The sequence below is a fragment of the Mesorhizobium sp. WSM4842 genome (assembly GCF_055901575.1).
The window spans coordinates 1359498-1469243 of record NZ_CM148372.1 but is presented as its reverse complement, the minus strand read 5'-3'; the positions used below and the strand labels follow the sequence as shown (position 1 = coordinate 1469243).

Annotated in this window: 119 protein-coding genes, 1 tRNA gene, 1 other RNA gene and 2 pseudogenes (2 of these 123 running past the window's edge); 41 read left to right on the top strand and 82 right to left on the bottom strand. The window is 62.3% G+C overall.

Going from position 1 to position 109746, the window contains the following annotated elements; translation table 11 throughout:
* The 4 genes from AC0NIE_RS06980 to ybgC form a co-directional block, all read right to left on the bottom strand.
* Positions 1–843 carry the 5' portion of a cell envelope integrity TolA family protein gene (locus tag AC0NIE_RS06980; RefSeq protein WP_473486347.1) on the bottom strand. The gene continues 324 nt to the left of window position 1, outside the view, so 843 of the gene's 1167 nt are visible here — the first part of the coding sequence; its start codon is at positions 841–843; its stop codon lies beyond the left edge, outside the window.
* 7 nt (positions 844–850) lie between these two features.
* Entirely contained in the window at positions 851–1309 is a 459-nt protein-coding gene (tolR, locus tag AC0NIE_RS06975) for a protein TolR (protein ID WP_023719608.1), read from the bottom strand.
* A 9-nt stretch (positions 1310–1318) separates the two neighbouring features.
* Entirely contained in the window at positions 1319–2029 is a 711-nt protein-coding gene (tolQ, locus tag AC0NIE_RS06970; protein ID WP_473486346.1) for a protein TolQ, read from the bottom strand.
* A gap of 279 nt (positions 2030–2308) precedes the next feature.
* Positions 2309–2782, bottom strand: a complete 474-nt coding sequence (gene ybgC / locus AC0NIE_RS06965; RefSeq protein ID WP_473486345.1) for a tol-pal system-associated acyl-CoA thioesterase — start codon at positions 2780–2782, stop codon at positions 2309–2311.
* Between the two features lie 134 nt (positions 2783–2916).
* Between ybgC and AC0NIE_RS06960 the strand changes: the two genes are divergently transcribed.
* Both AC0NIE_RS06960 and AC0NIE_RS06955 read left to right on the top strand, forming a co-directional pair.
* The gene (locus AC0NIE_RS06960) at positions 2917–3159 is read left to right on the top strand and encodes a hypothetical protein (RefSeq protein WP_473486344.1); all 243 of its coding nucleotides are present in this window, start codon (positions 2917–2919) and stop codon (positions 3157–3159) included.
* Positions 3160–3177: 18 nt separating this feature from the next.
* Positions 3178–3348 (top strand): hypothetical protein, encoded by a 171-nt coding sequence (locus AC0NIE_RS06955; RefSeq protein ID WP_473486343.1) that lies wholly within the window; start codon positions 3178–3180, stop codon positions 3346–3348.
* 3 nt (positions 3349–3351) lie between these two features.
* Here AC0NIE_RS06955 and AC0NIE_RS06950 read toward each other — a convergent pair whose 3' ends face one another.
* The 7 genes from AC0NIE_RS06950 to AC0NIE_RS06920 form a co-directional block, all read right to left on the bottom strand.
* A complete protein-coding gene (locus AC0NIE_RS06950; protein ID WP_473486342.1) occupies positions 3352–4260 on the bottom strand; it encodes a metallophosphoesterase in 909 nt (302 codons plus the stop codon).
* Between the two features lie 307 nt (positions 4261–4567).
* On the bottom strand, positions 4568–5572 hold the full coding sequence (locus AC0NIE_RS06945; protein WP_473486341.1) for a heme-binding protein: 1005 nt from the start codon (positions 5570–5572) through the stop codon (positions 4568–4570).
* Positions 5573–5881: 309 nt separating this feature from the next.
* Complete coding sequence (ruvB, locus tag AC0NIE_RS06940) at positions 5882–6919, bottom strand: Holliday junction branch migration DNA helicase RuvB (RefSeq protein WP_027152903.1); 1038 nt, start codon at positions 6917–6919, stop codon at positions 5882–5884.
* Positions 6920–6962: 43 nt separating this feature from the next.
* Positions 6963–7583, bottom strand: a complete 621-nt coding sequence (gene ruvA / locus AC0NIE_RS06935) for a Holliday junction branch migration protein RuvA (RefSeq protein WP_473486340.1) — start codon at positions 7581–7583, stop codon at positions 6963–6965.
* A gap of 10 nt (positions 7584–7593) precedes the next feature.
* Positions 7594–8103, bottom strand: a complete 510-nt coding sequence (gene ruvC, locus AC0NIE_RS06930) for a crossover junction endodeoxyribonuclease RuvC (protein WP_473486339.1) — start codon at positions 8101–8103, stop codon at positions 7594–7596.
* Between the two features lie 335 nt (positions 8104–8438).
* Positions 8439–8969: a protease adaptor protein RcdA gene (gene rcdA, locus AC0NIE_RS06925; RefSeq protein ID WP_473486338.1), complete on the bottom strand. Its 531-nt coding sequence runs from the start codon at positions 8967–8969 to the stop codon at positions 8439–8441.
* Positions 8970–9331: 362 nt separating this feature from the next.
* Positions 9332–9736 (bottom strand): hypothetical protein, encoded by a 405-nt coding sequence (locus AC0NIE_RS06920; protein WP_473486385.1) that lies wholly within the window; start codon positions 9734–9736, stop codon positions 9332–9334.
* A gap of 347 nt (positions 9737–10083) precedes the next feature.
* On the opposite strand from AC0NIE_RS06920, the gene AC0NIE_RS06915 reads away from it, so the two are divergent.
* Positions 10084–10635, top strand: a complete 552-nt coding sequence (locus tag AC0NIE_RS06915; RefSeq protein WP_473486337.1) for a DUF2269 family protein — start codon at positions 10084–10086, stop codon at positions 10633–10635.
* Positions 10636–10795: 160 nt separating this feature from the next.
* Here AC0NIE_RS06915 and AC0NIE_RS06910 read toward each other — a convergent pair whose 3' ends face one another.
* Together AC0NIE_RS06910 and AC0NIE_RS06905 are read right to left on the bottom strand one after the other, a co-directional pair.
* Positions 10796–11566, bottom strand: a complete 771-nt coding sequence (locus AC0NIE_RS06910) for a sulfite exporter TauE/SafE family protein (protein ID WP_473486336.1) — start codon at positions 11564–11566, stop codon at positions 10796–10798.
* Between the two features lie 112 nt (positions 11567–11678).
* Positions 11679–12137: an Lrp/AsnC family transcriptional regulator gene (locus AC0NIE_RS06905; protein WP_473486335.1), complete on the bottom strand. Its 459-nt coding sequence runs from the start codon at positions 12135–12137 to the stop codon at positions 11679–11681.
* Positions 12138–12271: 134 nt separating this feature from the next.
* Between AC0NIE_RS06905 and AC0NIE_RS06900 the strand changes: the two genes are divergently transcribed.
* The 11 genes from AC0NIE_RS06900 to AC0NIE_RS06850 all read left to right on the top strand — a co-directional run bounded on the left by AC0NIE_RS06900 (position 12272) and on the right by AC0NIE_RS06850 (position 23724).
* Positions 12272–13195, top strand: a complete 924-nt coding sequence (locus AC0NIE_RS06900) for a DMT family transporter (protein ID WP_473486334.1) — start codon at positions 12272–12274, stop codon at positions 13193–13195.
* Between the two features lie 131 nt (positions 13196–13326).
* The gene (locus AC0NIE_RS06895) at positions 13327–13974 is read left to right on the top strand and encodes a thiamine phosphate synthase (protein ID WP_473486333.1); all 648 of its coding nucleotides are present in this window, start codon (positions 13327–13329) and stop codon (positions 13972–13974) included.
* Positions 13975–14020: 46 nt separating this feature from the next.
* Positions 14021–15007, top strand: a complete 987-nt coding sequence (locus AC0NIE_RS06890; RefSeq protein ID WP_473486384.1) for a tetratricopeptide repeat protein — start codon at positions 14021–14023, stop codon at positions 15005–15007.
* A gap of 160 nt (positions 15008–15167) precedes the next feature.
* Positions 15168–15734 carry an elongation factor P gene (efp, locus tag AC0NIE_RS06885; protein WP_023800001.1) on the top strand — a complete coding sequence of 189 codons (567 nt, stop codon included), beginning with the start codon at positions 15168–15170 and terminating at the stop codon, positions 15732–15734.
* Positions 15735–15775: 41 nt separating this feature from the next.
* A complete protein-coding gene (locus AC0NIE_RS06880) occupies positions 15776–16576 on the top strand; it encodes an inositol monophosphatase family protein (protein WP_473486332.1) in 801 nt (266 codons plus the stop codon).
* Between the two features lie 103 nt (positions 16577–16679).
* A complete protein-coding gene (gene trhA / locus AC0NIE_RS06875; protein WP_473486331.1) occupies positions 16680–17372 on the top strand; it encodes a PAQR family membrane homeostasis protein TrhA in 693 nt (230 codons plus the stop codon).
* 119 nt (positions 17373–17491) lie between these two features.
* Positions 17492–18517, top strand: a complete 1026-nt coding sequence (locus tag AC0NIE_RS06870; protein ID WP_473486330.1) for a MotA/TolQ/ExbB proton channel family protein — start codon at positions 17492–17494, stop codon at positions 18515–18517.
* A 1-nt stretch (position 18518) separates the two neighbouring features.
* Positions 18519–19550, top strand: coding sequence for a peptidoglycan -binding protein (locus AC0NIE_RS06865; RefSeq protein ID WP_473486329.1), 1032 nt, complete (start codon positions 18519–18521; stop codon positions 19548–19550).
* A 511-nt stretch (positions 19551–20061) separates the two neighbouring features.
* The gene (locus AC0NIE_RS06860) at positions 20062–21546 is read left to right on the top strand and encodes a carboxypeptidase M32 (RefSeq protein WP_473486328.1); all 1485 of its coding nucleotides are present in this window, start codon (positions 20062–20064) and stop codon (positions 21544–21546) included.
* 274 nt (positions 21547–21820) lie between these two features.
* Positions 21821–23083, top strand: coding sequence for a DUF3857 domain-containing protein (locus AC0NIE_RS06855; RefSeq protein WP_473486327.1), 1263 nt, complete (start codon positions 21821–21823; stop codon positions 23081–23083).
* Positions 23035–23724, top strand: coding sequence for a hypothetical protein (locus AC0NIE_RS06850; RefSeq protein ID WP_473486326.1), 690 nt, complete (start codon positions 23035–23037; stop codon positions 23722–23724). Before AC0NIE_RS06855 ends, AC0NIE_RS06850 begins: the two co-directional genes overlap by 49 nt.
* Before the next feature lie 15 nt (positions 23725–23739).
* Here the strand turns inward: AC0NIE_RS06850 and AC0NIE_RS06845 are convergent, their stop codons facing one another.
* Positions 23740–25542, bottom strand: a complete 1803-nt coding sequence (locus AC0NIE_RS06845) for an ABC transporter transmembrane domain-containing protein (RefSeq protein WP_473486325.1) — start codon at positions 25540–25542, stop codon at positions 23740–23742.
* Positions 25543–25746: 204 nt separating this feature from the next.
* Here AC0NIE_RS06845 and rpmE point away from each other — a divergent pair, with 204 nt between their 5' ends.
* Positions 25747–25968 (top strand): 50S ribosomal protein L31, encoded by a 222-nt coding sequence (gene rpmE, locus AC0NIE_RS06840; protein WP_006327661.1) that lies wholly within the window; start codon positions 25747–25749, stop codon positions 25966–25968.
* A 68-nt stretch (positions 25969–26036) separates the two neighbouring features.
* Here rpmE and AC0NIE_RS06835 read toward each other — a convergent pair whose 3' ends face one another.
* Positions 26037–26678 (bottom strand): TetR/AcrR family transcriptional regulator, encoded by a 642-nt coding sequence (locus AC0NIE_RS06835; RefSeq protein ID WP_473486324.1) that lies wholly within the window; start codon positions 26676–26678, stop codon positions 26037–26039.
* Between the two features lie 109 nt (positions 26679–26787).
* Here AC0NIE_RS06835 and AC0NIE_RS06830 point away from each other — a divergent pair, with 109 nt between their 5' ends.
* Together AC0NIE_RS06830 and AC0NIE_RS06825 are read left to right on the top strand one after the other, a co-directional pair.
* On the top strand, positions 26788–27621 hold the full coding sequence (locus tag AC0NIE_RS06830; protein ID WP_473486323.1) for an NAD(P)H-binding protein: 834 nt from the start codon (positions 26788–26790) through the stop codon (positions 27619–27621).
* 1 nt (position 27622) lies between these two features.
* Complete coding sequence (locus AC0NIE_RS06825) at positions 27623–28102, top strand: anthrone oxygenase family protein (protein WP_473486322.1); 480 nt, start codon at positions 27623–27625, stop codon at positions 28100–28102.
* A 29-nt stretch (positions 28103–28131) separates the two neighbouring features.
* Here AC0NIE_RS06825 and AC0NIE_RS06820 read toward each other — a convergent pair whose 3' ends face one another.
* The 3 genes from AC0NIE_RS06820 to AC0NIE_RS06810 form a co-directional block, all read right to left on the bottom strand.
* On the bottom strand, positions 28132–28443 hold the full coding sequence (locus AC0NIE_RS06820; RefSeq protein ID WP_473486321.1) for an Rdx family protein: 312 nt from the start codon (positions 28441–28443) through the stop codon (positions 28132–28134).
* A 38-nt stretch (positions 28444–28481) separates the two neighbouring features.
* On the bottom strand, positions 28482–29231 hold the full coding sequence (locus AC0NIE_RS06815) for a YebC/PmpR family DNA-binding transcriptional regulator (protein ID WP_023800014.1): 750 nt from the start codon (positions 29229–29231) through the stop codon (positions 28482–28484).
* 224 nt (positions 29232–29455) lie between these two features.
* Complete coding sequence (locus AC0NIE_RS06810; RefSeq protein ID WP_192360008.1) at positions 29456–29779, bottom strand: ArsR/SmtB family transcription factor; 324 nt, start codon at positions 29777–29779, stop codon at positions 29456–29458.
* A gap of 51 nt (positions 29780–29830) precedes the next feature.
* Between AC0NIE_RS06810 and AC0NIE_RS06805 the strand changes: the two genes are divergently transcribed.
* From AC0NIE_RS06805 to AC0NIE_RS06795, 3 genes are read left to right on the top strand one after another with little or no spacing between them, the layout of a single operon-like run.
* Positions 29831–30313 (top strand): SRPBCC domain-containing protein, encoded by a 483-nt coding sequence (locus AC0NIE_RS06805; RefSeq protein WP_473486320.1) that lies wholly within the window; start codon positions 29831–29833, stop codon positions 30311–30313.
* Between the two features lie 16 nt (positions 30314–30329).
* Positions 30330–30692, top strand: a complete 363-nt coding sequence (locus AC0NIE_RS06800) for a VOC family protein (RefSeq protein WP_473486319.1) — start codon at positions 30330–30332, stop codon at positions 30690–30692.
* A 27-nt stretch (positions 30693–30719) separates the two neighbouring features.
* Entirely contained in the window at positions 30720–31187 is a 468-nt protein-coding gene (locus AC0NIE_RS06795) for an SRPBCC family protein (RefSeq protein WP_473486318.1), read from the top strand.
* A gap of 294 nt (positions 31188–31481) precedes the next feature.
* On the opposite strand, the gene AC0NIE_RS06790 is transcribed toward AC0NIE_RS06795, so the two are convergent.
* The 4 genes from AC0NIE_RS06790 to ssrS form a co-directional block, all read right to left on the bottom strand.
* Positions 31482–32249, bottom strand: coding sequence for a TerC family protein (locus tag AC0NIE_RS06790; RefSeq protein WP_473486317.1), 768 nt, complete (start codon positions 32247–32249; stop codon positions 31482–31484).
* A gap of 72 nt (positions 32250–32321) precedes the next feature.
* On the bottom strand, positions 32322–33146 hold the full coding sequence (locus AC0NIE_RS06785; RefSeq protein ID WP_292160016.1) for a TIGR00282 family metallophosphoesterase: 825 nt from the start codon (positions 33144–33146) through the stop codon (positions 32322–32324).
* Between the two features lie 82 nt (positions 33147–33228).
* Positions 33229–33816, bottom strand: coding sequence for a 5-formyltetrahydrofolate cyclo-ligase (locus AC0NIE_RS06780; RefSeq protein WP_473486316.1), 588 nt, complete (start codon positions 33814–33816; stop codon positions 33229–33231).
* A 140-nt stretch (positions 33817–33956) separates the two neighbouring features.
* Positions 33957–34112: non-coding RNA, 6S RNA (gene ssrS / locus AC0NIE_RS06775), on the bottom strand.
* Between the two features lie 182 nt (positions 34113–34294).
* On the opposite strand from ssrS, the gene AC0NIE_RS06770 reads away from it, so the two are divergent.
* From AC0NIE_RS06770 to msrB, 6 genes are all read left to right on the top strand, one after another.
* The gene (locus AC0NIE_RS06770) at positions 34295–35134 is read left to right on the top strand and encodes an AAA family ATPase (protein ID WP_473486315.1); all 840 of its coding nucleotides are present in this window, start codon (positions 34295–34297) and stop codon (positions 35132–35134) included.
* A gap of 177 nt (positions 35135–35311) precedes the next feature.
* Positions 35312–35758, top strand: a complete 447-nt coding sequence (locus AC0NIE_RS06765) for a GNAT family N-acetyltransferase (RefSeq protein ID WP_473486314.1) — start codon at positions 35312–35314, stop codon at positions 35756–35758.
* Positions 35759–35804: 46 nt separating this feature from the next.
* A complete protein-coding gene (locus AC0NIE_RS06760) occupies positions 35805–36209 on the top strand; it encodes a type II toxin-antitoxin system HicB family antitoxin (protein WP_473486313.1) in 405 nt (134 codons plus the stop codon).
* Between the two features lie 10 nt (positions 36210–36219).
* On the top strand, positions 36220–37410 hold the full coding sequence (locus AC0NIE_RS06755) for a vWA domain-containing protein (protein WP_473486312.1): 1191 nt from the start codon (positions 36220–36222) through the stop codon (positions 37408–37410).
* Positions 37411–38232, top strand: a complete 822-nt coding sequence (locus AC0NIE_RS06750) for an MBL fold metallo-hydrolase (RefSeq protein WP_473486311.1) — start codon at positions 37411–37413, stop codon at positions 38230–38232.
* Positions 38233–38343: 111 nt separating this feature from the next.
* Complete coding sequence (gene msrB, locus AC0NIE_RS06745; protein WP_473486310.1) at positions 38344–38748, top strand: peptide-methionine (R)-S-oxide reductase MsrB; 405 nt, start codon at positions 38344–38346, stop codon at positions 38746–38748.
* A gap of 40 nt (positions 38749–38788) precedes the next feature.
* On the opposite strand, the gene AC0NIE_RS06740 is transcribed toward msrB, so the two are convergent.
* Positions 38789–39133, bottom strand: coding sequence for a hypothetical protein (locus AC0NIE_RS06740; protein WP_473486309.1), 345 nt, complete (start codon positions 39131–39133; stop codon positions 38789–38791).
* A gap of 215 nt (positions 39134–39348) precedes the next feature.
* On the opposite strand from AC0NIE_RS06740, the gene AC0NIE_RS06735 reads away from it, so the two are divergent.
* Complete coding sequence (locus tag AC0NIE_RS06735; RefSeq protein WP_473486308.1) at positions 39349–39858, top strand: arsenate reductase ArsC; 510 nt, start codon at positions 39349–39351, stop codon at positions 39856–39858.
* A 130-nt stretch (positions 39859–39988) separates the two neighbouring features.
* Here AC0NIE_RS06735 and AC0NIE_RS06730 read toward each other — a convergent pair whose 3' ends face one another.
* The 13 genes and pseudogenes from AC0NIE_RS06730 to AC0NIE_RS06670 all read right to left on the bottom strand — a co-directional run bounded on the left by AC0NIE_RS06730 (position 39989) and on the right by AC0NIE_RS06670 (position 54589).
* On the bottom strand, positions 39989–40444 hold the full coding sequence (locus AC0NIE_RS06730) for a hypothetical protein (protein ID WP_473486307.1): 456 nt from the start codon (positions 40442–40444) through the stop codon (positions 39989–39991).
* 51 nt (positions 40445–40495) lie between these two features.
* A complete protein-coding gene (locus tag AC0NIE_RS06725; protein WP_023800031.1) occupies positions 40496–40756 on the bottom strand; it encodes a DUF2312 domain-containing protein in 261 nt (86 codons plus the stop codon).
* 371 nt (positions 40757–41127) lie between these two features.
* Positions 41128–44586 carry a pyruvate carboxylase gene (gene pyc, locus AC0NIE_RS06720; protein ID WP_473486306.1) on the bottom strand — a complete coding sequence of 1153 codons (3459 nt, stop codon included), beginning with the start codon at positions 44584–44586 and terminating at the stop codon, positions 41128–41130.
* A 263-nt stretch (positions 44587–44849) separates the two neighbouring features.
* Complete coding sequence (locus AC0NIE_RS06715; RefSeq protein WP_473486305.1) at positions 44850–45968, bottom strand: branched-chain amino acid ABC transporter substrate-binding protein; 1119 nt, start codon at positions 45966–45968, stop codon at positions 44850–44852.
* A gap of 139 nt (positions 45969–46107) precedes the next feature.
* Positions 46108–46455, bottom strand: a complete 348-nt coding sequence (locus tag AC0NIE_RS06710; RefSeq protein ID WP_473486304.1) for a DUF6867 family protein — start codon at positions 46453–46455, stop codon at positions 46108–46110.
* A gap of 17 nt (positions 46456–46472) precedes the next feature.
* Positions 46473–47201 (bottom strand): ABC transporter ATP-binding protein, encoded by a 729-nt coding sequence (locus tag AC0NIE_RS06705; RefSeq protein WP_473486303.1) that lies wholly within the window; start codon positions 47199–47201, stop codon positions 46473–46475.
* A gap of 11 nt (positions 47202–47212) precedes the next feature.
* Positions 47213–48364: pseudogene (locus AC0NIE_RS06700) on the bottom strand (ABC transporter ATP-binding protein); the annotation flags it as partial.
* Positions 48364–49608 carry a high-affinity branched-chain amino acid ABC transporter permease LivM gene (livM, locus tag AC0NIE_RS06695; protein ID WP_473486383.1) on the bottom strand — a complete coding sequence of 415 codons (1245 nt, stop codon included), beginning with the start codon at positions 49606–49608 and terminating at the stop codon, positions 48364–48366. The pseudogene AC0NIE_RS06700 and the gene livM, both read right to left, overlap by 1 nt.
* Before the next feature lie 81 nt (positions 49609–49689).
* Positions 49690–49947 (bottom strand): annotated as a pseudogene (locus tag AC0NIE_RS06690) (DUF3382 domain-containing protein); the annotation flags it as partial.
* 49 nt (positions 49948–49996) lie between these two features.
* A complete protein-coding gene (locus AC0NIE_RS06685) occupies positions 49997–50899 on the bottom strand; it encodes a branched-chain amino acid ABC transporter permease (RefSeq protein ID WP_473486302.1) in 903 nt (300 codons plus the stop codon).
* A gap of 335 nt (positions 50900–51234) precedes the next feature.
* Entirely contained in the window at positions 51235–52236 is a 1002-nt protein-coding gene (locus AC0NIE_RS06680) for a 4-hydroxyproline epimerase (RefSeq protein ID WP_473486301.1), read from the bottom strand.
* Positions 52237–52248: 12 nt separating this feature from the next.
* Positions 52249–53499, bottom strand: a complete 1251-nt coding sequence (locus AC0NIE_RS06675) for an NAD(P)/FAD-dependent oxidoreductase (RefSeq protein ID WP_473486300.1) — start codon at positions 53497–53499, stop codon at positions 52249–52251.
* A 196-nt stretch (positions 53500–53695) separates the two neighbouring features.
* The gene (locus AC0NIE_RS06670) at positions 53696–54589 is read right to left on the bottom strand and encodes a dihydrodipicolinate synthase family protein (protein WP_473486299.1); all 894 of its coding nucleotides are present in this window, start codon (positions 54587–54589) and stop codon (positions 53696–53698) included.
* 69 nt (positions 54590–54658) lie between these two features.
* On the opposite strand from AC0NIE_RS06670, the gene AC0NIE_RS06665 reads away from it, so the two are divergent.
* Entirely contained in the window at positions 54659–55351 is a 693-nt protein-coding gene (locus tag AC0NIE_RS06665; RefSeq protein WP_473486298.1) for a GntR family transcriptional regulator, read from the top strand.
* 81 nt (positions 55352–55432) lie between these two features.
* On the opposite strand, the gene AC0NIE_RS06660 is transcribed toward AC0NIE_RS06665, so the two are convergent.
* From AC0NIE_RS06660 to AC0NIE_RS06650, 3 genes are all read right to left on the bottom strand, one after another.
* Positions 55433–55747: a hypothetical protein gene (locus AC0NIE_RS06660; protein WP_473486297.1), complete on the bottom strand. Its 315-nt coding sequence runs from the start codon at positions 55745–55747 to the stop codon at positions 55433–55435.
* Between the two features lie 270 nt (positions 55748–56017).
* Entirely contained in the window at positions 56018–56317 is a 300-nt protein-coding gene (locus AC0NIE_RS06655; protein ID WP_473486296.1) for a hypothetical protein, read from the bottom strand.
* Positions 56318–56545: 228 nt separating this feature from the next.
* On the bottom strand, positions 56546–58042 hold the full coding sequence (locus AC0NIE_RS06650; protein ID WP_473486295.1) for a CoA-acylating methylmalonate-semialdehyde dehydrogenase: 1497 nt from the start codon (positions 58040–58042) through the stop codon (positions 56546–56548).
* A gap of 380 nt (positions 58043–58422) precedes the next feature.
* Here AC0NIE_RS06650 and AC0NIE_RS06645 point away from each other — a divergent pair, with 380 nt between their 5' ends.
* A complete protein-coding gene (locus AC0NIE_RS06645; RefSeq protein WP_473486294.1) occupies positions 58423–59304 on the top strand; it encodes a LysR family transcriptional regulator in 882 nt (293 codons plus the stop codon).
* Between the two features lie 96 nt (positions 59305–59400).
* Here the strand turns inward: AC0NIE_RS06645 and AC0NIE_RS06640 are convergent, their stop codons facing one another.
* The 8 genes from AC0NIE_RS06640 to rsfS all read right to left on the bottom strand — a co-directional run bounded on the left by AC0NIE_RS06640 (position 59401) and on the right by rsfS (position 67665).
* Positions 59401–60657, bottom strand: coding sequence for a D-amino acid dehydrogenase (locus AC0NIE_RS06640; RefSeq protein ID WP_473486293.1), 1257 nt, complete (start codon positions 60655–60657; stop codon positions 59401–59403).
* 162 nt (positions 60658–60819) lie between these two features.
* Complete coding sequence (gene alr, locus AC0NIE_RS06635) at positions 60820–61968, bottom strand: alanine racemase (RefSeq protein WP_473486292.1); 1149 nt, start codon at positions 61966–61968, stop codon at positions 60820–60822.
* 89 nt (positions 61969–62057) lie between these two features.
* Positions 62058–62579 carry an RNA pyrophosphohydrolase gene (locus AC0NIE_RS06630; protein ID WP_258121552.1) on the bottom strand — a complete coding sequence of 174 codons (522 nt, stop codon included), beginning with the start codon at positions 62577–62579 and terminating at the stop codon, positions 62058–62060.
* Positions 62580–62581: 2 nt separating this feature from the next.
* Positions 62582–63751, bottom strand: a complete 1170-nt coding sequence (locus tag AC0NIE_RS06625; RefSeq protein WP_473486291.1) for a divergent polysaccharide deacetylase family protein — start codon at positions 63749–63751, stop codon at positions 62582–62584.
* Positions 63752–63883: 132 nt separating this feature from the next.
* Positions 63884–65209, bottom strand: coding sequence for a S41 family peptidase (locus AC0NIE_RS06620; protein WP_095495435.1), 1326 nt, complete (start codon positions 65207–65209; stop codon positions 63884–63886).
* A gap of 1 nt (position 65210) precedes the next feature.
* Positions 65211–66587, bottom strand: coding sequence for a murein hydrolase activator EnvC family protein (locus tag AC0NIE_RS06615; RefSeq protein ID WP_473486290.1), 1377 nt, complete (start codon positions 66585–66587; stop codon positions 65211–65213).
* A 136-nt stretch (positions 66588–66723) separates the two neighbouring features.
* On the bottom strand, positions 66724–67206 hold the full coding sequence (gene rlmH, locus AC0NIE_RS06610; protein WP_473486289.1) for a 23S rRNA (pseudouridine(1915)-N(3))-methyltransferase RlmH: 483 nt from the start codon (positions 67204–67206) through the stop codon (positions 66724–66726).
* Between the two features lie 81 nt (positions 67207–67287).
* Entirely contained in the window at positions 67288–67665 is a 378-nt protein-coding gene (gene rsfS / locus AC0NIE_RS06605) for a ribosome silencing factor (RefSeq protein ID WP_023800052.1), read from the bottom strand.
* 239 nt (positions 67666–67904) lie between these two features.
* Here rsfS and AC0NIE_RS06600 point away from each other — a divergent pair, with 239 nt between their 5' ends.
* Positions 67905–68759, top strand: coding sequence for a mechanosensitive ion channel family protein (locus tag AC0NIE_RS06600; RefSeq protein ID WP_473486288.1), 855 nt, complete (start codon positions 67905–67907; stop codon positions 68757–68759).
* A gap of 23 nt (positions 68760–68782) precedes the next feature.
* Here the strand turns inward: AC0NIE_RS06600 and AC0NIE_RS06595 are convergent, their stop codons facing one another.
* The 5 genes from AC0NIE_RS06595 to obgE form a co-directional block, all read right to left on the bottom strand.
* Entirely contained in the window at positions 68783–70078 is a 1296-nt protein-coding gene (locus tag AC0NIE_RS06595) for an MFS transporter (RefSeq protein ID WP_473486287.1), read from the bottom strand.
* Between the two features lie 95 nt (positions 70079–70173).
* Complete coding sequence (locus AC0NIE_RS06590; RefSeq protein ID WP_473486382.1) at positions 70174–70761, bottom strand: nicotinate-nucleotide adenylyltransferase; 588 nt, start codon at positions 70759–70761, stop codon at positions 70174–70176.
* Positions 70762–71027: 266 nt separating this feature from the next.
* A complete protein-coding gene (locus AC0NIE_RS06585) occupies positions 71028–72314 on the bottom strand; it encodes a glutamate-5-semialdehyde dehydrogenase (protein ID WP_473486286.1) in 1287 nt (428 codons plus the stop codon).
* 3 nt (positions 72315–72317) lie between these two features.
* A complete protein-coding gene (proB, locus tag AC0NIE_RS06580; RefSeq protein WP_473486285.1) occupies positions 72318–73499 on the bottom strand; it encodes a glutamate 5-kinase in 1182 nt (393 codons plus the stop codon).
* 2 nt (positions 73500–73501) lie between these two features.
* Positions 73502–74530 carry a GTPase ObgE gene (obgE, locus tag AC0NIE_RS06575; protein ID WP_473486284.1) on the bottom strand — a complete coding sequence of 343 codons (1029 nt, stop codon included), beginning with the start codon at positions 74528–74530 and terminating at the stop codon, positions 73502–73504.
* Between the two features lie 114 nt (positions 74531–74644).
* On the opposite strand from obgE, the gene AC0NIE_RS06570 reads away from it, so the two are divergent.
* Positions 74645–75514 carry an endonuclease/exonuclease/phosphatase family protein gene (locus AC0NIE_RS06570; RefSeq protein ID WP_473486283.1) on the top strand — a complete coding sequence of 290 codons (870 nt, stop codon included), beginning with the start codon at positions 74645–74647 and terminating at the stop codon, positions 75512–75514.
* A gap of 10 nt (positions 75515–75524) precedes the next feature.
* Here AC0NIE_RS06570 and AC0NIE_RS06565 read toward each other — a convergent pair whose 3' ends face one another.
* The 3 genes from AC0NIE_RS06565 to AC0NIE_RS06555 all read right to left on the bottom strand — a co-directional run bounded on the left by AC0NIE_RS06565 (position 75525) and on the right by AC0NIE_RS06555 (position 77254).
* Positions 75525–76112 carry a GNAT family N-acetyltransferase gene (locus AC0NIE_RS06565; RefSeq protein ID WP_473486282.1) on the bottom strand — a complete coding sequence of 196 codons (588 nt, stop codon included), beginning with the start codon at positions 76110–76112 and terminating at the stop codon, positions 75525–75527.
* Between the two features lie 118 nt (positions 76113–76230).
* Complete coding sequence (gene rpmA / locus AC0NIE_RS06560; RefSeq protein WP_023678077.1) at positions 76231–76500, bottom strand: 50S ribosomal protein L27; 270 nt, start codon at positions 76498–76500, stop codon at positions 76231–76233.
* A 100-nt stretch (positions 76501–76600) separates the two neighbouring features.
* Positions 76601–77254 carry a 50S ribosomal protein L21 gene (locus AC0NIE_RS06555; protein WP_473486281.1) on the bottom strand — a complete coding sequence of 218 codons (654 nt, stop codon included), beginning with the start codon at positions 77252–77254 and terminating at the stop codon, positions 76601–76603.
* Positions 77255–77613: 359 nt separating this feature from the next.
* Here AC0NIE_RS06555 and AC0NIE_RS06550 point away from each other — a divergent pair.
* A tRNA-Ser gene (locus tag AC0NIE_RS06550) sits at positions 77614–77703 on the top strand.
* 238 nt (positions 77704–77941) lie between these two features.
* On the opposite strand, the gene AC0NIE_RS06545 is transcribed toward AC0NIE_RS06550, so the two are convergent.
* The 3 genes from AC0NIE_RS06545 to AC0NIE_RS06535 all read right to left on the bottom strand — a co-directional run bounded on the left by AC0NIE_RS06545 (position 77942) and on the right by AC0NIE_RS06535 (position 79612).
* Positions 77942–78349 carry a M48 family metallopeptidase gene (locus tag AC0NIE_RS06545; RefSeq protein ID WP_473486280.1) on the bottom strand — a complete coding sequence of 136 codons (408 nt, stop codon included), beginning with the start codon at positions 78347–78349 and terminating at the stop codon, positions 77942–77944.
* Positions 78350–78566: 217 nt separating this feature from the next.
* Positions 78567–79214 carry a hypothetical protein gene (locus AC0NIE_RS06540; protein WP_077377762.1) on the bottom strand — a complete coding sequence of 216 codons (648 nt, stop codon included), beginning with the start codon at positions 79212–79214 and terminating at the stop codon, positions 78567–78569.
* Entirely contained in the window at positions 79211–79612 is a 402-nt protein-coding gene (locus AC0NIE_RS06535) for a hypothetical protein (protein WP_473486279.1), read from the bottom strand. The genes AC0NIE_RS06540 and AC0NIE_RS06535 overlap by 4 nt, the downstream gene beginning before the upstream one ends.
* Positions 79613–79849: 237 nt before the next feature.
* Between AC0NIE_RS06535 and AC0NIE_RS06530 the strand changes: the two genes are divergently transcribed.
* Positions 79850–80575 carry a recombinase family protein gene (locus tag AC0NIE_RS06530; RefSeq protein ID WP_473486278.1) on the top strand — a complete coding sequence of 242 codons (726 nt, stop codon included), beginning with the start codon at positions 79850–79852 and terminating at the stop codon, positions 80573–80575.
* A gap of 155 nt (positions 80576–80730) precedes the next feature.
* Here the strand turns inward: AC0NIE_RS06530 and AC0NIE_RS06525 are convergent, their stop codons facing one another.
* A complete protein-coding gene (locus tag AC0NIE_RS06525) occupies positions 80731–81054 on the bottom strand; it encodes a hypothetical protein (RefSeq protein WP_077377771.1) in 324 nt (107 codons plus the stop codon).
* A gap of 352 nt (positions 81055–81406) precedes the next feature.
* Between AC0NIE_RS06525 and AC0NIE_RS06520 the strand changes: the two genes are divergently transcribed.
* Both AC0NIE_RS06520 and AC0NIE_RS06515 read left to right on the top strand, forming a co-directional pair.
* Positions 81407–81625, top strand: a complete 219-nt coding sequence (locus tag AC0NIE_RS06520) for a hypothetical protein (protein WP_143744534.1) — start codon at positions 81407–81409, stop codon at positions 81623–81625.
* Between the two features lie 23 nt (positions 81626–81648).
* Positions 81649–82080, top strand: a complete 432-nt coding sequence (locus AC0NIE_RS06515; RefSeq protein ID WP_473486277.1) for a hypothetical protein — start codon at positions 81649–81651, stop codon at positions 82078–82080.
* Here AC0NIE_RS06515 and AC0NIE_RS06510 read toward each other — a convergent pair.
* Complete coding sequence (locus AC0NIE_RS06510) at positions 82029–82466, bottom strand: terminase small subunit (protein WP_473486276.1); 438 nt, start codon at positions 82464–82466, stop codon at positions 82029–82031. The two genes, AC0NIE_RS06515 and AC0NIE_RS06510, sit on opposite strands and share 52 nt — an antisense overlap.
* Before the next feature lie 163 nt (positions 82467–82629).
* On the opposite strand from AC0NIE_RS06510, the gene AC0NIE_RS06505 reads away from it, so the two are divergent.
* Entirely contained in the window at positions 82630–83112 is a 483-nt protein-coding gene (locus AC0NIE_RS06505; RefSeq protein ID WP_473486275.1) for a DUF992 domain-containing protein, read from the top strand.
* A 61-nt stretch (positions 83113–83173) separates the two neighbouring features.
* Here AC0NIE_RS06505 and AC0NIE_RS06500 read toward each other — a convergent pair whose 3' ends face one another.
* From AC0NIE_RS06500 to AC0NIE_RS06480, 5 genes are all read right to left on the bottom strand, one after another.
* Positions 83174–84127 (bottom strand): class I SAM-dependent methyltransferase, encoded by a 954-nt coding sequence (locus AC0NIE_RS06500; protein WP_473486274.1) that lies wholly within the window; start codon positions 84125–84127, stop codon positions 83174–83176.
* Positions 84128–84241: 114 nt separating this feature from the next.
* Positions 84242–85075 (bottom strand): helix-turn-helix domain-containing protein, encoded by an 834-nt coding sequence (locus tag AC0NIE_RS06495; protein ID WP_473486273.1) that lies wholly within the window; start codon positions 85073–85075, stop codon positions 84242–84244.
* Positions 85076–85209: 134 nt separating this feature from the next.
* Positions 85210–85401, bottom strand: coding sequence for a helix-turn-helix domain-containing protein (locus tag AC0NIE_RS06490; protein ID WP_473486272.1), 192 nt, complete (start codon positions 85399–85401; stop codon positions 85210–85212).
* A gap of 187 nt (positions 85402–85588) precedes the next feature.
* The gene (locus tag AC0NIE_RS06485; protein WP_473486271.1) at positions 85589–86833 is read right to left on the bottom strand and encodes a tyrosine-type recombinase/integrase; all 1245 of its coding nucleotides are present in this window, start codon (positions 86831–86833) and stop codon (positions 85589–85591) included.
* 263 nt (positions 86834–87096) lie between these two features.
* On the bottom strand, positions 87097–88875 hold the full coding sequence (locus AC0NIE_RS06480; RefSeq protein ID WP_473486270.1) for an AIPR family protein: 1779 nt from the start codon (positions 88873–88875) through the stop codon (positions 87097–87099).
* A gap of 377 nt (positions 88876–89252) precedes the next feature.
* On the opposite strand from AC0NIE_RS06480, the gene AC0NIE_RS06475 reads away from it, so the two are divergent.
* A complete protein-coding gene (locus AC0NIE_RS06475; protein ID WP_473486269.1) occupies positions 89253–89894 on the top strand; it encodes a class I SAM-dependent methyltransferase in 642 nt (213 codons plus the stop codon).
* A gap of 20 nt (positions 89895–89914) precedes the next feature.
* On the opposite strand, the gene AC0NIE_RS06470 is transcribed toward AC0NIE_RS06475, so the two are convergent.
* The gene (locus tag AC0NIE_RS06470; protein ID WP_473486381.1) at positions 89915–90898 is read right to left on the bottom strand and encodes a Tim44 domain-containing protein; all 984 of its coding nucleotides are present in this window, start codon (positions 90896–90898) and stop codon (positions 89915–89917) included.
* Between the two features lie 192 nt (positions 90899–91090).
* Here AC0NIE_RS06470 and AC0NIE_RS06465 point away from each other — a divergent pair, with 192 nt between their 5' ends.
* Together AC0NIE_RS06465 and AC0NIE_RS06460 are read left to right on the top strand one after the other, a co-directional pair.
* Complete coding sequence (locus tag AC0NIE_RS06465) at positions 91091–91999, top strand: alpha/beta fold hydrolase (protein WP_473486380.1); 909 nt, start codon at positions 91091–91093, stop codon at positions 91997–91999.
* A gap of 169 nt (positions 92000–92168) precedes the next feature.
* Positions 92169–92387, top strand: a complete 219-nt coding sequence (locus tag AC0NIE_RS06460; RefSeq protein ID WP_473486268.1) for a hypothetical protein — start codon at positions 92169–92171, stop codon at positions 92385–92387.
* A gap of 111 nt (positions 92388–92498) precedes the next feature.
* On the opposite strand, the gene AC0NIE_RS06455 is transcribed toward AC0NIE_RS06460, so the two are convergent.
* The gene (locus AC0NIE_RS06455; RefSeq protein ID WP_473486267.1) at positions 92499–92708 is read right to left on the bottom strand and encodes a type II toxin-antitoxin system PemK/MazF family toxin; all 210 of its coding nucleotides are present in this window, start codon (positions 92706–92708) and stop codon (positions 92499–92501) included.
* A 19-nt stretch (positions 92709–92727) separates the two neighbouring features.
* Positions 92728–93138 (bottom strand): DUF3024 domain-containing protein, encoded by a 411-nt coding sequence (locus AC0NIE_RS06450; RefSeq protein WP_473486266.1) that lies wholly within the window; start codon positions 93136–93138, stop codon positions 92728–92730.
* 81 nt (positions 93139–93219) lie between these two features.
* On the opposite strand from AC0NIE_RS06450, the gene AC0NIE_RS06445 reads away from it, so the two are divergent.
* Positions 93220–93609, top strand: a complete 390-nt coding sequence (locus AC0NIE_RS06445) for a hypothetical protein (RefSeq protein WP_473486265.1) — start codon at positions 93220–93222, stop codon at positions 93607–93609.
* Between the two features lie 84 nt (positions 93610–93693).
* Here AC0NIE_RS06445 and recQ read toward each other — a convergent pair whose 3' ends face one another.
* The 9 genes from recQ to uxaC form a co-directional block, all read right to left on the bottom strand.
* Complete coding sequence (gene recQ / locus AC0NIE_RS06440) at positions 93694–95538, bottom strand: DNA helicase RecQ (protein ID WP_473486264.1); 1845 nt, start codon at positions 95536–95538, stop codon at positions 93694–93696.
* A 460-nt stretch (positions 95539–95998) separates the two neighbouring features.
* Positions 95999–96337, bottom strand: a complete 339-nt coding sequence (locus AC0NIE_RS06435; RefSeq protein ID WP_473486263.1) for a cupin domain-containing protein — start codon at positions 96335–96337, stop codon at positions 95999–96001.
* Between the two features lie 21 nt (positions 96338–96358).
* On the bottom strand, positions 96359–97126 hold the full coding sequence (gene kduD, locus AC0NIE_RS06430) for a 2-dehydro-3-deoxy-D-gluconate 5-dehydrogenase KduD (RefSeq protein WP_473486262.1): 768 nt from the start codon (positions 97124–97126) through the stop codon (positions 96359–96361).
* Positions 97123–97980, bottom strand: coding sequence for a 5-dehydro-4-deoxy-D-glucuronate isomerase (gene kduI, locus AC0NIE_RS06425; protein WP_473486261.1), 858 nt, complete (start codon positions 97978–97980; stop codon positions 97123–97125). Before kduI ends, kduD begins: the two co-directional genes overlap by 4 nt.
* Before the next feature lie 27 nt (positions 97981–98007).
* Positions 98008–98784: a FadR/GntR family transcriptional regulator gene (locus tag AC0NIE_RS06420; RefSeq protein ID WP_473486260.1), complete on the bottom strand. Its 777-nt coding sequence runs from the start codon at positions 98782–98784 to the stop codon at positions 98008–98010.
* 9 nt (positions 98785–98793) lie between these two features.
* Positions 98794–100074, bottom strand: a complete 1281-nt coding sequence (locus AC0NIE_RS06415) for a TRAP transporter large permease (protein ID WP_473486259.1) — start codon at positions 100072–100074, stop codon at positions 98794–98796.
* Between the two features lie 5 nt (positions 100075–100079).
* Entirely contained in the window at positions 100080–100607 is a 528-nt protein-coding gene (locus AC0NIE_RS06410; protein ID WP_473486379.1) for a TRAP transporter small permease, read from the bottom strand.
* Between the two features lie 103 nt (positions 100608–100710).
* The gene (locus tag AC0NIE_RS06405; protein WP_473486258.1) at positions 100711–101688 is read right to left on the bottom strand and encodes a TRAP transporter substrate-binding protein; all 978 of its coding nucleotides are present in this window, start codon (positions 101686–101688) and stop codon (positions 100711–100713) included.
* Between the two features lie 36 nt (positions 101689–101724).
* Complete coding sequence (gene uxaC / locus AC0NIE_RS06400; protein ID WP_473486257.1) at positions 101725–103134, bottom strand: glucuronate isomerase; 1410 nt, start codon at positions 103132–103134, stop codon at positions 101725–101727.
* 176 nt (positions 103135–103310) lie between these two features.
* Here uxaC and AC0NIE_RS06395 point away from each other — a divergent pair, with 176 nt between their 5' ends.
* On the top strand, positions 103311–104795 hold the full coding sequence (locus AC0NIE_RS06395; protein ID WP_473486256.1) for a mannitol dehydrogenase family protein: 1485 nt from the start codon (positions 103311–103313) through the stop codon (positions 104793–104795).
* Between the two features lie 51 nt (positions 104796–104846).
* Here the strand turns inward: AC0NIE_RS06395 and lepB are convergent, their stop codons facing one another.
* The 5 genes from lepB to atpA all read right to left on the bottom strand — a co-directional run.
* Positions 104847–105764, bottom strand: coding sequence for a signal peptidase I (gene lepB / locus AC0NIE_RS06390; protein ID WP_473486255.1), 918 nt, complete (start codon positions 105762–105764; stop codon positions 104847–104849).
* 138 nt (positions 105765–105902) lie between these two features.
* Entirely contained in the window at positions 105903–106310 is a 408-nt protein-coding gene (locus AC0NIE_RS06385; RefSeq protein WP_473486254.1) for a F0F1 ATP synthase subunit epsilon, read from the bottom strand.
* Positions 106311–106424: 114 nt separating this feature from the next.
* On the bottom strand, positions 106425–108008 hold the full coding sequence (gene atpD / locus AC0NIE_RS06380) for a F0F1 ATP synthase subunit beta (RefSeq protein ID WP_473486253.1): 1584 nt from the start codon (positions 108006–108008) through the stop codon (positions 106425–106427).
* Between the two features lie 71 nt (positions 108009–108079).
* Positions 108080–108964, bottom strand: a complete 885-nt coding sequence (locus AC0NIE_RS06375) for a F0F1 ATP synthase subunit gamma (protein ID WP_473486252.1) — start codon at positions 108962–108964, stop codon at positions 108080–108082.
* 33 nt (positions 108965–108997) lie between these two features.
* A protein-coding gene (atpA, locus tag AC0NIE_RS06370) for a F0F1 ATP synthase subunit alpha (RefSeq protein WP_292548611.1) crosses the window boundary here: on the bottom strand, positions 108998–109746 show its 3' portion. Its footprint extends 781 nt past the window's final position; 749 of the gene's 1530 nt are visible here — the last part of the coding sequence; the start codon falls outside the window, past its right edge; its stop codon occupies positions 108998–109000.

The following is a 109746-nucleotide window of genomic DNA, read 5'->3' as shown; positions in this document are numbered from 1 at the left end:
CTTTTCGCCGCCGAGCGATGCCTGCTGGGTCGAGCGCTTGGCGCCGCCGCCAGACGGCTTCTGCTTGTCGAGAAGAGCGGAAATCTCATCGGCATTGAATTGCTTGTCGTCCGACTTCGGCCTGGACGACGCTTCCTTGACCGGCTTGTCGGCGTCCTTGCGCTCCGGCGCCTTGGCGCTTTCGGCCTTGGCCGGCTGCGGCTTTGGCCGCGCCTGCGGGGCCGGCGCAGAGTCCGGAAGCTGCGTCTCCTCGATTGGCGGTTCCTTGGCAATCGCTTCGGCGACGGCGTCCGGCTTGACCTCAGGCTTCGGGTCAATGGCGGCGGTCTTGTCCTGCGGCGGCGTGGGCGTTGGCTCCTTGGCCGGCGTCGACTTGGGCTCGGTCTGCTTGACCGGTTCGGGCTTGACCTCTTCCTTCGGCTGCGGCACCGGCGCAACCTCCGTCGCGGGAATAGGCTGCGGCTTTTCCGGCGGCGTCGGCACGTCCTCGGTCTTCGGCTTCTCGACCGGGGTCGGCGCGGGTGGCGGAGCCGCCGTCATATCGACCGGCTTGGGCTTGGCCTCAGGCGTCGGCGGTTTGTCGGTGTCGACGCTGTTCTCGCCGACTTTCTGGGCGTCGGGAACGATGTCGGGACGCTGTGTCGGCAGCGGCGCCGGCTTTTCGTGCATCACGGCTTTCTTGTCGCCTTGCAAAACCTGCGAGACGGCCTCCATCGGCACGATTTCGACCGCGACCGACTCGACATCGGACGACGGAAGCGCAGCCGGCGCCGACAGCGTGAACAGGCCGAAGGCGAGCGCCACCGTATGCAGGATCACCGATGTGGTGAGGCCGGTCTTCATCTCGCGTCTATTGGTCCTGCTTCGGCAATGACATCAGGCCGATGTTCTTGTAGCCGGCGGCCGCGATCTGGGCCATCACCTCCATCGCGGTGCCGTAGTTCGTAGCCTTGTCGCCGTGGATGCGGATGCGCTCCTCGTAGCCGGTCTTGGAAATCGCCTGTAGTTTCGCGACCAGCTCCTCCAGCGGGATTTCGGTCTCCTGCAGGAAGATCTTACCCGTGGCGTCGATCGAAATAGTGATCGGCTGGGTATCGGCGTTCATCGCCTTGGCCTTCGTCTCGGGCAGATCGACCGGAACACCGACCGTCAGCAGCGGCGCCGCGACCATGAAGATGATCAAGAGCACCAGCATCACGTCGACCATCGGCGTGACGTTGATCTCCGATATCAAGGCGTGATGGCGGCCGCGCCGCCTGTGGCCGCGCCCGCCGCGTCCTCCGCCACCTGCGCTTACGGACATTCCCATGATCGTTCCTCAGGCCTTCTGCGCGACTTTTTCATCGATTTGGCGCGAGAGTATGGCGGAGAACTCATCCGCGAACCCTTCCATGCGCACCGCGATCTTGCTCGCGTCGGACGACAGCTTGTTATAGGCGATGACGGCCGGGATGGCGGCGAGCAGGCCGATGGCCGTCGCCAGCAGCGCCTCGGCGATGCCGGGCGCGACCACCGACAGGCTGGTGTTCTTCGAGGCGGCGATCGCCTGGAACGAGGTCATGATGCCGATAACCGTGCCGAACAGGCCGATGAACGGCGCCGCCGAGCCGGTGGTGGCGAGGAAGCCGAGCCGCCCTTCAAGCTTTTCCATCTCGCGGGTCAACGCCAGGTCCATCGCCTTGTCGATGCGGGTCTGCAGGCCGAGTGGCGATTTCGCGCCCTTTTCGAAGCTCTTCTTCCATTCGCGCATGGCGGCGACGAAGATGGCGCTCATGCCTGATGTCTTGCGGTCGGCGAGCGTGCGGTAGAGCTCTTCCAGCGACTGCCCCGACCAGAACACCTGTTCGAAGCGATTGAGCGCGAGCCGCATGCGGCCATAGGCGACGAGCTTGTCGACGATGATCGCCCAGGTCCAGATCGAGGCGCAGAGCAGCCCGATCATGACCAGCTTGACCACCCAGCCGGCCTGTATGAACAGCGCCCAAATCGACAAATGCGCGCCCGGTTCGGCGAGTGCGATATTTTCCATGGTTACGTCCTTAAGATTTTCCGGGCACGGCTGGCGGCTGGCCCATGGGCATCCCTTGTGGTCCGTTCGCGCAACGCTTGCGGAATAACCCCAAAATGCACCGTTGGCGGCGTTTTCGGGGCAAATCTTGGTGAAAGGAAGGCGCTGGATTCTCCAATCTTCACCACCCTCTTCATGAACCGTTATGGTTAAGGATGGGTTAGGACGGACAGCGCGGCGCATTGCCGCGCCTTGGGCGGACTCCCCTGGCACCGTAAGCCGATCATCGGCGTCAGTAACTTACCGATTTGCCTTGGGCATGAAGGCAGCGATCCATTCCTTCGGAAAACGCCTAGGCCGGCCGTTCTCGCCGATGATCGCCGCCTCGACCCGCGCCTCGACCAGCACCTCGCCGCCGCGCTTCAACTGCTGCGCCATGAAGATGCGGGCGCCCGAAATGTCCTCGGTGCGCGTTTCGATGGTCAGGATGTCGTCCATGCGGGCGGATCCACGGAAGTCGATCTCCATGCGCCGCACCACCCAGACTATTTTTTCGCCATGCTTGCCCTCGGCGAGCTCGGTGTGATGGACGCCGGCAAGCCTGAGATAATCGGAACGGCCGCGCTCGAAGAATTCGAGATAGCGCGCGTGGTAGACGACGCCGGAGAAATCGGTGTCGGCATAATAGACCCGCGCCATCAGCCGGTGGCCGAATTCCGTCAGCGCGCCGGAAAGCCCGGCGCAGAGCGTCGCCGATTCACCATGATCGTCCATTGCGCTTTCCTTTTTGGGCCTGACCGGGCACCTGAAGCACGACGCGCTTCAGGTGGTTGTTTCCGTGCGCGTCGTTGTCAAAAGACCGCTACACACTTTTGGGCGACACGCATTAACTTGGCGCATGAACCCCGATGGCATTGTTGACCGGGATGATCAAGACCCTGATGGCGGCGCTGCTTGTGCTGGCCGCGCTGGCGCTGCCGGGCGAGGCGGCGAGCTTTTCGATGAAGTGCGGCCTCAATCTCGACCAATGGGCGACCTGGCCTAGCGAGGACAAATGGGGCGACCGACAGGCAATCCTGCCCCATCCGGAATGGCGCAAACTCCTCAGCGACGATGACCTTAAGGCGCTGAAGAGCGCCGGCTTCGAATAATACGGCAATGCCTATGTGATGCCGCCCAACTACCGCGCCGCTTATGTCAGCGACATGATCGCGCGCGCGGAAGCCCATGGCTTTGCATGGTCGGTCTGGAGCCATGGCGGCGCCTTCGGCATCGTCGACGCGTTTGATGGCGACAAGGCCGAGCCGGATGTGATGGACGCGATCAAGTCACTTCATTGACGGTCAGGCTGAACCCAGTTCGATCGAAAGAATCTCTGGGCGCATCCCAAAACGCACCGGCAGAATGCTGAAACCGAGCCCTCCGGAGACGATCAGGTGCCGGTTCTCCTCCACGACATGGCCATAGGCAAAACGGTTGCCGAAGCGGGATGGCACGACCGGAGAATAGCCGAACAGCCGCACCTGTCCGCCATGGGTATGACCCGAAAGAGTCAACGATACCCGTGACGGGACCTTCGGGAATATGTCGGGCTCATGTGCCAGCAGAATAACGGGAGCCGTGTCGCTTACTTTTGCCAGCGTGCCGCGCAGGTCGTCCAGTCCTTTGAATCCGCTGCGGCCCCAGGTTTTGCCCGGCCGCAGCGCAAGTTGGTCCGCAAGCCCGGCGATCCAGAAGCCATGCCCGTCCTTTTCCAGGCGCACCGCATCGTTTTCCAGGACCGGGATGCCGGCGCGCTCGAGCGCCCTGCGCGCCACCGTCGGCCCGAACCCGGCCTTTTGCGCGGAAAGGTCCTCCCACCAGTCGTGATTGCCAAGGATTGACCACACGCCGAGCGGCGCCCTCAGGCCGGACAAGGCCGGCGCCCATTCGGAGGAATTCACCCAGTCCGTAACCAGGCGTGTGCCGGCTGCATAGTCGCCAAGCAGGACAATCAGATCCGGCTGCAGGGTGTTCGCCCGTTCGGCAAGCGACCTGATCCGCTCCGGCGTCATCCATGGCCGGCATGCATGAATATCGGCGAGAGCGACAACCCGAAGCCGCAATCCTGCAGGCCAGTTTGGCGGCGTCAATGAATAGCGCTTTACATGCGTCAGCAACATCGGCTCGAGGCCAACCGCATAAGCGCTGAGCGACACCGCCGATAACAACGAACCGCCGATGAGGCGCAGGAAGCCACGTCTGGTGATCATCGCTCAGCTCCGTCATTCGCGGGATCGTCGTCCCACAGCGCGAGGCTTCGCGTTAAAATCCGCAAATGTGCCGGCAAGCTGACCAGGATTAGGAGATTTTGCGCAGCTAAAGCATCGGACCCAAAAGTGGGTACCGGTTTTGGGAAAATCCGGTGCTCAAACATTGAGATAGAGCCCCATCCCGCTGTCGGGATGGACCAGGCTCAAAGCGCGCCGCGTTTGAAAGGATTCACGCGACGCGCTTCAAATGTTTGTTTCCATGCAGGTCGTTGCCCCAAAACCGCTGCGCACTTTTGGGCGACATGCATCAGGGCGTGGCTGGCGCCGCTGTCTTCATTGCGTCGGCATCCGCGACCTTCTGCATCGTGTTGATGCTGACATGGGGCCATCTTATCAGGCCCGGCAGACCATCGCGACGCGGGAAGAAATCGAGAAGCACGATTTGCAGATATTGCAGAATGAGGCGCGGCGTTCCCGCGGGCGTCAGCTCGTCCAATTCCATTATCCAGAAAGTCGAAATCATTTCGGCCGCGTTGGCCTGCCTTACGATGAAGGGAATATTGACGATCCCGGCGGTCTCGACAGTCGTGCTGACCTGCAGCTTTGTCGTTCTGGTTACGGTTCCCGGAGCGCCGCCGACAAGAAGCAGATGTGGCTTCACCGGATCGAAACCCGGAAAGGTGGGATCGGCCACAACACCCTTGAACGGAGCGAGATGAAAATGATTGTAGGGCGCCAGATAGGGACTGGTGAGATTCTGTTTGACGCCTATCGGCAACCCATTGATTGGCGGAATTGTCGGTGGCCCGTTGGTGACCTCGCCCGCACCCAATGCAAGCAGTGAGTCGCCGTGCGGAATGGTCCCAAGGCGTCCAATGTTGCTGGTTTTCTCTGCCTCATTGGTCATGAACAACCAAAGGCCCGGCTCGTGGTGAATCGTCGTGTTCGGATCTCCCTGCAGGCCGCTCGCCGGAAAATCGTCGGCAAGCAACTGCTCGATCCGTTGCTCGTAATCCAGTGCGACCACGACCTGGTCGGTGTTGATCGAAGTTCCGTTCCTCTGGATGCCGCGATTCTTGACGCCCTTGTCCACCAAAGTGAATTTGAGCACCTCATCATATTGATTGACCAGGAGCCGGTAGTCGATCCCGCTGCCCGATGAAGCGAATGGCAAAGCGATCGCATTCCAGCCACGCCCCTTCATGCCCGGGTCATTCTTCCACGTTCCAGGAAGTAACTTGAGTACATCGAGATCGCTATCACCCTGTCTGGCGATATCGATGTAGCGGGGTTCTGTCTTAAGCTCGGTCACTCTGCTTGCCGCAATCATAGCTTCCCCCTGCCATATTGAACAATTGACAATATACTTCTTCGCCGCTGTCAGCGGCGTAGAAGGCCAGGACTTCAATGCATATAGTTATGCGTGAGCGCTTAATGTCGCATATTACGCGGTGCCTGAAATAACGCTATACTATTTGAAAAAAGTCAAATCGAAATTTGACTGAACTTCTATGGTTAAGAAATGAGCAGCATGATGAGGATTATAATCCTTGTCAATCATCACCTTGGACCCGACGAAGACACAGAAGCATTCGCGACTGAGAGGCGCCTGCAGACTTCGTCATTCCTCCTGGAACAGGCTGATCTGCTGCTGCGCCAGATCCTTCGGCGCGTCGAGTCCGAGATGCCGCCAGGCATTGGCGGTCAGCACGCGGCCGCGCGGCGTGCGCTGAATAAAACCCTGCTGGATCAGATAGGGCTCTATGATGTCCTCGATGGCGTCGCGCGGCTCGGAAAGCCCTGCCGCAATAGTCTCGATGCCGACCGGCCCGCCGCCAAAATTCCGCGCGATCATCGAGAGATAGCGGCGGTCGAGCGCGTCGAGGCCGAGCGCGTCGACCTCGAGCCGCGTCAGCGCCTCGTCGGCGATCTGGCGATCGACATGACCGTCGCCGGCGACTGATGCAAAATCACGCACGCGGCGCAAAAGGCGGCCGGCGATGCGCGGTGTCCCACGCGCGCGTCGCGCGATCTCCAGCGCGCCATCGTCGCCGAGCGGCATCGCAAGAATGCGGGCGCCGCGCCGCACGATCTGCTCCAGTTCCTCGACGGAGTAGAAATTGAGGCGGACTGGAATGCCGAAGCGGTCGCGCAGCGGGTTGGTCAAAAGGCCGAGCCGGGTGGTAGCGGCGACGAGGGTGAAGCGGGCAAGATCGATCTTGACCGAGCGCGCCGCCGGCCCTTCGCCGATGATCAGGTCGAGCTGGAAATCCTCCATCGCCGGATAGAGAATTTCCTCGACCGCCGGGTTGAGCCGGTGGATCTCGTCGATGAACAGCACGTCGCGGTCTTCGAGATTGGTGAGCAGAGCTGCGAGATCGCCGGCCTTGGCGATGACCGGACCGGAGGTCGAGCGGAAATTGACACCGAGCTCACGCGCCATGATCTGCGCCAGCGTCGTCTTGCCGAGGCCGGGCGGCCCGACGAACAGCACGTGGTCAAGCGCCTCGCTGCGGCCCTTGGCAGCCTCGATGAACACTTTGAGATTGGCCCGCACCGCCGCTTGGCCGACGAAGTCGCCGAGCGTCTGCGGCCGCAAGGTCTGCTCGGCATCCTCGCCGCGCTTGTCGGGAGCAATGAGGCGTGGCGAAAGGCTCATGCGGCCTTCCTTGCACAGGGCAGGGAACGGGACAAGCGCAGACTCACCGCGCCAGCTCCTTCAGCCCGAAGCGGATCAGCTTCGAAGCATCCGCATCCTCGCCGGCGCTCTTCAGCGCCGCCGCCACCGCATTGGCGGCGGTATCGCGCGAATAGCCGAGATTGACCAGCGCCGAGACGGCGTCGGTGATCGGCGCCGGCGCGACGCCATCGCCGAGTTCCTGCTTCAGGCCGATGGTGCCGGAGGCAGTGCCCGCATAGGCTGGCGCCTTGTTCTTCAGTTCGGTGACGATGCGCTCAGCCACCTTTTTGCCGACGCCGGGCGCGCGGCTGACCATGGCAATATCACGTAGCGCGATGGCATTGGCGAGATCGGCCGGCGCCAGCGTCGACAGAATGGCCAGTGCCACCTTGGCGCCGACGCCCTGCACATTGCTCATCAACAGCCGGAACCACTCGCGCTCCAGCACCGACTGGAAACCGTAGAGCCGCAGCATATCCTCGCGCACATAGGTCTCGATGAACAGCACCACCGCCTCGCCGGGTGCCGGCAAAGCGGCAAGCGTGCGCGCCGAGCAGTGGGCGACATAGCCGACGCCGTGCACATCGACGATGCAGAAATCCTCGTCGACCTCGTCCAGCGTGCCTTTGAGCTTGCCGATCATGTGTGGTCCCTCATGCCAGCGCCGCCATCCTGTAGACAACACTCTGCCGGTGATGCGCGTGGCAGATGGCAATGGCCAGCGCGTCGGCGGCATCGTCGGTGTCGAACGTCGCCTTCGGCATCAGCACCTTGACCATCATGTGGATCTGCTTCTTGTCGCCATGGCCGACGCCGATCACCGCCTTCTTGACGGCGTTGGGCGCATATTCGGCAACGACCAGACCGGCCAGCGCCGGCACCAGCATGGCGATGCCGCGCGCCTGGCCAAGCTTCAGCGTCGCCGCCGCATCCTTGTTGACGAAGGTCTGCTCGACCGCCGCCTCGTGCGGCATGGCGGTATGCAGGATCTCGGCAAGCCCGTCATGCAACTGGCAAAGCCGTGTCGCCAGCGCCGCCTTGTCGTCGGAACGGACGGTTCCGGAGGCGACGAAGCGCAGCGAATTGCCGAGGCTCTCGACGATGCCCCAGCCGGTGCGCCTCAGCCCCGGATCGATGCCGATAATGCGAATCGTTTCCCCCATCCACCAAGTCTACCCTTGGCGGACAGCGATGCCAGCGAAATGTGAACAAACCAGAAACAGGTTCTGGCTACGTCCAGGAGAGCCTCTAAGAGGCCGTTTCGAAAGTCGCTCCGGCGAGTCATATGGTGGTGGTTTCGAGAACCGGAGCGGAGCGGACATTTGGGTCCGTGAGCCCGCATGATCCCGAAAATCGGAGAGATTTTCGGAAAGGATCATGCGCAAAATCAAAAGTGCTACAGCGTCCTTTGTGCGTCCAAGAAGGACGCGCGGCGCTGTAGGTAAGCGCAGAAAAACGCCGTCAGATGGCCGCCGGAGTAGAGTTTCCAAACAGTCTCTCAGCCGCGGGCGAAAGCCGTGTTCAGCAGCGTGATCTGATCGGAAACCGGATTGACGGGGTGGCCGGATGGCGAGACCTCGGCCACGGCGCTGCCGTAGATTTCCTCGTCCATGCGACGCACCAGCGCCTGCAGGCGCAGCGAACGGTTGACGAGATCAAGAAAATCCTTGGGCAGTTCGACCCAGCCTGCCGCATCGTTGTTGGCGGAAGCGGTGTCGAGACGCACCTTGGATTTTTCGGAAGCAACCTGATCGCGGGTCATCTCGCCGGAATTCGCCGCGCGCTGCAAAAGCAGCCAGGAGGCGACCTGCATCAGCCTCGTGGTCAATCGCATCGATTCGGCCGCATAGAGCGTCGCCGCCAGCCTGGACAGTTTCTTCGCCTCGGCCCGGCCCTTGCCGTCCAGATATTCGGCCGCCTGCTCGACCAGGCCCATGCCTTCCTGGTAGAGCGGCTTGAAGGATTGGGAGAAAACCCGGCGCTCCGCCAGCTTGATGGTTTTCGCGCTTCCCTTCGAAGGATCGTTCATCGATACGCCCTGCACTTGCCTTACAGCCGGCCGAATCGGCGTCATCGCCGTCACGCCCTGCACCCTATATGACCGAGGGTTGAAAATGCGCTTCGCCGCCGGCGAAGGCAAGCACATGTTTAACAAACGGTTAATGGCGGCGCAGGCGTTGGCAATCCGGATCGCGGACAAAAAAAGAGCCGCGGATAAGGCGGCTCTCAGGAGTTTAACAGGGAGGCGTCAAACAAAGTGGCTCCAACCACTCGGTAAGAATCCAGATCACTGGATGCACATAGTAAACGCCTGTAAAGCTTAATGAAGCCTTAACGGCGCGGATATTTTTTGAACAAGCGTCGCCCGCCTGTGCCGTAACAGCACAATATTCAGGCCTTTTGGGCTTGAGCAAGCCGCTCGGCTTTCCAAACCACCGGTAGCGCGATGTAGGCGAACAGCAGCAATCCTGCGTAAAAACCCATCGAGGATGTTGCCACCAGCGGCTCGATCGCGGGGTTGCCGCCAAGCATGATGTAGAGGCCGATCAACAGGCCGATGCCACTGATTGCCGTCAACCAGAAATGAACGGTGGCAAGCCTCTTTTCCGCGACTGCCGGAAACAGATGGTAGAAGAAGGCGAACACCGCCGACATCAGCCATCCGGCCACCATGATGTGGGCGTGGGTCGGCATCTGGCCATGGTCCTGGCTGATCGCCATCTGAAGGCCGAGCGCCATCCCGAACATCGCGTAGATGACGGCCAGCGTGAAGAAATTTCGTGCTACCTTTTGCATAGTATCCCCCGATTTACCTTTTCCGTATTCGGAATGGGCTGAGTTCAGGCGGTTGATCCGCCACCGGGTCCCCGGCATCGGTGCATTAGCATCGGCAATGTTTCTGGACGATGCCGCATGGCGCCCGATCCCTCCCGGTGCTGTCAGAATAGCAGGAAACGGCGCGATGCGCTTGCGCAATCGTTGAACGATGCCGTTACGGCCGTGTCTCATCGGACGCCGAAACAAAGCTGCCTCCCGCGCGACATCGTTCCGAAACAGGCGCCGCGCTAAACGCCCCGCTCCTCGCAGCGAGATGGAGCAAAATGTGCGCCGCTCGCAATCGTCAAACACCCAAGGAGGCAACCATGGATTGGTACTCGATCGTCAAATTTCTGCACGTCCTCTCGGCGATCCTCTGGGTCGGCGGCGGCTTCACACTGATGGTGCTTGCGGTGCGCGCCGATCGCGCCGGAAACATCGAAGGCATGCTGCAGGCCATGCGCGCCACTGGCGAGCTGGGCAACAGGTTCTTCGCGCCGATGTCGATGCTGACGCTCGCCTTCGGCCTCATCATGTGCGGGTTCTGGGTCGGCTTCTCCGACCTGTGGATCCTGATCGGCCTTGCCGGCTATATGACGACCTTCTGCATCGGCATGTTCATCTTCAAGCCGACTGCCGACCGCATGGCGGGGATGATCGCCAAGGACGGCGTGACGCCGGCTGCCCTCGCCCAGGGCCAGCGCATCCTCAACGCTGCACGCATCGACTATTCGGTGATGCTGGTGATCATCGCCGACATGGTGCTGAAGCCGGCGCTGAACGATGTCACCATCCTGGGCTGCATGGCGCTGGTCCTGACCACCGGAATTGCTCTCGCCCTCGGCGGAACGCGTCGGTTGGTGCCGAGCGCCGCCTGAAATCTGCCGTGACGCTGACGGCGGCTCGGCTGCCGGCAGCTTCCATGGCCGGCAATCTAATGCATGTCGCGCAGAAAGTGTGCAGCGGTTTTGCGATAACGACATGCATAAAACAACAACCTAAAGCGCGTCGCATGAGGCCGGTCAAACGCGACGCGCTTTAGAGAAGGCCGGCAATCCCGTCCCACAGCAGCTTGACCGCGACGACCGCCACGGTCGCGTAGGTGAAGGGGTAGAACAGTTGCGGCCGCATCCGCCGGACCAGCCAGGCGCCGGCGATGGTCGAAAGCGGCGCCAGCGGTACCAGAACCGCCGACGCGGCCAGGTTGGTGGTGTCGAACTGTCCCAGCGCAAAATAGGGGATGAGCTTCAATGCGTTGGTGGCGGCAAAGAAGATTGCGGCGGTGCCCGACAGCACTTTCGGATCGAGCCGGATCGGCAGCGCATAGACCTGGAAGGGCGGGCCGCCGACATGGGCGACGAAGCTGGTGAACCCAGCGACCGTCCCCCAGAAAGCGGCAGCCGCGCGGTTGGGCTCGGCTGAGTGGCTCGCACCGTGCCGCATCTGTAGAAAGACCCAGCGAAGCACGAAGATCATGGCCACCGCGCCGACGATCAGCCGCACCATTTCCGCTGTCACCAGCGCCGCGGTCAGCCAGCCGAGGCCGATGCCGATCACCGCCCCCGGCATCATGTCTGCAAGCATCTTGCGGTCGTAGACACCCCACCATGTCCACACCGAGACGATGTCCATCAGGCACAGTATCGGCAGCAGGATGGCGGCTGCCTGCACCGGCGGCATGGCCAGCGCCATCAGCGGGACGCCGACGAAACCGACCGCACCGCCAAAGCCGCCCTTGGACAGACCGACCAGGATGACGGCTGGAATGGCGGTGGCATAGAACCAGGGATCGAGGAGAAGACCTGACATCGGTGGGGAGCAGTTGGAGGGAAAGCGTGTAGACGCTGGAATAGCCGATAAACCTTCGCGCCGCGACTGCAAATGTACACACAATGCGATGCGTCGTCAGTGCCGAGGCCTGTTACGGTTTTGAGATGGCGGTTGCGCCTAGCGGCGGTGGGCGCCTCCGGATCGGCTGCGCCTTGATGATGGCTGTGCTGGTTTCGGCCTTGTCGGCGATACGGTCGAGGAGCTTGTCGAGATCGCCGATCGAGCGAACGAACAGCCGGGCAACAAAGCAGTCGTCGCCCGTCACCTTGTCGCATTCGCCAAACTCCGGAATCTCCTCGATCAGCTTCTGGACGATATGCAGCTTGCCTGGCAAAGGCCGGATGCGAACGATCGCCTGCAGCGTGTAGCCGAGCGCTTGCGGGTCGATCTCGACAGTGAAGGCCCTGATAACGCCACGATCCTCCAGCCGTCGCAGGCGTTCCGCGACACTCGGCGACGACAGTCCTACCTGTTGGGCCAGTTCCTTCAATGAGGTTCGCGAATCCTTGATCAGGATTTCGAGAAGGCGTCGGTCCAGATCGTCCAGCATTTGACATTCCCAAGGAAAAGGCCGTCATCACCTTATTTAATTAGGCACGACTGGCATATCACCTGGCGCAAATTATAGAAAGCGCTGATGCGGCATGGAATTATCAACCATCAGCGTTTCGAGAGGCAATATTCATGGACAGCACGGTGCGCGGCACGATCGAAATGACGGCCGCAATGGCGATCCTCGGCACGATCGGATGGTTCGTCATCATGTCGGGCGAGCCCATCATGGACGTCGTCTTCTGGCGCTGCGCCTTCGGCGCGCTAACGCTGCTGATCATCTGCGCTGCCCTCGGGCTGCTGCGCGGCAGGCTGTCACTGCGCATCGTGGCGATCGCGGCTCTCGGGGGTGCTGCCATCGTCGTCAACTGGCTGCTGCTGTTCAGCTCGTTTTCCCGCGCCTCGATCTCGATCGCCACGGCTGTTTACAACACGCAGCCCTTCATGCTGGTCGGCTTTGGCGCGCTCTTCTTCTCAGAGCGGCTGACCATGACGAAGCTGGCCTGGCTTGGCATCGCCTTCGCCGGCATGCTGCTGATCGTGCAGGCCTCGCCCGATGTGGGCCCTAATACAGGCACAGGCAATGTCGGCACGGATTACTTTACCGGCATCGCGATGGCGTTGGCTGCGGCTTTCTTCTGGGCCGTCGCCGCCATCGTCACCAAGAAGCTCAAAGGCACGCCGCCGCACCTGATCGCCCTGATCCAGGTCTGCGTCGGCGTCGTCATGCTGGCGCCCTTCGCCAATCTTTCCCACCTTCCCGCCGATGCGTGGAGCTGGAGCATGCTGGCGACGCTTGGCGTCGTCCATACCGGTCTGATGTACATCCTGATGTACGGCGCCATTCAGAAACTGCCGACGCATCTGCAGGGGTCGCTGTCCTTCATCTATCCTGTGGTCGCGATCCTGGTCGATGTCGTCGCCTTCGGCCACCGGCTGCATCCGGCCCAGATCGTCGGCGCCGCCGCCATCCTGGTCGCCGCCGCCGGCATGAATCTCGGCTGGACACTGTGGAAATCGAAGGCCCCAGCCGAGAGCACCCAGGCAATCAAGTGAGGGAGGAACGCCGGACGACAATCCTGCGCCAATGATCCTGCCCCGCCCGCCTGTTCAAGGCCCGCACTTTGCTCTATGCCGCAATGCAACCATCTTCGCCCGGCATAGGCGAAAACCGGGATCGAAAACCAATGAACGACGCAAAGCCTCCAAATCGCTGCCGCATCGTGCTGATCGCGCCGCCCGGCGTGCCGGCTGAGCGCATCGGCGCGGCGTTCGAGGGCGGCGACGTCGCCTCGCTGATCCTGCCCGAGAACGGCATGGACGAGGCCTCCTTCCAGGCCTTCGCCGAACAGATCGTGCCGGCGGCGCAAGCCGCAGGCGTTGCCGTCGTCATTGCCGGCGACACCCGCATCGCCGGCCGCGTCCAGGCCGATGGCATCCATGTCGAGGTCGGCAAGGCCGAACTGGCCGAGACGATCGATCGCTTCCAGGCAAAAATGATGGTCGGCACCGGCGGCGCCAAGACCCGCGACGACGCGCTGGAACTCGGTGAGCTCCGGCCCGACTACATCTTCTTCGGCCGCTTCGGCTACGACAACAAGCCGGAGCCGCACCCGCGCAACCTGTCGCTGGGGCAATGGTGGGCGGATGTGATCCAGATCCCTTGCATCGTCATGGCCGGGTCCGACATCGCCTCGGTGGAAGCGGTAGCTGCCACCGGCGCGGAATTCGTGGCGCTGTCCAGCGCCGTCTTTGCCGACGGCGTCGACCCAAAGATGGCAGTCGCCAGCGCCAACGCGCTGCTCGACGAAACCGCGCCGCGTTTCGAGGACTGACGTGCCGGCGCGGACAATCCTTTTCAGTGCTTTGCTTGCGCCGCTCATGGTGGAGGCCGCCATTGCGGAAACCGTCCCATCGCCGCAACCGAAGCCCGACATCGGTGCAAGCACGGAAAAGCCGATCGCCACGCCGCTGCCGCAGCCCGCCACCACGGCGCCGCTGCCGTCGGCCGACGCCATCAATCCCGACCGCTTCGGTGCAAAGCCGTCGGATTCTGCCTATGGCGCCTTCCAGCGCGGCCTTTACAAGACGGCCTACAACCTCGCTTTGGTCCGCGCGCAAAACGGCGATCCGGCGGCGCAGACATTGATCGCCGAGATCTTGTCGCGCGGTCTTGGCGTGCCGGTCAACGCGGGGGAGGCGGCGAAGTGGTACGCGCTTGCCGCCGAGCAGGGCATACCGGAATCACAGTTCCAGTACGCGCTGATGCTGCTCGACGGCCGCTACGTCAAGAAGGACGAGAAAGGGGCCTACGCGCTGATGCAGGCCGCCGCCGAGGCCGGCAACCGTCTGGCACAGTTCAATTTCGCGCAGCTGCTGGTCCAGCAAGACCCCGGCGATGCCGGCATCGCAAAGGCCGTGTCCTACTATCAGCGCGCCGCCGCGACCGGCCTTGCCGACGCGCAGTATGCGATGGCGCAGGTCTATGCCAATGGCGTCGGCGGCAAGCCGCGCGACGATGCTCAGGCGCGAGGCCTGCTGGCGCAGGCAGCACGGCAGAACTACGATACGGCGCAGATCGATCTCGCTGCCTGGATGATCGAGGGGCGTGGTGGCGCCCGCGACCTGAAGTCCGGCTTCGGCTGGATGAAACAGGCCGCCGAGGGTGGCAATGTCGCCGCCCAGAACCGCCTCGCCAAGCTTTACATGGGCGGTATCGGCACCGATCCGGATCCGATCCTTGCCGGCGCCTGGTACGTCGTCGCCCGTCGCGCCGGGCTCATCGATCCGCAGATGGACGATTTTCTGCAGGGGCTGACCGACGACCAGACGAAGCAGGCGCTGCAGAGGGCGAACCGCCTGCCGTAAAGCGCCGCGGACAGTGAATATCTGGCAGCGGATGCTGACGAGGGGATGGCTCCGCCGTTACTCCCCCTCTTCCCCACTCACTTGCCTCCCCTGGCAATTTGTGGTCTTGGAGGCGCCAAATCGCTTTCACAGCGAAAATCTCATTCCGGATCACATCATCATGGCCAAGATCAATGGCAACGAAATCCGTCCCGGCAACGTCATCGAGCACGATGGCGGCCTTTGGGTGGCGGTCAGAACCAACGCTGTCAAACCAGGCAAGGGCGGCGCCTATAACCAGGTCGAGTTGAAGAACCTGATCAACGGCACCAAGCTCAATGAGCGTTTCCGCTCCGCCGAAACCGTCGAACAGATCCGGCTGGAGATGAAGGATTTCTCCTTCCTCTACGAGCAGGGCGAAGCGCTGGTGTTCATGGACACCGAAAGCTACGAGCAGCTTGAGTTGCAAAAGGATTTCGTCGGCGATCGCGCTGCCTTCCTGCAGGACGGCATGATGGTGACGGTCCAGCTCTATGACGAAAGGCCGATCGGCATTTCACTGCCCGACCAGGTGACGCTGACCATCACCGAGGCCGATCCGGTGGTGAAGGGTCAGACGGCCGCCTCATCCTATAAGCCGGCGATGCTGGAAAACGGCATCCGCGTGCTGGTGCCGCCGTTCATCGGTTCGGGCGAACGTATCATCGTCGACACCAACGAAATCACTTACGTGCGCCGCGCCGACTAAAGCGCCCGGCAGCAGGAAGAAGCGCAGCAGGAAGAAATACAATGGCGCGTTCCGCGATCCTCAATGTAATGGTCCAGGCCGCCATGAAGGCCGGCCGCTCGCTGTCGCGCGATTTCGGCGAAGTTCAGAACCTGCAGGTCTCGATGAAGGGCCCGGGCGACTATGTCAGCCAGGCCGACCGCAAGGCCGAAGAGATCCTTTTCACCGAACTGTCGAAGGCGCGGCCGGGCTACGCCTTCCTGATGGAGGAGCGCGGCCTGATCGAAGGCAACGACGGGCAGCACCGCTGGATCGTCGACCCGCTCGACGGCACCACCAATTTCCTACACGGCATTCCGCTCTTCGCCATCTCGATCGCGCTGGAGCGCCAGGGCCAGATCGTCGCCGGTGTCGTCTACAATCCGGCGATGGACGAACTCTACACCGCCGAGCGCGGCGGCGGCGCCTTCATGAACGACCGCCGGCTGCGGGTCGCCGGCCGCACCAAGCTGATCGACACGGTGATCGGCTGCGGCGTGCCGCATCTCGGCCGCGGCCAGCATGGCAATTTCCTGGTCGAGCTGCGCAACGTGATGGCCGAAGTCTCGGGCGTGCGCCGCCTCGGCTCCGCCTCGCTCGATCTCGCCTACGTCGCTGCCGGCCGCATGGACGGGTTCTGGGAAACCGGCCTGTCGGCCTGGGACGTCGCCGCCGGCATCCTGCTGATCCGCGAGGCGGGCGGCTTCATCTCCGACTTCGCCGGCGGGCAGAACATGCTGGATGGCGGCTCGATCGTCGCCGGCAACGAGATCATCCAGCGTGCGCTGTTGAAGACCGTCAGGAAGCCGGTGACGCCGCGCTAGGCTCTAGCGTGCTTGGCGCGCTGAACCGCCGCAGTCGCAAAACCGCAACCAAAGCTTGAAATACTGTCCGGCATCCGCCCAGATAAGGGATGCAGGATCATTCATGACGCACATCGGCCCCGAATCCCAGATCGAAATCCCCTTCATGGGACGCTGGCACTATTCGCGCGCTGAAACGATCGCCGACGGCATCGTCCATGCGGTGGGCATCGTGCTCGCCATTGCCGCCGGCTCGGCGCTGCTGGCGCTGGCCGCCTTCCATGCCGGTCCGGGTGAATATATCGCCGCCGCTTTCTACGTGGTTTCGCTGCTCACCGTACTGTCGGTGTCGCTGGCCTATAATCTGTGGCCGGTGTCGTCGCCAGCCAAGTGGATATTGCGGCGCTTCGACCATGCCGCGATCTATCTGCTGATCGCCGCGACCTACACGCCTTTCCTCGCCCAGCTCGACGGCTCGCCGCTGGCCATCTCGATGATCGTCCTGGTCTGGGTCGCGGCAGCGATCGGCATCGCCATCAAAGTGCTTCTTCCCGGTCGCTTCGACCGGCTGGCGATCGTCTTCTATCTCGCCATCGGCTGGAGCGGCATCGTTCTTGTCGAACCGCTCGTCCAGACATTGCCGACGACATCGATCGCGCTGATCGTGGCCGGCGGCATCGTCTATTCCTGCGGCGTCATCTTCTTCGCCTGGAAGGGCCTGCGCTTCCACAATGCGCTGTGGCACGGCTTTGTCGTCACCGGCGCCGGCCTGCATCTGGCCGCCATGGTCGACTGCCTGGTCATCAACCGACTCTGACGCCAATGGTCCGGTTGGCAATATTGCCAAGCGCCATTCAATTTGGTCACAATTGCGTTTAGAGTCGCCGTCAAACGTGAATTGGCGGCAGCGGCAGCGGCATCGGAAACGGGGCACGGATGGCTTTTCTCAAATCCTTCGGCATGGGCAGACGCTCCGACGTGCTGATGTACGATCCGCACAAATTGTCGAGCCCGCAGGTCTTTCTCCTGACCATGGTCATCTTCCTGATGATCGTCGCTTTCATCGCCGCCATCCTGACCCGTCAGATCTCGAGCGCCTTCACCACCAATCCCGGTCTCAACGGCCTGATCATCGGCGTGCTTGTGGTCGGCATCCTGCTGGCCTTCGTGCAGGTCGGCCGGCTATTTCGCGAAGTGCGCTGGGTCAACTCCTTTCGGGCCGGCTCCGAAACCACCGAACCGGTGCTACTGGCGCCGATGAAGGCGATGATCGGCCGCTCGTCGACGATCGCCTTCTCGACCAGTTCGATGCGCACCATGCTCGATTCGATCGCCACCCGCCTCGACGAAAGCCGCGATACCTCGCGATACCTTGTCGGGCTGCTGGTGTTCCTTGGCCTGCTCGGCACCTTCTGGGGCCTGCTCAACACGATCGGCTCGATCCGCGAAACCATCGAGTCGCTCGATCCCGGCAGCGGCGATGCCGCCGCCGTGCTCGAATCTCTGAAGCAGGGGCTTTCCGCGCCGCTGGCCGGCATGGGCACTGCCTTCTCGTCCTCGCTGTTTGGCCTGTCCGGTTCCCTGGTGCTCGGCTTCCTCGACCTGCAGGCTGGCCGCGCCCAGACACGCTTCTACACCGAGCTCGAAAACTGGCTGTCCTCGGTCACCGACCTGTCGTCCGATATCGTTGTCGCCGAACCGGCCAAGACCGAATCCTCCGACGAGATCCGCGTCCTGTCGGAAAGACTGCGCAGCATGCAGGAGAATGGCGGCGGCGCCAATCCGCGTGTCGCCACCGCCATGGCCAACCTTGCCGACGGCATTTCGGGCCTGGTCAAGAACATGCGCTCGGAGCAGCAGATCATGCGCGACTGGGTCGAGGCCCAGTCGGACGAGCAGAAGGCGATGCGCAATACGCTGGAGAAGATCGCCGACGCCCTGAAGAAGACTGGAGTCCATTAGCATGGCTCTCGCCAGGAGCCGGCGTACCGATCGCCGTATCGATTACTGGCCGGGCTTCGTCGACGCGCTGTCGACGTTGCTGCTGGCGATCATGTTCCTGCTCACGGTCTTCGTGCTGGCGCAGTTCCTGCTCGGCCGCGAAATCTCCGGCAAGGACACGGTACTCAATCGCCTCAATTTGCAGATCAACGAACTGACCCAGCTTCTGGCGCTGGAGCGCTCGACGACACAGGACAAGGAAGATTCGCTCGCCAATTTGCAGGCGTCGCTGTCGGCGTCGGAGGCGGAAAAGAGCAGGCTTGAGCAATTGCTGGCGCAAGGCGCCGGTGCCGGCGACGCGGCCAACCAGCGCGCCACCGCGCTTTCGGGTGAACTCGACAACCAGCGCCAGATCAGCCAGCAGGCGCTGAGCCAGGTCGAAATCCTCAACCAGCAGATCGCGGCGCTGCGCAGGCAGATCGGAGCGCTCGAAGAAGCGCTCAACGTGTCCGAAGCGCGCGACCGCGAGTCCAACACCAAGATCGCCGACCTCGGCCGCCGCCTGAACGTCGCGCTGGCCCAACGGGTGCAGGAACTGAACCGCTATCGGTCCGACTTCTTCGGGCGCCTGCGCGAAATCCTCGCCGACCGCGAGAACATCCGCATCGTCGGCGACCGCTTCGTCTTCCAGTCGGAAGTGCTTTTCCCGACAGGCTCCGAAGTGATCAACGACGCCGGCAAGGTCGAGATGAAGAAGCTCGCCGGAGCCATCATCGACCTGCAGAAGGAGATCCCGCCGGAGATCAACTGGGTGCTGCGCGTCGACGGCCACACCGACGACAAGCCGCTGTCGGGCACCGGCCGTTACCGCGACAATTGGGAACTTTCGACGGCGCGCTCGACCTCGGTGGTGAAGTTCCTGATCGAAAACGGCGTGCCGGCCAACCGGCTGGTTGCGGCCGGCTTCGGCGAATTCCAGCCGCTCGACCCCGCCGACACCGAAGACGCGCGCAACAAGAACCGCCGCATCGAGCTGAAACTGACCGAGCGCTGATCCGGGCTGGCCTCAAGGCGAACGCCCGGATTACGGCGGCAATGCGGGCTAGCAGGACCGCAACGCTCGCCACATTTCTCATCACCGTTCCGTTTGCTGGCGCCTGCGCCGCTTCGCGTGAGGCAGCTTGGACAAACAGATACAGAGCGTGGATACCGGAATCCGAGCCGCCATGCAGGCGAATCGGATCAAGCCGGACGAAGCGCATGGCTTGCGCACTCAGGTCTCTCAACGGCTACGGCCCAAAATATCCAAGCCGCTGAAATCATCTAGACAGCGCCGCGGTTTGATCTTGCGCATGATCCTTTTGATTTTTGCGCAAGATCCGTTCCGCACCGAAGGCCCGCGCAGCAAATCCCCGCATGAACCTCCCCAAAATCGATTCCGATTTTCGGGTCATGGCCCAGCCAAAGTACTGGAAACCAATGTGCCTATCGCCGACGGCCTTCAGGGTTGCCAATGCCTACGCATTGGTATCTTTTCCCGCCGTTCAGATTCAGCGGAACCCGCCATGTCCTTTCAAAAACTCGACGACCTCGGCCACAAGCTCGAAGCACTGGAGCATGCGCTCGCCATTCTCGGCGCCGACGAGGCGACCCACATGGCCGTCGGCGGCGGCGAAAAGCGCGCCGAGGCGATGTCGGCGCTGGCCGGCATGCATCACGCCAGAGCGACAGCGCCGGAGATCGCCGACTGGATCGCAGCCGCCGAACAGGAAACGCTGAACGAAGAACAGCAGGCAGCGGTCAAGGAGTTCCGGCGGCAATACACCAACCTGACCTGTCTGCCGGTCGAATTCGTCGAGCGTCAAACGACCGCGCGCATGCGCTCCGAGCAGTTGTGGCGCGACTTGCGTGCAAAGAATGACTGGGCAGGTTTTTTGCCGGCGCTCGAAGGCGTCGTGGCGCTGGTGCGCGAGGAAGCAGCACTTCGCGCCGACGTGCTCGGCCTCGATCCCTATGACGCGCTGATGGAGCAATACGATCCCGGCAACCGCGCCGCCGACATCACGCCGGTCTTCGCCGAGCTGAAGACCTTCCTAAGGGATTTCGTGCCGGAGGCACTGGCCGTGCAGGAAGAGCGGCTGGCGAAACATCCGCTGAAGCCGCTTTCGGGCAGCTATGCGATCGAAAAGCAGCGCGAGCTTGGCCTCACCATGATGGCGGCGGTCGGCTTCGACCTCACCCACGGCTCGCTGTCAGTATCACATCATCCGTTCTGCGGCGGCGTGCCGAGCGACGTGCGCATCACCACCCGCTACAGGACCTCCGATTTCCTGTCGGCGCTGATGGGCGTGCTGCACGAGACCGGCCATGCGCTTTACGAACAGAACCTGCCGAAGGCGTGGGCGCACTGGCCGCTCGGCAAGGCGCGCGGGATGGCCGTGCATGAAAGCCAGAGCCTGTTCGTCGAAAAGCAGATCGGCCGCAATCTCGAATTCTGGCGCTGGGCGCTGCCTGTGGTCGAACGGCACCTCGGCGAGATCTGGTCGATCGACGACATCCTGCCGCATGTGCATCGGGTCGAGCGCGGTCTGATCCGCGTCGACGCCGACGAGGTCACCTATCCGCTGCACGTCATCCTGCGCTTCGAGCTGGAGCAGGAGCTTGTCTCGGGGCGGCTGGAGGCGGCCGACCTGCCCGAGGCCTGGGACGCCAATATGCGCGACTATCTCGGCCTGTCGACCATCGACAACCCGGCCGACGGGCCGATGCAGGACGTGCACTGGCCGGGTGCCGCCTTCGGCTATTTCCCCTCCTACACGCTGGGCGCCATGATGGCGGCGCAGCAATGGGCGGCGCTGACCAGAGATCATCCCTCCGCCGACGAAGACCTCGCCAAGGGGAATTTCGCGGCGATCAACGACTGGCGCCGTGAAAAGATCTGGTCGCAAGGCTCGCGCTGGTCGACGCCCGAACTGCTCGAACGCGCCACCGGCGAGAAACTGAACGCCGCACATTTCACCGATCACCTGAAGAAGCGCTACGGCGCCTAGGGCCGCCCCCTCCGACCCGTCCCGCCTGACCGATCATTGGTGTTCTCCAGAGATACCGCATGATCCGCCGTTCTCGGTCCCCGCCAAACCACCCTGCCTTGCAGGACGCAATTTACTTTTCCATCACTAATGGTGTTCGACTGTAATCTGGCGGGGCGTACAGGGGATGGGACGGGCAGGGCACTTTCAGGCGGCGACAACAGTGGTCGCCAGACTCACTGTATTGGCAAGACTCACTGTATTGATTGTCATTTGCACGGTCTGCTGGCCGGCCATGGCCGGTACGAACGTGCACAAGGGCAGCCTTGGCAACTGGATCGAGCAAGTCGCGCTTCCCACGGCCGATCCGCAATTCGACAGCCAGATCAAGAACGGCATATCCAACCTGCTGTCGGATTTTCAGATCCGGAAGCGCCCTGGCGGATTGGAGATCTTCGACCGCTATGCCTACAAGATCGTCGACCGCACTGGCCTGGAACGCGGCGCTGCCATAAGTTTTGAATTCGATCCTGCGACGTCCGAGGTCACCGTGAACTGGATCGACATCATTCGTGACGGCGTGGTGATCAAGCACCTTTCCGATGCTGAGTTCGACGTGTTTCGGCGCGAGAGGGATGCGGAGAAGGGCCTCTTCGATGGTTGGCTTACCGCTTACGTCAACATCAACGATGTCCGGGTCGGAGACATCGTCGACTATGGCAAGACCACGGTCAGGACTCCGATCATCGGCACGGATCTTCTTTTCCATTCCTTTGCCGTGGCTTGGGACGAACCAATCGCTCTGATCCGCGAAAGAGTGACGTGGCCAACCGTGCAGCCCCTGAATTTCCGACAGGTCAGGACGGACATGCGCCCGGATGTCGAGTCCACGGGAGAAACTTCCACCTATCTTTGGCAAAGCGCCAACCCGACTCCGGTGAAATCGCAGGAATATCTGCCGCCGGACTTTCGCACATATCCATCCATCGAAATCTCCTCGACATCGAATTGGCAGGATATCGTCGACACGGTTCTTCCGTATTATCGGCTGGACCAGGAACTGCCGGCAGAGTTCGCATCGAAGCTCGATGCCATTGCCGCCAACTACGATGCGCCCGAAGACAGGATGATCGAGGCAATGCGGTTGGTCCAGGACACCATCCGCTATGTCAGCCTGTCCATGGGCCGTGGTTCCTATATCCCGCGCAGCCCGACGACAGTGGTGGCAAGCGGCTTCGGCGATTGCAAGGACAAGGCGCTGCTTCTCGCCTCCAGCCTGCGGCGACTGGGAATCCAGGCGGACGTGGCTCTCACGGATGTTGATGAAGGGCTTGCTCTCGCCACGATACTTCCGACGATAAGGGCGTTTGACCACATCATCGTAAAGGTCGTCATCGACAGCCAGAAGTACTGGATCGACGCGACCAACTATCTTCAGGGAGGCAGGCAGATAATCTTGTGCCGCCCGACTACGGCTTTGCGCTGCCCATTGCCGCCGACAACGTGGGGATGGAAGAGATCGACCGAAACGAGCTCTACCAGCCGACCACCTTTGTGAACGAGGTATTCGATTTTCCCAAACGCAAGGGCGAGCCGCTCAAACTGACGGTTACCACTACCTATTGGGGCGCGGATGCCGATAGCATGCGCTATAAGCTTGTCTCGCAATCGGCGGCAAAGATCGCGGACGACTATCTCAAATATTACAATCGCCAGTATCCCGGGATGAAAAGCCTGGGGCCGTTGGTGACGAACGACAGCCGCGACAAGAATCTGGTGTCGGTAACCGAATCCTACGATCTGTCGGCAGACGATCTCGACGCCGATAACCTCGCCAAGGAATTTGCTCTGAAATCGGATGTCGGCATCAGATATCTGCCGGAGCCCGACCTCCTCGAAAGGAGCGCGCCAATCTGGCTAGGCAGCCCGATCTTTCGACGACACCGGTGCACGGTCAGAAATCTGAAGGCCCACTTCGTGGGCCCCGAGGACAATGACGACGTGATTACGCCCTACGTTGCATTCAAGGCTCGTTGGACGAGCACCTCCACCGAATTTCAGGTCGACTGGTTTCTCAAGACCATCAACGGTCAGGTTCCCGCCAAGAGCATCGGCCCCTATTTGAAATCCCTCAAGAAGATCAACGACAACTCGGCTTGGATCTACAATTTCGCCTATTCGGACGCCGAAGCGAACTGACGCCAGTGGAAAGGCCTACTCCGCGGCACCCTTGAAAGCATTCGCCCCGGTTTCGAACTGCAGCTTGGCCAGCCGCGCATAGATGCCGCCCTTGCCAACGAGGCTCTGGTGGGTGCCTTCCTCGACGATGCAGCCGCCATCCATGACCAGGATCCGGTCGGCCTTCAGTACCGTCGCCAGCCGGTGGGCGATGACGATCGTGGTGCGGTCCTGCATCAGCCGCTCCAGCGCCGTCTGCACCAGCGTCTCGCTTTCGGCGTCCAGTGCCGAGGTTGCCTCGTCGAGCAGAAGGATCGGCGCATCGCGCAGAATCGCGCGGGCAATCGCCACGCGCTGGCGCTGGCCGCCGGACAGCGTCACGCCGCGCTCGCCGACCTGGCTGGCATAGCCTTTTTCGAGCTTCAGGATGAACTCGTCGGCAAGCGCATCCTTGGCCGCCGCCTCGATCTCGGCGTCGCTGGCGTCCGGACGGCCGAAGCTGATATTGTCGCGCGCGCTGGCCGCGAAGATGGTGACATCCTGCGGCACGATGGCGATGCGCTCCCGGATCGCGGCAGGGTCGGCCTCGCGCACATTGACGCCGTCGATCATGATCTTGCCGGTCTCGGGGTCGTAGAAGCGCAGAAGCAGCGAAAAGACGGTGCTCTTGCCGGCGCCCGACGGGCCGACGATCGCCACCGTCTCGCCGGGCTTGACCTGGAAACTCAGACCGTGGACGGCGGCGCGGTCGGGCCCAGCGGGATAGGAGAAGGACACGTCGTCGAAACTTATTGCGCCTCTGGCCGTCGCCGGCAGCTGTTTCGGATGCGCTGGGGCCTGGATCGCGGGCTTCTCGGCCAGGATCTCGGTCAGCCGTTCGGCAGCACCCGCCGCCTGGGAAAGCTCGCCCCATACTTCCGACAGCGCGCCGAGCGCGCCGGCGGCGAACACCGAATAGAGCAGGAACTGGCCGAGCGTGCCCGGCGACAGCGTGCCGTCGAGCACGTCGCGCGAGCCGAACCAAAGCACCGCCACCACCGAGGAAAAGATCATGAAGATGGCGAAGAAGGTGAGGAAGGAGCGGGCAAAGATCGAAGATCGCGCCGCCTCGAACGCGGCTTCTACGGCAGATGAAAAATGCCCGGTGACGAGCTTCTCGTTGGTGAAGGCCTGCAGCGTGCGCACCGCGCCGATCTGCTCGCTGGCATAGGCCGTGGCGTCGGCCAGCGTGTCCTGCGCCAGCCGCGATTTGCGCCGCACCGAGCGGCCGAAGGCGACCAGCGGCAGCACGATCACCGGGATGGCGGCGATGACAAGACCCGACAGCTTCGGGCTGGTGAAGACCATCATCGCCACGGCGCCGAGACCCAGGATGACGTTGCGCAGCGCCACCGATGCGGTGGCGCCGACCGCCGACTTGACCTGCGTCGTGTCGGCGGCGAGCCGCGAGACGATCTCGCCCGACTGGGCGGTATCGAAGAAGGATGGCGACAGCGTCGTGACATGGCGGAACACGTCGCTGCGGATGTCGGCGACGACGCGCTCGCCCAGCGTGATGACGAAATAGTAGCGGCTGGCTGACGCCGCAGCGAGCAAGGCAGCCATCACCACCAGCATGGCGAAGTACTCGGCGATGAAACTGGAATTGGAGGCGGAAAAGCCGTGATCGATCATCCGCCGCACGGCCAGCGGCAGCGCCAGCGTCGTCGCCGCAGCAATGGTCAGCGAGACGACCGCGCCAATGACCATTTTCCGGTAGCGGGTGATGTAGGGGAACAGGCGCCGCAGCGGCTTGAGCGAGCGCCTGCGCTCGTCTGCATCGCCGCTGGTGTGCGCCATGACCGTTTCCTCTGGCTCTTCTGGGCATGCGCTTCAATATGCGCTTACCGCGGCCTTGTGATTCAATTCCGGCTGATGTATAGGCTCGCCGACCGTTTTTAAAAGCCGTGGCTCCTCAATAGCTGCGGCTTCGAGTTTTAAAAAGGGGCGCATCGACGCAGGCTTTATGCCCGTCAGCAGCGCCGGCGAACCAGGAATAGCACAATGAAGACCGACATCCATCCCGACTACCACACCATCAAGGTCGTCATGACCGACGGCACCGAATACATGACCCGTTCGACCTGGGGCAAGGAAGGCGATACGATGAACCTCGACATCGACCCGACCACCCATCCGGCCTGGACCGGCGGCCAGCAGACCCTGCTCGACCGCGGCGGCCGCCTGTCGAAGTTCAAGAAGCGTTTCGAAGGTTTCGGCCTCTAAGCCGCAGGCCTTTTTCGGATCAGAAGAACCCGCCCTCGTGGCGGGTTTTTTTGTTGGCAAATGCGGCCCTATTCGCCAACCAGTTCGCGCAGCGCCATGCGCTTATAGGCGGCGACCAGGTCGTCGCCTTCCCTTCGACCGACCGAGATCGCCAGCCGCATGGTGGCCTCGCCCATCTGCCAGATGAGAAGCGCCGTCGTTTCGAGCGTCGCCGGATCGGCGGCGGGTCGCAGCCGCTTCAGCACGGCGGTGAGGAATTCGGCGTTGGCACGGCTGTCGGCGAGCTCGAGTTCGCGCAGCGCCTTGTCGGCCTGCGTGCCCGACCAGATGTCGCGCATCACCGGCTCCGCCAGGAACCGTCCGTAATAGATATCCACCAGCCCGGAAAACGCCCGCCGCAGCCCTTCGGCGTCGCTGACCTCGGCAAGTGCTGCCGCGATGCAGGCCTGGCTTTCGGCGGTGTAACGCTCGGCTAGTGCCCAGATGATTGCCCGCTTGTCCGGGAAGAACTGGTAGAGCGAACCGATCGACACGGCGGCCCGTTCCGCCACCTCGCCCATGCGCATGGCGTCGCTGCCTTGCTCGGCGATCAGCGCGGAAGCGGCGGCCAGCATCCGCTCGACCCGCTCGCGGCTGCGCTGCTGGCTTGGCGCTCGGCGCGGCGATGCGATCTGGCCATCCTGTGAACCCGCTACGGTCGAGCCTTCCATCACTGTCTCCCGGCGAATGATCGACAAATTGGCTTGACTCACAAAATACGAGGGTTTATCACGTTTTGCAAATATGAGGACTACTCATGTTTTAGCAAAGGAAATCACCATGATCGAAACTGCAAGGAAACCGATTTTGATCCTCGGCGGCACCGGCAAAACCGGCCGTCGTCTCGCGGACAGGCTGACGGCGCGGGGCTTGCCGGTACGGATCGGCTCGCGCTCCGGCACGCCGGCCTTCGACTGGGAAAACGAAGCGACCTGGGCCCCCGCGCTTGACGGTGTCGGCGCCGTCTACATCAGCTACTATCCTGATCTTGCGGTGCCCGGTGCGGCCGAAGCGGTCGGCGCCTTCGCCAACCTTGCCGTGGCAAGCGGTGTGCGCCGGCTGGTGCTGCTGTCGGGGCGCGGCGAAACGGAAGCGCAACGCGCCGAAGCGATGCTGAAAGCCTCAGGCGCCGACTGGACGATCCTGCGCTGCGCCTGGTTCTCCCAAAATTTTAGCGAGAGTTTTCTGCTCGATTCGCTGCTCGCCGGTGAGGTGGCTTTGCCGGTCGGCAATGTCGGTGAACCGTTCGTCGACGCCGACGACATTGCCGACGCCGCCGTGACGGTGCTTACCCGGCAAGGCCATATCGGCCAGCTTTACGAACTGACCGGGCCACGGCTGCTGAGCTTCGCCGAGGCGGTCGCCGAGATCGGCAAGGCGGCCGGCCGCGACATCCGCTTTATCAGGATTTCGCATGCCGAGTTCACCGCAGCTGTGGCCGGGTACGAGTTGCCGGCCGAGTTCGCCTGGCTGCTCAACGAGTTGTTCACCGAGGTGCTCGACGGCCGCAACGAGGCGCTGACCGACGGCGTCGAGCGCGTGCTCGGCCGCGCCCCAAAGGACTTTTCCGCCTATGCAACCGAAACCGCCGCTACGGGCATCTGGAGTGACTGACATGATCATGAAACTGCTTCCCACCCTCACCTTCGTCGCCGCGCTCGGCTCGGGCGTCGTCGCTGGTGTCTTCTTCGCGTTTTCCAGCTTCGTCATGCCGGGCCTCGCCCGCATGCCTGCCGCGGGCGGCATCGCCGCCATGAATTCGATCAACGTCACTGCGGTGACGCCGATGTTCATGACCGCGCTTTTCGGCACCGGGCTGGTCTGCCTCGTCCTCGCCGCCGGCGCTGTCATCGGATGGGGCCAACCGGGCTCGTTCTGGCTTCTCGCCGGCGCCCTGATCTATCTCGTCGGCAACCTGATCGTGACGATGATCTTCAACGTGCCGCTCAACAACGCTCTGGCTGCCGTCGATCCGGCGAGCGCCAACGGCGCCGCTGTGTGGGCCACCTATCTCAGGGACTGGGTGATGTGGAACCACGTCCGCACCATCACGGCCATCGCCGCACTGGGCTGCTTCATTGTGGCGTGGCGGTGAATGAGGGCAGAAATCTAAAAGACCTTGCGTCAGGCAGGGTCTTTTGACTGATGCCCCTTGCGGTCGGCATGGCCGAGGTCTCGATCCGGATCGATCACGTCACGAACCAGTTGCTTGAGCTTTGCGGCATCGGGAAAGCCGCCGTCGCGCTTGCGGTCCCAGACCAGCGTGTCGTTGCAGGAAATGGTGAAAATGCCGCCGGTGCCCGGCACCAGCGTGACCTCGCCCAGATCCGTTGCGAAGGTCGACAGCAGCTCCTGCGCCATCCAGCCGGCCCGCAGCAGCCACTGGCACTGCGTGCAATAGGTGATGCGGACCCGGGGCAGCGCTTGTTCTCTCATGTCGGACTGAGCTCCGCTCATGCCGGGCTGAGCCTTGCTCATGCCGCGCTGAGTTTCGCCATGGTCTCGTCGTCGACCTCGAAATTGGCGTAGACGCTCTGCACGTCATCATCGTCCTCGAGCGTAGCGACCAGCTTCATCAGCGACTGTGCCCGCTCCTCGTCGACCGCAATGTTGGTCTGCGGCTTCCAGATCGGCTTCACCGATTCAGCCTCGCCGAGCGCGCCTTCCAGCGCCTTCGACACCTCGCCGAGGTTCTCGAAAGCGCAATAGATCGTGTGGCCTTCCTCGTCCGACTGGACGTCGTCGGCCCCGGCCTCGATCGCCGCGTCCATGACCTTTTCGGCGCTGCCGACTGACGCCGGATAGAAGATCTCGCCGACACGGTCCCACATGAACGACACCGAGCCGGTTTCGCCCATTGCCCCACCGGCCTTGGTGAAGGCGGCACGCACATTCGACGCCGAGCGGTTGCGGTTGTCGGTCAGCGCCTCGACGATCAGCGCAACGCCACCCGGCCCGTAGCCTTCGTAGCGCACAGCTTCGTAAGTCTCGGCGTCGCCCATCGACGCCTTGTTGATGGCGCGCTGGATGTTGTCCTTCGGCATCGACACCGCTTTGGCGTTCTGCACGGCAAGACGCAGACGCGGATTCATCGACGGATCCGGCGTGCCGCTCTTGGCGGCGACGGTTATTTCGCGCGCCAGCTTGGAAAACATTTTCGACCGCACCGCGTCCTGGCGACCCTTGCGGTGCATGATGTTCTTGAACTGTGAATGGCCAGCCATGGCACCCCTGTCGTCTTCGGCTAGAGCATCCTGCAGCGAGGTAATCACCTCGCCTTTTGCCATAATGCTCGAAGTCAAATTTCAGAACGTCCCTGGTGCGTCCGGACGGACGTACGGCGCTCTATCTCGGAATGGCCGGCTTATAGATAAATCGGCTCAATTCGTCCAGCCGCGCCGTAAGGATGGTGCGGCAACGTACCCGCCAGGTGTATTCCTCGGCCATTTCACCCCTCCAGATCGGATTTCAGCTGGTCGAGAATGCTGATCGCATGCGTGGCGTACTGGCTGATCCAGCGGTCGTGGATCTGCTTGATCGGCAGCGCATTGAGATGGTTCCAGCGTTCGCGCCCCTCGCGCCGCGCCACCACCAGGTCGGCTTCCTCCAGCACTTTCAGATGCAGCATGACGGTGCAGCGGTCCATGTCAGGAAAGGCATCGCACAGCATGCCGGTGGTCCGCGGCGCGTCTTTCAACTCGTCCAGCAGCGCACGCCGGCGCGGATGCGCCAGCGCCTTGAAAACATTGTCGTCCTGCGCTTTGCTTGACATGTTATATTTTTATAACATAATATCGATCCGATCAAGGAAGGAGCTGTGGATATGTCTCTTGGATTCAGAGTTTCGGGCCGCATCGGCAAACCGGTCGCCGAAGTTTTCGACGCGGTCGTCAACCCGAACAAACTCAGCGGCTATTTCACCACAATCGGCGGCGCCAGTGCGCCGCTGGTGGCCGGCGCCAAGGTCGTCTGGTGGGGCAAGGTCCCGGTCGAGGTCGACGAGGTGGAGAAAGACAACCGCATCGTGTTGCGCTGGGACGCCACCGACGCCGACGGCAAGCCGGCCTACAAGACGCGCATCGAGATGAATTTCGAGCCGCTGGACGACGGCGGCACCTTCGTCACCATCGCCGAGGCCGGCTGGCACGAGGACGCGGTCGGTCTGAAGAAATCCTACCTCAATTGCGAGGGCTGGTCGCAGATGCTGGCCTGCATGAAGGCCTATGTCGAATACGGGATCAATTTGCGCCACGGCTACTATCGCAGCGAGATGAAGGGCGAGCCGGCGAGCGAAGACAATATCTGAGAAGGCGGAGGAAAGAATGGCTGCGAAGATCAACGGCGGCATCAACATCGCCATGAAGGTGCCGCCACACCAATACCAGGAGACGATCGCCTTCTACCGCAATGTCGTCGGCCTGAAGTCGTTCACGGCCAAGGCGCCGGCGATCGGTTTCGAACTCGGTCCCAATCGCCTGTGGATCGACGAGGCGCCGATGCTGAGCCAGGCCGAGGTCTGGCTGGAGCTGTTCACCGATGATTTTCCGGCCGCCGCCGATCATCTCGCCAAGGCCGGCGTCGTGCGCTGCGACGCCATCGAGGCGCTCGGCGAAGGTTTTCGTGGCGGCTGGATCACCAATCCGGCCAACATCATTCACCTGGTGCGCGAACCCGACGCATGGTGACGGAGACCTGTTCGGAAGGAGGACGATATGGACATCCGTGAGACACCGACCGCCGAAGCCGGCATGCTGATCCGGCGGCCGGTCGCAGAAGTGTTCGAAGCCATCGTCGATCCGGCGATCACGACGAAATTCTGGTTCACCCATGGCAGCGACAGGTTGGACAGCGGCAACGAGGTTCGCTGGGAATGGCGCACGTATGGCGTCTCGACGCCGGTCACGGTCAGCGAGATCGTCCGGGACGACAAAATCGTCATGCAATGGAGCGATCCGCCGACAACGGTGGTCTGGACCTTTACCGAGCTGCCGGGCGGCACGACCTTTGTCGAGGTTCGCAATTTCGGTTTTGCCGGCAGTGCCGACGAGCAGGTCAAGCAGGCGATCGGCTCGACCGATGGCTTCGCGCTGGTGCTCGCCGGCGCCAAGGCCTGGCTGGAGCAAGGCCTGACGCTTGGCCTGATCGGCGACCGTCATCCGAAGGGCGTGCCGACCGACTAAGGTCTTCGGGTGCCAAAAGCCATTCTGCAGCGATCCTTCCCACCCTCCTCTGTCCTGCCGGACATCTCCCCGATGAGGGGACCCGCAAGGGGGGGATTGGATATCACTTCGGCTTTCGCCAGTCTCCAACGCTGCAGGACGAGCGGAGCGCTAAAGCTGCCAATCTCCCTCCTTGCGGGGGAGATGTCCGGCAGGACAGAGGGGGCTGTCCCTCCGACGTCTCAAAGGTTCTGCATGGCCGCGACAATTGAGGCAGAGCTCAGGCCTTCGCGCCGTCGCTTCGTTCCGCCAACCTCAGTGCCCCGCGCCCGCCTTTGCCCTTCTCCGACGTCGCGCCAGCATGTTGAGGCCCTCGACCAGCGCAGAAAACCCCATGGCGGCGTAGATGTAGCCCTTCGGCACATGGAAGCCCATGCCGTCGGCGATCAGCGTCATGCCGATCATCAGCAGGAAACTCAGCGCCAGCATGACAATGCTGGGGTTCTTGGCGATGAAATTGGCGAGCGGCCCGGCCGCCAGCATCATCACGCTGACCGCCACGATCACGGCGATGTACATGATGGCGATCTCGTCGGTCATGCCGACCGCGGTGATGATCGAATCGATCGAAAAGACGAGGTCGAGCAGCAGGATCTGGAAGATAGCGCCGGCCAGCGAAAGCTGCAGCGTGTCGCCCATCATCGTGTCCTGGTGATCCTCGAGATCGACCGTGTGGTGGATCTCCTTGGTCGCCTTCCAGACGAGGAACAGGCCGCCGGCGATCAGGATCAGATCGCGCCAGGAAAAGCCATGGCCGAAGGCAGTGAATACCGGCGCCGTCAACTGGACGATGATCGAGATGGTGGCAAGCAGAACCAGCCGCATGATCAGCGCGGCAGAAATGCCGAGCCGCCGGGCGCGGGCCCTTTGTGCCTCCGGCAATTTGTTGGTCAGGATCGAGATGAAGATCAGATTGTCGATGCCGAGCACGACCTCCAGCACAATCAGCGTCAGCAACGCTACCCATGCGGTCGGATCGGAGACAAAGGCGAAATGCGGCGCCAGGAATTCGATGAGCTGCATGGAGGTCGTCCCCTCTTACGATCTGAAGCAGGCGTAGCCGGCAATTAGGTAGTACAATCGCTTACATCAATGTCATGACCAGAACGATGGCGCCGTTTCCTCCAGCCGCGGTCCGCGACGAAACGGCGCAATCCGCTCGGTCAGGCCGCTGCGATCCGAAATGTCGACGCCGACGCCGCACAATGTCGCCGGGCCGGTCGCCGCCTCGAAGCGCCCTTTCGGCACCTTCGACAGAAACCGGTTGAGCGGCTCCTCCTTGTCCATGCCGAGCGAAGAATCGTAGTCGCCGCACATGCCCGCGTCGGAGATATAGCCGGTGCCGCCATTGAGGATCTGGTGGTCGCCGGTCGGCTGGTGCGTGTGGGTGCCGACGACCAGGCTGGCGCGGCCGTCGACGAAATGCGCAAAGCACATTTTTTCAGAGGTCGCCTCGGCATGGAAATCGATGACCACCGCATCGGCCTGCTCGCCGAGCGGGCAGGCGGCAAGCTCGCGCTCGCCGGCCTGGAACGGATCGTCGAGTTCGGGATGCATGAACACCCGGCCCATGATGTTGGCGACCAGAACGCGCGCGCCGTTCCTGGCGATGTAAACGCCGGAGCCCCGCCCCGGCGTGCCCTTGGGGAAATTGGACGGACGCAGGAACCGTTCCTCGCGCGGCGCGAAAGCCAGCGCATCGCGCTGGTCCCAGACATGGTTGCCGGTGGTGACGACATCGGCGCCCGCCGAGATCGTCTCGCGAAAGATCTCTTCGGTGATGCCGAAGCCGCCGGCGGCGTTCTCGCCGTTGACGATAACGAAGTCGAGTTTGAAATCCGAGATCAGGCCGGGCAGTTGTTCCCACACCGCCGTGCGTCCTGTCTTGCCGACCATATCGCCGAGGAAGAGAAGTCTCATATAAACATGATCCCGAACCGAAGGTCAGCAAAGCAAGAAAGCTGCATGACTTTCGGAAAAGACCATGCGTCCAGGAACTTATCTACAATTTCGGCGCGAACCGGCGCAACCCGCTCTCGGTGAGTATTTCCGGAATGATCACGTCATGCGGCTCGTCCGGCACCAGCGCCACCTCCTGGCACTCGAAAGCAATGCCGATCAGCCTGGGCGGCTGCCCCTTGTCGACCAGCCGCACGATCGCGCGGTCGTAATAACCGGCGCCATAGCCGATCCGGTGGCCTCGTGCATCGAAGGCGGCAAGCGGCACCAGCATCACTTGGGGATCGAGCACCTCGGCCTCTTCATGCGGCCCGACGGTGCCGAACCCCATGTCGATCATCGGTGCGCCGCGCACCAGTTCGCGAAAGACGATGGTGGTCTTGTCGAGAATCGCCGGCAGGCAAAGCCTTGCTCCCTTTTCGCGCAAGGCGAACATCAGCGGCCGGACGTCGACTTCCGAGCGCATCGGCCAGAAGGCGGAGACGATCTGGCCCGGCTCTATCGCAATGCTGTCCCGCGCCGCCTCGGCCATTTCGAGCGCTGCTTCCACACGCCAGAACGGATCGAGCGCATCGCGGCGCCGGAGTGCTTCGCGTCGCAATTTTTTTTTCAGCTCTTTGGGAGAGGTCATGTCGCCAAGGTAGAAAAGGTCAGATTTGGATGGAGTTTTAGGAGCGACGTTTTGGAGGAGCGGAGCGAACTTTTCGTTCGTGAGCACCGCACAAAAGCGGAGCGACGACAAAATCCACCAAATATGGCCTTTGCGTCGAGTGACGATCCACACAACCGGTGGAGAGAGCGATCCCGGGAACCTACAAAGTAGGTGGGCGCCGTATGAGAAAACCCACGGGTCTTCCCAGGGACAGCTCCCTAGGGATCATTAAGGCCCCGGGGAAAATGTTCTCCTGCCGGGAAGCGCAGACCGTCACGACCAATATAGGCTGGCGATCGGCCAAGCGCCAGAGAGACGGGCATGCTCCGTGGCTTAATTCGTCACAAGGTCCTGCCTTGCAGCTGCGCAGCACGAGGTTTCACCGCGCCCTCGCCGCGGCGCCTTGCACAGGCTGGGCCGTCTCCTTACGGTTGTCATGAAAAACCGAGGAGCAAAAATGCGTTTCGAAGGCACGGCGGCCTATGTCGCCGACAAGGATCTGATGGTGGCGGTCAATGCGGCGATCGCGCTCGAGCGGCCATTGCTGGTTAAGGGCGAGCCCGGCACCGGCAAGACCGAACTGGCCAGGCAAGTGTCGGCCGCGCTCGGCCTCGAGCTGATCGAATGGCACGTCAAGTCGACGACAAGGGCGCAGCAGGGCCTCTACGAGTATGATGCCGTCTCGCGGCTGCGCGACAGCCAGCTCGGCGACGAGCGCTTCAACGACATCAGGAACTACATCAAACGCGGCAAGCTGTGGGACGCCTTCGCCGCCGGCAAGAAGGTCGTGCTTCTGATCGACGAGATCGACAAGGCCGATATCGAATTCCCCAACGATCTGTTGCAGGAACTCGATAGGATGGAGTTCTTCGTCTACGAGACCGGCGAAACGGTCCGCGCCGCTGTGCGCCCCATCGTCATCATCACCTCCAACAACGAGAAGGAACTGCCGGACGCTTTCCTGCGCCGCTGCTTCTTCCACTATATCCGCTTTCCCGATGTCGAGACGCTGCACAGGATTGTCGACGTGCACTATCCCGGCATCAAGCAGAACCTGGTGCGCGCCGCACTGACCCAGTTCTACGAGATCCGCGACGTGCCGGGTCTGAAAAAGAAGCCGTCGACCTCCGAGGCACTCGACTGGATCCGCCTGTTGGTCGCCGACGACATCGCGCCCGAGGATCTGCGCGCCGACCCGAAGAACGCGCTGCCCAAGCTGCACGGCGCGCTTTTGAAGAACGAACAGGACGTCCATCTGTTCGAGCGCCTGGCATTCTTGGCGAGAAGGCAGGGGTGAGGAGCGGTCGGCCAAAGGCCGACGAAAAGCCAACGATTTGGCTTTTCGAGCGACGAACGCCCGGAGCCATAGCGGAGGGCCGGGCATGCGGCGGCGGACAGCGCTTTCCCGTTGCTGGACCGTTGCCGCCAGCCGGGCAACGAGGCAGCTTGGCCCGAAGCTTCGGAAGGAAACGAAATGACCGAGATCACCGTCCGCCCACTGGCACAATCCGACCACGCCGACTGGCAGCGTCTGTGGACTGCCTACCTCACCTTTTACGAAACCAAGCTGCCGGAAGACGTCTACGCCGTCACCTGGAAGCGGCTGTTCACGGCGGGTGAGTTCGAACCAAAGGGGTTCATCGCCACCCTGGACGGCAAGGCGGTCGGCCTCACCCATTACCTCTACCATCGCTCCTGCTGGTCCGAAAAAAACAACTGCTATCTGCAGGACCTGTTCGCCGACCCGGATGTGCGCGGCAAGGGCGTCGGCGCCGCACTGATCGAGGCGGTCAAGCAGGAAGCCGGCAAGATCGGCGTCAGGAATGTCTACTGGATGACGCACGAGACCAACACCACCGCGCGCAAGCTCTACGATCACGTGGCGCGCAGGACCGGCTTCATCGAATATGATTTGATGTGATGAACGGTCGATCGCCCGGCCTGCCAGATGGATTTGAGGACAAATCATGATTCACTATGTCGGAATTCTTGACGGCGCAGATGATGTCTGGGGAGTGCGGGTGCCCGAGCTTCCCGGATGTCACGGCGGTGGCGCAAGTCCCGAGGACGCGATAGCCGATGCGACCTCCGCCGTTCGTGAATGGGCTGAGGCACGGATGGCGAAGCACTTGCCCTTGCCCGGCTCGCGCACGGTGGCAGATATGCTCAGACTGGGCGAAATCGATAGCGCTGCCGGCGAATCTGCCGTGATGATTCCCGTGCTGATCGATTCCGGACGGCCTGTCCGGGCCAATCTGTCGCTCGACGCAGGCCTTTTGGCGGCAATCGATGCCGAAGCGAGCCGACGCGGCCTCACGCGTTCCGCCTTCATCGCCAGCGCCGCACGGGAGAAGATTGAAGGGCACAGATAAAAGTCGGACCATGTTCATCCCCTTCTTCCTCGAACTGAAGGCTGCGCGGGTTCCGGTCTCGCTCCGAGAATATCTGTCGCTGCTGGACGGGCTGGAGGCAGGGCTGGTCGACTATGACGTCGAGGGGTTTTACTATCTTGCCCGCTCAGCACTGGTGAAGGATGAGCGCCACATCGACCGTTTTGACCAGGTCTTTTCACACATTTTCAAGGGCGTTGAGGCGCTGGCTGGCGAAAACCCGGTCGACGTCGAAAACATCCCGGAGGAATGGCTGCGGCGGCTTGCCGAAAAGCACCTGACCGAAGAAGAGAAAAAGCTGGTCGAGGCCCTGGGCGGTTTCGAAAAGCTGATGGAAACGCTGGAAAAGCGGCTGGAGGAACAGAAGGGCCGCCACCAGGGCGGGTCGAAATGGATCGGCACCGGCGGCACCTCACCCTTCGGCGCCTATGGCTACAATCCCGAAGGCGTTCGCATCGGCCAGCACGAAAGCCGCAACCGCCGTGCGGTGAAAGTCTGGGACAAGCGCGAGTTCAGGAATTTCGACGATGCCGTCGAGCTCGGCACCCGCAACATCAAGATCGCGCTGAAGCGTTTGCGCCGTTGGGTGCGCGAAGGCGCCGAGGAGGAGTTCGACCTGCCCGGCACCATTCACGCCACGGCCGAACATGGCTATCTCGACGTGCAGACACGGCCCGAGCGGCGCAATGCCGTGAAGCTGCTGATGTTTTTTGATGTCGGCGGCTCGATGGACGATCACATCAGAAGCGTCGAGGAGCTGTTTTCGGCCGCCCGCGCCGAATTCCGCCAGCTCGAATATTTTTACTTCCATAACTGCCTCTACGAGGGCGTATGGAAGGACAATCGCCGTCGCCATGCGGAGGTAATCCCGACCTTCGATCTGCTCCACAAATACGGTCCGGACTACAAGGTGATCGTCGTCGGCGATGCCTCGATGAGCCCCTATGAGATCGCGCATCCCGGCGGCTCGGTCGAGCACTGGAATCCGGAGGCCGGCCTCGTCTGGCTCGGCCGTCTGCTGCAGCAATGGCCGGGCGCGGTGTGGCTCAACCCGGAAAATGAGAAACACTGGGGCTATGCTCATTCGATCGCCATGATCCGCGATATCTTTGGCGGCCGCATGTTTCCGCTGACGCTCGCCGGGCTCGAAGCCGCGACGAAGCAACTTTCAAGGAAGCACTGAATGGATTCACGCAAAACAGGACGGCCGACCTGTTTCCTCTGCCTGCAATGTGGCGTCCAGTTCGCGGCGGCAGCGACGCCGCCGCAACATTGCCCGATCTGCGAGGACGAGCGGCAATATGTGCGCTGGGAGGGCCAGGCCTGGATCACGCCGGAAGAGCTCGCCGCCAGGCATCGGATCGTAATGAAAGACGACGCTGGCGTGCTCGCCTTCGGCATCGAGCCGCGCTTCGCCATCGGTCAGCGGGCGCTGCTGGCGCAAACCCCGCACGGCAATGTGCTGTGGGACTGCATCTCGATGGTCAGCAGCGAGGCGGTGGCCGAAATCAACCGACGGGGCGGCCTCACCGCGATCGCCATTTCGCACTGCCATTATTATTCGGCAATGGTCGAGTGGAGCGAAGCGTTTGGCGATGTGCCGATCTATCTGCACGCCGATGACCGCAAGTGGATCATGCGGCCGCATCCGGCTGTTATCAGTTGGGAGGGCGAGACGCGCGCCCTAAACCCCTCGCTGACACTTATCCGTTGCGGCGGTCACTTTGCCGGGGGCCAGGTGCTGCACTGGAAGCGCGACGGCGGCGACGCCATCCTGGCCGGCGACATCTTGCAGGTGACCCCAACGCGCCGCCATGTCAGCTTTATGTACAGCTACCCGAACTACATCCCGCTCAATGCGGCGAAAGTGCTCGGCATCGAGGCTGCGCTAGAGCCTTTCGCGTTCGACCATATCTACGGCGCATGGTGGAACCAGAACGTCCTCGGAGATGCAAAGACGGTATTTGCAGGGTCGGTTGCGCGGTATCTCGCGGCGATCGCCTGAGGAATTCTTCGCGGCAGTATCGGAAATACCGGCAAACGCCGTAACAAATGCCTATTTTAGGCGAACTTGGGAAGACAACCCCAAATAGCGGCATGAACTAAGAGGCAAAAAATGGATAGTCAAACCTACCCAGTCACCCGCACCGATGCCGAATGGCGCGCCCGGCTGACGCCGGAGCAATATGCGGTGATGCGCAACCACGGCACCGAGCGGCCGGGCAGCTGCGCCCTGCTCCACGAGAAGCGCGCCGGCACCTTTTCCTGCGTCGGCTGCGACCAGCCTTTGTTCGAATCCAAGCTGAAGTTCGAGAGCGGCACCGGCTGGCCGAGCTTCAACGACCCGGTGCCCGGTTCGGTCGAGACAACCGTCGACCGCAGCTACGGTATGGTCCGCACCGAATGCCACTGCGCCCGCTGCGGCAGCCATCTCGGCCACGTCTTCGAGGACGGCCCGCCGCCGACCGGCCTGCGCTACTGCATCAACGGCGTCGCGCTGAAATTCGAGCCGGCCGCCTGACTGGCGGCTTCGGCCGTCCTTTGTCGGCAGCACTGTCCCGTCAGACCACCACCACCAGGACCAGCCACAGCACAGCCCCCAGCGTCATCAGCGAAGCCTTGACGCCGCCGGATTTCTCGGCGGTCCGCCATACCGCGAAAGTCAGAAAGAAATTATACGGCACTGGCGCGAAATGCACCGCCAGAACGAGAGCGAGCGGCAGTTTCAGCCCGAGCAGGATCAGCGCCAGCACCGACAATGCGATATTGATCGCCGTGCCGACAAGGACAAGATCGCGCCAGAACAGCCGGTCAAGCGGGGCCGTGCCTTGCCAGCGCGATTGGAAGAAACCCGCCGCACGGCCTGCCTTGCCGTGTTCGCCTTCGAAGGTCTTTGGCGCGCTCATCGATGCGGCCTTCTCTCAATTGACAGTCGCAGAGATGTCCAACGCGGCAAGCCCGCCAAAGCAAGTCGATCATCGGCATGCAAGCGTATGATCTGACAGATTGTCATCAAACGGTCGTGAAACCTTTCTACGTCGCCCTTGTCGGCATCTCGGCAAGGATACCTTACCCGAATCTGCCGCCCCCATCATCCAGTCGCCTGCCAAGAGGTCTTGAGATGAGCGATAATGTCTACAACGTGCTGTTTCTTTGCAACGCCAATTCGGCACGATCCATCATCGGGGAAGCCATCCTCAATCGGATCGGTGCCGGCAGGTTCAAGGCCTTTTCCGCCGGTTCGCAACCGAAGGGCGAGGTCAATCCCTACGCACTGCAGCTGCTCGAAAGCCTCAACTACGATACGAGCTTCGCCCGCTCGAAAGGCTGGGACGAGTTTGCCGAGCCCGACGCGCCGGAAATGAATTTCATCTTCACGCTCTGCGACAGCACCGCAAACGAATCTTGCCCGATCTGGCCGGGTCATCCGATGACCGCGCTCTGGTCGATACCGCACCCAGCCAAGGCAGACGGCACCGAAGCCGAACTGCACCTTGCCTTTGCCGATGCGTATCGCATGCTCAACAACCGCATCTCGCTGTTCACCAATCTGCCGATGGATACGCTCGACCATCTGGCGCTGCAACACCATCTCAATGCGATCGGCCGCGACACGGAGAAGCCGAACTAACGCATGTCGCCCCAAAAGTGCGCAGCGGTTTTTGGGTAACGACATGCATAAAAACAAAACTAAAGCGCGTCGCACGAATCCCTTCAGACGCGACGCGCTTTAGGGTCAAGCCGCCGACAGGCAGCCGATTTCACGAGCCGGCTTTGCCACCCTCGCCCAGCACCGCGGCAACGGCGCGCTCGAAACGCGATGCTTCCGTCACCAGCCAGTCGGCCATGGCCGGCCAATTATCCTCGGCAAAACAGTTCACGCGCCACAGCGAATTGATGCCGAGGCCCTCGCAACTCTGTTCCGGCCTGAGCCTCAACCTGTCTTCGATCGTCGGCTGGAACGGCTTCAACCGCGACCAGGCTTCCGTGGCACCGAACTTCTCGTTGCGGCCGAAGAAAACGCCGACATGGTTCTGCGCCGGCGCGACATACATGGAAAGGACCAATGCGAAGTCGGGCAGCCCGCGCTGCCAGAACCAGGGTCCGCGCCGCGCCATCAGAGCCCTTTCTTCCGGATGCCGCTCCGCGAACAGCGTCCAGAAGCCGCGTTGGCGGAATTCAGAGGCGCGGCGGCCGCCGAAGTCGAATTCGCTCATGGTTCGACCCGTTGAGGGCGCCGCAACCGGCGCCCAGGGCTGTTATCAGCCTTACACCATGCCGAGAGCGGCTTTGTAGAGGTCGAGGATGGTTTCCTCCTCTTGCCGCTCGGCCTGATCCTTCTTGCGCAGCCGGATGATCGACCGCATCGCCTTAGTGTCGAAGCCGGTGCCTTTGGCCTCGGCGAACACTTCCTTGATGTCGTCGGCGATCGTCTTCTTCTCTTCCTCGAGCCGCTCGATGCGCTCGATGAAGGCTCGCAGCTGGCCGGCGGCAACAGTCTGGCTGGTTTCGGTGATGTCGTCGGCCATTTTTTCTCCGCGTCGTTTTCCATGCCGCGACTCAGGAACTGTCGGGGCGAATTTGCAGCGGTTCGATGCCCGACCGGGAGCGACCGGTCAAGCTGTTATCGATGCGGCATGAACGGTTGGACACACCCTAAGGTGTGTTGAGATTCAGGTCAGGCCGAGTCGAAAACGGCGGCTTCCGAGAACCGGAGCGGAGCGTACTTAAACTACGTGAGCCCGCGCATGATCCCCGAGATCGAGATCGAGTTTCGGAAAGGATCATGCGCAAATCAAGTACTCCAGCGTCCTTTGCGCGCCCGAGGGGCGCGCGGCGCTGTAAGCAAGCGCAGGAAGCTGGCGTTTGCAGGCCGGCATCACCTGAATATCAACGCACCTTATCCGAAGGCGATCAGCAAATCCTTGGCGTCGATCTGATCGCCGGCCTTCACCAGCACTTCGGCGATTGTGCCATCGCGCTCGGCATGCAATGCCGTCTCCATCTTCATCGCCTCGATCGACAGCAGCACGTCGCCGGCCTTGACCGCCTGGCCGGCGGCAACGGCAAGCGCCGAGACGACGCCGGGCATCGGCGCGCCGACATGCGCCTCGTTGCCCGGCTCAGCTTTGCGCCGCGCCTTGGCGGCGGAAGCGCCATGCGCACGGTCCGGCACTTTGACCCGGCGCGGCTGGCCGTTGAGCTCGAAGAACACGGTGACCATGCCCTTCTCATCGACATCGCCGATGGCCAGGCAGCGCACCACCAGCGTCTTTCCCTTCTCGATGTCGACAAAGATCTCGTCTTCCGGCTTCATGCCGTAGAAATAGGTCGGCGTCGGCAGCACACTGACCGGCCCATAGGTCTCCTGCGCTGCCGTAAAGTCGGAGAAAACCTTCGGGTACATCAGCCACGAGGCGAATTCGAACTCGTTGAGTTTGCGCTCGAGCTTGTCCTCTATCTCCTTGCGGCTGGCCTTGAGATTGGCTGCTTTCAGCAGCGAACCGGGCCGCACGGTGATCGGTTTGTCGCCTTTCAGCACCTTCTTCTGCAGTGCCTCCGGCCAGCCGCCGGGCGACTGGCCGAGGTCGCCGCGCAGCATCGACACGACCGAGTCGGGGAAGGCGATATCCCTGGCCGGATTTTCGACATCGGCGACCGTCAGGTCCTGGCTTACCATCATCAGCGCCATGTCGCCGACGACCTTGGACGACGGCGTCACCTTGACGATGTCACCGAACATCCGATTGACGTCATGATAGGTCTGCGCCACTTCGTGCCAGCGCGTCTCCAGACCGAGCGAGCGCGCCTGTTCCTTGAGATTGGTGAACTGCCCACCCGGCATTTCGTGCAGGTAGACTTCCGATGCCGGCCCCTTCAGGTCGCTCTCGAAGGCGGCATACTGGTTGCGCACCGCCTCCCAGTAGAACGAGATGCTCCTGATCCATTGCGGGTCGAGGCCGGGATCCCGCTCGGTGCTCTTCAGCGCCTCGACGATCGAGCCCAGGCAAGGCTGCGAGGTGTTGCCCGATAAGGAATCCATCGCCGCATCGATGGCGTCGACGCCGCTGTCCACCGCCGCCAGCACCGTCGCCGCCGAGAGGCCTGACGTGTCGTGCGTGTGGAAATGGATCGGCAGGTCGGTCGCTTCGCGCAGCGCCCTGAACAGCACTCGTGCCGCCGCGGGCTTTAGGAGGCCGGCCATGTCCTTGACCGCGACGATATGGGCGCCGGCCGCCTGCAACTCCCTGGCCAGCGCGACGTAGTATTTGAGGTCGTATTTGGCGCGGGCCGGGTCGAGTATATCGCCGGTGTAGCAGATCGCCGCTTCGATCAGTTTGCCTTCGGCGCCGACCGCGTCCATGGCGACGCGCATGTTGTCGACCCAGTTCAAACAGTCGAAGACGCGAAACAGGTCGATGCCGCCGACGGCGGCCTGTTTGACGAAATGCTGGACGACATTGTCGGGATAGTTGGTGTAGCCGACGCCGTTGGCGCCGCGCAAAAGCATCTGAAGCAACAAATTGGGCGCTGCCTCGCGCACCAGCGACAGCCGTTCCCACGGGTCTTCGGTAAGGAAGCGCATGGCGACGTCGAACGTCGCCCCGCCCCAGCATTCGAGCGACAAAAGCCGCGGCAGCGCGCGTGCATAGGTGCCGGCAATGCCGGCGATGTCATATGTGCGCACCCGCGTCGCAAGCAAGGACTGGTGTCCGTCGCGCATCGTCGTGTCGGTGACCAGCACCTCTTTCTGCGCGCGCATCCAGGCCGCGAATTTCTCCGGCCCAAGCTCATCGAGCTTCTGCTTGCTGCCATCAGGCACATTGCCGTTGAGGTAGGGCACCATGGGTGCCGCCGCATCGGCCTTCGGCTGCGGCCGGCCGCGCGTCTCGGGATGGCCGTTGACGCTGACATCGGCGAGGTAGTTGAGCAGCTTGGTCGCGCGGTCCTGCCGCTTCACGCTGGCGAACAGCTCCGGCGTCGTGTCGATGAACTTGGTCGTGTAGGAATTATCGGCGAAACTCGGGTGATTGATGATCGCCTCGAGGAAGGTGAGATTGGTCGCCACGCCGCGAATGCGGAACTCGCGCAATGCCCGGTTCATCCGGGCGATGGTCTCGGCCGGCGTCGGCGCCCAGGCCGTCACCTTCTCCAGCAGCGGGTCGTAAAAACGGGTGATGACCGCGCCCGAATAGGCTGTGCCGCCATCGAGGCGGATGCCGAAACCGGTGGCGCCGCGATAGGCGGTGATGCGGCCATAGTCGGGAATGAAATTTTGCTCGGGATCTTCCGTGGTGATGCGGCACTGCAGCGCGTGGCCGTTGAGCCTGATATCCCTCTGCGCCGGCACACCCGATTCCGGCGTACCGATGGCGAAACCATCGAGGATGTGGATTTGCGCCTTGACGATGTCGATGCCGGTCACCTGCTCGGTGACGGTGTGCTCGACCTGGATGCGCGGGTTGACCTCGATGAAATAGAATTTGCCGGTGTCGGCATCCTGCAGGAATTCGACCGTGCCGGCGCCGATATAGCTCGTCTCGCGGGCGATCTTCAGCGCATGACCGCAAAGCTCTTCGCGCCGTGACATTTCGAGATACGGCGCCGGCGCGCGCTCGACCACCTTCTGGTTGCGGCGCTGGATCGAGCAATCGCGCTCGAACAAGTGCACGGCATTGCCGTGTATGTCGCCCAGCACCTGCACCTCGACATGGCGGGCGCGCTCGATCAGCTTTTCGAGATAGACCTCGTCCTTGCCGAAGGCGGCTTTCGCTTCGCGCTTGCCCTCCGTCACCTCGCGGGCGAGATCGGCTTCCGAGCGGATGGCGCGCATGCCGCGGCCGCCGCCGCCCCACGATGCCTTCAGCATCACCGGATAGCCGATCGTCTTGGCGAGCGCCTTCACCGCTTCCATGTCGTCCGGCAAGGGATCGGTGGCGGGAATTACCGGTACGCCGACCTCGATCGCCAGGTTGCGTGCGGCGACCTTGTTGCCGAGCCTGCGCATCGTATCCGGCTTCGGTCCAATGAAAATAATGCCGGCCTTGGCGCAGGCTTCGGCGAATTCAGGGCTTTCTGACAACAGTCCATAGCCCGGATGGATGGCATCGGCGCCCGAAAGCCTGGCGACGCGGATCACTTCCTCGATCGACAGATAGCTTTCGATCGGCCCCATATCCCTGATCAGATGCGGCCCGCGCCCGACCTGGTAGCTTTCGTCGGCCTTGAAGCGATGCAGCGAGTATTTGTCCTCCTCGGCCCAGATCGCAACGGTTTTGAGGCCGAGTTCGTTGGCCGCGCGGAAGACGCGGATGGCGATTTCGGAGCGATTGGCGACAAGGATCTTCGAGATTGCCAAGGACAGGCTCCGGACGCGAACGGAAAGGTACTGACGACATGATTAACGCGAAAATGCTGCAGTGCAAACAAAATCGAAGGAAGCGATTAAACCGATTTAAATCGATTCCCAACGTTGAAGCGCTCTGCCGCTGATCCAGCGTGCGCCGGGCACTGTCGATCCGGTTTTTCGGAAAGGTCGGTTTTTCGGAAAGGATCGTGCTTCACACGAAAAATGCCCGGCGCAGAGCGCCGGGCATTTCCAGATTTAAGACATTTGCCGGCTTATTGCTCGACGTAGGTGTACTTGCCGTCGTCGCCCTTCTTCCAGTTGTACATGACGTAGTCGGGGCGGGTGATGTCGCCCTTCGCGTCATAGCCGATGTCGCCGATGGCGGTCTTCCACGGGCCATGCGCCTTGATCGCTTCTGCAACTTTCTGCGCGTCGTCGGAGGCGCCGACCTTGGTGGCGGCGGCTGCGACGATCTGCAGAGCGGCGTAGGAATAAAGCGTGTAGGCTTCAGGCTCGAAACCGGCGGCGCGGAACTTCTCGACGAGCTCCTTGGCGTTCGGATTCTTGCGCGGATCCGGAGCGAACGTCATCAACGTGCCATCGACGGCGTCGCCGGCGATGGAGGCCAGTTCGTTGGACACGATACCGTCGCCGGACATGAACTGGGCCTTGAGACCCTGGTCGGCGAGTTGGCGCATGATCAGGCCGGCCTCCGTGTGCAGGCCGCCATAATAGACGACGGAGACGCCAGCGTCCTTCATCTTGGCGATGAGCGCCGAGAAGTCCTTGTCGCCGACATTGATGCCTTCATACATGGCTTCGGTGACGCCATTGGCTGCAAGCGCCTTCTTGGTTTCGTCGGCGAGGCCTTGGCCATAAGGCGTCTTGTCGTGGATGACAGCGATCTTGGCATCCTTGAAGTGCGCAGCGAGATAGTCGCCGGCAACCTTGCCCTGCTGGTCGTCGCGTCCGCAGGTGCGGAACGTGTTCCACAGGCCGCGCTCGGTCAGCTGCGGGTTGGTCGCCGAAGGCGTGATGACTAGAATGCCGTTCTCGGCATAGACTTCCGACGCCGGGATGGTGACGCCCGAGTTGAAGTGACCGACAACATATTTGACGCCATCGGCGACGAACTTGTTGGCGACCGAGATGCCCTGCTTGGGATCGGACACGTCGTCACCGATCTTGAGCTTGATCTGCTCGCCGTTGATGCCGCCGGCCGCGTTGATGTCGGCGGCAGCCTGCTCGGCGCCCTTCTGCAACTGGGCGCCGAACGCAGCGTTCGGGCCAGTGATCGGACCGGCAACGCCGATCAGGATGTCAGCCCACGCGCTGCCACTGAACGCGACAAGCGCGGTCACGGCGACGGCGGACAAGAGTGACTTTTTCATGTAAAACGCTCCCATTTACCGAGCGGGCGTGGATGATGCTTTCATGCGATGCCCGCTCTTACTCGCAGAAAGGGTACTTTGCCGATTTTCAGGCACTTGTCACGTCGATTCATCTCCGAAACGGCGTTAATTATAAACGTCAACCTTTCGGTTTCCAGCTCAAGAGAGAAGCTCTTTCATAGAGCCAATTATACTGTGTCACCATCTGGTTGGTGCGTGTGTATTGATAGCCGATGAAGCCCAATATCATCAGCACGATGGTATCGACGATGTAGTAATGCAGCGAGAACATCGTGCCGCCGAACAGCGCGTGATGGATGAATCTTACGGCGATGCCGAGGCCGAGCATGTAGGCGAACAACTGGATGAAGCTGCGCCATGTCTGGGCGCAGGCCTTGCCCGTCATCCACGCCGCCCAGCCGCCGAGCAGGCAGGTGACGAAGAAGAACTGCCAGATCGAAGGTTCCTCGTGGAGAATGCCCTGCATGATGAAGACTCCTGAACTCAGTGATGGCCGCCTTCGAGATAAGCGGCGCGCACTTCCGGATTGGCGAGAAGTTCCTTGCCGGTGCCGGTCATCGTCACATTGCCGTTGACCATGACATAGCCGCGGGTGGCGAGCTTCAGCGCGCCGAAGGCGTTCTGCTCGACCAGGAATACGGTCAGCCCTTGTGTGCGGTTCAGCTCGCGGATGGCGTCAAAGATCTGCTTGACGATCAGCGGCGCCAGACCAAGCGAAGGCTCGTCGAGCAGAAGCAGCTTCGGCCGCGCCATCAGCGCGCGGGCGATCGACAGCATCTGCTGTTCACCGCCCGACAGCGTGCCGCCGCGCTGGGCAATGCGTTCCTTGAGGCGCGGGAACAGCGTGAACACCTTCTCGATATCCTCGTCATAGTGCTTGAGGTTGTCGAGGCTGGCGCCCATCTGCAGGTTTTCCATCACCGTCATACGCGGAAAGATGCGGCGGCCCTCCGGCGACTGCGCGATGCGCATGCGCGCAATCTCATGGGTCGGCAATTGGGTGATGTCAGTGCCGGCGAAGGTAATGGTGCCCGCCCGCGCCCGTGGAGCACCGAAAATCGTCATCATCAGCGTCGACTTGCCGGCGCCGTTGGCGCCGATCAGCGCGACGATCTCGCCCTGCTTGACGGTGACATCGACGCCGTTCAGCGCCCTGATGTTGCCGTAGTAGGTCTGGACGCCCTTGACATCGAGAAGCGTTGTGCCGGCCATTATTTGCGCCCTCCGCGCTTGCCGGCGGCAGGCCCGGCGGTCTTCCCGGAAGTACGGCCAGAACGAGCCTTGGCGGCCGGCTTTGCATTGGAAGATTTCGCCGCCGGCTTGGCTGCGGGCGACAAGGGCTTGCTTGCCACCGCCTTTGCACGCTCGTCGACCTGCCCCGCTTTCGAGGCGCCTTTCGAGACCGTGACGCGCTCGCCCTCGCTATGGCCGATCGTCTCGGTCACCGGTCCCGCGAGATACGAGGACGATGCTCCCGGGCCGTGCTCCGCGTCGGGGCCGGTGTCCAGTTGCTCGATAACATCTTCGTCGCCGACCTCGGTCAGCACAGTCTCGACCTGCTCGTCGTCGACACCGAGATAGGCGGCGATGACGCGCGGGTCCGTCCGCACCGATTGCGGATTGCCGTCGGAGATCTTGCGGCCGTATTCGAGCACCACGACATGGTCGGAAATCTGCATGACCACCGACATGTCGTGCTCGATCAAAAGGATGGACGTGCCGGTATTGTCCTTGATGTCCTTCAGCAGCGCATTGAGCGCCGCCGATTCCTTCGGATTAAGGCCGGCGGCCGGCTCGTCGAGGCACAGAAGCTCGGGACCCGTACACATGGCGCGGGCGATTTCCAGACGCCGTTGCGCGCCATAGGGCAGGTCGCCGGCCGGATCGTCGGCGCGGTCGACAAGGTTGGCCTTCTCCAGCCAGTGCCTGGCCAAATCGATCGACTCGGCCGAAGCCTTGCGATAACCGCTGAAGCCGAACAGGCCGAGGATCGTGTAGCCGGACGCCTTCATCAGTTTGTTGTGCTGGGCGACCAGCAGGTTCTCCAGCAGCGTCATGCCCGAGAACAGACGAATGTTCTGGAAGGTGCGCGCCACCTTGGCGCGCGCCGGGATCTCATGATTCGGCAGACGTTCGAGCAGATAGCTCGAGCCATCGCGCCGGTTGAGCGTGAGCATGCCTTCGGACGGCTTGTAGAAGCCGGTGATGCAGTTGAACACGGTGGTCTTGCCGGCGCCGTTTGGCCCGATCAGCGCGGTGATCTCGCCGCGCCTGGCCTGGAAGGACAGGTCGCCGATGGCAACGAGACCGCCGAACTTCATCGACAGATGCTCGACCTGCAGGATGGCATCGTTCATGGATGGGCTCGCATTCATCAGCCGTGTCCTTCCTTGGTGAAGGACCCCGACACGGCTCTGCGTATCTTGAGGAAGGCGGTCGGCTCACGGCTGCCGACGAAGCCGCGCGGCTTCCACAGCATGACGATGACCATGGCCATGCCGAACAGCAGCATGCGATAAAGCTCCGGCGTGAAGTCGGGGCCGAAGCCGGGTATGACCTTAATATTGCCCCAACTCAGGCCGGTCTTGAGGAAATCCAGTTCGCGCAGGATTTCGGTGCCGCCGATCATCACCATGGCGGCGACGGCAATTCCGACCAGCGAGCCCATGCCGCCAAGCACGACGATGGCAAGGATGATCGCCGATTCCAGGAAGATGAAGGATTCCGGGCTGACGAAGCCTTGCCGCGCAGCGAAGAACGAGCCGGCGAAGCCGCCGAACATCGCGCCGGTGGCAAAGGCCGTGAGCTTGGTGGTGGTGGTGTTGATACCGAGCGAGCGGCAGGCGATCTCGTCCTCGCGCAGCGCTTCCCAGGCGCGGCCGACCGGCAGGCGCCTGAGCCTCACCGTGACGAAGGCGGTCAGCAGGCAGAGTCCCAGGATCAGGTAGTAGAGGAAGATCTTGTAGTAGGCGCTCGACGTGGCGATGTCGAAAACCTTGGCGATATAGTTCGGGTCCGAAACGTTGAACGATATCAGGCCGAAGAAAGAGACCTTCGGGATGCCGGAAATACCGGCCGAGCCGTTGGTCACCTCGCGCCAGTTGATGATCACCAGCCTTATGATCTCGCCGAAGGCGAGCGTCACGATCGCCAGATAGTCGCCGCGCAAGCGCAGCACCGGAAAGCCGAGCATGACGCCCCAGAATGCGGCCATGGCGCCGGCGGCCGGCAGCAGGATCCAAAACGAGAGGCCGAAATGCGTGCCGAGCAGCGCATAGGCATAGGCACCGACGGCGTAGAAGGCGACATAACCAAGGTCGAGCAGGCCGGCGAGGCCAACGACGATGTTCAACCCCCAGGCCAGCATGACGTAGATCAGGATCTGGATGCCGTAATTGTCGACATACTTCAGCGAGCCCTGGAATCCGGCCGCCATGGACCCGGCATATAGCGCCAGCACCAACACCACGACGATCGGATAGAGCGCCAGCGCGGTTATGCCCAATGCCGAGAAATGAGCATGAATGAAGGCCCGGAAATGATAAATCAGCCAAGCCAGAGCATAGATGATTGCAAGCGCCCGCACGAACCGCACAAAATCGGAAAGTTCCGGCCCCAAAGCTTCGGTCAGCAATCCACTGAGCGCCAGCAGAATAACGGCGACGGCGACCGCCAGGATGAACGCGGGAAGGCGGAAGAATCGCGAAGCCAGGCTGACCGGCAGCAGGCCGGTGGCGACGTCGACGATCTTCTGGTTCGCCAGGAAGGGTTGGCCATAGGCGACGTAAAGGAAGCGTCCGGCCATGGTGGCGATGACGACGCCGGCGAGCAAGCCCCAGCGCTGCACCAGGATCAGTTCGTTGGAGATGTTCTGGTCGGTCTTCAGGCCGATGAACAGCACGAACAGGCCGAGCGCAATGGCGCCGGCATAGAGCGCTTCGCGGGTGGCGCGCTGCATGGGGGTGGCGACGATGTCGCGCTCCGGAGATGCGGTGACCGCCATTGTCTCAGACCTTTTCGACTTCTGGCCGGCCGAGAATGCCGGAAGGTAGGAAGATCAGCACGATCGCCAGGATGGAGAAGGCGGCGACGTCCTTGTAGTCGATTGAGAAATAGGCCGACCACATGCTCTCGATGAAGCCGATCATCAGCCCGCCGAGCACGGCGCCGGGCAGCGAGCCGATGCCGCCGAGCACGGCCGCGGTGAACGCCTTCACACCAGGGGTGAAGCCGTCGGAAAACACCACGACACCGTAATACATCAGGAACAGCGTGCCGGCGACAGCGGCAAGGGCCGCACCCATGACGAAGGTGATCGAGATGGTGCGGTCGACATCAATGCCCATCAGTGCCGCCATCTTGCGGTCCTGCTCGCAGGCGCGTTGCGCTCGACCAAGCGCGGTCCTGTTGACGAGATACCAGAAGATCGCAAGCAGGATCACGGTGACCAGGACGATGATGATCTGCTTCAGCGACACGCTGATGCCCTCGATCGTGTAGACATTTGACACCATCGGCGGCACCGGTTTGTTGCGCGGCCCTTGCGTCACCTGCACGAAATTGGACAGCGCGATCGACATGCCGATCGCGGTGATCAGCGGCGCCAGCCGGAACGAACCGCGCAGCGGCCGATAGGCCACCTTTTCGATCGTCCAGTTGTAGAGGCTGGTCAAAAGCATCGCCACGATCATCATGACCAGCAGCGCGACGACGATCGGCAGCGAATAGAACAGTGCGCCGAGGATGAGGAAAACGATGAGGGCGGCGAAGGCCCCGACCATGAAGATGTCGCCATGGGCGAAATTGATCATGCCGATGATGCCGTAGACCATCGTGTAGCCGATCGCGATCAGCCCATAGATCGATCCCAGCGTCAGCCCATTGATAAGCTGCTGGACAAAGTACTGCATGCTGTCGTGGCTCCCCTGGAATGTCGCCCATGCAGACGCATTCCTTTTCGTATTTGCCCTAGTCGTAAAGTTTCGAGCCCGGATTGCAACGTGATTTTTCGATCAGAACGCGTGTTTTCGCCGCACGCTGCCCGATCGCCCGTTTTTTTCATATCCGGCCCCTGGACTATCGCGGACCCTATCATTGGCATAACGCAATGTCATTGACGATTCAGCCGTATCATGCACCCCGTTTCGAAGAAATCGCCGTCAAGATAACTTGATGAGCAGGATCGTTGCGCTGCTGAAGGCAATCCCTTTTGGCTCCTTTGGTTTCCCTAGGGTCAGGATTCCCTTTACTTGACGACGAATCCGTGCGCGAACGGGTCGCGGTCGTCGATGAAGATCGTGTTCAATCCGGTCATGCGCGCCCAGCCGCCGATCGAGGGAATGATCGCCGGCTTGCCCGCCACTGTGACCTCCTTCTCGACCCTGCCCTTGAACAGCGAGCCGATGATCGATTCATGGACGAAATCGTCGCCAGTCCTAAGCTTGCCCTTGGCGTGAAGCTGCGCCATCCGCGCCGAGGTGCCGGTGCCGCAAGGCGAACGGTCGATCGCCTTGTCGCCGTAGAAGACGGCGTTGCGCGCATCCGCTTGGCTGTCAGTCGGCGCACCCGTCCACAGCATATGCGACAGCCGGTCGATGCCGGGATTCTCGGGATGCACGAAGGCGTACTTCTCGTTGAGCCGCTGCCGCACCACCGGGCTCCAGGCGATGAGGTCGCCGGCGGAGTGGTCGGCCATGTCGCGATAGTTCTTCTGCGGCTCGACGATGGCGTAGAAATTGCCGCCATAGGCGACGTCGACGCTGATCTCGCCGAGCTGCGGACATTCGACCGTCAGACCCTCGGCATAGAGGAAGGACGGCACGTTGGTAATGCGCACCTCTTCGACATATTCGCCGACCTGTTTGTATTCGGCGGTGACCAGGCCGGCCGGCGTGTCCAGCCTGAGCAAACCCGGCGTCTTCGGCTTGACCAGCCCGTGCTCGATGGCCATCGTCACCGTGCCGATGGTGCCGTGACCGCACATTGGCAGGCAGCCAGAGGTTTCGATGAAAAGGATGGCGATGTCGCAATCGGGCCTCGTCGGCGGGTAGAGGATCGAGCCGGACATCAAGTCATGGCCGCGCGGCTCGAACATCAGCCCGGTGCGGATCCAGTCATACTCGGCCAGGAAATGCGCGCGCCGCTCCATCATCGTCGCGCCCTGGAGCAGCGGTCCGCCGCCGGCGACAAGCCGCACCGGATTGCCGCAGGTGTGGCCGTCGATGCAGAAGAAGGAGTGGCGCGCCATTTCTAGCTCCCGTCAGAAGCGGTTCGGAGAAAACGGAGACAGATCAAACACCGGATTTTGGCCGAGAATGAGATCGCGGACCAGGCGTCCGGTGACAGCCGCCTGGGTCAGGCCGAGATGGCCGTGGCCAAATGCATAGACTATCGTGCCGGCCTGCCTGGCGCCACCGATCACCGGCAGCGAATCCGGCAGCGACGGCCGGAACCCCATCCACTCGCGGCCACCGGCCGGATCAAACCCCGGCAGGAAGCTTTTGGCCTTTTCGAGCAGCGCCTTCGAGCGGGCGTAGTTGGGCGGCCGCTCGATGCCGCCGAGCTCGACCGCGCCGCCGACGCGCACGCCGGTTTCAAGCGGCGTGACGACGAAGCCGTGGCCGGAGAAGATCAGTTGCCGCTTCACGTCGAAGGCGGTCTTCGGCAGCGTCGTGTTGTAGCCGCGCTCGGTTTCGAGCGGGATGCGGTCGCCGAGATGTTTCGCCAGGAGATGCGACCACGCGCCGGCGGCGATGACGAGGCGTTTTGCTTGCCGCACCGTGCCGTCGGCCAGCGTCAATGTCGCGCCATCCTGCCCTGCTCCGACATGGTCGATCCGAGCCTTTTCGAAACGCGCGCTGTTCTTCTCGGCATAGGCCCAGATCGCCTTGCCCAATAATTTCGGATCCGTAACGGTCTTCCATCCCGGCACGAAAGTGCCCTTGACGAAGCGCGGCGACAGGCCCGGCTGCAAGGCGGCGACAGCATCGCCCTCGACATGGCTGAAGCCGATGCCGAAGCGCTGCCTTGCTGCCCAGCCGGGCAGTGACGCCTTGAACTCGGCGTCGCTCTCGTAAAGTTCGAGCGAGCCGTCCTCGCGCAGCATGTTTCCGGTGCCCGAGCGCGCCATCAGCCCGGCCCATTCGGCCTCGGCGAGCCGCATCATCCCGGCCTGCGCCGCGAGGCTGGCCTCGTAGCGGTCGCTTCGTCCGGCGCGCCAGAAGCGGATAAGCCACGGCAGCAGCTTCGGCAGATAGGCGGGCGGGATGCTGAGCGGGCCGAGCGGGTCGGCAAGCCATTTCGGCAGGTGCCTGATCATGCCCTTGTGGGCCAGCGGCAGCACATCGGAAAAGGCCAGGGCAGCGGCATTGCCGGAACTCGTTTCCTCGCATATCCCCGTCCGATCGAAGATCGTGACGTTTCGCCCCGCCTCGGCCAGATAGGCGGCGACACAGATGCCGATGATGCCGCCGCCGATGATGGCGATGTCGATTGCAGCATCGCTATTCATGGCTGCGCGCCACGCTGCATGGCTCGGCCTCCGCCTCGCTCCGCACCTTATAGCCAGCCCCCTCATCCGGCCGCTTCGGGCCACCTTCTCCCCGACGGGGAGAAGAGGCTGACGCCAGCGTTGGCGACCTCTTCTCCCCTCGGGGAGAAGGTGGCCGCGAAGCAGCCGGATGAGGGGGTCTGCGATATTGCCACCCTTAGAATTGTGGCAGTGCCGGCCGCACCGCCAGTGCATCCCTGACGATCTTTTCGACCATCCTGCGGCGCTCGCCCGACAGCGGCTGGCGCGGCATGCGCACGCGGTCGTTGGTGTTGATCGCCAGGACTTCCGCGAGCTTGATGTTCTGCACCAGATAGGTCGACACGTCGAGGTCGAGTAGCGGCCGGAACCAGCGGTAGATTGTCAGCGCCTCCTCGCGGCGGCCCTGCTTCATCAATTGATAGATGGCGACCGTCTCGCGCGGAAACGCAGTGACCAGCCCCGCCACCCAGCCGATGGCGCCGACCGACAGCGCCTCGAACGCCAGATTGTCGACGCCGGTGAACAGGTCGTAGCGGTCGCCGAAGGCGTTGATGATTTCGGTCGAGCGGCGGATGTCGTCGGAGGATTCCTTGATGGCGACAAAGCGCTTGTCCTTCGCCAGTTCCTCCATCTGGTCGACGGTGACGTCGACGCGATAGGCAAGCCGGTTGGAATAGATCATCACCGGCAGGTCGCCGGCCTCGGCGACGGCACGCAGTGCCGCGACCGTCTCCGCCGCATTGGTGTGGTAGATCGGGCTCGGCACCACCATCAGCCCGTCGGCGCCCTCTTTGGCGGCGCGGCGCGCGATCGCCGCCGCCTCGCGCGTGCCGGCTTCGTTGACCGTCAGCAGAACCGGCCTCTTGCCGGCGATCTTCTGCGCGGTCCTCAGCACGTCGATCTTCTCGTCATGCGAGAGCATCGGCCCCTCGCCGAGCGAGCCGCAGACGATGATGCCGTCGCAGCCGGCCTCCATCTGCAGCGCAAAGCAGCGCTCCATCTCGGCGTGGTCGAGGCGGTCGTCCTCGGTGAATTTCGTTGTGACGGCGGGGAAAACTCCGGTCCACATGGCGGTCGCTCCATCTGATATATCAGCCGTATATTTGTTAAGAAACGGACTGTCAACACGGATTTCGCTATGATATATCAAAAATATATCAGGAGCTCGCCTTTGATATTCAATGAAACAAGCCCAGCATTCGAGCCAGTGGCGGCGAAAGCCTACCGCCTGCTCGAGCACATGATCGTGACGCTCGAACTGGCGCCTTCAAGCTTCATTACCGAGGGCGCGCTGATCGACAGGCTGGGGCTCGGCCGCACGCCGATGCGTGAGGCGATCCAGCGGCTGGCTTGGGAAGGATTGCTGGATGTCCGGCCTCGTGCCGGCATCGCCATTGCCCCGCTCCATCCCGGCGACTGGTTGCGCGTTCTCGATGCACGGCGTGGCGTCGAGGTGGTTCTTGCCCGCTCGGCCGCCCGCTTCGTCACCCGTGACGCCGCCGATCTGTTTCACGATGCGGCACTGGCGATGCAGAAGGCGGTGATATCAGGCAATGTGCTGGCCTTCATTCAGGCCGACAAGGCGCTCGACGAGGCGCTGGCGCTGGCGGCCGACAACCCCTTCGCCGCGCGGCTGGCAGCCCCCTTGCAGACCCACAGCCGCCGCTTCTGGTTCCGCTACAAGGCCGAAACCGGACTGGCGGAATCGGCAGAGCACCACGTCGCGCTGATCCGCTCGATCCTCGCCGGCGACGAAGACGCCGCCGCCAAAGATGCCAAGCGCCTGATGGCGCTGCTGCGCGGCCATGCCGAGGCGGCAGCGACGCGCTAGGAGATCGGCATCAACCTTCGGCCGGCTCTTTGAGTTCCGTCCATCCGGCGGCGGCCAGGCGCTGAGCATCGTTCAATTCGGTCATGCGTCCTGGTCGGTCGGGATCACCACGTTTTCCCAATGTTCGCCGGCCGCGACGATGCAGCTTCTGCCGGCGACGTCGGTGACGATGATCGTCCAGCTTCCGCTGTCGGCGACATAGACTTCCATAATCGCCATCTGACCGATCAGCCCGAAAGCAAACTGTCTTTCCTGGAACTGCTCGCTCAGGTGGGCGACGAGATCGCCATGTTCAACGCAATATTGATATTGGGCGCTTGCGGCGTTCGTACCCACCGCCAATGCCCCAGCAAGAATCAGGGTTTTCAACCCAACCAACAGCGATTTGCACGCCATAGGGCACTTCCTTTGCTATCACGTCCGACAAAGGGAGAGCCCTCATCTTGCCGGAACGATTCAGGCCGGGTTCCGACGTCATCGCGTCGTTCCTTTCTGTGTTCCGGTCTGTCATCAGCGGGGACGATTCCTTATGTTCCCACTATGTTCCATATATGGTGTCGGCAAGGAAAAAGCGCAAGCAGGCGCCCGCTGGGGCGCCTGTGGATCCGTTTCATGGTCGTCACGAGAACCGCGGCCTGGCGCGGCTATGCTAAGGCGGCTGCACCCTCAGGTACCTGGCAGCGCCGCTGTCGTCATCGCGCTCTCCCAGCCTTCACCCACCGAAACCACGCAGCTTTGACCGCGTGTGTCGCTGGCGAGGATGGTCCAGGTGCCCTGGTCGGAAACGAAGACTTCAACAATCACATTCGGATTGACGACGCCGAGAGCGGTCGGATTTTCCCGAAACTTCTCGCCGAGCGCCTTGATCATGTCGGCTCGTGGCGCGCATTGGTCGGCCGCTGTTGCCGGGGCGGCGGAAAGCGCGGCAGCCGCCGCGCAAAGTATCGACACCATAAGACGCGTCATCTGACACCTCCTTGCGCCGGCCGGTGCCCGAAGATGTCGCCAGCGCCGTTGGTTAATCTGCCGCGCTTGCTTCGCGGCGGGATTGCAATTTTAAGACTTCTACTGCCCGCCTGGTTCCATCACATTAGCGTTCACGCAGATACGGTGCGAGACCGGCCAACAGAAGGCCCGGTTTCTAGCCGGGCCTTCTTCGTCTTCAATCATAAATCAGGATCCGGAACCGTCCGGCTAATTCATCGTCGGGATGACGAACTCGGCCCCATCTTTCACACCTGACGGCCAGCGCGAGGTCACCGTCTTGGTCTTGGTGTAGAAACGGAATGCGTCCGGTCCGTGCTGGTTGAGGTCGCCGAAGGAAGACGCTTTCCAGCCACCGAACGTGTAGTAGGCGATCGGCACCGGGATCGGCACATTGATACCGACCATGCCGACCTGGACCCTCGAGGCGAAGTCGCGGGCCGCATCACCGTCGCGGGTGAAAATGGCGACGCCGTTGCCCATTTCGTGGTCGTTGGCGAGCTTGATCGCGTTCTCGTAAGTCGGCGCGCGCACCACCGAGAGCACCGGCCCAAAGATCTCTTCCTTGTAGATGCGCATATCGGCGGTCACGTTGTCGAACAGGCAGCCGCCCATATAGTAGCCGTTCTCATAGCCCTGCATGGAAAAGCCGCGGCCGTCGACGACCAGCTTGGCGCCTTCCCTGACGCCGGTGTCGACATAGCCCTTGACCCGCTCCAGCGCCTGCGCCGTCACCAGCGGGCCGAAATCGGCGGACGAATCCGTCGACGGGCCGACCTTCAGGCTTTCGACACGCGGCACCAGCTTTTCCATCAGCCGGTTGGCGGTGTCGTTGCCGACCGGGACAGCCACCGAGATCGCCATGCAGCGCTCGCCGGCTGAGCCGTAGCCGGCGCCGATCAGCGCGTCGACGGTCTGGTCCATGTCGGCGTCGGGCATGATGATCATGTGGTTCTTGGCGCCGCCGAAGCACTGCACGCGCTTGCCGGCCGCGCAGCCGCGCGAATAGATGTACTGGGCGATCGGCGTCGAGCCGACGAAACCGATAGCCTTGATGTCAGGGTCGTCGAGGATGGCGTCGACCACGTCCTTGTCGCCGTTGACGACGTTGAGGATGCCCGCTGGCAGGCCGACCTCGATGAACAATTCGGCGATGCGCATCGGCACGCCTGGATCGCGCTCCGAAGGCTTCAGGATGAAGGCGTTGCCGCAAGCGATAGCCGGCGCGATCTTCCACAAGGGGATCATCGCCGGAAAATTGAACGGCGTGATGCCGGCAACGACGCCGAGCGGCTGGCGCATTGAATAGACGTCGATGCCGGGGCCGGCGCCGTCGGTGAACTCGCCCTTCATCATGTGCGGTGCACCGATGCAGGCCTCGACCACTTCCAGGCCGCGCTGGATGTCGCCCTTGGCGTCGGCGATGGTCTTGCCGTGTTCGCGCGCCAGAATGTCGGCCAGCGCATCATACTCCTTGGCGACCAGTTCGAGGAACTTCATCAACACGCGCACGCGCCGCTGCGGGTTGGTCGCCGCCCAGCCGGGCTGCGCCGCCTTGGCGTTTTCCACCGCCGCACGCAGTTCCGCCTGCGAAGCCAGTGCCACGGTGCCGCGTACCGTGCCGTCCATTGGCTGCATGACGTCCTGCTTGCGGCCGCTGGTCCCAGCGACACGCTTGCCGCCGATGAAATGACCGTATTCGATCATGGTTTCTCTCCCTGTATTTGTGATGCAGCATTGTCCGCCTTTGTGCGGCCGATGGCAACGCGAGCGAACACGCAACCGTTGTGCGGAAAATAGATAGCGGACGACGCCTGTGCATCAATTGCCGCAAATGATAGGGTGCCGGTTCATCGCTGCAGGGATTGAGAGATTGCGTTCCTTCACACCCCCCTCTGGCCTGCCGGCCATCTCCCCCTCAAGGGGGGAGATTGCGCTGTCATCTTTGCCTTCGCCAAACATCGACGCTGTTAAGGAAGAGCTGTCAGCGGAGCTGCCAATCTCCCCCCTTGAGGGGGAGATGTCCGGCAGGACAGAGGGGGGTGCCACGGAACGCAACGTCGACGATTGTCATCCGGACCCTCCTCATGAACTGGGATGACGTCCGCATCTTTCTGGCGGTGGCGCGTGCCGGCCAGATCCTTGGCGCGGCCAAGCGGCTGGAGCTCAACCACGCCACCGTCTCGCGCCGCGTCGCCGCACTCGAGGATGCGCTGCGCGCAAAACTCTTTCGCCGACTGACCACCGGCAGCGAGTTGACGCCGGCGGGCGAGCGTTTCCTTGACATCGCCGAGCGCATGGAAGGCGACATGATCGCCGCGCGCTCGATCGTGGCGGGCGAAGGCGACGATGTCTCCGGCACCGTGCGCATCGGCGCGCCTGATGGTTTCGGCGTCGCCTTCCTGGCCAAACGCCTCGGCGCACTGACGGCGCTTCACCGCGAACTCACCATCCAGCTGGTGCCGGTGCCGCGTTCCTTCTCGCTGTCCAGACGCGAGGCTGACATCGCTATCACCGTGGAGCGGCCGACCGAAGGCAGGCTGGTGGCGGGAAAGCTGGTCGATTACACGCTCCGCCTGTTCGCGTCCCGCGCCTATACCGAAGCGCATGGCCTGCCCCAGACGCCGGCCGAGCTCGGCCGGCACGCACTGATCGGCTATGTGCCGGACCTCATCGTCAGCCCCTCGCTCGACTATGCGGCCGAGTTCAGCGCCGACTGGCGCACGAGCTTCGCCATCTCCTCGGCACTCGGCCAGGCCGAAGCGGTGCGCTCCGGCGCCGGCATCGGCATCCTGCACACCTTCGTCGCCCGTTCGATGCCGGAACTGGTGGCTGTCGACATTGTCGCGCCCATCCGCCGCGCCTACTGGCTGGTCTATCACGAATCCGTCAGACCGCTGCGCCGCGTCCAGATCGTCGCGAGCTTCATCACCAAGGCGGTGGAACAGGAGCGAAGCCTGTTCGTCTGACGATATCCATCTGACGCGGCGAAGTGTATTGACCTTGATCCCAAATTGCGCGGCAAGTTTCTCACCCCGCTCAAATGGATGAAGCACCTTCCGATCCTACCGCTGGTACCGCTCCGGTCCAAGATCGCGGACATTGATGTCCGGCACCCGGCTGGAAATGATGTCGGCCAGGACCTTGGCCGAGCCGCAGGCCATGGTCCAGCCGAGCGTACCGTGGCCGGTGTTGAGATAGAGGTTGGAAAACTCGGTGCGGCCGATTAGCGGCGGCCCGTCCGGCGTCATCGGCCGCAACCCGCACCAAAAGGTCGCCGACCGCATGTCGCCGCTGCCTGGAAATAGGTCGCCGAGCGAATGTTCGAGCGTGCGCCGCCGCGATTCATGCAACGTCAGGTCGAAGCCGGAAATCTCCGCCGTGCCACCGACCCGGATGCGGCCGCCGAGCCTGGTGATCGCCACCTTGTAGGTCTCGTCCATCACCGTCGACACCGGTGCTGCGGCAGCATCCTTGATCGGCACGGTGATCGAATAGCCCTTGACCGGACAGACTGGGATGGGTCGTTTCAGGCTGCGCATGAACTTGGCCGAATAGCTGCCCATCGCCATCACATAGGCGTCGGCAGCCTTCCAACCCTTGCTCGTATTGATGTTGGCGATACGGTTGCGCTTGCGGACAATCCGCCTGATCGACGTGTCGTATTCGAAGGTAACGCCGCACGCCGCGCAGAGCTCGGCCAGACGGTCGGTGAACATTTTGCAGTCACCGGTTTCGTCGCCCGGCAGTCGCAGACCTCCGACAAATTTTTCACGCACGCCTGCCAGCCCCGGCTCGGCCGCGATGCAGCCGTCGGGATCGAGAATCTCGTAGGGAACCCCGTATGTCTTCAGCACCTCGACATCGCCGGCAGTGCCGTCGAGCTGCTGTTGCGTGCGAAAAAGCTGCAGCGTTCCCTTGGCGCGCTCGTCATAGGCGATGCCGGTCGCCTCGCGCAGCGCTTTCAGCGTGTCGCGGCTGTATTCGGCCAAAGGCACCATGCGCGCCTTGTTCACCGCATAGCGATCGGCCGTGCAGTTGCGGAGCATCCTGACCAGCCACACCCACATATGCGGATCGAGAGTCGGCCGCACCACCAGCGGACCATGCTTCATCAACAGCCATTTGATCGCCTTCAACGGGACGCCGGGACCGGCCCAGGGCGAGGCGTAGCCGGGCGAAATCTCGCCGGCATTGGCAAAACTGGTTTCCAGCGCCGGGCCCTTCTGGCGGTCGATCACCGTCACTTCATGGCCGGCCTCGGCGAGATAATAAGCGGTAGTGACCCCGATAACGCCGCCGCCCAGCACGAAGATCTTCATCGCATAGTTCTCCAGAACGACGCCTTGTCAGGGGTTTTGGGACGGGGCATCGTGGCTTTCTGTCTGCCGGATTTTACGGCGTCCGCCAAGTGCTCAAGCATGTCGCCCAAAAGTACGCAGCGGTTTTGGGACAACGACATGCCTAAAAAAGCCCGCGCGCTATCAATTTACATAGCGCCGGTGAAAGCGGTGTCCGAGGCTGGTCAGGATTTCATAACCGATGGTGCCGGCATGGCCGGCCGCCTGGTCCACTGTCTGCGACGGTCCGATCAGTTCGACGAGATCGCCCGCCTTCAGCCTGTCGGGCGGCAGGGCCGAGATGTCGAGAACGATCGAATCCATCGATACACGGCCAAGGAATGGCAAGCGCACATTTTCGAACCAGGCGGCTGAGGCCGCGCGTCGATGCCAGCCATCGGCATAGCCTAGCGAGATCGTTGCGGCGACCAGCGAATCGGTCACGTGAAAAACATGGCCATAGCCAACGCCGGCCCCCCTATCGAGGCTGCGCGTCTGGATGACCTTTGCCTGAAGCCGCACCACCGGCAGCATCGGATTTTCCACCGCTGGCGTCGGATTGATGCCGTAGAGCGCCGCACCGGGCCGGGCGAGGTCGTAATGAAAGGGCTGCCCAAGAAAGATGCCGGAGGAGTTGGCTAGCGAGGCCGGCGCCTTTGGCAGCATCCTGCGCAGCCGCTCGAATTCCAGCCGCTGCTGCAAGTTGGCCGGATGCTCTGGCTCGTCGGCGCGAGCGAGATGGCTCATCACGAAGGTGACGTCGATACCGTCGAAAGCCTGCGGATCGGCAGCGACGGCCTCCACCTCGGCTGCCGCCATGCCGAGCCGCGACATGCCGCTGTCGACCTGGATTGCAGCCTTGAGCTTGCGGCCGGCCCGCTGCGCCGCCGCGCGCCAGGCGGCGAGTTGGTAGGCGCTGTTGATGACGGCGCCCAGCTCCGCGTCGACGGCTTCGCTTTCAGCGCCCGGCTGAATGCCGTTCAGCACATAGATCGCTGGCCGTGCGCCGAGCGCCTGGCGCAGCAAGACCCCTTCGGTCAGATGCGCGACGAAAAAAATAGCGCAGCCTTCGGCCGCCAGCGCCGCCGCCACTTGGGCCCCGCCGAGCCCGTAGCCGTCGGCCTTGACGACACCCGCGCAGCCGACGCCACCCAAGCGCGCCTTGAGCCGCCGGTAATTTGCGCGGATGGCGCCGAGATCGACGGTCAATATGGCGCCGGCCGCCGCTTCGCTGATCGGCGCGGCTTTGACGGCGACCCTTTCAGAAAGAGATTTTTTGGAGGCCTCGTTCATGCCAACCCCGTCTGCAGCGGATTGGCCATCAATAAAGCCACCGCGCTGACGCGGCAACCGTGGTCGGCTCGAGCGCGGCTTGCGCCAAGCTACGCAACCAGATGCCGGAACGCCGCAACCACGTCCTCATAGACCTGACGCTTGAACGGCACGATCAGGTCGGGCAATTCCTGCATCGGCCGCCAAGCCCATTTGTCGAACTCAGCGGTGTGGCCGCCCGGCGGCGGATTGATCTCAATCTCGCTCACGTCGCCGTGAAAGCGGAAGGCGAACCATTTTTGCGTCTGGCCGCGATATTTCCCCTTGAAGGCGATGCCGACCAGATGGGCCGGCAGGTCGTAATATATCCAGTTCGGCGCCTCATCCAGCAACGAGACGCTGCGCATGCCGGTTTCCTCGTAGAGTTCCCTCTGCGCCGCCTGCAGCGGCTCTTCGCCCTTGTCGATGCCGCCCTGCGGCATCTGCCAGAGTTGCGTCGTGCCGGCGAATTCGCTGTCCGGCTCGGCAATGCGATGCCCGACCCAGACCAGCCCATCACCGTTGAGGATCATCAGTCCGACACAGCGACGATAAGGCAGCGTCTCGGGATCGACCGGTTTTTTCTTCGCCATGCTCAACCTTTTTCCGGATCCACCGCCACCGCCGAAATCGGCACGATCTCGATGCCGCGTTTCTTGGCCTCGCTCACCCAAAACGACACGGTGTCGACCGTCAGGTCGAAGGCCGAGCCGATGCCGACAGCAAAGCCTTTTGCCCGCGCGGTGGCTTCCAGTTCGTCCAGCTTCTTCAATATGGCGCCGCGGTCCCGCACGGCGTCGATCGACGTGTCACCGGCGGCGAACGGCACGCCGTTTTTCAACGCCAGGTTGGGTGCCAGGCTGCGCGCCGAAGAACCGTCGTCGACATAGGCCAGGCCGCGCCTGCCGAGCTCGTCCATCAGCGGTCCCATCGCCGCCGCATCGGCCGAAAAACGCGCGCCCATATAGTTCATGACGCCGGTGTAGTTGGTCGTCCGCGACAGCGCCCAGCGCAAATTCTTCAAATTCTCATCCGCCGTCGCCGCGACCGTCAGCGTGTTGCGGCCGGGATTGACGTTCGGATAATCGAACGGTTCGAGCGGCACCTGCATGACGATCTCATGGCCTCTCTGCCGCGCCGCCTGCATCCATCGGCCGATGCTGTTGCCCTGCGGCGCAAAGCCCAGCGTCACTTCGGCCGGCAGCTTGGCGATGGCCGACTGCGTGCCGGTCTGCGACACGGCTAGCCCGCCGATGACAATCGCCACACGCGCACCGCGCGCACCGGACCACGGCCGCGCATAGACATCGAACGGCCGCCTGCCGTCAGCGGCACGAACCGGCAATGGGCCGGTTTCGCCGGCCTCGACCAGCGCCTTGTCGGGAATATGCGCGATCCTCAGGTTCTGGCCGATCGTCGAAGGGTCGCGAATGACAATGGCCGCCTTGGGCGGACCACCGTCAACTTCGGTCGGCATATGGATGATCTGCGGCCCGCCCATCTTGGATGCTGCTTCCGCCTTCGATGCCGGCTCCTTGGCCGGCACTGCGGGTTCGACCACCGCTGTCGTCTTCGGTGTCGAAACGGCGATTTCTTCCGGCTTTCGAAACGGCCTTTCGCGCAGCGCAATCGCGCCGGAGACGCCGATTACGGCCAGCACCAGAAGCGTGGCCGCGACCACACCGGCGCTGATCCTGCGGGCCGCGCGCGGCGGCCGGACTGCCTGCCCTAGCGGGCGTTCGATGTCGTTGCCGATGTCAGCCAAGCCGCATCCCCAGCCGCGGTTCCCCCGAATCAAACTGCCGGGGCCTTGCAGCCCCGGCAGCATTACATCGCTTCGATCAGGCAGCCAGACCTGTTGTCCGGCTGATCGACCTTTACCGGTTCAGCACAGCCCCTACTGGTTCAGCACTGCCTTGTCCGGATTCGGCGGGAACGCCGGATCGGTCTTTTCGCCGCGCAGCAGCTGCTCGGCAAAGATGAGCTGCAGGTCGTCCTTCGGCTCCGGCGGCACATAGGCTGCCGAGCCCGAACCGGTATCGCCCTCGTCGCTGCCCTTGATGTGGCCCTTGAGGTCCGACTCGCCGCGCGTCAGATCCCTGCCCTGCAGGTCCGGCGGCAACGGCTGGTCGACCTTGATGTCGGGCGTGATGCCCTTGCCCTGGATCGACTTGCCGGACGGCGTGTAATAGAGCGCCGTCGTCAGGCGCAGCGCGCCGTTCTCGCCGAGCGGGACAATGGTCTGCACCGAACCCTTGCCGAAGGACTGCGTGCCGACCACCGTGGCGCGGCGCAGATCCTGCAGCGCGCCGGCGACGATTTCGGACGCACTGGCCGAGCCGCCATTGACGAGCACGACCAGCGGCTTGCCGTCGATGTCGTCGCCCGGCCGCGCGTCGAAGCGGGTGACGTCCTTCGGATCGCGGCCGCGCGTCGAGACGATCTCGCCACGGGTGAGGAAGGCGTCGGACACGCTCACCGCCTGGTCGAGCAACCCGCCCGGATTGAGGCGCAGATCGAGCACGTAGCCCTTGAGCTTTTCGTTCGGCACCTGCTTCTTGATGGTGTCGATGGCGTTCTCGAGGTCGTCATGGGTCTTTTCGGTGAAGGAGGTGATCTTCATGTAGCCGATGTCGTTCTCGACTCGGAACTTGACCGCCTTGACCTTGATGATGTCGCGCACCACCGTCAGCTCGATCGGCTTGTCGGCGCCCTGGCGCAGGATAGTGAGCTTGATCGGCGTGTTGACCAGCCCGCGCATCTTCTCGACCGCGTCGTTGAGGCTCAGGCCGCGAACCTCCTCGCCGTCGATCTTGGCAATATAGTCGCCGGCAAGCACGCCCGCCTTGGCGGCCGGCGTATCGTCGATCGGCGTGATCACCTTGACCAGGTCGTTCTCCATGGTGACCTCGATGCCGAGGCCGCCGAACTCGCCCTTGGTCTGCACGCGCATGTCCTGCGCCTCTTCGGCGTTCATATACGAGGAGTGCGGGTCGAGCGAGGTAAGCATGCCGTTGATGGCGTTTTCGACCAGCGACTTGTCGTCGGGCGGCGTCACATATTGCGCCCGCACCCGCTCGAAGATGTCACCGAAGATCGCCAGCTGCTTATAGGTCTCGGAGCCCGCAGCGTTCGCCGTCGAGCCGGGGGCGCCATAGACCAGGCTCATCGCGGATGCGCCCATCAGCGCACCGGCAAACAGAAGCGAAAGTTTCCGCATCATCTCACGTCCTTCCAGAGAAACGGTCCGCCCACCATGGGGTCGGATCGACGGGTTTTCCATCCTTGCGGAACTCAACATAGAGCTCCGGCGTGGCATTTCCATTCTTCGATGCCGAGGTGCTCGCCACCCGGGCCTCTCCCATCGCGCCGACCGGCTCTCCTGCGAGCACCGACTGGCCAGACGCGACGCTGATTCTGCTCATCCCCGCGAGAACGACATGATAGCCGTCACCCGCGTTCAGGATCAAGAGTTGACCATAGGAGCGAAAAGGTCCCGCATAAAGCACATTTCCGTCCGCTGGCGCGGTGACGATGGCTCCCGATTGTGTCGCAACCATGTCACCGAGCATCACTGCGCCGTTACCGTCGCTGGCCCCGAACCGCCGCTTGATCTTGCCGGTGACGGGCAGCGCGATCTGCCCCTGAAGCGCCGAAAACGGTGCAGCGGCGGTGAGCCGGTTGGCTTCCGGGACCGGCAGGGCCGCCAGTTCCGTCTGTGCCGGGGCCTTCTGTGCCGGAGCCGTCTGCGCCGGAGCCTTGTCGGCGCCCGCTGCCTTCTGCTCTGCGGCCTTCTGCTCGGCTGCCTTCGCCGCGGCCGCCGCCTTGCGGGCCTTGTCTGCCTCGAGCGAGGCGATCAGTTCCTTTAGGCTGCCGGCCTTGGCCGCCAGTGCTTCGGATCGCTGCTTTTCCGCCGCCAGCGCCGTTTGCGTCTCGGCTTCGAGTTTCTGCTTGGCTTCGAGCAGCATGCCGAGCCGCTTCTTTTCCGCCGTCTGCTCGCCGACTGCCGCCGTCAGCCGCGCCCGCTCCGCCTCGATCGAGGCGGTCACCCGCGACTGCTCCTTGAGGTCCGCCAGCAATATCTCGGTCTGCTGGCGCAGTTCCGGCACCACGGCGCCGAGCAGAATGGCGCTGCGCACCGACGACAGCGCGTCCTCCGGCTTGACCAGGATGGCCGGCGGCGGATTGAGCCCCATGCGCTGCAGCGCGGCCAGCACCTCGGCCAGAACGTCGCGTCTGGCGGCCAGCGAGGCGCGGATTTTCTGCTCCTCGCCCTTCAGCCCTTCCAGCTTGGCACCGATGTCCTCGATGTCCTGGCCGAGCTTCTGTTCGGTCATTGCCGACTGGATCAGCGCCGCGGTGATCGAGGCATGGTCCTTCTTGACCGTCGCCATGTCGGCGGCGAGCTTGGCCAGCCGCTCGGACGACAGCGTGATCTCCTTCGACACCCGTTCGTATTCGGCGCGGCTCTGGTCCGGGTCAGGCGCCATGTCGAGCCTGTTCTGCGCCCACGCAGCGCCGAGCGACAGCATAAGCGCCGCCGCTGCCAAGCCGCAGCGCGCGCGCCAAAAGCCCGTTCGCGATTTCCAATCTTCAGACATTGAAGCCAGACCCTATGCGTGGCTTCGTTAACGAACCATCAACCATGTTCGAAGCCTCGCCAATCTAGCATAAACTCCCGGGCCTGGGACCAAAATCCCTGCGGCTGGGCCCTCAGTTCACCGGTTTTGGTCGGGTTCATGAACGATGGTAGGGATGACCCGAAAGAATAGTGGCGGCCCGGTAAAGCTGCTCGCCCAACATGACACGGACCAGTTGGTGCGGCCATGTCAACGCGCCGAACGACACCATCAGATCGGCCTGATCGCGCAGCGACTGATCGTGACCGTCGGCACCGCCAATGGCAATGACAAGTGCCCTGCGCCCGCCATCACGCAACAGGCCGATGCGCCCGGCGAAATCCTCGGATGAAAAACTCTTGCCGCGTTCGTCGAGCAGCATCAGCGCGGCACCAGGCTGCAACTGCGTCTGCAGTTTCTGGCCTTCTTCGCGGCGACGCTCGTTGGCGGTCTGAGCGCGGCCCTCAGGAGTCTCGACAACCCCTGAGAATTCGAGCCCTACGACCGGTCCGCTCTTGGCGAAGCGCTCGAAATACCGGTCGGCGAGCTGCTTCTCGGGGCCGGCTTTCATCCGGCCCACGGCATGAACGGCAATTTTCATCCCTGCCTCGAAGAGCCGCTAATGCATGTCACCAAAAGTGGTCACCGGTTTCGGGAACGACATGCATCAATCAAATACGGCTCAGTGGAGGGTCTCTTCCTCGAGGTCCGGCGCTTGCCACATCTTTTCGAGATTGTAGAAATCGCGGACTTCGGGACGGAAGACATGGACGATGATGTCGCCTGAATCGATCAGGACCCAGTCGGCGCCGGCCAGTCCCTCGACGCGAGCCGTGCCGAGCCCGGCATCCTTGAGCGCCTTGAGGAGATGATCGGCGACAGCCGAGACATGACGGTGCGATCGGCCGGACGCGATGACCATATAGTCACCGAGGCTCGATTTTCCCTGAATGTCGATTGAGACGATGTTTTCGGCCTTGGAGTCTTCCAGACTGGCAAGGACTGTCTTGATGGCGCGGGACACGGCGTCGTTTACGCTGATCCCGGCCGGCGAAGGCACGATGTCGGCCTTCTTCCAAAGTGCTGTTCTCAGTGTATTTCCTTTCGCAGCAAGAACAACCAAATCACCCTTCAAAGCAGGTGACCCCCTTAGATAGGCAGAGTTGCGTTGCAGTTTCAAGACGGCAGCCCTGCTGTAGCCAACGAAGAACCGTTCTTCCGGTTCCGCAGTTGAAGAAAAATCGGAACTCTTGTCGCCTGGCCTGGGTTATCGGCGCATTGACCAACTGGATCCCCCTCATGCCAATCGACCCTCAGAACGCTCTCCTCACCGTGCAGTCCGGCCTTGCCCAGCTCAGCGCGCTGATCGTCTCGTACTCCTTCTCGGCCATCGGCGCCGTCATCCTGCTGGTCCTCGGCTATACCGTCGCCGGCCTTGCCCAGCGCTCGATCTATGCCGGCCTCGGCCATATCCATGGCTTCGACACGACGCTGCGCCACTTCTTCTCGAGGATCGTCCGCTACGCCATACTGATCCTCGTCGTCGTCATGGTGCTCGGCCAATTCGGCGTCCAGACGACCTCGATCATTGCCGCCATTGGCGCCATCGGCCTGGCCATCGGCCTGGCGCTGCAAGGCACGCTGCAGAACATTGCCGCCGGCATCATGCTGCTGGCGCTGCGGCCATTCCGCATCGGCGAATATGTCGAGGTCGGCGTCATTTCCGGGACCATCGAGGAAATCGGCCTGTTCGCCACCACGCTGAGAACGGTCGACGGCGTCTACATCCTCGCCCCCAATTCGACGCTGTGGAACCAGCCAGTCCGCAACTATACGCGCAACGGCTTCCGTCGCGCCGACATCACGCTCACCATAGGGTCTTGGAACGATATCGATCTCGCGCAGAAGGCCATGCTTGGCGTCGCCGCCGCGGAGCGACGCGTCAGACGGGAGCCGGCGCCGATTGCCTTTGTGGCGACCGTTGGCGACAGCAACGTCGCCATCACCTTGCGCTACTGGACCTCGGCCGCAGATTTCTTCGCTACCCAGGTCGACCTAACCAAACGCGCCAAGCAGGCTTTCGACAGCGAAGGCATTTCTATACCCGCGCCACCACCGGAAGCGCCACGGCAGGAAACCGTCACGAGACAGTGAGATGATCAATTGCCGGCGTAGGTCTACTTGTACGCGCGACGCTGCTCTTCGGATGGGAAAGCGAGGTCGACTGGCAGCGGTGCCTGCGCCGTCATCGGCGCGAAATTGCCGGTCTCGGCAGCGGGAACAGGCGACATCGCCACCACACGCCACAGCACGAACAGGCAAAAGGCAGCGGCAATTACGATGGCCACATAGATGAAAGCCTGCGTTCCGTAGACAGCGGAAAGCCCGGTCACGATGCCGGGCACGATGAAGCCGGACAGCGACCACGCAAACAGCAGCGAACTGGACAGCGCCACCATGTCGTCCTTGCCGGCGCGGTCGGCGGCATGCGCGCTGGCCAGCGAATAGATCGATTCCGATGCGCCGTCCCAGACCACGTAGATGACGACCAGCGCCGCCAGCGCTCCACCGTCGAAGCCGAGGGCGAACAGGCCCGCCACCGTGGCAAGCGCCGAAGCGGCGGCCAGCACAAAGCGCCGGTCGGTGCGGTCGGAAATCCAGCCGAGCGGGATCTGCAGGATCAATGTGCCGACAGGCATCGCCGACAAAAGCAGCGCCACATCTGCCTGGCTGTAGCCCCTGGCCGTGGCATGGATCGGCGCGAAGCCCGAAATCGTCATCGACAGGCCACCGACGGCAAGCATGCCGGCCACGCCCACCGGCGAAATCCGCCAGGCCCGGCCAAGCGCGACCGACGCCGCCTGCGGCGGCGGTGGCTGGGCGAGCCGCGTCAGCCCAACAGGAAGGATCGACAGCGCGGTGAAGGCGATGCCGATCAACGGCGCGTCCGCAGCCCTTATGTCGATCAGCGCCAGTGTGGAGTAGCCGACACCGAGCCCGGCGACATAGGCGACGTAGAAGAAGGCCATGACCCTGCCGCGTATGGCGTTGGCGACGACGTCGTTCAGCCAGCTTTGCGCAACGATGAACAAGCCGCATATGGCAAAGCCATAGAGCGCGCGTGCTGCGATCCACGACAGCGGGTGCGGCCCGGCCCCGACGGCGGCGTTCGACAGCACGATCAAGGCCGACAGCGCCATGAACGCGCGAGCATGGCCGACGCGCCGCACCAGCGGACCGGTCAGGATGCAGCCTGCCAGGCCGCCGGCCGAAAGGCCGGTGACGATCAGCCCGGCCCAGGTCGGATCGAAGCCCTCGGCGCCGAGCCGGACCGGGATATAGGCGAACATAAGTCCGTTGCCGACCGCAACCAGCGCCATCGACAGGACGATGCTGGCAATGGCGATCGCCGGGGCTGGCGGGCTGCCCTGCGCCGGATCGCGTCTGGTCTGGTTTCGCTCGAGAATCGCCATGCCCGCGCAGGATCGCCTACGGATCGGGGAAAAGCAGCCGCAAATGCGACATCAGCGGTCTTCCCTTCTCCCACAACAAGGGGAGAAGGAGACTCCTATCCGTTCGCCGAATTGCGGATCGCGGTCGACGACAGCGACGAGCGCGGACCGTGGATGAAGGTCCAGGCCGGCGCCTTCATGCGGGCGAGCCGCGGCGCGTCGCCTTCGTCGACACGCGCGTAATCGAAGGTCTTGGCGACGACGGACGACAGGAACGACAGCGTCGCGCCAGGGCGGTCGATCACCGCGATCGGAAACGTCATCACGATCTGGCGCCAGCGCTGCCAGCGGTGGAAATCACGAAGCGAATCGGCGCCCATGATCCAGACGAAGTCGACGCCCGGGTTGCGCGCCTTGACCAGGGCCAGCGTGTCGGCGGTGAAGCGGACATAATGGGTCGCCTCGAAGGCGGTGACCTTGACCTTCGGGTTCCGGGCGATCTGCTCGGACAGGCGCAGCCGCTCGGCCAGCGGCGCCAGTTCCCGCGCGCTCTTGAGCGGATTGCCCGGCGTCACCATCCACCACAGCTGATCGAGCGCCAGACGTCTGAGCGCGACCTCGGCAACCAGTGCGTGGCCGGCATGGGCAGGATTGAACGAGCCGCCGAACAGCCCGACGGCCAGGCCCTTTCCGGCATGCGGCATGTGAAGGTAGCGAGAGGGGACGGGTTGTTCGGAAGGGGAGAGCATCGTGCTAAGCACCCCCCTCTGTCCTGCCCTCTTTGCCAAAACTTGGCATCTCCCCCGCAAGGGGGGAGATTGGCGGCTTCATCGCAGCCGCAAATCTTGCAGCGTCGGCGATTGGCGAAAACAGAAACGACATCCGATCTCCCCCCTTGCGGGGGAGATGTCCGGCAGGACAGAGGGGGGTGGCTGGGCGCACGCCTCTCAGGCTCTAACCGCGAATAGCTTCAAGGCCTCACCTGTCCGGTCCCACGCACGCGGTACTTGAACGAGGTCAGTTGCTCGACACCGACCGGGCCGCGCGCATGCATTTTGCCGGTGGCGATGCCGATCTCGGCGCCCATGCCGAATTCGCCGCCATCGGCGAATTGGGTCGAGGCATTGTGCAGAAGGATCGCCGAATCGATCTCATTGAAGAACCGTTCGACCGCGCTGGCATCCTCGGCGACGATCGCCTCGGTGTGGTGCGATGAAAAATTCTCGATATGCTCGATCGCGCCGGCAACGCCGTCGACTAGTTTTGCCGCGATGATGGCATCGAGATATTCGCTCACCCAGTCGGCGTCGGTCGCCGGCTGGGCGTCGGCGAACACTTTCAGCACCTCGGCGTCGGCGTGGATTGCGCACCCTGCCGCGCGTAACGCCTCAAGGATCGGCACCAAATGGGTGGAGGCAACAGCGCGGTCGACCAGCAGCGTCTCGGCCGCGCCGCAGACGCCGGTGCGCCGCATCTTGGCGTTGACCGCGATGCTGACCGCCATGTCGAGATCAGCCGAGCGGTCGATGTAGAGATGGCAGATGCCTTCGAGATGAGCGAAGACCGGCACCCGCGCCTCGTTCTGGACGCGTTCGACCAGGTTCTTGCCGCCGCGCGGAATGATGACGTCGATATTGCCGGAAAGCCCTTTCAGCATCTCGCCGACAGCGGCGCGGTCGGCGGTCGGCACCAGCTGGATGGCATCCTCCGGCAGCTTGGCCGTCTTCAGCCCTTCGACCAGGCAGGCATGGATAGCCGCCGAGGAGTTGAGCGAATCCGAGCCGCCGCGCAGGATCACCGGATTGCCGGCCTTGAGGCAAAGCGCACCGGCATCGGCCGTCACGTTCGGCCGGCTCTCATAGATGACGCCGACGACGCCGAGCGGTGTGCGCACGCGCTCGATATGCAGGCCGTTCGGCCGATCCCATGCGGCGATGACATCGCCGATGGGATCGCTCAGTTCGGCGATTTCGCTGATGCCGTCGGCCATGGCACGGATGCGGGCAGGATCGAGCTTCAGCCGGTCCATGAAAGAGGCTGAAAGCCCGGACTGCTCGCCTTTGCTGATGTCGATGGCGTTGGCGTCGAGAATATCCTGCTCGTGGCGAAGGATCGCCTGCGCCATGGCGATCAACGCGGCGTGCTTGCGCTCGGCTGTGGCGACGGCCAGCGGTCGGGCGGCGGCCCGCGCGCGGCGGCCGATATCGGCCATTAGCGCGGCAGTGTCGTCCCGGGATTTTTCATGCAGCTTCAGCATGGCTCATCCTCCGCTGGTTACTTGGTCACCGGCCTGTACTTGGTCAGCGGCCCGTACTTGGTCACCCGAATGGTTCACCACAAGGTCGTCGCGGTGGATCATCGCCGAGCGCGCTTCGTAGCCAAGCACGGTTTCGATCTCGGCTGTTTTCAAGCCTGCAATCCTTACGGCATCGGCGGCATCGTAGGCAACCAGTCCGCGCGCGATCTCGCGGCCTTCGGGCGACAGGATCGCCACCGTGTCGCCGCGCGAGAAATTGCCGCTGACCAGTTTGACGCCGGCCGGCAGCAGCGATTTGCCCGACAGCAGCGCGCCGATGGCGCCGGCATCGACTGTCAGCCGGCCAGCCGGTTCGAGCTGCCCGGCGATCCAGGTCTTGTAGCCCTTGACCGGATTGGCGCTCGGCCGGAAGAAAGTCGCCCGCTCGCCACGCTCGATCGCCATCAGCGGCGACAGGCGGGTGCCTGATGTGATGATCATGGCGGTGCCGGCGGCGGTGGCAATCTTGCCGGCGTCGAGCTTGGTGCGCATGCCGCCGCGCGAAAACTCCGAAGCGGCCGCACCTGCCATCGCCTCGATCTCGGCGGTGATGCGGTCGACGATCGGAATGAACCGGGCCTGCGGGTCGCGCGCCGGCGGCGCGGTGTAGAGCCCGTCAATGTCGGAGAGCAGCACCAAGAGATCGGCGCCCATCATTGTGGCGACCCGCGCCGCCAGCCGGTCATTGTCGCCATAGCGAATTTCGGAGGTTGCCACCGTGTCGTTCTCGTTGATGACCGGCACCGCCTTCATCTTCAGCAGCGTCGAGATCGTCGCGCGCGCATTGAGATAGCGGCGGCGCTCTTCGGTGTCGCCGAGCGTCAGCAGGATCTGGCCCGATTTCAGGCCGCCCTTGCCGAGCGCCTCCGACCAGGCGCCGGCCAGCGCAATCTGCCCGACGGCGGCCGCCGCCTGGCTCTCCTCGAGCTTCAGCGCCCGCTTGCCGAGGCCTAAAATGGTGCGACCAAGCGCGATGGCGCCGGACGACACGACGAGGATCTCGGCGCCAACTTCGGCCAGCACTGAGATGTCGCCGGCAAGCGAGGCCAGCCAGTCGCGCTTCAGGCCTGTCGTGCGGTCGACAAGCAGCGCCGAACCGATCTTGACGGTGATGCGCCGGTATTTTCTCAGCGACTGCGCGGCCATCGCTATCTCCAGCGCGTCTCGACCGGAGTGGCGACAGCTTCGCGCGCCTCGGCCACGACCGCGATCAGCGCCCGCAGAACTGCTTCGACGCCTTCGCCGGTGACCGCGGACAAAAGCATCGGCGCGCGGCCGGCGGCGCGTTTCAGCGAAGCGACCTTCTTCTTGCGTGCGTCGGCATCGAGCGTGTCGACCTGGGAAAGTGCTACGATCTCGACCTTCTCGATCAGACCATGGCCATAGGCGTCGAGTTCGGTGCGCACGGTCTTGTAGGCCTTCCCGGGATTTTCTTCCTGCGCCGAGACGAGGTGCAGAAGGACGCGCGTGCGTTCGACATGTCCGAGGAAACGGTCGCCGATACCGACGCCTTCATGCGCGCCTTCGATCAGGCCGGGAACATCGGCGATGACGAACTCGCGACCGTCGATGCGGGCCACACCGAGACCCGGATGCAGCGTGGTGAAGGGATAATCGGCGATCTTCGGCTTGGCTGCGGTGACGGCGGCGAGAAAAGTCGACTTGCCGGCATTGGGCAGGCCAACCACGCCGGCATCGGCGATCAGCTTGAGCCTGAGCCAGATGTTGAGCTCTTCGCCCGGCTGGCCGGGGTTGGCGCGGCGCGGCGCCTGGTTGGTCGAGGTCTTGAAATGCTGGTTGCCGAAGCCGCCATTGCCGCCCTTGGCCAAAAGGAAGCGCTGGCCGACCACAGTCAGGTCGCAGATCAGCGTCTCGTTGTCCTCGGCAAAGACCTGCGTTCCCGCCGGCACTTTCAGCGTGACGTCGCCGCCCTTGGCGCCGGTCATGTTGCGGCCCATGCCGTGGGTACCGGTCTTGGCCTTGAAATGCTGCTGATAGCGATAGTCGATCAGCGTGTTCAGCCCATCGACCGCCTCCACCCAGACATCGCCGCCGCGGCCGCCGTCGCCGCCGTCGGGCCCGCCGAACTCGATGAACTTTTCGCGCCGGAACGACACCGAACCGGCGCCGCCGTCGCCGGAGCGGATGTAAACCTTGGCTTGATCGAGAAATTTCATCGGATTGCTGAGTTTCTGCTAGTGGCCTTGCGGCATTGCTCTAAACCTTCGGCACTGCTCTAAACCAAGGCGGGGCGAAGGGCGAGGCTGTTTATGAACATGGCCGGAGTCGCAATGAAGCTCGTAACCTACAACATCCACTACGGCGTCGGTCTCGACGGCCGCTACGATGTCGGCCGCATCGCCGATGCCGTGCGCGGCGCCGACGTGATCGCGCTGCAGGAGGTCTCGCGCAACAACCCCAACAATGGCGGCCGCGACATGGTGGCCGAGCTCGGCGAGGCGCTGCCCGAATACTTCGCCGTCTACAGCAGCAATTTCGAGGCCAATGTCGGCTCGCGCCTGGAAAACGGCCGCGCCATCACCACCACCTTTCAGCTCGGCAACATGGTGCTGTCGAAGACGCCCGTTCATCTGTCGCGCAATCTCCTCTTGCCGCGCAGCCGCAGTTTCGAAGTGATGAATTTCCAGCGCGGCGCGCTGGAGGCGCTGATCGAGACGCCGCTTGGTTTCATCCGCTTCTATTCCACCCATCTCGATCATCGCAGCCCGGTCGAACGCGCCAGCCAGATCCGGTTTCTGCGCCAGCGCTTGTTGAACTATGCGATCGAGGGCGGCGCGCTGTCGGGCGTCGCCGAGGTCGGCCTGCCCGACCTGCCTTGTCCCGAAGGCTTCGTCGTCATGGGCGATTTCAACATGCTGGCCGGATCGCCGGAATATGTCGAACTCGCCGGCCGCCTGGATCACGAGTTCGGCATGCCTGTGACCGCCGATCTTGCCGTCGATGTCGCCCTTCGCCTTGCCGCCACAGGCGCCGATCTCATCACCTGGGTCGACCCCAAGCGGCCTGACGACGCCAGCCGCCACAAGCGCATCGACTATGTCTTCACCAGCGCCTCGCTCGCCAAATCGCTGAAGCGCCTGTGGGTTGACCGGCAAGCGGTCGGCTCGGACCACCTGCCGGTCTGGGTCGAGATGGTTTGACCAGCGTCCATCAGAAATGCACCCAGTTTCGCAGGCTGGTCCAGGTCTTGCGATCGAGACGGTAGCGCTCGACGGGCACCTGGCCGGCGACGATCGAGTTCAGCATGCCCTGGCCGGCATATTGGAAGCCGCATTTGTGAATGACCCGGCGTGAGGCCGGATTGATGACCCGCGTCGAGGCATGCAGCACCTGGACCGCCGTCTTCTGGAAGGCCAGGTCGACCAGCGCATGCGCGGCTTCCGTCGCATAGCCGCGCTTCCAGTAGGGCTCGCCGATCCAGTAGCCGAGTTCCAGCCCGCGATCGGTGGTGTTGAGCCCGGCGCAACCGACGAAGGTTTCGGTGCCGGCCAACGTCAGGGCATAGGCAATGCCGGCCCGGCGCGATGCCGTCATGGCGAGGAAGGCGCGTGCCTCGGCCTCGCCATAGGGGTGCGGCATGCGGGCCAGCATTTCGGCGACGTGGCGGTTGTCGGCGAGCACCACCAGTTGCTCGATATCGCTTTCGCGCGGCGGCCGCAGGACCAGCCGCTCGGTCACCAGGACCGGACAATCTATCGCGTAACTTTCACCGTCTGTGTCTTCCGCTTCGGCAACCATGTCAGTCCTCCAGGCACAAGAAAAAGGGGAGATGGAAACCCATCTCCCCTGATCCATTTCCTGGCTTGGCCAGACACCGGTTCCCGAGATGGGTGCCGGTGTTCTCGTACGGAACCGGCTACTCCGCGGCCTTCGTCATCGGGTTCACCGATACGTAGGTTCGGCCATTGGCTTTTTTGTTGAAGGTGACTGCGCCAGCTTCGAGCGCAAACAGCGTGTGATCCGTGCCAATGCCGACATTGGTGCCGGGATGCCACGTCGTGCCACGCTGACGAATAATGATGTTGCCCGGAATCACGGCTTCGCCGCCGAACTTCTTCACGCCGAGCCGCTTGGAATGGGAGTCGCGACCATTGCGCGACGAACCGCCAGCTTTCTTGTGTGCCATCTAACTAACTCCGATGCGCCTCAAGGGCGCTTAAAAGGTCTTATGAACGCGTTCGCGTTCCGTTTCAAGTCCGAACCGGCGACGATCGCGCCGGGCCGCTTTACTTCTTCGCCAATTCCTTGGCCTGCTCGCGCCAGTCCATGATCTGGTCGGCGCTGAACGGCATATGCTCGTCGATCTTGGCGACATCCTTGTCGGACAGCTTGGCGATCTGAGCGAAGGTCGTGATGCCCTGCTCGTTCAACTGGCCGGCCGCAACCGGGCCGATGCCCTTGATCACGGTCAGATCGTCCGGCTCGCCCTTCGGCGTCTTGAACAGCGGAGCGGCGGTTTCGGTTGCCTTGGCCTCTGCTTCGTTCGGCGCAGCCTCTGCCTTGGCTTCCTTCTTCGGAGCAGCCTTTGCCTCGGTCTTGGCCGCGGCCTTTTTCGTCGGCTTGGCACCATCCAGCAGGATCTCGGCGATCCGCACGGTGGTCAAAAGCTGGCGATGGCCGATCTTGCGGCGCGAATTCTGCCGGCGGCGCTTCTTGAAGGCGATGACCGTGCGGTTCTTGCCCTGTTCGACGACTTCGGCGGTGACCAGGGCGCCGCCGACGAACGGCGCGCCGAACGTGACATTCTCGCCCTCGCCATGCGCGAGCACGTGGCCGATCTCAACGATATCGCCGACCTGGCCTTCGACTTTTTCGATCTTCAGGAGATCGTTGGCGGCGACGCGATACTGCTTGCCGCCCGTTTTGATGACTGCGAACATTTTTTGCCTTTCGCTGTTCGGTCGGCCTTGATGAACCGCTTCAGGCGGTTCGGCCGTCTTTTTGTCAGTCTGCGGGTTCAAAAAACAAGCGGCGCGGAAGAACCCTCCACGCCGATTGCGCGCTGTCCCTAACCGAAGGTTCGGCGCGAGTCAAGGCAAACGGCCGACAGGCAAACGGCCGAAAGCAAGCCATCGGATTGCCCAAGGCAAGCCGATGGCGTTGGCACAGACGGCAGAGGGATCGAAGGACGAGCCATAAGGCCCGGAGAGAAGCCTGATATCAGGCAGATTGGCCCTTGTAACCTGTCCGCCCAGCCGTTATCTAGTGCGCCGCGCCGGCAACGGCGGACCATGACCGCGGAGAGGTGGCAGAGTGGTCGAATGCACCGCACTCGAAATGCGGCATGGGTGCAAGCCCATCGGGGGTTCGAATCCCTCCCTCTCCGCCAGCAGCTTCGTCCATCAGTTTGATTTCATTTACTTTTTCGATGGTTTCTTCGGACGGGCTGCACCCTTGGCTGCATCTTTGAACGGTGCTTAGACCCGTAAGACGGGTCCGATTTGCGACAGCCTGCCGCACCTTCCGGCGTCAGCTTGATCCTCATCGCCACGGGTCGAATTGTGAGAAATGGCGCGCCGGCTGCGAGGCCAAGCAAACGGCCTGACCCGCATCTATTGATGCCGCCGTCAACTCTCAAGGAACTCCGCACTCAGGCTGCCTTGATTAGTTTCCAGCCACGCCTTGGACGCCTCGAAGTCGGGCAAGACAGCCCGGAGAAAATCCCAGAAAGCAGGACCGTGCGAACGATGCCGGAGATGGGCAAGTTCGTGGGCGACGACATATTCCAGCACCTTCCTCGGCGCGAATACGAGATGCCAGTTGATGAGGATGTTGCCCTCGGGGCCGCACGATCCCCAGCCGCTTGCAAAATCAGCGACGCGGATCGAGCGAGGCGCAAGCCCGAACCGGGTCTTGTAGCCTGCGGCGATCTCCGTCACGTCACGCCGAACGCGCCGCTTCAGCCACAGTTTGAGTTCGCTGGCGACGAGTTGGTCGGCGTCATCGTCTATCCCCGTCGCGGATGTAGCGGGCAAGCATGACGTCGGACGCATGACCGGTCTGCGCCCTGAACTTGAATGTCGATGCGCCAGCCATCACGGCGCGCGTCTTAGTGGGGCTCCACAAAGCCACCCCCACCCCTTGCCTGCCGATGAAGCCGGGGGATATGCGTACCATTGTCTTCGGCGGGTTGGGCGAGACCTACGTCGACACGATCATCGCGGCGCGGGACGCGGCAAAGAAAAAGGGCGGCTAGTTGCCGCCCTCCTGCCACCTGCCGAAAGCCTGCACCAGCGCCTTGACCACCGGAGCCCGGCGATCCCGCCGGGTGTCGTGCACGCTACGCCACCGCTCGTTCTCCTGCGCCAGCCAGATCATGACCACCCGCTTGTCGTCCCAAAGCGCCTCGGTGCCTGCCAGCGGGTCGAGGCCGAGTTGCCGCTCAGCGCCGACGAGGTCGAGCGGCAGCACCATCATGCCGGGCAGGCCTTCCCATGCCGGGCGGCGCATCTGGTAGACAGTCGGATCGATGAGGAAGCTGTCGACCAACACCACCATGTGACCGGACCAAGCGACCGGCGTGTCGCGCGTGTCGCGCTTGTCGAGCGTCCGCATCCCCTTGTGATCGCCGACCCCCACCGAGTGCGTCTGGTTGCCCTCGGCATCGAGGCCGCGCACGATGGTGTAGACGGTCTGCAGCCGGGCGTCCTTGAAGCCGATGCGCCAGAGGAAGTCGCGCACCGCAAGCGAGGCCAGCACGCAACTCTCCTTCGACTTGCCGGGAACGATGTTGCTGACGGTGCTGTCGAACGCCGGGTGCAGTTTGTCGGCGATCACCGCCAGCGCCTTGACCAGCTTCGCCGGGGGCTCGCCGATGATCATGAGGTCGTCCGGCTTCATGTCCCGCCCCTCACAGGTGCTTTGACGGGCCGACCAACGCGCCGTTTTTTCGAAGGCTTCTGTCTCAAAAGCTTCGGTTGCCCGGCGGGCATTGGGTTGGCCAGGTCGGCCTGCGCTTTGACATAGGCCTCGCCGTCCGCGCGCTTCAGCATTGGGCGTTTGCCGCCGACGACGATGCGCTGCGGCCACCCCGGTTGATTGATGTGGTTGTAGTAGCTGACGCGGGAACGGAACCCCAGCATGCCCATCACGAACTCATCGATGGTGCACAACTCTGCTGGCTGTACGTATGCTGGGTCTGGTGACTGACTGGCCAACTGCTCGCGCAACGCCGCCAGTTCGGCCAGCACCCTTTGCAGCTGCCGGTCGATGTGATCTAGGCTGATCTCGTTTCTCATACTTCCCCTCCTGTTGCGCCATGCTGAGGAACTTCGCCAGATTGGCCTCTTGATATTGTCACTTTGTCCGTGACGCGGCGCTTCCTGACGCCGGGCAACCCGACAGTCAATTCCACGGTTTGCCATAGTTGCGTTCAATCAGCCGTCTCAATCTGTAAGCGCGCTACAGGACCTTTACAAGCGTGTCATCCGTCGCGTATACGATGTGCACGTTAACGCGCTTACAGGAACCGCACCATGACCGTTTACGCCTACGTCCGCGTTTCCACCGCCCGGCAGGTCGCCGAGGGCGAGAGCCTTGACGTCCAGCAGCGACAGATCGAGGGCTATGCCCTCATGCACGCCATGACGGTTGCCGAAACCATCGTCGAGGAAGGCGTGTCCGGTTCGGTGCCGCTGTCCGAACGCCCTGCAGGCGCGGCGCTGTTCGCCAAGCTGAAGGCAGGCGATGTCGTCATTGCCGCCAAGCTCGACAGGTTGTTCCGCTCGGCGCTCGACGCGCTGCAGATGGTCGAGACGTTGAAGGTCAGGGGCGTCAAGCTGCATTTGATCGACCTTGGCGGCGACATCGCCGGTAACGGTCTGTCGAAGCTGTTCTTCACCATCGCCAGCGCCTTCGCCGAAGCCGAGCGCGACCGCATCCGTGAGCGCGTCTCCCAGTCCAAGGCCGACCAGCGCGAGCGGGGGCGTTTTCTCGGCGGGGCGCGACCGTTTGGTTATCAGATCGCCGTCGACGGCGAACTGGTCGAAGATGCCGCTGAACAAAAGGCTATCGCCAGAATGTGCGAACTGCGTGGTCACGGGCTGTCTCTTCGCGCCATCGCCGAAGCTTTGGCCGACGACGGAATTGCGCTTTCGCATGTGGCCGTGAAGAAGGTTCTGGAGCGCAACGGCGGCAGCGAAAGGAGCGCGCCCGAAGAAAAGGCTTCAACGGGCCAGCCGGCTCTCGGAACGCGATGGTAGGCGATCCCGAAATCGGCCCGCGCCGGGCCAAGGAAGTCCGCACAGTTGATCAAACGCCCCGGTCGGCCTTCGGGACCTGACACACCGAACGCGCCTAAGCGGCCTTTCTAGTGGCGCATGTATATTTGGCAAACCCGCCAACCGGTTGAAGTTATTCATCTAGGCTTGTGCGGGGCGCTTGCACATTGGTGCGGGATGTCTGGATTGACTAGAATGGTGATCCGCGAGCCAGCCTCGGCCGGGCACGTAGGCACTAACGATGGGCTGGTTTCGATACGATAGCCTTTTCCGTCAAATACGTATTGCAACAGGTAGCGGTCGGGGCCTTCGCCGCCATCAATGCGCTTCAACACTTCAGCGGCTGCCGGGACCCAGTCCTTTGTATGGTCTCGTAGCCAAATGCTGTGCAGGAACGCAACGGCAAAGAACGCTCCACCACAGAGCAGGAAAGCGACCAGAAAGGCTGCGAAGTCGCTCATTTAGGCTTTCTACCGCCCTTGTTGTCGTCCGTTGCATTTGTCAAATATATAATCGCTTGTCTAGTTCACGCGCTTCGGCGCGAACTAGGCCTGCCACGCCTCAAGGTGGCTCCACATTTGACCCCCACCCCCGCCTGCCGAAGATGCCGGATGGGGGCGGCAGGTACACTGTTGCTCTGCCAGCCGCCGATGTAAATATCCGGTCTCGGACGACGCGATCTGGATGCGATGACATTGACGGGATCACAGATCAGGCGCAAATTGAGCGCACCGACCGAGCCCGGGCAGGCCCGGCCGGGACCGCGTGTGCGATGAAAACCTCGAGCAGGACGGAGACTGACGGGAGGAAGAAATGAGCCGGGTCAAGGACGTTTGCGATCGAGCGCGATCGCTATGGCTGCGGGTGGTGCGATCGACCCACCCAGTCGACGATGTCGAGAACGACGAGCTGTATCGGCTGATCGACGGCAAAAACCAGGTCATCACCGGCACCAACTTCGAGGCGTCCCGCTTCGACATCGAGACCCGTCTATCGCGGTGGGAGAGCTACAAGCCGCCGAACCGTAACTGAAAACTATTCCGGTTCGGAGTACTTTGGAGAGCCCAGCCACCGCGCTGGGCTTTTCCATTTCAGTGAACAATGCGATCGGCTATCTCGGCTCGAAGCCGGGTTACGAGCGCGAGTGGCCCGACCGCGACCCAGCGAGCGCTGAGGCATGGGAGAAGGCATGCCTCCTGCTACTGGTGGTAGAAGAAGAGAAGCAGAACGATCGCAGTCAGAGGGGAGAGGGCCAGATCAAACTTACCAAGGATCAGAGGCAGCGCTTCGACGAACTGGTTGACGCGCTGCGCGCGGCGTATCTTCACCACCGTTGCCGATCAAGGCTGGTTGGCGGGGCCGAAGCCCACTCTGGATGCATGGTCGAAGTAGCATGCGACGCGAGGGCGCAGCAAGATGCTGATGGCGAAAGCGGTCAGTTGGCTTTCGGCGCGAACCGGGCCTGCCACTCCTCCAAAGTCATTTGATGTCTGTCAGTCGGCTCGCGCATCGGCTTCCTCACCGTCGTGCTGACCTCAGAGCGGTCCACGATCAAGCCGAGCAGTCGAGCCTTCGCCATGATGCTGGCGACGCCTGCCGATGGATTTTCCACCTCGATGGCCATCCTTCGCATTTCATCCAGCTGGTCGATGAGATCGTCGACGGTCGTTTCCGAGCGGATCGCCGCCTCGTCGCGCAATTCCCCGACGCGGGAAACCACCTGAGCATTCCTGAGCAATCTGGCAGCCGAAACCTCTGCCGCATTGCCGCGCGCCGTGTAGCCAGCCTCGATATAGGCCCGCGATTGCGGCAGGCCCTCGACCAGGCCAAGACAGAAACGCTCCTGCCGTATGTTCAATTTGGCGTTGGGCATGGTGGTGTTAGGATACCGCAGCCGCTGAGCTAACGCCACAGAAAGTAAACTCAATCAGCTGGCCGCCAGAACAAAGCGCCGGGTAGTCTCCTTTTGTGGTATGCTAGGTGGCAACGCACACGCCTCCGGGGAAGTTTCGACCATCTCACAAGGAGAAACCACAATGCGTACACGTCTCGCAGCCATCAGTCTTGTCGCGATCGCCGCGTCCATTGTGCCCAGCGCGGCTCAGGAGGCCAACACGACGTTCGGCGTGCTCGACTGCGTTGTCGAAGCGGGCACACGCTTCATAATCGGCTCGAAAAAAGCTCTGACATGCAACTTCACGTCGGCCAACCCGAAGGTCGCACCCGAAACATACATGGGGGTCATCACGAAGTTGGGGCTGGACGTCGGCCCGACGCCGAGGGCAGTGCTGCGGTGGCGGGTCCTTGCGCCAACTGGCAATGTCTATGCGCCCGGCGTGCTGGCCGGTGACTACAGCGGCGTCGGTGCCGAAGCAACGGTGGGGGTGGGCGCTGGTGCCAATCTTCTGGTTGGAGGATCCAACAGGACCTATACGTTGCAGCCACTCAGTGTCCAGGTGCAGACTGGCCTGAATGTGGCAGCCGGTGTGGTCAGTTTCCAACTTCGCGCCGCCAAATAGAGTTATTGCGCGCTCAGCGCGACGGGATGTGGTTCAACGCGGGTGGAACCTCGCCGCGTTGTCAGTGGCTATATCGATAAACCCGCGCCAGCTGGTTCGGTACCGTCAGAAGCTCGTCTACCCGCTTGAAACCGGCCTCACGCCCCATCGCCATCCATGTCGCCGAAGTTTCGGCATAATCCGACGCGCGACAGTGGCTATCAAAGGCAGCAAATTCCTCGTCAGTGACCATCGACCATTCGGGGCGCAGGCGACCGAAGCGTTCAAACCACCCCTCGCGGTCCTCGCCCTCAAGACAGGTTGGCTCCCAGATCAGGAACAGCCCGGTGCACGGCAGCACAGCTTGAACCCGCAGCATCAAGGCCTGCTTTTCACTTGGGTAACGGAGATGGTGAAGGGACTGGCCAATCCACACGGCGTCGACCGGTTCGTCCCACGTGTTGATAGCCTCGACGTAGTCCTGACAGCGGAGATCAATTGGACAGGGTAGCTCGCTAAGCGCCACCTCGGCCACGTCCAGCGATGGTCGCGAAATGTCGATCCCAATGTAACGCCCCACATTGGTGCCCTTCAGCGCCTCAGCCGAGGCTGTAGCCGTGCCGCAGGCGACGTCCAGAAACACGAACTGATCGGGAGCTTCGGTCAACAGGACCTGCCGCAGAATGCCATAGACCTCCTTGTGCGCCATGTAATTCAAGCTCACGACCTTTTGGTAGGCGGCTAACCCTTTTGCGAAGAGTTCCTGATCGGACTGCATGTGCGCCTCCTCTTGCAGTCGCAAGCTTACTCCAACGGCGTGGCTGCGGCCAGCTTGGCGCGCCGTGGCATCAGACCTCCACGCCGCCGAACGCAGCACATTGGCGCGCTTGATGGTTCGCATGGCGTCCGGTGTTGAGAGCGCGAACAGCTTCATAAGGGCCGGCAAGGTATTTGGAACGCTTCCGACCGGCTTCTCTGCGAGCCAGTGGGCGGCCCGTTCGAGCGGCGTGATCGGCGACGCGGTGATCACCGGCATGGCGTGTCCTCCTCCTAGCTTTGCCTATCAAGACCTGTCGCGGTCGGGGCGCAAGACGGAAGACCAGGCAAACCGTTTTGTCGGACGGCCCTTGCAATGAGCGTCAGCATGCGCTCAGCAACACGAGTTCCCAGTTGCTGCCTTGATTGGCGAGTTTAGCATTTCCTGACGCACCAATGCGATACCCGCGCCGGGCTCAGCAGCCTCGGCGGCGATAGCCCTAGCGCGACGATCCTCGTCGATCCACTCCATCACCGCGCCGAAGAACTTCTCGTCGCCTTGGAGCAGGTCTGCATTGAGACGCGCCTCGGCCTCGTTTTGGCGGCGTTGCTCGGCGGTGATGATTGGCCGGTCGAGGCGGGTTAACTCGGGATCGGCGCTGCGCTTGGCCGCCTCAGACCGCGCTGCTTCGATTACAGCTGGTACCGGCGGCTCCAGTTGGCGTTCCCCGTCGGGAGGGAGGTCGGCGGCGCGACTGCCCAACAACGAGAGCGACGCCGACCGACCGTCTGAAGGGCTCACCGTTTCGATTGATCTTTGGGGCGGCTCTTTAGGTTCATTTTCTTTCCTTTTTGTTGGGGTCCGGGTAGCGGACCTTTTGACGTCCGCGCGGTGGACCTTTTTGATCTCGCTGGTGGACACCTCGCTTTCAGAAAGGGTCCGTGTGGCGGACCCTTTCTCGAGCGTCAGTTGGTATTCATTTGCCAAACCGCGTCCGGCTTTCTTCGGTCGCATGACACGGATGTAACCGTGGTCCTCAAGCCAGCGCAGATGCTTGAAAACTGTTGACCGGCGGTAGCCCGTCTCTAACGAGATAAGCTCGACTGATGGGAAGCATCGCCCGGTGTCATCATTCTTGTGCCACGCTAGGTTGACGAGAACATTCTTTGCGATGGCATTTGGGATCACCCGCAGCGCAAAGACCTTCTTCATGAGTTGCACGCTCATCGGAAGGTCGCCGCATTGGCCAGCGCAGACGACTGGCCACATGTGATGAGCGTTCCGACAACTTGACAGAGCAGGCCGGAGTTCGACGAACGAATTTGCAGTTCCTCGATCATAATCACAGACCGGGCCGGAATTTACGCGGCTTGGCGGTCAGGTAGACTGTCGAGAAAGGATTGGGCGTCGCCTGCAAGGATAAGCGTGCGGCGACCGGATTTGCGCGCCTTCAATTGCCGGCGCTTGATATATTCAAACACCTGCGTGCGGGCGATGCCTGTAGCTTTGACGAACTCTGAGACGGTATAGCTAAGCTTGTCGGGCGGCAGCATGACGGTACTCCGATGAAATGAGCGGAACCGTCTAGAACACTACGCATCTTTTCACCGATGTCGACAAGCACTACGGATGTTAAAATGCGCGAGCTTTCGTCTCCTATTTCCTCTTATTTCCTCTAGTTTTGTGTGCCAACAACCCCCTAGAGGGTGGACCAATCGGGTCTGTTACCCTGCCGTGTCGTTACGCAGAAATCGGCTGGCGGTCGAATAGAACGACCTTGCTGGCTACGTCGAGATAGTCGGCCCAATCCTGCATAAGGCGACGACGCTTCGCCAGCGCATCGGTTCGTCGATAAGCTTGCTCGGCACTGTCGCCGACAACATGGGCCAATGCCGCCTCGATGATTTCGCGCTGATGAGGTGTCTCGTCGGTCGCCCAATCCTTGAAGGACGAACGGAAGCCATGAACGGTAAATTTCCTGAGCCCCATTCGCTCCTGCAGGAGCGCGTCCATTGCGTTCGTCGACAGAGGCTCGCCGAGCTTCTGGCCGGGAAACACGAAGCCGTCGTCGAGTAGCCGAACACCATGCAGTTCGCGCAAGATGACCTGCGCTCGCTTGGACAGCGGCACGCGATGCTCGCGGCCACCCTTCATGCGTCCGGCGGGAATGGTCCATATATCCTTGTCGAGATCGATCTCCGGCCAGCGCGCCCCGTAGACCTCGCCTGAGCGGGCAGCGGTCAAAATTGCAAATTCCAGTGCCCGCGCGCTCGTTGCCGGACGGTTCTGCAGTCGCACCACAAATGCGGGAACGTCGGCATAGGGCATCGCGGCGTGGCGGCCGCGTTGCAGCTTCTGTCGCCTCGGCAGCAAGGTCGACAGATGTCCGCGCCACAGCGCCGGGTTCTCGCCTTGACACCAGCGCCGCGCCTTGGCGTAGGCTAGTACGCGTTCGATACGGCCGCGAAGCCGCGAAGCCGTTTCTGCCTTTTCGGCCCAGATCGGGGTCAGCACCGAAAGCACGTCTTCGGTTGTGATCTGGTCGACCGGCTTGCCGATCAGGTTAAGGCAATAGCCCTCTTTCGTGAGCGTCCCGTCCTCGTCGCGTCGCCGGGACAGGGTATAGTACCACTGGTCGCTGTGCTTGGCGTTCTTCCATCCCTTTTCCATAGAGGCGAGCAGCTTGTCGGCGACCTCCCCGAAGGCCGGCACGGCCTCTTTGCGGCTCTCGACGAGGGGATCGCCGCCGGCCGCCACCATCCGGCGGCAATCGGTGGCCTTGTCGCGGGCATCGGCCAGCGAGACGGCAGGATAGGCTCCAAGCCCCATCGCGGTTCGCTTACCGCCGGCCTTCCACATGAACAGCCATGCCCGCGATCCAGACGGCTTGATTTCGAGATAGAGCCCGCCACCGTCCGCATGACGGCCCGGCCTGTTTTCTGTCTTGACCTTACGGTCGGAGAGTTTGTTGAGACTGCGTGTCATATCTGCCTTCACTTTGGCCAAGATAGCTGCACCGTTAGCTGCACCTTTGAACTCGGATTGTACCGAATTATTCCGGATAGTACAGAACACAGAAGTGCCAAAGCCTTGGTTTAATGCGGCTTTTCGGGACGGTATGGAACCCCGCAGAACGCTAGTTTGACGGTCTCCCTCTCCGCCATTTTTTCAACTTTGCAAACGAGGGAGCGTCGGTCTAACCGTAGCAGTGAGGCCAAAGCTCGCGTATGCCGGCTCTCTCAGATGCTCTAGCTCTCTGTTGCAACGAGAGGGGGAACGACCTTTTCTCGAAACGTCGATGCAAAGGTTTCGGAGCGGATGGCGTCTCGAATGCGCTCTTGAGTGACCACCCCCGTGTCTTTCAGACGCTCCTCGACGATTTTAACCACATGCGTGATCGCGTCCTTCAACCCTTCTTCGTTCTTGCATAATTCCAGTAATGCATCGGCTACGCTAGCCAGTTTTGGCTTTTTCATCGCAAATACGTTCTTAGCATCTGTAAGCCTAAGTCCTATTCCAGCAAGGATATAGTACCTAAAGGTCTTGTAGCCATTTTCAATACGCTGATTTCTCCAAAGAAACTCCAACTTGTAATACAGGTACGCCACAGCGTGATAAATTCGAACGTCTTGGTCGTCTAAAACAATCATATTTTGGTACTCAGAGAGAATCCCGCGATAGTCTCTTGCTGCTCGCTGAGGCTGGAAAAGCAAACATGCCGCAACAGCCTTCATCAGAACCGACGGCTGCATTACCCGAGTTCGCTCAACGTCCTGATTTCGGTACTGGTTATCGCGTCGCTCAAAATAGATAATCTCTTCAGCGTCAAGACTGCGGCAATACTCCTCGAAACTTTTCATAAAAGGACGAAGAGCCCAAAACTGCTCATCTCGAACTGGATTCTGCCTGTTTGTACCAACAATAATCGAAGAGACGAATTCATCGTCTTTGGACCCAATCAAACGGAATGGAACCTGAATCGTCGCCATTAAATTCATGTCTCCCTCGCCACCGCCATTTTCATCGCCATGGACGAGGTCGAAAATAACATTACTTGTTTGGCAACCGTTGACGATCTGAAAATCTTCAAGGCGGAATCGGTCACCAGTTCTATCTATATTCTTCGAAACAACAGTTATTCCATTGTTACGAAACACAAACTCTGCCCCACCCCCAGCACGCACGCTTTCCTTAATTGCAATATTGATCTTGGACTTCGGGTCGTAGTCCCGGATATTGTCAAAAAACACCGACCTGTTGATACCAACAACTTCCCCATCGGCGTCTCTGGAGATGTAAAGAGCTAGCAGATTCTCAGCATCGATGTAACCGATATAGGCTTCCTCAACATGCTCGTTGGTGGGCATAACTACGTTTCGTTGAAATTCAATTTCCACTTCTACTGCGGTTGTGGCAGCTCGATACCATTGTTGAAGGTCGCGAGCTCCAACTATCTCAATACAAATGGTCTTGGAGTCAAAAATATTTAGCTCCTCAAGTTCAACACGGAATCCCGCACGAAGTTTCTCAATCCTGGCTGGCTGCTCATAATTCCCTGTCGCCACGTAGTAGCAGCTAATCTTTGGATTTCGTTTGCCGACACCACGTTCGTATATGGCATCCGTCGCACCCATGAGGTCATCAATCGCGCCACTCTCACCTTTTAGGCTGCCATCGAAAAACCCCGAGACCGCGTCAAAAAATTTCGAGATGTCACCATAGTCGTACCCGGTGCTCGTTTTGGCTTGAAAAAAAATGAATTCGATAGACGGGTTATTTATTGAAGCTAATTTTTCTTCGGCCTCCTGGCGATTATTCACCAGTTCACCCTGAATTACTATTGCAATTCCATCTACGCCGAATTCATCGCCGTCCAGATGCACGTCATAAGCATCCACGCTTTCTCCAAGCAATCCATTTAGGATTGAAAAAATGCTGTAAATTTCGAACTGCTTTTCTTGTGTGTAAGCTGTAATTAAATTGGCCTTCGCGAAGTCACGAAGTTGAGCACGGATCACTGGATTCATGGGAATTCACTTCGGTCAGCGTTAGGATAACGGTTCAGATCATAACGAGACGGCGCTTCAATTTCTAGGTGAGAGGCACACTTTCTGACGATATTCGCTTCCCTTCCGTCTAAGCGAGCCGAGGTTTGTATACTGACACGCTCCTCGAACATGGATCGTAGTTCATCCTGCCGTTCCTTGCTCCACCTCCCCGTCGCGACCGCTCCCGGACGGTATGCTGTCCAGCGGGCATGACTTGCATAGGGACAGCGAGGCCATACGATATCTGAGGCAACAGAGCCGGCGGCGCCGCCGGTCTTCGCGGTAGCGGACGGGCTCGAACAGTTCGTTCCTGCGCCTGTCAATAGAGCAAGGTCGCGATCTGAGGAGCAGCCATCATGAGCATAGCGAGCGACGCCCGTTTCTGGGACCGGAGTTCACGGAAGTACGCCATGGGTGCGATCGCGGATCAGGCCGGATATGAGCGCACGCTGGACCGGACCCGCGCCCTGTTGGGACCAGGCGACAGGGTGTTGGAACTGGGCTGCGGAACAGCAACAACAGCGCTCCGGCTGGCGGGCGATGTTCAAGACTATCTTGCAACGGATATTTCCGCTGGAATGATCGCGATTGCCAATGAGAAACACGCCGCTGGCCCCATCCCGGCGCTTGTCTTCCGCACCGCGACCGTAGAAGCGCTTACGCCTGACGCGGCGCAGTCTAACGCGGTTCTGGGATTCAACTATCTCCATCTGGTCCGCGACCTGCCTGGCACGCTGCGCCGCATCCACGCCTTACTTGCAGCGGAGGGCTTGTTCATCTCCAAGACACCCTGCGTCGGGGATATGAACCCACTCATCCGGCTTGCCTTATTGCCCGCGATGCGCGCGATCGGCAAAGCACCCCATGCAGGCGTCTTTCGGGCGGCAGACCTGAGCCAGCATATATCTGCCGCGGGCTTCGACGTACTTGCCACTGAAAGCCACGCAACGAAGGGCAACGACAACCGTCCTTACATCGTGGCTCGCAAGAGGACGTGAACGGCCGAGGTTGCCATGTCTCAGTCAGGCTGCTGTATTGCCGCGAGCTTCCAGTCGCCACCGTTCTGGCGCGTGAAGGTCCACAATTCGGTTGTTTCCGTCGGCCGATCGGCTTCGCCGGCCACGATCTTGCCGCTGGCGCGATCGCGCATCACGTCGAGAGACTCGTAGCGCAAGGCAGCCGTCGCGTAGTCGCGCTCATCTTCCCGCCAGCTCTCCGCAATGTCGGCCTCCAGCAGGCTGACGTTCGACACCTCGTTCCTGACGCCGTTTTTGGCATTGTCGGCAAGTTCTTCGGACAGGTAGGACACCATCTCGGGGGTCGCCAGCCGGCGCAAGCCAGCATGGTCTTCGCGCCCGAACGCTTCCTGAACTTCCGTCAACCGTTGCTGGAACGTGTCGAGGTCGGCCGGCGTCATTGTAATTTCATCGGACGCCGGAGCTGTCCGGCCAAATCCAGACCCGATGCCTGGAATGGGGAAAGACGAGACGTTGTCCGCCTCGGGTTGGGCTGCCGCGTTTCGCCCAAAGTTCCCCATGCCCCGCGGAACACCGGCCATGGCGGGCGCCTGGTTGCGTGCCGATTGCGACCGGAAAAAGCGGATGATCAGCATGATCGCGCCGCCGATCAGCAGTCCTTGAAGAAGCAGGCCCAATATGCCGGCCAAGCCGCCGAACCCTTGGCCCAAAAGAAGTCCGATCAGACCGCCGAGCAACAGGCCGCGCATCATCGAACCGCCGAGGCCGTTGAAGAACCCTGGCCTTTGCGATGCCGGCGTCTGGCGGGCCGCATTGTTCGTTACGGTGTTGGGCGTCATCGAGCGCTCGACCGGCGCGGCCGGCTGTGGCGCCGTCCTGGTCGGCGGGACCGACTGGAAAGTGCGCGTGCCGCGGCTGCCGAAGCTGCCGCCACGCCGCGCCTCAGCGTGATCGGCCGCGACCATCGAAAATGCCAGGAACAGTCCTGCAAACAAAACTGCAAACCGGCTCGAACGCGAAATCATCATAGCAAATCCCTAGGCGACATTCTTTCCGCTCATATGGGTGCGCCGATCGAAATATTAGTGCCCCGCACCTTCCGTGTTCAGCCATTGAGGAGAATTCCAGGACCGCCTTCTCCACCCGGCACGGCAGCTGACCGTGATCCTTCTAGCACCTTGTGCGTTGTTGCCGGAGGCTCCCGAGGGAGACGAACGGTGTTCGCAGGTTTCAGAGCCACCAGCTTGCGACTGGACGACACGATCATTTTCGCAAGGATCGGCGGGACCGGTCCGCCGCTGCTGCTGCTTCATGGTTTTCCCGAAACGCATCTGATGTGGAGGGATATCGCCGTGGCCTTGGCGCCGCGCTTTACGGTGATCGCCGCCGATCTTCGAGGCTATGGGCGAAGCGGCTGCCCGGTCTCCTCTGCCGATCACAGCCCATACGCCAAACGCGCCATGGCCGGCGACATGGTGCAAGCCATGAAGCAGCTTGGGTTTGAGCAGTTCATGGTTGCCGGACATGATCGCGGCGGGCGGGTCGCCTATCGCCTGGCACTCGACCACCCCGATGAAATCTCCAAAGTCGCCGTCCTCGACGTCATCCCCACCGCCGCCGCGTGGGATGGGGCGGACGCCAGACTGGCTCTCGCCTTCTGGCCCTGGAGCCTTCTCGCGCAACCGGCGCCGCTGCCGGAGCGACTGATAGGCGCAGCGCCCGACGCGATCGTCGACAATGCGATTGTGCAGTGGGGATCGCCGGCAGAAGTGTTCTCTGCACAGGTCAGGGACGCCTATGTCGATGCCCTTCGCGATCCCGTTCATGTTCATGCGATATGCGAAGAGTATCGGGCCGCTGCCACGGTCGATCGTGAACATGACGCGCTGGACCAGGCAAACGGTCGTCGCATTGAGTGTCCGCTGCTGGCACTATGGAGTAGCGAAGGCGGGCTCGAGACCTGGTATGCCGGGGAAGGCGGACCGCTGGCTATTTGGAGGAAATGGGCCGACAGAATTGCAGGAAGCCCCGTTCCAGGCGGGCACTTCTTTCCAGAAGAGCACCCTCACCAGACCGCAGCGGCTCTCTCGAAATTCTTCGAGGATAATAGAGGGAATGACGCGTAGAGCAGAGTGATGTAGAGGTTCACATGCCTCCTTCGCCCGTCCGGCGTCAAATCTGCTTGATAAAATGAAAGCCATCTCTACAGCCGCGCCTCTGATATGCAGCCTCGTGTTTGTCGGAGGTTGCGCATCGCCCTTCCACGCATCCTTTGATGCCGCGAAATACGACAGGATGAGCTGTGTCGAACTCAACGTGGCCATGGGCGAAGTCGCCAAGGAGATGTCGGCGACAGCGATCACTCGGGGCAAAGTCGCGAAAACCAAAATTCCGGACTGGCTTTGGGGCGCCCGGCGTGTCGCCTCTACCGTCGCTGCCCGCCAGAGCGCGAAAATCGAGCAGTTGCGGCAGCAGGAGGCTGCGATCGCAGCGGTGAGACGAAGCAGGTGCTGATAGCGGCGCCGGCGTGAGAGCCTGCTGCCGAAGGCCGAAAATGATCGATTTCGCAGGACATGGCATTGGAGCCGAGGCTCGACGGCTCCGTGAATTCGATCATCCCCACAGTCACGGCTTCAGTCTTGGCGACACGGCCAAGCCGAGGAAGACGATAACGGCCTGGTTGAGGCGCAGGATGTCCGCATCGTCCAACCGCCCGATATTCGCGCCGATCTTGGACTTCGGGACCGTGGCAATCTTGTCCACCATCAGTCGGCAGACGGCGAGCAGCCCGTTGCACTCGTTCGGTTCGATGGCCAGCCGATGCCGACACTGCAAGCAGGCCGGCGATAGTGATTCAGACTGGATGCAGAATACCGTCCGTTTCGAGAATACGAAGCGCCTCGACGAGCGTCTTGCCGGCGTAAAGCCGCCACCATTTGCCCGTGTGCCGCATCCAGTAGATATCGAATTGATCTGGCCCCACGCGATCGATTCTGGCGAAAGCCGCGTTGAACTCCTCGCCGCGATTGTGTTCCATGCCCGACCGGTAGCGCTGGATGAAGCGGTATCGACCGGCTGCCCAGGAGCCGCGGATATCGATCACGTAATTCCATTCGGTCGATCGGATCTCGGGTAGGAACCGAGGTTTCAGGACGTCACGGATGAACGTCTCGCAGGCCGCGACGATTGCTTGTTTTTCCCGCTCGTCGGCCACGGCCAGCCTTCCGGCACGCGGCGCGATGACCCATTGTTTCCTCTTGGCCACGCCCTTGATCCACCCTTGCGTCGCTGATTTATCTCATATGCGGATAGCGATATTCTGCCGATTCACGGGAGAGCAGCAAGCATGAAACCGGACCAGCGGGCAAGAAAATGGATCGCCAAGAAGGCCAAGCTGGGCGTGCGCAGTTATCCCGTCGGCACCATCGCCTTCTATGGCCCCGATAACCTCCGCGCCACGAAGGTGGCGGTGGGTATCGTCCCCGCCCCTCAATCCGAGGCGACGATCCTGCGTCGCTGGTTTGTCGAAACCGGCGACGTTCGGAGGAGCGATACGATCTTCGCCGAGATCGCCGCGTTGTTGCGCGGGCATGGGGTGCATTCCGTAGCGATGGTGGACGGAATTCTCGGCTGTCCGCACGAGGAGGGAATCGACTATCCGGAAGGCGGCACTTGCCCGAACTGCCCGTACTGGGCAGGGCGAGATCGTTGGACAGGCGAGCTCGGTAAGAACTGATGCCCGACAGGTGGATTCGTGGGCTATAGCGCAGATGAAGGACACTTCATCCCGCACGGTCCATCGTCAGCGTATTGGATAACCTCAGACCGACACCCCGGATTGGTGCGAAGCGATTGCGCCGAGGAATATCTCACCGAATTCCCTGAGCTTGGCGGCACCGACGCCGTTGACCGCGGCAAAGGCGTCGAGGTCGCGCGGGCAGCGTTCGGCCATATCGATCAATGTACGATCGGAGAAAATCACGAAGGCCGGCACCTGGCGCTCCCGGGCGAGTCGCAGTCGTACCGACTTGAGCGTGGCCAAAAGCGCGGCATCCAGGTCTTGCGTGCCCGCGGCAACGTCCGGGGTGGGACGTGTCTTGCCACGCGATGCGTGCCGCGGCGCCTCTACGCGATACCGGAACGGGACCTCGCCGCGGGCCAGCTCACGGCCCTTTTCGGCGATGGCGAGGCCGCCATGGCCGCCTGAGTCCAATGTCAGAAACCCTCCCGCGACGAGCTGGCGGACCAGGGACAGCCAGACATTCTTCTTGTGCGCCACACCGGTCCCGAAGCTGGCAAGCCTGTGGTGGTTCCTGGCCAGGACCTTCTCGGTTTCATGGCCGAGCAGAACATCGACGATTTGGGCAGCACCGAAGCGCTCGCCGGTTTGTGCGATGGCAGCGAAGACGATCCGTGCCTCCGCCTCGCCATCCGCATGCGGCGTCTGGTCAAGGCAGTTGTCGCAATTGCCGCAAGGCATGGCTGATTCGCCGAAGTAGCCAAGCAGGATCTGGCGACGGCACTGGGCCGTTTCGCAATAGCCGATCAGCGTATCGAGCCGGCCATGCGCGCGTCTTTTATGCTCCGCCGGCGCGTCCTCGTCGTCGATGAAAAGCCGCCGCATGCGGATATCGCCGAGACCGAAGAGCATATGTGCCTCGGCAGCCCGCCCGTCGCGGCCCGCGCGCCCGATTTCCTGATAATAGGCTTCGAGGCTGCCCGGCAGGTCGGTGTGGAAGACATAGGCGACGTCAGGCTTGTCGATCCCCATGCCGAAGGCGATGGTCGCCACCATCACGACACCGGACAAGCTCATGAAAGCGTTTTGATTTGCTTCACGCGCGTCCTTGCTCATGCCGGCATGATAGGCCAGGGCGCGCACCCCGTTCTTCTCGAGGAACGCCGCCATCTCTTCCGACTTCTTGCGCGACAGGCAATAGACGATCCCGCTGCGGCCGGCATGACGCTGCACGAAGCCCAGCAATTGGCGCTTGCTGTCCTGCTTGGCCTCGATGCCGAGCTTGATGTTCGGCCGGTCGAAACCCAGCACCAGGGTTTCGACGCGCCCGGCGAACAGCTGCGCGGCGATATCGGTGCGCGTCGCCTCGTCCGCTGTCGCCGTCAGCGCAATGATCGGCACATCAGGGAAAATGTCGCGCAGCCGCGACAATTCTTCATATTCGCGCCGGAACGCCGGGCCCCATTGGGAGATGCAATGCGCCTCGTCGACAGCGATCAGCCGGATATCGAGCCTGGCCAGCGCCTCGAGCATCCGCGCGGTCATGAGCCGCTCCGGCGCAAGATAGAGCAGGCGCGTCTGGCCCGCCGCAACGCGGCGCCATGCGGCGACATTGGCATCGCGGTCGAGTGAGGAATTGATCGTATCGGCGGCCACGCCGGCAAGACGCAATGCGGCGACCTGGTCCTGCATCAGCGCCACCAGCGGCGAAACGACAATGGTGAGCCCGCCCAGGACCAGCGCCGGGACCTGGTAGCAGAGCGATTTGCCAGCGCCGGTCGGCATGACAGCCAGCACATGATGCCCGGCCAGCAGCGCCTCCGTCACCGCATCCTGGCCGGGACGAAAATCGTCGAAGCCGAACACGTCCTTCAGGACGCGCCGCTTGGGATCCTCCGCCCGGACGCTCGCCGCCGCTACCTGCATCAGGGAATTTCTACGATCGGCGCCGCCCGAAAAGGCAGCGTGGGAACGGCCAGTTGCGACGCGACCTGCCACAGCTCCCCCGCGAAGCTCCAGATGGCTGCCTTGACCGCAGATTCGAATTTTCGATCACCCCTCAAGTCCCGTCTCCGTCGGCGCCGTCTGAAGAATATCTCCCTCATTGGCGGATATGGGATCGTGATTCCAGCCCCTATTCGCTTTGGCTGTGAATATCGCGTCGGCTCTGGCGCGGTTAATCCTATCTTCATCATAATTCGGCAAGTTCAGGTTCTGCGGTGATGTTTTGAGTACCGCGGCGCCACAAGCGCCCAGGCAACACGCCCGCGTCTCTCCGGAGGCGCGGGCTTTTCGTTTGCGGGATGTGCTGGAAGGAGGCGGCGAAAACAGGCGATTCTGCTCTTCGGGCCGGACACACGCCGCAATGACCTGCGTTCGCTCGCCCTCAGTCGATAAAATCGGCGCGGTGCGGTGTAAAACTGTCGACGAGGCGGCCGGCCTCGAGCGCCTTGACGCCGTGGATCAGGTTGGAAGGGACAATGAAGCTGCTTCCCGTTTCCAGGACCTCGGTCCTGCCGTCGATGGTAACCTCGAAGCGTCCTTCGGCTATGTAGCTCGCCTGGACATGCGGGTGCGAATGCAGCGCACCGACACCGCCCTTGTCGAAACCGAACTCGACCATCATCAATTCGCCCGTGTACAGGAGCACACGCCTGCGATTGCCATCCGGGGTCGGCGTCCATGCGCCCTCGCCGGCGTGCGAAAAGATCTTCGTTCCAGTCATCGCCAAATCCTCATCATGGCCTCATCGCGCCAGCCAGCCGCCATCCACCGGCACCACCGCGCCGTGCATGTAGTTTGACGCCGGCGCCAGCAGGAAGACGGCCGCGTCGCCGATGTCTTCCGGCCCGCCCCAACGCCCGGCCGGAATGCGCGCCAGAATGGCGGCGCTGCGGTCTGGATCGGCACGCAGCGCCTCGGTGTTGTTGGTTTCGATATAGCCGGGCGCAATACCATTGACGTTGATGCCTTTCGACGCCCATTCGCAGGCGAGCAACCGGGTGATGCCGAGCACGCCGTGTTTCGAGGCGGTGTAGGAGGCGACGCGGATGCCGCCCTGGAAGCTCAGCACCGAGGCGATGTTGACGATCTTGCCGCGCCGTCCGGGATCGGCAAGCACGCGCCGGGCAAAGCACTGGCTGAGAAAAAAGACCGTCTTCAGATTGACGTCTATGACATCGTCCCAATCGGCTTCCGCCAGATCGACGGCGTCGGCGCGCCGGATGATGCCGGCATTGTTGACCAGACCGTCGAGCGGTCCGGTTTCGTCCCAGATGCGATCGAGTATCGCCTGGGCAGCGGCATGGTCGGCAAGATCACAACGCACCGCCTCGAAGCGTCCGCCCGCCGTCGCGACCTTTTCCGCCGTCTCGTCCATCGCCGAACGGCCGACGCCGACCACAGCACCGCCGGCGCGCGCGATCGACAGCGCGATGCCTTGGCCGATGCCGGTGTTGGCGCCGGTGACGAGGACGCGTTTGCCGGCCAGGCTGAAAGCAGAGAGGTCGCTCACCGCAGCTCTTCCATCGCTACCGGATCGACATCGGTGTAGTCGATATTGTCGCCGGCCATCGCCCAGATGAAGGCGTAGTTGGAGGTGCCGGCGCCCGAATGGATCGACCATCCCGGCGACAGCACTGCTTCCTCATTGCGCATGACGAGATGACGTGTCTCGTCCGGCTCGCCCATGAAATGGAACACGCGCGCCGCCTCCGGCAGGTCGAAGTAAAGGTAGGCCTCCATGCGCCGGTCATGCACATGGCACGGCATGGTGTTCCAGACCGAGCCTGACGCAAGCTGGGTCATGCCGACGACGAGCTGACAGGTTTTCACACCCTCGGCATGGACGAACTGAAAGATCGAGCGCTCGTTGCAGGTCGCCTGGCTGCCGAGGTCGAGCCGCTTGGCATCGCCGATGCGGATCAGCTGGCTGGGATAGCTCTGATGCGCCGGTGCGCTGAGCAGATAGAACTTGGCCGGCTCGGCTGGATCGACTGAGGCGAACGACACCTCATTGGCGCCCATGCCGAGATACAGCATGTCGCGCGGCTGCAGCTCGTAGGACTGGCCGCTCGCCTTCACGATGCCGGCACCACCGATATTGACGGCGATCATTTCGCGGCGATCGAGAAAGTTCTTTGTCCCGGTCGGCTTGATCGCCTGCAGCGGCAGCGGTGTCCCGTCAGGCATGGCGCCGCCGACGATCATGCGGTCGTAATGGGTATAGGTCAGGCCGAGGCGGCCTAGGTGAAAAACGCCTTCGATCAGGAAATTATGACGAAGCTCGTCCGTCCCCATCGCCGCGGCAGTAACAGGGTCGATGGCGAAGCGCGAGGTGAAGTCGGTGTGATTGTCAGTGTGATTCATTGCTGTCCCATTGGGCTGCCTCGTTGGTCATTCGGTTGCCGCGGCCTTGACCGAGTCGGCATAAAAAATCTGACGTGCGTGCAGGCGCTCGCGATAGCGCTGCTGGCTGGCGGTGAGATGCGCGCGCATGGCTTCGCGCGCGGACTCGGCATCGCCTGTCATAATGGCGTTCAGGATCACCAGATGCTCGCCTTGCAGCCCACGCTGGTAGACGTCGGATTGGGCGAGCTCGGTGGACCACGGCGATGTCACGTCGCAAGGAATGGCGCGCCGGCCGAGCACGTCGAGCATCTCGACATAAAACGGATTGTTGGTGGCGCTGGCGATCGCGCGGTGGAATGCAAGGTCGGCCGGACCTGTCGGCTCGCTGTTGAGGAGCAGCCGCTCGAACTCGAAGAACGCCTCCTGGATCGCTGCTTCCTGCGCGGCGTTGCGACGGATAGCAGCGAGCCCGGCGGATTCGATCTCGATCGCCAGCCGCACCTCAAGTACGTTGAGTGCGATCGAATCCTTGCTGCCCATGTCGGCGGCAAGCGCGCCGAACATCGTCGAGATATGCTCGGTGACGAAGACCCCGGCGCCCTGGCGCGGCTCGACCAGACCGTCGGCGGCAAGCTTGGCCAGCGCTTCGCGGATGACGGTGCGGCTGACCCCGAAGGTTTCGGTCAGCTGGCCCTCGGTCGGCAGCTTTTGGCCCGGCTGGATCTCGCCCGCCTGCAACTGCTTACGGATCGCCGCGACCACGGTCTCCGACAGCTTGGGCTTGCGTTCGATCTTCAGGCTGATCGCCGTATCCGATGCCATTGCTAACCCCTATTTGAAGACGCTCGGCAGCCACAGCGAGATGGCCGGAATGTAGGTGACGAGCCCCAGCACCAGGAGGCCGGCCCCATAGAACGGCCAGATCGAGCGCATCGCTTCCCAGACGGATATCTTGCCCACTGCGCACGCCACGAACTGCACCGCGCCAACCGGCGGCGTGTTCAGCCCGATGCCGAAGTTGAGGATCATGATGACGCCGAAATGCACCGGATCGACGCCGTAGGCCTGCGCCACGGGCAGGAAGATCGGCGTGCAAATGATGATCGTCGGCCCCATGTCCATGAACGTGCCGAGGAACAGCATCAAGAGGTTGAGCAGGAGAAGCACGACCAGCGGATCTTCCGAGATCGCGTTCATCGAGGCTATCAGCGCTGCCGGCACCTTCAGGAAGGCCATCAACCACGAGAACGCCGCTGCCATGCCGATGATGAGCAGCACCATGGCCGTGGTGCGCACGGCACCATGGGTGGCATGAACGAAACCTTCCCAAGTCATCTGCCGGTAAACCAGGACAGTCACGAGCAACGCATAGATGACGGCGATGCAGGAACTCTCGGTGGCCGTGAAAACGCCCGATCGTACGCCGCCGAAGATGATCGCGATCAGCAGCAGGCCGGGCACCGCGACAGCGAAGAGATGCGCGACGGCGGCGAAGCCCGGAAACGGCTCGGTCGGATAACCGCGAGAGCGCGCCACGAAGTAGGCGGTGATCATGAGAGCCAGAGCCAGGAGCAGGCCCGGGAGGATGCCGGCGGTGAACAGGTCGGCGATGGAGATCTTTCCGCCTGCCGAGATCGAGTAGATGATCATGTTGTGCGACGGCGGCAGGAGCAGCGCGATCAGCGCCGCCATCGAGGTGACGTTGACGGCGTAATCCGCTCCATATCCACGCGCCTTCATCTGCGGGATCATCAAGCCGCCGACCGCCGCTGCCTCTGCCACCGCGGAGCCGGAAATGCCGCCGAACAGTGTAGCGGTTGCGATGTTGACCTGCCCGAGGCCGCCACGCATGTGGCCGACGAGCGAGCCGGCGAAGGCAACGATCTTACTGGCGATACCGCCGCGCACCATCAAGTCGCCGGCGTAGATGAAAAACGGAATGGCCAGCAGCGAAAAGACGCTCATGCCGGAATTCAGGCGCTGGAACACGATGAGCGGCGGCAGGCCCATGTAGAGGACGGTGGCAAAGCTTGCAACGCCGAGGCAGAAAGCGATCGGCGTGCCGATAAGCATCAGAACGGTGAAGACGCCAAAGAGTATCCAGAGTTCCATGGCGATCAGACCTTCACGTTGGCTGTGTCGAGTTCGGCTGCGACTTCCGCCGGCGGCAGTTCATCGAGCGCGTCGTCGATCGGCGCACCGGAAAGGCGAAGCACGATGCGCTCCAGCGTGAAGAGCACAATGAGCGCGCCTCCCGCGACAAGCGGGACGTAGTCCCAGCCCCCCGATATGCCGAGCGACGGCAAAGTGGCGCCCCAGGTCAATGCGACCAGCTGGCTGCCGTACCAGATCATGCCGATGCCGAAGGCGAGCGCGACGAGGTCCGAGATCATCCTCAGCCAACGCTTGCCGCCTTTCGGCAGCACGTAGAGCAGGACGTCGAAGCCGAGGTGATAGTTCTCGCGCACCCCGACGGCAGCGCCGAGAAAAATGAACCAGCTCATCAGCATCACCGAGGCCTGCTCGGTCCAGCTCGGCGAGCGGTTCAGAACGTAGCGGCCGAACACCTGCCAGGCGACGAAAGCGGTCATCAGCACCAGCCCGACGCCGGCAATCCACAGCGCCGCCGTGCTGACACGCGACATCACCCGCGCGATGCCAGACAGGCGCGGTCTCTGTTCTGAGCTGGAGGTCACCGGTTCTCTCCACAAGAGGATGGCGGCGCGGAATGCCCGCGCCGCCGCTTGATCACTGCACGGCCTTGATGGCCTCGACCATCGCCTTCAGCTTGTCGTCCTTGACGTGCTTTTCGTAGACCGGGCCCATTGCGTCAATGAAGGGCTGCTTGTCCGGCGTCGTGATCTGCGAACCGGCCGCTTCGACCTTGGCACGCGATTCCTTGACCTTGGCGGCCCACAGCTCACGCTGCTTGGCGACGCTTTCCTTGGCGGCCGCCTTTAAGATCGCCTGGTCTTCCGGCGTCAGCTTGTCCCAGCTCGACTTCGCCATGACGAAGGCTTCCGGGACCATCGTGTGCTCGTCGAGCGAATAGAACTTGGCGACTTCCGCATGCTTGGCGGTGTCGTAGCTCGGAAAATTGTTCTCCGCACCGTCGATAACCCCGGTCTCGATCGCCGAATACACCTCGCCATACGGCATCGGCGTCGCGTTGGCGCCGAGTGCCGCCACCATGTCAACGAAGATGTCGGACTGGATGACGCGGAACTTCATGCCGGCCATGTCGGCTACAGAGTTGATCGGCTTCGTCGAATTGTAGAAGGAGCGCGCGCCGCCGTCATAAAAGGCGAGCAGCACCAGCCCGACCTGTTCGAACGCCGCCGCGATCTGATCGCCGACCGGTCCGTCCATGACCTTGTGCATATGGTCTTCCGAGCGGAAGATGTAGGGCAGCGAGGGCACGGTGGTTTCGGGGATGAGCCCGTTGAACGGCGCCATCGAGACGCGGTTGAGGTCGATCACGCCGGAGCGCACCTGCTCGATCGTGTCCTTTTCCTCGCCGAGTTGCGCGGAATGATAGACATCGACCGAATAGCGGCCGGCCGTGCGCTCCTTCACAAGCTCGCCAAAATATTTGACAGCCTCGACCGTCGGATAGCCGTCCGGGTGCGTGTCGGACGAGCGCAGAACCGTCTGGGCGCTTGCCGTTCCGGCCATCAGTGCGGCGGCAAGTAGCGTAGCTCCCGCCAGTCTAGAAAAATGCAGCATTGGTTTCCTCCCGTTGAACGATGGCGGCAAGCGCCGTTAGATCCGGTACGCCTTTTTTGCGAGCGTATAGGCAAGTTCCTGCGCCAGCTCGTGCGCCTCGTCCTCGCGGAGCCGGTGCTCGGCGACGAGACGCGCAAGAAAGGCACAATCGACCCGACGCGCCACATCGTGGCGAGCCGGGATGGATGGAAAGGCGCGGGTGTCGTCATTGAAGCCGACGGTGTTGTAGAAGCCGGCTGTCTCTGTGGTCATCTCGCGGAACCGGCGCATGCCCTCCGGGCTGTCGTGGAACCACCAGGCCGGCCCGAGCTTCAGCGCCGGGTAGACGCCGGCGAGGGGCGCCAGTTCGCGCGCATAGCTGGTCTCGTCGAGCGTGAAGAGGATGATTGTAAGGTCGCGCTCCAGGCCGACGCAATCGAGCAGCGGCTTCAGCGCCGTCACATAGTCGGTTCTGGTCGGGATATCGAAACCCTTGTCTCTGCCGAATTTCTGGAAGACGGCAGGCGAATGATTGCGCCAGGAGCCGGGATGGATCTGCAGGACCAGCCCGTCGTCGCGGCTCATCTTAGCCATTTCGGTCAGCATCTGGGCGCGAAACAGTTTTCGCTCACGCTCGTCGTCCGAGCCTCGGCGGATGCGGTTGAACAGCTCCTGCGCGGCGGCATCCGACAGATTGGCGGTCTCCGCCGTCGGATGGCCGTGATCCGACGCGGTCGCGCCGAAACTTTTGAAGAAGGCCCTTCTTTGGTGATGCGCATCGAGATAGCCGGCCCAGGTGCCGGTGTCGCAGCCGGTGATGTCGCCGAGCCGATCGAGATTGGCAGAAAAGCCTTCGAAATCGGGATCGATGACGGCGTCCGGCCGATAGGCGGTGACGACGCGGCCCTCCCAGCCGCTGTCGCGGATCATCTGGTGCCATCTGAGATCGTCGAGCGCGCCTTCGGTCGTCGCGATGACCTCAATGTTGAAGCGCTCGAACAGCGCTCGCGGGCGAAAATTCTCCCACTGCAGCAAGGTCGAAATCGTGTCGTAATGGCGGTCGGCGGTTGCGGTCGTCAGCGGCTCTTCGATGCCGAACAGATGGGCAAGCACATGATCAAACCACAGCCGCGTCGGTGTGCCGCGGAACAGATAATAGTGCTCGGCGAAGCGCCGCCAGATCGTCCTGCCGTCGGTCTCTACCGGTGAGCCGTCGAGCGTCGGCACACCAAGGTCCTCGAGCCGGACGCCCTGGCTGAACAGCATACGGAAGATGTAATGGTCTGGCACAACAAGCAATTGCGCCGGATCGGGAAATGCCTCGTTGAGCGCATACCAGCGCGGATCGGTGTGGCCGTGCGGACTGACGATCGGCAGATCCTTGACAGCTGCGTAGAGATCGCGGGCAAGCGAACGCGGATGCGCCTCCGAGGGAAACAGCAAATCCGGATCGGTCAATGCGGCCACGTCGTTCCTCCCAACCCGGCCATCGGTAGGATCGGAAGGAAATAATGTCAACATACAAAAAATAGATTGTTGTATGATGACTTTAACGCAACGTCAGCCCATTGTGCGGGAACGAAACGGATGTTACGCCGCATGCCGGCCACGCCCGGCACGAGCTCGATCAGACCCATCGCACGATGACAGACAGACGCCTCTCCAACAGCACGCGGCAGGCATTGCCGGCCTCGGTCGCGGTCCCCGGATACGACCGCAACCGCGTCGTACCCGGCATCGTCCATCTCGGCGTCGGCGCATTCCACCGCGCCCATCAGGCAGCCTATGTCGACGACTGCCTGGCGGCAGGAGAGACAGATTGGGGCATTGTCGGCGTCTCACTGCGCAGCGCCGACACACGCGACGCGCTGGGGCCGCAGGACGGGCTCTACACGCTGGCGGTCAGGAGCAGCGACAGCGAAAGCCTGCGCGTCGTCGGCTCGATCCTGTCGATGCTGGTGGCCCCGGAAGATCCGGGCGCGGTGCTGGCCGCGCTGACTGACCCGCGCACCTCCATCGTCACGCTGACGATCACCGAAAAAGCCTATCTCAGGGTGGCGGGTGGCGGATTGGACACGGCGCATGCCGACATCGTCCACGATTTGGCAAACCCGCACACGCCGCGAACGGCGCATGGTTTTCTGGCCGAATCGCTTGCGCGCCGCCGTGCCGCCGGTATCCAGCCATTCACCCTGCTGTGCTGCGACAATCTCCCCGCCAACGGCGCCACGCTGCACCGGCTGCTGGTCGAATTCGCCGCTTTGCGCGGCACCGATCTCGCCCGCCATATCGCCGACGAGGTGGCGTTTCCATCGAGCATGGTGGATCGCATCGTGCCGGCGACCACCGATGCCGACCGGGCACGGATATCAGGCCAACTCGGCGTCGAGGACGCCTGGCCTGTCATGACCGAGCCGTTCTGCCAATGGGTGGTCGAAGACGATTTCCCCGCGGGCAGGCCGGCCTGGGAAAGGTTCGGGGTCACCATGGTCGGTGATGTGGGGCCGTTCGAGGACATGAAGCTGCGCCTGCTCAACGGCTCGCATTCGGCCATCGCCTATCTCGGCCTGCTCAGCGGCCATGAGACGGTCGACCGCGCCTTCGCCGATCCGGCAATCCGGCAATTCGTCGACGGATTGTGGGCCGAGGCCATCACGACGCTGCCGAAGGACGCCGGGCTCGACACGGCCGACTACACAGTCCAGCTCGCTAAGCGTTATTCGAACACCGCGCTTGCCCATCGGACGGCGCAGATCGCTAATGACGGCAGCCAGAAACTGCCGCAGCGAATCGTTGCCTCCGCCATGGAGCGGCTAAGTGCCGGCGCCCCGCCCGCCTATCTGATGCTGGTGGTAGCCGCCTGGATCGCGGCTTGCGAGGCGCGCGGCAAATCCTTGCCGGAAAGCCATTTCACCGACCCGCTCGACTTGGCCTTAGCTGCACTCGACACTCGGCATCTGTCGGCTGGCGAAACGGTGGCGGCGGTGTTCGACCTGGCCGGCTTCGCCAAGGGCGGTGCTGAGCGCCTGACGCTGATCGACCTCGCGGCCGCGCATCTCGAACGCCTGCGGCAGGGCGGTGTGGCTGCTGCTTTCACAGCGCTGGGCATACAGAGTGAGAAAACATGAGGCAGAACCGCGCCCAGTCGTGCGTGCGGTGGAAGCGCTGACGACTTGAAGCTATTTGCCTGTCAGACCGTCCAACGTGTGCCGTGACGAGTAGTCGATACCTCTGGAGTTCCAGAACAGGCGAACGCCCTTGCCGACCAAATTTTCATACGGAATAGTGCCCATATCAAAACGGCTATCGGCGGAACTGTCACGATTGTCCCCAAGCATGAAGTAGCGGCCGGCCGGGACGACAACAGGCCGCGTGTTGTCGCCCATCGATCCGTCGATCACGTCGAGGACCGAGTAGGAGACGCCGTTCTGCAGTGTTTCGCGCTGCATTTTGGCCGACCGGATCTCCTCGGAGGAGTAAGAGCCGGTCTCTTCAAGCTTCACTGCCTGATCATTGATGTGAAGGACGCCGTCGATTATCTGGATCTTGTCGCCAGGAAGGCCGACAATGCGCTTGATGTAGTCGGTACTGGGATCAGACGGCCGCCTGAAAACTGCGATATCGCCGAGCGCCGGCGCTGTGTCGAACGTCCGCCCTTCGATCGGCAGCAAGCCAAAAGGGACGCTGTAGCGGCTGTAGCCGTAAGCAAATTTGGACGCAAACAGATAGTCGCCGACCTCAAGCGTTGGCACCATGCTGCTGGCTGGTATTGAGAATGGCTGAAACAGGAACGACCGGATCGCTAACGCAGCCAGAGACGAGGCCAGAAAGGCCAGCACCAGAACCGAAAATCCATGTGCGTACCATTTGTCCGGTTTGAATCGATGCGCAAAGGGAACAACGAGCACCACCGACAAGATCGCTATGCCGATACTTGAAAGATTGGCCAATCCGGAAAGATCGATGCCAGGCAAAACCGGGAATCCGATGTAGCAAAGGGCGATGCTTGCGGTACTGATCGCGACCAAGCTTGTGACAGCCAGCTTGCCGCTTCCGATCCAAAGAAATCCGCCGAACGGACCGCCAAAGGCCGACACCAGGGCCGCCGACCATCTGGATCTCGATTTTGTTTCTTTAGTCACAGGCTACCGCCCCCAAGGCAGACGAGGCAGGACTGTCCATCAAATAAAAAAGCGAGGCAAGCCTCGCTTTGCAATTGCCCGGACTGATCTTCTTCAAGCCGGCAGGATGGCGCCTTCGAGTGTGGTGAGCTGGCTAAGGAACTGCTCGGCCTTGCTGCGCGTCTCGTCGTCCTTGGCGTCGGCGACGTCTTCCCTGGCTTCCTGGATGCGGCGGGCGAGGTCGGCGCGGTCGATGTCCCCGACGGCTACCGCCGATTCTGCCAGCAGCGTGCAGCCGGCCGGAACGATGTCGGCGAAGCCGCCGAACACCACGTAACGTTCTTCCTTGCCTGCCGCGGTCTTCACCGTGACGACGCCCGGCTTGATCGTGGTCATGACTGGCGCGTGATGTGCCATCACTGTCATCTCACCTTCGGCGCCAGGAATGACAACGGATTCGACCTGCTCGGAGACAAGCAATCGCTCCGGCGAGACCAGTTCGAATTTGAAAGCTTCAGGCATGATCAACTCAGCGAATGGTGAATGGTGAATGGTGAATGGTCCGAAAGACCTTCACTCAGCCCCGATTTCCTGTCCGCTGCTCCCATTCACAATTCACTATTGACCATTCACCAATCACGCCGCTTCGGCCGCCAGGCGCTGTGCCTTCTCGACCGCTTCTTCGATGCCACCGACCATGTAGAAGGCGGCTTCCGGCAGGTGGTCATAGTCGCCGTTGCAGAGGCCCTTGAAGCCCTTGATGGTGTCGGCGAGATCGACCAGCTTGCCCGGCGCGCCGGTGAACACTTCGGCGACGAAGAAGGGCTGCGACAGGAAGCGCTCGATCTTGCGGGCGCGGGCGACCGTCTGCTTGTCCTCTTCCGACAGCTCGTCCATGCCCAGGATGGCGATGATGTCCTGCAGCGACTTGTAGCGCTGCAGGATCGACTGCACCTGGCGCGCCACCTGGTAGTGCTCTTCGCCGACAACCATCGGGTCGAGCATGCGCGAGGTCGAATCGAGCGGGTCGACGGCCGGATAGATGCCCTTTTCCGAGATCGCGCGGTTGAGCACGGTCGTCGCGTCGAGGTGGGCGAACGAGGTCGCCGGCGCCGGGTCGGTCAGATCGTCGGCCGGCACGTAGATCGCCTGCACCGAGGTGATCGAGCCCTTGGTCGTCGTCGTGATGCGCTCCTGCAGCGCGCCCATGTCGGTGGCCAGCGTCGGCTGGTAGCCCACGGCCGAAGGAATACGGCCGAGCAGCGCCGACACTTCGGAACCCGCCTGCGTGAAGCGGAAGATGTTGTCGACGAAGAACAGCACGTCCTGGCCCTGGTCGCGGAAATATTCCGCGACCGTCAGGCCGGTCAGGCCGACGCGGGCGCGCGCACCCGGCGGCTCGTTCATCTGGCCATAGACAAGCGCTGCCTTGGATCCTTCGCCGCCGCCCTTCTTGTTGACGCCGGACTCGATGAACTCATGATACAGATCGTTGCCTTCGCGGGTGCGCTCACCGACGCCGGCGAACACCGAGAAGCCGCCATGCGCCTTGGCGACGTTGTTGATCAGTTCCTGGATCAGCACCGTCTTGCCGACGCCGGCGCCGCCGAACAGGCCGATCTTGCCGCCGCGGGCATAAGGTGCCAGCAGGTCGAGAACCTTGATGCCGGTGACCAGGATCTGCGCTTCCGTCGACTGCTCGACATAGGTCGGAGCCGGCTGGTGGATAGAGCGCATCTCGATGCCGTCGACCGGGCCCGCCTCGTCGACCGGCTCGCCGATGACGTTGATGATACGGCCGAGCATGCCAGGACCGACCGGCACGGTGATCGGTGCGCCGGTGTCATAGACGTCCTGGCCGCGAACCAGACCTTCGGTCGAGTCCATGGCGATGCAGCGCACGGTGTTCTCGCCAAGGTGCTGGGCCACCTCGAGCACGAGGCGATTGCCGACATTGGACGTTTCCAGCGCGTTCAAGATCGCCGGCAGATGTTCGCCGAACTGCACGTCGACAACGGCACCGATGACCTGGCGAACCTTGCCGGCCAAGCCAGTCTTCTTGATGGCAACGGTCGGCGCCTTCGCCGCGGCTGCCTTGGCGGGCGCAGCCGCCTTCTTGACCGGAGCGGCTTTCGCTGCCGCTGCCGGAGCCTTTGCCGGTGCTGCCGCCTTCGCGGCGGTCTTCGGGGCCGCCTTCTGGGGGGTCGCTGCTTTCGCCATCGTCTTTACCCTTTTCGTCTCTTGTTTCTCACGCGATCCGCCTGAAGGTCGCTGACCTTCATCGAGCGCGCCTAGAGCGCCTCGGCGCCCGAAATGATTTCGATCAATTCTTTGGTGATCTGCGCCTGCCGCTGGCGGTTGTAGGTGATCGACAATTTGTTGATCATATCGCCGGCGTTGCGCGTCGCATTGTCCATGGCGCTCATCTTGGCGCCCATCTCGCCGGCCGCGTTTTCGAGCAGCGCACGAAAGACCTGCACGGAGATGTTGCGCGGGATGAGGTCGGAGAGGATTTCGCCCGGTTCCGGCTCGTATTCATAGACGGCATTGCCGGCGTCCGTCGCCTCGGCGGCAGCGGAAGGCACGCCTGCCGGGATGATCTGCTGGGTCGTCGGGACCTGGCTGATCACCGACTTGAACTGCGAATAGAACAGCGTGCAGATGTCGAAGCCACCCTCGTTGAAAAGTTGGATGACTTTCTTGGCAATGGCATCGGCATTGACGAAGCCGAGCGTCTTCACTTCACGCAAATCGACACGCTCGAGGATCAGCGCCGCGTAGTCGCGACGCAGGATGTCGAACCCCTTCTTGCCGACGCAGATGATCTTGACCTGCTTGCCGTCGGCCAGAAGCTTGCGGATGTGGTCGCGGGCAAGGCGTGCGATCTGCGAATTGAAGCCGCCGCATAGACCACGCTCGGCGGTGCAGACGACGAGCAGATGCACGTCGTCCTTGCCGGTGCCGGTCATCAGCGCCGGGGCCTCGCCGCCGCCGCCGATCGCCTGGGTGATGTTGGCCAGCACCGCGCCCATGCGCTCCGAATAGGGGCGCGCGGCTTCCGCCGCCTCCTGCGCGCGGCGCAGCTTCGCCGCGGCGACCATCTGCATCGCCTTGGTGATCTTCTGCGTCGCCTTGACCGAGGCGATACGGTTACGAAGGTCTTTTAGTGAAGGCATGCTTCAAACCTGATCCCGTCCGTCCGGCCTCGTTCAAGCAAAGGTCTTGGCGAAGGTGTCGATCTCCGCCTTCAGCTTGGCGCGCAGATCGTCCGACAGCGCCTTCTCCTTGCGGATGCCGTCGAGCACCTCCTTGCCGGCCGAGCGCATGTGGCTGAGCAAGCCATGCTCGAATTTACTGACCTGGTCGATTGCCAGCTTGTCGAGATAGCCGTTGACGCCGGCGAAGATCACCGCGACCTGTTCTTCGACCCTGAGCGGCGAAAATTGCGGCTGCTTCAGGAGTTCGGTCAGGCGCGCACCGCGGTTGAGCAGGCGCTGCGTGGCGGCGTCGAGGTCAGAGCCGAACTGGGCGAAGGCCGCCATTTCGCGATACTGCGCGAGCTCGCCCTTGATCGAGCCGGCGACCTGTTTCATCGCCTTGATCTGCGCCGAGGAGCCGACGCGCGACACCGACAGGCCGACGTTGACCGCCGGGCGGACGCCCTGGAAGAACAGATTGGTTTCCAGGAAGATCTGGCCGTCGGTGATCGAGATGACGTTGGTCGGGATGTAGGCCGACACGTCGTTGGCCTGGGTCTCGATGATCGGCAGCGCCGTCAGCGAACCGCCGCCATTGTCGTCATTGAGCTTGGCGGCACGCTCCAGAAGGCGCGAATGCAGGTAGAAGACGTCGCCCGGATAGGCTTCGCGGCCGGGCGGGCGGCGCAGCAGCAGCGACATCTGGCGATAGGCGACCGCCTGCTTCGACAGATCGTCGTAGCTGATCAGCGCATGCATGC

Coding starts and splice junctions, on each gene's coding strand:
- AC0NIE_RS06600 (WP_473486288.1), top strand. CDS start 67,905: ATGCCAATCGACCCTCAGAACGCTCTCCTCACCGTGCAGTCCGGCCTT.
- AC0NIE_RS06905 (WP_473486335.1), bottom strand. CDS start 12,137: ATGCTGGACGATCTGGACCGACGCCTTCTCGAAATCCTGATCAAGGAT.
- AC0NIE_RS06805 (WP_473486320.1), top strand. CDS start 29,831: ATGTCTCTTGGATTCAGAGTTTCGGGCCGCATCGGCAAACCGGTCGCC.
- AC0NIE_RS06655 (WP_473486296.1), bottom strand. CDS start 56,317: ATGACGCGTCTTATGGTGTCGATACTTTGCGCGGCGGCTGCCGCGCTT.
- efp (WP_023800001.1), top strand. CDS start 15,168: ATGGCCAAGATCAATGGCAACGAAATCCGTCCCGGCAACGTCATCGAG.
- AC0NIE_RS06480 (WP_473486270.1), bottom strand. CDS start 88,875: ATGAATCCAGTGATCCGTGCTCAACTTCGTGACTTCGCGAAGGCCAAT.
- alr (WP_473486292.1), bottom strand. CDS start 61,968: ATGAACGAGGCCTCCAAAAAATCTCTTTCTGAAAGGGTCGCCGTCAAA.
- AC0NIE_RS06820 (WP_473486321.1), bottom strand. CDS start 28,443: ATGAGAGAACAAGCGCTGCCCCGGGTCCGCATCACCTATTGCACGCAG.
- AC0NIE_RS06950 (WP_473486342.1), bottom strand. CDS start 4,260: ATGATCACCAGACGTGGCTTCCTGCGCCTCATCGGCGGTTCGTTGTTA.
- AC0NIE_RS06880 (WP_473486332.1), top strand. CDS start 15,776: ATGGCGCGTTCCGCGATCCTCAATGTAATGGTCCAGGCCGCCATGAAG.
- AC0NIE_RS06780 (WP_473486316.1), bottom strand. CDS start 33,816: ATGACCTCTCCCAAAGAGCTGAAAAAAAAATTGCGACGCGAAGCACTC.
- AC0NIE_RS06630 (WP_258121552.1), bottom strand. CDS start 62,579: ATGGCGAAGAAAAAACCGGTCGATCCCGAGACGCTGCCTTATCGTCGC.
- AC0NIE_RS06520 (WP_143744534.1), top strand. CDS start 81,407: ATGAGCCGGGTCAAGGACGTTTGCGATCGAGCGCGATCGCTATGGCTG.
- AC0NIE_RS06825 (WP_473486322.1), top strand. CDS start 27,623: ATGATCATGAAACTGCTTCCCACCCTCACCTTCGTCGCCGCGCTCGGC.
- AC0NIE_RS06500 (WP_473486274.1), bottom strand. CDS start 84,127: ATGCCGGTGATCACCGCGTCGCCGATCACGCCGCTCGAACGGGCCGCC.
- AC0NIE_RS06565 (WP_473486282.1), bottom strand. CDS start 76,112: ATGGTTGCCGAAGCGGAAGACACAGACGGTGAAAGTTACGCGATAGAT.
- AC0NIE_RS06620 (WP_095495435.1), bottom strand. CDS start 65,209: ATGATGCGGAAACTTTCGCTTCTGTTTGCCGGTGCGCTGATGGGCGCA.
- AC0NIE_RS06470 (WP_473486381.1), bottom strand. CDS start 90,898: ATGATTTCGCGTTCGAGCCGGTTTGCAGTTTTGTTTGCAGGACTGTTC.
- msrB (WP_473486310.1), top strand. CDS start 38,344: ATGGATAGTCAAACCTACCCAGTCACCCGCACCGATGCCGAATGGCGC.
- AC0NIE_RS06615 (WP_473486290.1), bottom strand. CDS start 66,587: ATGTCTGAAGATTGGAAATCGCGAACGGGCTTTTGGCGCGCGCGCTGC.
- atpD (WP_473486253.1), bottom strand. CDS start 108,008: ATGGCGAAAGCAGCGACCCCCCAGAAGGCGGCCCCGAAGACCGCCGCG.
- AC0NIE_RS06530 (WP_473486278.1), top strand. CDS start 79,850: ATGACCGTTTACGCCTACGTCCGCGTTTCCACCGCCCGGCAGGTCGCC.
- AC0NIE_RS06555 (WP_473486281.1), bottom strand. CDS start 77,254: ATGTTCGCAGTCATCAAAACGGGCGGCAAGCAGTATCGCGTCGCCGCC.
- AC0NIE_RS06495 (WP_473486273.1), bottom strand. CDS start 85,075: ATGAGCGTGCAACTCATGAAGAAGGTCTTTGCGCTGCGGGTGATCCCA.
- AC0NIE_RS06510 (WP_473486276.1), bottom strand. CDS start 82,466: ATGCCCAACGCCAAATTGAACATACGGCAGGAGCGTTTCTGTCTTGGC.
- ruvA (WP_473486340.1), bottom strand. CDS start 7,583: ATGATCGGCAAGCTCAAAGGCACGCTGGACGAGGTCGACGAGGATTTC.
- AC0NIE_RS06415 (WP_473486259.1), bottom strand. CDS start 100,074: ATGGAACTCTGGATACTCTTTGGCGTCTTCACCGTTCTGATGCTTATC.
- AC0NIE_RS06915 (WP_473486337.1), top strand. CDS start 10,084: ATGGATTGGTACTCGATCGTCAAATTTCTGCACGTCCTCTCGGCGATC.
- AC0NIE_RS06540 (WP_077377762.1), bottom strand. CDS start 79,214: ATGAAGCCGGACGACCTCATGATCATCGGCGAGCCCCCGGCGAAGCTG.
- AC0NIE_RS06770 (WP_473486315.1), top strand. CDS start 34,295: ATGCGTTTCGAAGGCACGGCGGCCTATGTCGCCGACAAGGATCTGATG.
- AC0NIE_RS06955 (WP_473486343.1), top strand. CDS start 3,178: ATGCCGCCCAACTACCGCGCCGCTTATGTCAGCGACATGATCGCGCGC.
- AC0NIE_RS06740 (WP_473486309.1), bottom strand. CDS start 39,133: ATGAGCGCGCCAAAGACCTTCGAAGGCGAACACGGCAAGGCAGGCCGT.
- AC0NIE_RS06585 (WP_473486286.1), bottom strand. CDS start 72,314: ATGCTGAAGCTGCATGAAAAATCCCGGGACGACACTGCCGCGCTAATG.
- AC0NIE_RS06830 (WP_473486323.1), top strand. CDS start 26,788: ATGATCGAAACTGCAAGGAAACCGATTTTGATCCTCGGCGGCACCGGC.
- AC0NIE_RS06870 (WP_473486330.1), top strand. CDS start 17,492: ATGGCTTTTCTCAAATCCTTCGGCATGGGCAGACGCTCCGACGTGCTG.
- AC0NIE_RS06800 (WP_473486319.1), top strand. CDS start 30,330: ATGGCTGCGAAGATCAACGGCGGCATCAACATCGCCATGAAGGTGCCG.
- AC0NIE_RS06855 (WP_473486327.1), top strand. CDS start 21,821: ATGGCCGGTACGAACGTGCACAAGGGCAGCCTTGGCAACTGGATCGAG.
- tolR (WP_023719608.1), bottom strand. CDS start 1,309: ATGGGAATGTCCGTAAGCGCAGGTGGCGGAGGACGCGGCGGGCGCGGC.
- AC0NIE_RS06460 (WP_473486268.1), top strand. CDS start 92,169: ATGAGCTGTGTCGAACTCAACGTGGCCATGGGCGAAGTCGCCAAGGAG.
- AC0NIE_RS06665 (WP_473486298.1), top strand. CDS start 54,659: ATGATATATCAAAAATATATCAGGAGCTCGCCTTTGATATTCAATGAA.
- AC0NIE_RS06405 (WP_473486258.1), bottom strand. CDS start 101,688: ATGCTGCATTTTTCTAGACTGGCGGGAGCTACGCTACTTGCCGCCGCA.
- AC0NIE_RS06485 (WP_473486271.1), bottom strand. CDS start 86,833: ATGACACGCAGTCTCAACAAACTCTCCGACCGTAAGGTCAAGACAGAA.
- recQ (WP_473486264.1), bottom strand. CDS start 95,538: ATGCAGGTAGCGGCGGCGAGCGTCCGGGCGGAGGATCCCAAGCGGCGC.
- AC0NIE_RS06670 (WP_473486299.1), bottom strand. CDS start 54,589: ATGTGGACCGGAGTTTTCCCCGCCGTCACAACGAAATTCACCGAGGAC.
- kduI (WP_473486261.1), bottom strand. CDS start 97,980: ATGAATCACACTGACAATCACACCGACTTCACCTCGCGCTTCGCCATC.
- AC0NIE_RS06595 (WP_473486287.1), bottom strand. CDS start 70,078: ATGGCGATTCTCGAGCGAAACCAGACCAGACGCGATCCGGCGCAGGGC.
- AC0NIE_RS06835 (WP_473486324.1), bottom strand. CDS start 26,678: ATGGAAGGCTCGACCGTAGCGGGTTCACAGGATGGCCAGATCGCATCG.
- AC0NIE_RS06435 (WP_473486263.1), bottom strand. CDS start 96,337: ATGACTGGAACGAAGATCTTTTCGCACGCCGGCGAGGGCGCATGGACG.
- AC0NIE_RS06525 (WP_077377771.1), bottom strand. CDS start 81,054: ATGAGCGACTTCGCAGCCTTTCTGGTCGCTTTCCTGCTCTGTGGTGGA.
- rcdA (WP_473486338.1), bottom strand. CDS start 8,969: ATGAACGATCCTTCGAAGGGAAGCGCGAAAACCATCAAGCTGGCGGAG.
- AC0NIE_RS06865 (WP_473486329.1), top strand. CDS start 18,519: ATGGCTCTCGCCAGGAGCCGGCGTACCGATCGCCGTATCGATTACTGG.
- AC0NIE_RS06680 (WP_473486301.1), bottom strand. CDS start 52,236: ATGGCGCGCCACTCCTTCTTCTGCATCGACGGCCACACCTGCGGCAAT.
- AC0NIE_RS06385 (WP_473486254.1), bottom strand. CDS start 106,310: ATGCCTGAAGCTTTCAAATTCGAACTGGTCTCGCCGGAGCGATTGCTT.
- AC0NIE_RS06765 (WP_473486314.1), top strand. CDS start 35,312: ATGACCGAGATCACCGTCCGCCCACTGGCACAATCCGACCACGCCGAC.
- proB (WP_473486285.1), bottom strand. CDS start 73,499: ATGGCCGCGCAGTCGCTGAGAAAATACCGGCGCATCACCGTCAAGATC.
- AC0NIE_RS06705 (WP_473486303.1), bottom strand. CDS start 47,201: ATGGCCGGCACAACGCTTCTCGATGTCAAGGGCGTCCAGACCTACTAC.
- AC0NIE_RS06685 (WP_473486302.1), bottom strand. CDS start 50,899: ATGCAGTACTTTGTCCAGCAGCTTATCAATGGGCTGACGCTGGGATCG.
- AC0NIE_RS06750 (WP_473486311.1), top strand. CDS start 37,411: ATGGATTCACGCAAAACAGGACGGCCGACCTGTTTCCTCTGCCTGCAA.
- tolQ (WP_473486346.1), bottom strand. CDS start 2,029: ATGGAAAATATCGCACTCGCCGAACCGGGCGCGCATTTGTCGATTTGG.
- AC0NIE_RS06910 (WP_473486336.1), bottom strand. CDS start 11,566: ATGTCAGGTCTTCTCCTCGATCCCTGGTTCTATGCCACCGCCATTCCA.
- AC0NIE_RS06410 (WP_473486379.1), bottom strand. CDS start 100,607: ATGTCGCGTGTCAGCACGGCGGCGCTGTGGATTGCCGGCGTCGGGCTG.
- rpmE (WP_006327661.1), top strand. CDS start 25,747: ATGAAGACCGACATCCATCCCGACTACCACACCATCAAGGTCGTCATG.
- AC0NIE_RS06920 (WP_473486385.1), bottom strand. CDS start 9,736: ATGCAAAAGGTAGCACGAAATTTCTTCACGCTGGCCGTCATCTACGCG.
- AC0NIE_RS06795 (WP_473486318.1), top strand. CDS start 30,720: ATGGACATCCGTGAGACACCGACCGCCGAAGCCGGCATGCTGATCCGG.
- rpmA (WP_023678077.1), bottom strand. CDS start 76,500: ATGGCACACAAGAAAGCTGGCGGTTCGTCGCGCAATGGTCGCGACTCC.
- AC0NIE_RS06725 (WP_023800031.1), bottom strand. CDS start 40,756: ATGGCCGACGACATCACCGAAACCAGCCAGACTGTTGCCGCCGGCCAG.
- AC0NIE_RS06490 (WP_473486272.1), bottom strand. CDS start 85,401: ATGCTGCCGCCCGACAAGCTTAGCTATACCGTCTCAGAGTTCGTCAAA.
- AC0NIE_RS06475 (WP_473486269.1), top strand. CDS start 89,253: ATGAGCATAGCGAGCGACGCCCGTTTCTGGGACCGGAGTTCACGGAAG.
- AC0NIE_RS06785 (WP_292160016.1), bottom strand. CDS start 33,146: ATGAGACTTCTCTTCCTCGGCGATATGGTCGGCAAGACAGGACGCACG.
- AC0NIE_RS06590 (WP_473486382.1), bottom strand. CDS start 70,761: ATGCCGCATGCCGGAAAGGGCCTGGCCGTCGGGCTGTTCGGCGGCTCG.
- AC0NIE_RS06960 (WP_473486344.1), top strand. CDS start 2,917: ATGGCATTGTTGACCGGGATGATCAAGACCCTGATGGCGGCGCTGCTT.
- AC0NIE_RS06730 (WP_473486307.1), bottom strand. CDS start 40,444: ATGAGCGAATTCGACTTCGGCGGCCGCCGCGCCTCTGAATTCCGCCAA.
- AC0NIE_RS06420 (WP_473486260.1), bottom strand. CDS start 98,784: ATGGCATCGGATACGGCGATCAGCCTGAAGATCGAACGCAAGCCCAAG.
- AC0NIE_RS06375 (WP_473486252.1), bottom strand. CDS start 108,964: ATGCCTTCACTAAAAGACCTTCGTAACCGTATCGCCTCGGTCAAGGCG.
- rlmH (WP_473486289.1), bottom strand. CDS start 67,206: ATGAAAATTGCCGTTCATGCCGTGGGCCGGATGAAAGCCGGCCCCGAG.
- AC0NIE_RS06505 (WP_473486275.1), top strand. CDS start 82,630: ATGCGTACACGTCTCGCAGCCATCAGTCTTGTCGCGATCGCCGCGTCC.
- AC0NIE_RS06710 (WP_473486304.1), bottom strand. CDS start 46,455: ATGCAGGGCATTCTCCACGAGGAACCTTCGATCTGGCAGTTCTTCTTC.
- AC0NIE_RS06815 (WP_023800014.1), bottom strand. CDS start 29,231: ATGGCTGGCCATTCACAGTTCAAGAACATCATGCACCGCAAGGGTCGC.
- AC0NIE_RS06735 (WP_473486308.1), top strand. CDS start 39,349: ATGAGCGATAATGTCTACAACGTGCTGTTTCTTTGCAACGCCAATTCG.
- AC0NIE_RS06900 (WP_473486334.1), top strand. CDS start 12,272: ATGGACAGCACGGTGCGCGGCACGATCGAAATGACGGCCGCAATGGCG.
- ruvB (WP_027152903.1), bottom strand. CDS start 6,919: ATGAGCCTTTCGCCACGCCTCATTGCTCCCGACAAGCGCGGCGAGGAT.
- ybgC (WP_473486345.1), bottom strand. CDS start 2,782: ATGGACGATCATGGTGAATCGGCGACGCTCTGCGCCGGGCTTTCCGGC.
- ruvC (WP_473486339.1), bottom strand. CDS start 8,103: ATGGGGGAAACGATTCGCATTATCGGCATCGATCCGGGGCTGAGGCGC.
- AC0NIE_RS06570 (WP_473486283.1), top strand. CDS start 74,645: ATGAAGCTCGTAACCTACAACATCCACTACGGCGTCGGTCTCGACGGC.
- AC0NIE_RS06675 (WP_473486300.1), bottom strand. CDS start 53,499: ATGAATAGCGATGCTGCAATCGACATCGCCATCATCGGCGGCGGCATC.
- AC0NIE_RS06790 (WP_473486317.1), bottom strand. CDS start 32,249: ATGCAGCTCATCGAATTCCTGGCGCCGCATTTCGCCTTTGTCTCCGAT.
- AC0NIE_RS06715 (WP_473486305.1), bottom strand. CDS start 45,968: ATGAAAAAGTCACTCTTGTCCGCCGTCGCCGTGACCGCGCTTGTCGCG.
- AC0NIE_RS06895 (WP_473486333.1), top strand. CDS start 13,327: ATGAACGACGCAAAGCCTCCAAATCGCTGCCGCATCGTGCTGATCGCG.
- obgE (WP_473486284.1), bottom strand. CDS start 74,530: ATGAAATTTCTCGATCAAGCCAAGGTTTACATCCGCTCCGGCGACGGC.
- AC0NIE_RS06645 (WP_473486294.1), top strand. CDS start 58,423: ATGAACTGGGATGACGTCCGCATCTTTCTGGCGGTGGCGCGTGCCGGC.
- AC0NIE_RS06845 (WP_473486325.1), bottom strand. CDS start 25,542: ATGGCGCACACCAGCGGCGATGCAGACGAGCGCAGGCGCTCGCTCAAG.
- AC0NIE_RS06640 (WP_473486293.1), bottom strand. CDS start 60,657: ATGAAGATCTTCGTGCTGGGCGGCGGCGTTATCGGGGTCACTACCGCT.
- AC0NIE_RS06650 (WP_473486295.1), bottom strand. CDS start 58,042: ATGATCGAATACGGTCATTTCATCGGCGGCAAGCGTGTCGCTGGGACC.
- AC0NIE_RS06860 (WP_473486328.1), top strand. CDS start 20,062: ATGTCCTTTCAAAAACTCGACGACCTCGGCCACAAGCTCGAAGCACTG.
- AC0NIE_RS06755 (WP_473486312.1), top strand. CDS start 36,220: ATGTTCATCCCCTTCTTCCTCGAACTGAAGGCTGCGCGGGTTCCGGTC.
- AC0NIE_RS06850 (WP_473486326.1), top strand. CDS start 23,035: ATGGAAGAGATCGACCGAAACGAGCTCTACCAGCCGACCACCTTTGTG.
- trhA (WP_473486331.1), top strand. CDS start 16,680: ATGACGCACATCGGCCCCGAATCCCAGATCGAAATCCCCTTCATGGGA.
- AC0NIE_RS06760 (WP_473486313.1), top strand. CDS start 35,805: ATGATTCACTATGTCGGAATTCTTGACGGCGCAGATGATGTCTGGGGA.
- AC0NIE_RS06445 (WP_473486265.1), top strand. CDS start 93,220: ATGAAACCGGACCAGCGGGCAAGAAAATGGATCGCCAAGAAGGCCAAG.
- AC0NIE_RS06890 (WP_473486384.1), top strand. CDS start 14,021: ATGGTGGAGGCCGCCATTGCGGAAACCGTCCCATCGCCGCAACCGAAG.
- AC0NIE_RS06810 (WP_192360008.1), bottom strand. CDS start 29,779: ATGTCAAGCAAAGCGCAGGACGACAATGTTTTCAAGGCGCTGGCGCAT.
- AC0NIE_RS06535 (WP_473486279.1), bottom strand. CDS start 79,612: ATGAGAAACGAGATCAGCCTAGATCACATCGACCGGCAGCTGCAAAGG.
- AC0NIE_RS06660 (WP_473486297.1), bottom strand. CDS start 55,747: ATGGCGTGCAAATCGCTGTTGGTTGGGTTGAAAACCCTGATTCTTGCT.
- AC0NIE_RS06395 (WP_473486256.1), top strand. CDS start 103,311: ATGACAGACAGACGCCTCTCCAACAGCACGCGGCAGGCATTGCCGGCC.